Origin of the sequence: Streptomyces sp. NPDC052012 (genome assembly GCF_040689265.1) — a bacterium.
Taxonomy (GTDB): domain Bacteria; phylum Actinomycetota; class Actinomycetes; order Streptomycetales; family Streptomycetaceae; genus Streptomyces.
Genome location: NZ_JBFAXA010000010.1, coordinates 86961 through 200231, shown reverse-complemented (window position 1 = coordinate 200231; position 113271 = coordinate 86961). Strand labels below are relative to the sequence as shown.

At 70.6% G+C, this 113271-nt stretch carries 105 protein-coding genes and 4 pseudogenes (1 of these 109 cut by a window edge); 62 read left to right on the top strand and 47 right to left on the bottom strand.

Features of this window, described 5'->3' with window-relative positions:
• The 8 genes from AB0412_RS19230 to AB0412_RS19195 all read left to right on the top strand — a co-directional run.
• Positions 1-55 carry the 3' portion of an HAD family hydrolase gene (locus AB0412_RS19230; RefSeq protein WP_366403755.1) on the top strand. Its footprint begins 590 nt before the window's first position, so the window shows 55 of its 645 coding nt (coding positions 591-645); its start codon lies beyond the left edge, outside the window; it ends in the stop codon at positions 53-55.
• Between the two features lie 145 nt (positions 56-200).
• A complete protein-coding gene (locus AB0412_RS19225) occupies positions 201-1430 on the top strand; it encodes an MFS transporter (RefSeq protein ID WP_366403754.1) in 1230 nt (409 codons plus the stop codon).
• The gene (locus AB0412_RS19220; RefSeq protein WP_366403753.1) at positions 1381-2553 is read left to right on the top strand and encodes an acetoin utilization protein AcuC; all 1173 of its coding nucleotides are present in this window, start codon (positions 1381-1383) and stop codon (positions 2551-2553) included. The genes AB0412_RS19225 and AB0412_RS19220 overlap by 50 nt, the downstream gene beginning before the upstream one ends.
• A gap of 336 nt (positions 2554-2889) precedes the next feature.
• A complete protein-coding gene (locus tag AB0412_RS19215; protein ID WP_366403752.1) occupies positions 2890-3705 on the top strand; it encodes a phosphatase in 816 nt (271 codons plus the stop codon).
• Positions 3706-3834: 129 nt separating this feature from the next.
• Positions 3835-4047 carry a helix-turn-helix domain-containing protein gene (locus AB0412_RS19210; RefSeq protein ID WP_366403751.1) on the top strand — a complete coding sequence of 71 codons (213 nt, stop codon included), beginning with the start codon at positions 3835-3837 and terminating at the stop codon, positions 4045-4047.
• A gap of 156 nt (positions 4048-4203) precedes the next feature.
• The gene (locus AB0412_RS19205; protein WP_003948845.1) at positions 4204-4302 is read left to right on the top strand and encodes an AURKAIP1/COX24 domain-containing protein; all 99 of its coding nucleotides are present in this window, start codon (positions 4204-4206) and stop codon (positions 4300-4302) included.
• Between the two features lie 193 nt (positions 4303-4495).
• A complete protein-coding gene (locus AB0412_RS19200) occupies positions 4496-5557 on the top strand; it encodes an NAD-dependent epimerase/dehydratase family protein (protein ID WP_366403750.1) in 1062 nt (353 codons plus the stop codon).
• Positions 5558-5571: 14 nt separating this feature from the next.
• Positions 5572-6630 (top strand): lysophospholipid acyltransferase family protein, encoded by a 1059-nt coding sequence (locus tag AB0412_RS19195; RefSeq protein WP_366403749.1) that lies wholly within the window; start codon positions 5572-5574, stop codon positions 6628-6630.
• A gap of 117 nt (positions 6631-6747) precedes the next feature.
• Here the strand turns inward: AB0412_RS19195 and AB0412_RS19190 are convergent, their stop codons facing one another.
• The 3 genes from AB0412_RS19190 to AB0412_RS19180 all read right to left on the bottom strand — a co-directional run bounded on the left by AB0412_RS19190 (position 6748) and on the right by AB0412_RS19180 (position 11001).
• A complete protein-coding gene (locus tag AB0412_RS19190; RefSeq protein WP_366403748.1) occupies positions 6748-7989 on the bottom strand; it encodes a DUF5667 domain-containing protein in 1242 nt (413 codons plus the stop codon).
• A gap of 234 nt (positions 7990-8223) precedes the next feature.
• Positions 8224-9000 (bottom strand): ECF subfamily RNA polymerase sigma factor, BldN family, encoded by a 777-nt coding sequence (locus tag AB0412_RS19185; protein WP_366403747.1) that lies wholly within the window; start codon positions 8998-9000, stop codon positions 8224-8226.
• A 702-nt stretch (positions 9001-9702) separates the two neighbouring features.
• Positions 9703-11001 carry a helix-turn-helix transcriptional regulator gene (locus AB0412_RS19180; protein WP_366403746.1) on the bottom strand — a complete coding sequence of 433 codons (1299 nt, stop codon included), beginning with the start codon at positions 10999-11001 and terminating at the stop codon, positions 9703-9705.
• Positions 11002-11301: 300 nt separating this feature from the next.
• On the opposite strand from AB0412_RS19180, the gene AB0412_RS19175 reads away from it, so the two are divergent.
• From AB0412_RS19175 to AB0412_RS19165, 3 genes are all read left to right on the top strand, one after another.
• A complete protein-coding gene (locus AB0412_RS19175) occupies positions 11302-11658 on the top strand; it encodes a hypothetical protein (protein WP_366403745.1) in 357 nt (118 codons plus the stop codon).
• A gap of 138 nt (positions 11659-11796) precedes the next feature.
• Positions 11797-12453: a class I SAM-dependent methyltransferase gene (locus AB0412_RS19170; RefSeq protein ID WP_366403744.1), complete on the top strand. Its 657-nt coding sequence runs from the start codon at positions 11797-11799 to the stop codon at positions 12451-12453.
• 471 nt (positions 12454-12924) lie between these two features.
• Positions 12925-13200 (top strand): hypothetical protein, encoded by a 276-nt coding sequence (locus AB0412_RS19165; protein WP_366403743.1) that lies wholly within the window; start codon positions 12925-12927, stop codon positions 13198-13200.
• Positions 13201-13211: 11 nt separating this feature from the next.
• On the opposite strand, the gene AB0412_RS19160 is transcribed toward AB0412_RS19165, so the two are convergent.
• On the bottom strand, positions 13212-13640 hold the full coding sequence (locus AB0412_RS19160; protein WP_366403742.1) for an ATP-binding protein: 429 nt from the start codon (positions 13638-13640) through the stop codon (positions 13212-13214).
• 164 nt (positions 13641-13804) lie between these two features.
• On the opposite strand from AB0412_RS19160, the gene AB0412_RS19155 reads away from it, so the two are divergent.
• Both AB0412_RS19155 and AB0412_RS19150 read left to right on the top strand, forming a co-directional pair.
• Entirely contained in the window at positions 13805-14644 is an 840-nt protein-coding gene (locus AB0412_RS19155) for a helix-turn-helix transcriptional regulator (protein WP_366403741.1), read from the top strand.
• Positions 14641-14844: a DUF397 domain-containing protein gene (locus AB0412_RS19150; protein WP_366403740.1), complete on the top strand. Its 204-nt coding sequence runs from the start codon at positions 14641-14643 to the stop codon at positions 14842-14844. The genes AB0412_RS19155 and AB0412_RS19150 overlap by 4 nt, the downstream gene beginning before the upstream one ends.
• 57 nt (positions 14845-14901) lie before the next feature.
• On the opposite strand, the gene AB0412_RS19145 is transcribed toward AB0412_RS19150, so the two are convergent.
• The 8 genes from AB0412_RS19145 to AB0412_RS19110 all read right to left on the bottom strand — a co-directional run bounded on the left by AB0412_RS19145 (position 14902) and on the right by AB0412_RS19110 (position 26898).
• Positions 14902-16449: a class I SAM-dependent DNA methyltransferase gene (locus AB0412_RS19145; RefSeq protein ID WP_366403739.1), complete on the bottom strand. Its 1548-nt coding sequence runs from the start codon at positions 16447-16449 to the stop codon at positions 14902-14904.
• Complete coding sequence (locus AB0412_RS19140) at positions 16446-17303, bottom strand: restriction endonuclease subunit S (RefSeq protein ID WP_366403738.1); 858 nt, start codon at positions 17301-17303, stop codon at positions 16446-16448. The genes AB0412_RS19145 and AB0412_RS19140 overlap by 4 nt, the downstream gene beginning before the upstream one ends.
• The gene (locus AB0412_RS19135; RefSeq protein ID WP_366403737.1) at positions 17300-20878 is read right to left on the bottom strand and encodes a DEAD/DEAH box helicase family protein; all 3579 of its coding nucleotides are present in this window, start codon (positions 20876-20878) and stop codon (positions 17300-17302) included. Before AB0412_RS19135 ends, AB0412_RS19140 begins: the two co-directional genes overlap by 4 nt.
• 277 nt (positions 20879-21155) lie before the next feature.
• Positions 21156-22871 carry a uroporphyrinogen-III synthase gene (locus tag AB0412_RS19130; protein WP_366403736.1) on the bottom strand — a complete coding sequence of 572 codons (1716 nt, stop codon included), beginning with the start codon at positions 22869-22871 and terminating at the stop codon, positions 21156-21158.
• Entirely contained in the window at positions 22868-23839 is a 972-nt protein-coding gene (hemC, locus tag AB0412_RS19125; RefSeq protein WP_366403735.1) for a hydroxymethylbilane synthase, read from the bottom strand. Before hemC ends, AB0412_RS19130 begins: the two co-directional genes overlap by 4 nt.
• Positions 23836-25560 carry a glutamyl-tRNA reductase gene (locus AB0412_RS19120; RefSeq protein ID WP_366403734.1) on the bottom strand — a complete coding sequence of 575 codons (1725 nt, stop codon included), beginning with the start codon at positions 25558-25560 and terminating at the stop codon, positions 23836-23838. Before AB0412_RS19120 ends, hemC begins: the two co-directional genes overlap by 4 nt.
• A complete protein-coding gene (locus tag AB0412_RS19115) occupies positions 25557-26330 on the bottom strand; it encodes a redox-sensing transcriptional repressor Rex (RefSeq protein WP_366403733.1) in 774 nt (257 codons plus the stop codon). The genes AB0412_RS19120 and AB0412_RS19115 overlap by 4 nt, the downstream gene beginning before the upstream one ends.
• Positions 26331-26619: 289 nt before the next feature.
• Complete coding sequence (locus tag AB0412_RS19110) at positions 26620-26898, bottom strand: glutaredoxin family protein (RefSeq protein ID WP_366403732.1); 279 nt, start codon at positions 26896-26898, stop codon at positions 26620-26622.
• Positions 26899-26995: 97 nt separating this feature from the next.
• Between AB0412_RS19110 and AB0412_RS19105 the strand changes: the two genes are divergently transcribed.
• Positions 26996-27922: an HAD-IB family hydrolase gene (locus AB0412_RS19105; RefSeq protein ID WP_366403731.1), complete on the top strand. Its 927-nt coding sequence runs from the start codon at positions 26996-26998 to the stop codon at positions 27920-27922.
• 199 nt (positions 27923-28121) lie between these two features.
• On the opposite strand, the gene AB0412_RS19100 is transcribed toward AB0412_RS19105, so the two are convergent.
• Positions 28122-29519 carry an FAD-binding oxidoreductase gene (locus tag AB0412_RS19100; RefSeq protein WP_366403730.1) on the bottom strand — a complete coding sequence of 466 codons (1398 nt, stop codon included), beginning with the start codon at positions 29517-29519 and terminating at the stop codon, positions 28122-28124.
• Between the two features lie 241 nt (positions 29520-29760).
• On the opposite strand from AB0412_RS19100, the gene hemB reads away from it, so the two are divergent.
• The 3 genes from hemB to AB0412_RS19085 all read left to right on the top strand — a co-directional run bounded on the left by hemB (position 29761) and on the right by AB0412_RS19085 (position 32985).
• On the top strand, positions 29761-30762 hold the full coding sequence (hemB, locus tag AB0412_RS19095; protein WP_366403729.1) for a porphobilinogen synthase: 1002 nt from the start codon (positions 29761-29763) through the stop codon (positions 30760-30762).
• A gap of 98 nt (positions 30763-30860) precedes the next feature.
• The gene (locus AB0412_RS19090; RefSeq protein WP_366403728.1) at positions 30861-32075 is read left to right on the top strand and encodes a PLP-dependent aminotransferase family protein; all 1215 of its coding nucleotides are present in this window, start codon (positions 30861-30863) and stop codon (positions 32073-32075) included.
• A 70-nt stretch (positions 32076-32145) separates the two neighbouring features.
• Complete coding sequence (locus tag AB0412_RS19085; protein ID WP_366403727.1) at positions 32146-32985, top strand: arylamine N-acetyltransferase; 840 nt, start codon at positions 32146-32148, stop codon at positions 32983-32985.
• 9 nt (positions 32986-32994) lie between these two features.
• Here AB0412_RS19085 and AB0412_RS19080 read toward each other — a convergent pair whose 3' ends face one another.
• Positions 32995-33867: a DUF2690 domain-containing protein gene (locus AB0412_RS19080; protein WP_366403726.1), complete on the bottom strand. Its 873-nt coding sequence runs from the start codon at positions 33865-33867 to the stop codon at positions 32995-32997.
• The gene (locus tag AB0412_RS19075; protein WP_366403725.1) at positions 33864-34727 is read right to left on the bottom strand and encodes a peptidoglycan-binding protein; all 864 of its coding nucleotides are present in this window, start codon (positions 34725-34727) and stop codon (positions 33864-33866) included. The genes AB0412_RS19080 and AB0412_RS19075 overlap by 4 nt, the downstream gene beginning before the upstream one ends.
• Positions 34728-35012: 285 nt before the next feature.
• Between AB0412_RS19075 and AB0412_RS19070 the strand changes: the two genes are divergently transcribed.
• Positions 35013-35471, top strand: a complete 459-nt coding sequence (locus tag AB0412_RS19070; protein ID WP_366403724.1) for a peptidoglycan-binding domain-containing protein — start codon at positions 35013-35015, stop codon at positions 35469-35471.
• An 85-nt stretch (positions 35472-35556) separates the two neighbouring features.
• Here the strand turns inward: AB0412_RS19070 and argS are convergent, their stop codons facing one another.
• Positions 35557-37320, bottom strand: a complete 1764-nt coding sequence (gene argS, locus AB0412_RS19065; RefSeq protein WP_366403723.1) for an arginine--tRNA ligase — start codon at positions 37318-37320, stop codon at positions 35557-35559.
• A gap of 169 nt (positions 37321-37489) precedes the next feature.
• On the opposite strand from argS, the gene lysS reads away from it, so the two are divergent.
• Complete coding sequence (gene lysS, locus AB0412_RS19060; protein ID WP_366403722.1) at positions 37490-39244, top strand: lysine--tRNA ligase; 1755 nt, start codon at positions 37490-37492, stop codon at positions 39242-39244.
• A gap of 59 nt (positions 39245-39303) precedes the next feature.
• Here the strand turns inward: lysS and AB0412_RS19055 are convergent, their stop codons facing one another.
• From AB0412_RS19055 to AB0412_RS19045, 3 genes are all read right to left on the bottom strand, one after another.
• Entirely contained in the window at positions 39304-40593 is a 1290-nt protein-coding gene (locus AB0412_RS19055) for a DUF2637 domain-containing protein (RefSeq protein WP_366403721.1), read from the bottom strand.
• A gap of 90 nt (positions 40594-40683) precedes the next feature.
• A complete protein-coding gene (locus tag AB0412_RS19050; RefSeq protein ID WP_366403720.1) occupies positions 40684-41571 on the bottom strand; it encodes a DUF3558 family protein in 888 nt (295 codons plus the stop codon).
• A gap of 119 nt (positions 41572-41690) precedes the next feature.
• Positions 41691-42503, bottom strand: a complete 813-nt coding sequence (locus AB0412_RS19045) for a DUF3558 domain-containing protein (protein ID WP_366403719.1) — start codon at positions 42501-42503, stop codon at positions 41691-41693.
• A gap of 214 nt (positions 42504-42717) precedes the next feature.
• Here AB0412_RS19045 and AB0412_RS19040 point away from each other — a divergent pair, with 214 nt between their 5' ends.
• Positions 42718-43911, top strand: a complete 1194-nt coding sequence (locus AB0412_RS19040; RefSeq protein ID WP_366403718.1) for an RtcB family protein — start codon at positions 42718-42720, stop codon at positions 43909-43911.
• Positions 43912-43992: 81 nt separating this feature from the next.
• Here AB0412_RS19040 and AB0412_RS19035 read toward each other — a convergent pair whose 3' ends face one another.
• The 3 genes from AB0412_RS19035 to AB0412_RS19025 all read right to left on the bottom strand — a co-directional run bounded on the left by AB0412_RS19035 (position 43993) and on the right by AB0412_RS19025 (position 45379).
• Positions 43993-44133 carry a hypothetical protein gene (locus tag AB0412_RS19035; RefSeq protein WP_366403717.1) on the bottom strand — a complete coding sequence of 47 codons (141 nt, stop codon included), beginning with the start codon at positions 44131-44133 and terminating at the stop codon, positions 43993-43995.
• Complete coding sequence (locus AB0412_RS19030; RefSeq protein ID WP_366403716.1) at positions 44130-44909, bottom strand: SDR family NAD(P)-dependent oxidoreductase; 780 nt, start codon at positions 44907-44909, stop codon at positions 44130-44132. Before AB0412_RS19030 ends, AB0412_RS19035 begins: the two co-directional genes overlap by 4 nt.
• Before the next feature lie 134 nt (positions 44910-45043).
• Positions 45044-45379 (bottom strand): YnfA family protein, encoded by a 336-nt coding sequence (locus tag AB0412_RS19025; protein ID WP_366403715.1) that lies wholly within the window; start codon positions 45377-45379, stop codon positions 45044-45046.
• 87 nt (positions 45380-45466) lie between these two features.
• On the opposite strand from AB0412_RS19025, the gene AB0412_RS19020 reads away from it, so the two are divergent.
• A complete protein-coding gene (locus AB0412_RS19020) occupies positions 45467-45961 on the top strand; it encodes a MarR family transcriptional regulator (RefSeq protein ID WP_366403714.1) in 495 nt (164 codons plus the stop codon).
• Here AB0412_RS19020 and AB0412_RS19015 read toward each other — a convergent pair.
• Complete coding sequence (locus AB0412_RS19015) at positions 45958-46368, bottom strand: helix-turn-helix domain-containing protein (protein WP_366403713.1); 411 nt, start codon at positions 46366-46368, stop codon at positions 45958-45960. The genes AB0412_RS19020 and AB0412_RS19015 overlap by 4 nt on opposite strands.
• 142 nt (positions 46369-46510) lie before the next feature.
• On the opposite strand from AB0412_RS19015, the gene AB0412_RS19010 reads away from it, so the two are divergent.
• Positions 46511-47401: an NADP-dependent oxidoreductase gene (locus tag AB0412_RS19010; RefSeq protein ID WP_366403712.1), complete on the top strand. Its 891-nt coding sequence runs from the start codon at positions 46511-46513 to the stop codon at positions 47399-47401.
• A gap of 8 nt (positions 47402-47409) precedes the next feature.
• Here AB0412_RS19010 and AB0412_RS19005 read toward each other — a convergent pair whose 3' ends face one another.
• From AB0412_RS19005 to AB0412_RS18995, 3 genes are read right to left on the bottom strand one after another with little or no spacing between them, the layout of a single operon-like run.
• Positions 47410-47844 carry a hypothetical protein gene (locus AB0412_RS19005; RefSeq protein WP_366403711.1) on the bottom strand — a complete coding sequence of 145 codons (435 nt, stop codon included), beginning with the start codon at positions 47842-47844 and terminating at the stop codon, positions 47410-47412.
• The gene (locus AB0412_RS19000) at positions 47816-49060 is read right to left on the bottom strand and encodes a CHAT domain-containing protein (RefSeq protein WP_366403710.1); all 1245 of its coding nucleotides are present in this window, start codon (positions 49058-49060) and stop codon (positions 47816-47818) included. The genes AB0412_RS19005 and AB0412_RS19000 overlap by 29 nt, the downstream gene beginning before the upstream one ends.
• A 35-nt stretch (positions 49061-49095) precedes the next feature.
• The gene (locus tag AB0412_RS18995) at positions 49096-51786 is read right to left on the bottom strand and encodes a hypothetical protein (RefSeq protein ID WP_366403709.1); all 2691 of its coding nucleotides are present in this window, start codon (positions 51784-51786) and stop codon (positions 49096-49098) included.
• 201 nt (positions 51787-51987) lie between these two features.
• Between AB0412_RS18995 and AB0412_RS18990 the strand changes: the two genes are divergently transcribed.
• The 10 genes from AB0412_RS18990 (at position 51988) to AB0412_RS18945 (ending at position 62763) form a co-directional block, all read left to right on the top strand.
• Complete coding sequence (locus AB0412_RS18990; RefSeq protein WP_366403708.1) at positions 51988-53076, top strand: LLM class flavin-dependent oxidoreductase; 1089 nt, start codon at positions 51988-51990, stop codon at positions 53074-53076.
• On the top strand, positions 53073-53705 hold the full coding sequence (locus tag AB0412_RS18985; protein WP_366403707.1) for an FMN reductase: 633 nt from the start codon (positions 53073-53075) through the stop codon (positions 53703-53705). Before AB0412_RS18990 ends, AB0412_RS18985 begins: the two co-directional genes overlap by 4 nt.
• 168 nt (positions 53706-53873) lie before the next feature.
• Positions 53874-54602, top strand: a complete 729-nt coding sequence (locus tag AB0412_RS18980; protein WP_366403706.1) for a response regulator transcription factor — start codon at positions 53874-53876, stop codon at positions 54600-54602.
• Between the two features lie 49 nt (positions 54603-54651).
• Positions 54652-56046 carry a HAMP domain-containing sensor histidine kinase gene (locus tag AB0412_RS18975; protein ID WP_366403764.1) on the top strand — a complete coding sequence of 465 codons (1395 nt, stop codon included), beginning with the start codon at positions 54652-54654 and terminating at the stop codon, positions 56044-56046.
• 327 nt (positions 56047-56373) lie between these two features.
• Positions 56374-57669, top strand: a complete 1296-nt coding sequence (locus AB0412_RS18970) for an ArgE/DapE family deacylase (protein ID WP_366403705.1) — start codon at positions 56374-56376, stop codon at positions 57667-57669.
• Positions 57666-58373 carry an AAA family ATPase gene (locus AB0412_RS18965; RefSeq protein WP_366403704.1) on the top strand — a complete coding sequence of 236 codons (708 nt, stop codon included), beginning with the start codon at positions 57666-57668 and terminating at the stop codon, positions 58371-58373. Before AB0412_RS18970 ends, AB0412_RS18965 begins: the two co-directional genes overlap by 4 nt.
• Positions 58374-58482: 109 nt before the next feature.
• Positions 58483-58923: an SRPBCC domain-containing protein gene (locus AB0412_RS18960; RefSeq protein WP_366403703.1), complete on the top strand. Its 441-nt coding sequence runs from the start codon at positions 58483-58485 to the stop codon at positions 58921-58923.
• Between the two features lie 375 nt (positions 58924-59298).
• Positions 59299-61047 (top strand): sigma-70 family RNA polymerase sigma factor, encoded by a 1749-nt coding sequence (locus tag AB0412_RS18955; RefSeq protein WP_366403702.1) that lies wholly within the window; start codon positions 59299-59301, stop codon positions 61045-61047.
• Between the two features lie 151 nt (positions 61048-61198).
• Positions 61199-61906 (top strand): hypothetical protein, encoded by a 708-nt coding sequence (locus AB0412_RS18950; RefSeq protein WP_366403701.1) that lies wholly within the window; start codon positions 61199-61201, stop codon positions 61904-61906.
• A gap of 203 nt (positions 61907-62109) precedes the next feature.
• Entirely contained in the window at positions 62110-62763 is a 654-nt protein-coding gene (locus AB0412_RS18945) for a sigma-70 family RNA polymerase sigma factor (RefSeq protein ID WP_366403700.1), read from the top strand.
• Positions 62764-62789: 26 nt separating this feature from the next.
• Here AB0412_RS18945 and AB0412_RS18940 read toward each other — a convergent pair whose 3' ends face one another.
• Positions 62790-64022: a cation:proton antiporter gene (locus AB0412_RS18940; protein WP_366403699.1), complete on the bottom strand. Its 1233-nt coding sequence runs from the start codon at positions 64020-64022 to the stop codon at positions 62790-62792.
• A gap of 351 nt (positions 64023-64373) precedes the next feature.
• Here AB0412_RS18940 and AB0412_RS18935 point away from each other — a divergent pair, with 351 nt between their 5' ends.
• A complete protein-coding gene (locus AB0412_RS18935; RefSeq protein ID WP_366403698.1) occupies positions 64374-65723 on the top strand; it encodes an erythromycin esterase family protein in 1350 nt (449 codons plus the stop codon).
• A 54-nt stretch (positions 65724-65777) separates the two neighbouring features.
• Here the strand turns inward: AB0412_RS18935 and AB0412_RS18930 are convergent.
• The 3 genes and pseudogenes from AB0412_RS18930 to AB0412_RS18920 form a co-directional block, all read right to left on the bottom strand.
• Positions 65778-65912 (bottom strand): annotated as a pseudogene (locus AB0412_RS18930) (phosphotyrosine protein phosphatase); the annotation flags it as partial.
• 51 nt (positions 65913-65963) lie between these two features.
• Positions 65964-66479: an N-acetyltransferase family protein gene (locus tag AB0412_RS18925; RefSeq protein WP_366403697.1), complete on the bottom strand. Its 516-nt coding sequence runs from the start codon at positions 66477-66479 to the stop codon at positions 65964-65966.
• A 31-nt stretch (positions 66480-66510) separates the two neighbouring features.
• Positions 66511-67176 (bottom strand): hypothetical protein, encoded by a 666-nt coding sequence (locus AB0412_RS18920; RefSeq protein ID WP_366403696.1) that lies wholly within the window; start codon positions 67174-67176, stop codon positions 66511-66513.
• A 391-nt stretch (positions 67177-67567) separates the two neighbouring features.
• On the opposite strand from AB0412_RS18920, the gene hemL reads away from it, so the two are divergent.
• The 7 genes from hemL (at position 67568) to ccsB (ending at position 75275) form a co-directional block, all read left to right on the top strand.
• Positions 67568-68884, top strand: a complete 1317-nt coding sequence (hemL, locus tag AB0412_RS18915; protein WP_366403695.1) for a glutamate-1-semialdehyde 2,1-aminomutase — start codon at positions 67568-67570, stop codon at positions 68882-68884.
• Between the two features lie 38 nt (positions 68885-68922).
• The gene (locus AB0412_RS18910; protein WP_366403763.1) at positions 68923-69570 is read left to right on the top strand and encodes a histidine phosphatase family protein; all 648 of its coding nucleotides are present in this window, start codon (positions 68923-68925) and stop codon (positions 69568-69570) included.
• Positions 69571-69736: 166 nt separating this feature from the next.
• Positions 69737-70972, top strand: a complete 1236-nt coding sequence (locus AB0412_RS18905; protein WP_366403762.1) for a polysaccharide deacetylase family protein — start codon at positions 69737-69739, stop codon at positions 70970-70972.
• A 66-nt stretch (positions 70973-71038) separates the two neighbouring features.
• Positions 71039-71692, top strand: coding sequence for a TlpA disulfide reductase family protein (locus AB0412_RS18900; RefSeq protein WP_366403694.1), 654 nt, complete (start codon positions 71039-71041; stop codon positions 71690-71692).
• A gap of 10 nt (positions 71693-71702) precedes the next feature.
• Positions 71703-72449, top strand: a complete 747-nt coding sequence (locus tag AB0412_RS18895) for a cytochrome c biogenesis protein CcdA (protein WP_366403693.1) — start codon at positions 71703-71705, stop codon at positions 72447-72449.
• 4 nt (positions 72450-72453) lie between these two features.
• Complete coding sequence (locus AB0412_RS18890) at positions 72454-74172, top strand: cytochrome c biogenesis protein ResB (protein ID WP_366403692.1); 1719 nt, start codon at positions 72454-72456, stop codon at positions 74170-74172.
• Positions 74169-75275: a c-type cytochrome biogenesis protein CcsB gene (gene ccsB / locus AB0412_RS18885; protein ID WP_366403691.1), complete on the top strand. Its 1107-nt coding sequence runs from the start codon at positions 74169-74171 to the stop codon at positions 75273-75275. Before AB0412_RS18890 ends, ccsB begins: the two co-directional genes overlap by 4 nt.
• A 28-nt stretch (positions 75276-75303) precedes the next feature.
• On the opposite strand, the gene AB0412_RS18880 is transcribed toward ccsB, so the two are convergent.
• Positions 75304-75762 (bottom strand): nucleoside deaminase, encoded by a 459-nt coding sequence (locus tag AB0412_RS18880; protein ID WP_366403690.1) that lies wholly within the window; start codon positions 75760-75762, stop codon positions 75304-75306.
• 80 nt (positions 75763-75842) lie between these two features.
• Here AB0412_RS18880 and AB0412_RS18875 point away from each other — a divergent pair, with 80 nt between their 5' ends.
• Both AB0412_RS18875 and AB0412_RS18870 read left to right on the top strand, forming a co-directional pair.
• Positions 75843-76607, top strand: coding sequence for a CDP-alcohol phosphatidyltransferase family protein (locus tag AB0412_RS18875; protein ID WP_366403689.1), 765 nt, complete (start codon positions 75843-75845; stop codon positions 76605-76607).
• A gap of 182 nt (positions 76608-76789) precedes the next feature.
• On the top strand, positions 76790-78328 hold the full coding sequence (locus tag AB0412_RS18870; protein ID WP_366403688.1) for a carboxylesterase/lipase family protein: 1539 nt from the start codon (positions 76790-76792) through the stop codon (positions 78326-78328).
• Here the strand turns inward: AB0412_RS18870 and AB0412_RS18865 are convergent.
• Positions 78261-78935, bottom strand: coding sequence for a hypothetical protein (locus tag AB0412_RS18865; protein ID WP_366403687.1), 675 nt, complete (start codon positions 78933-78935; stop codon positions 78261-78263). The two genes, AB0412_RS18870 and AB0412_RS18865, sit on opposite strands and share 68 nt — an antisense overlap.
• Before the next feature lie 116 nt (positions 78936-79051).
• Here AB0412_RS18865 and AB0412_RS18860 point away from each other — a divergent pair, with 116 nt between their 5' ends.
• Both AB0412_RS18860 and AB0412_RS18855 read left to right on the top strand, forming a co-directional pair.
• Positions 79052-80011, top strand: coding sequence for a helix-turn-helix transcriptional regulator (locus tag AB0412_RS18860; RefSeq protein ID WP_366403686.1), 960 nt, complete (start codon positions 79052-79054; stop codon positions 80009-80011).
• Positions 79959-80093, top strand: a complete 135-nt coding sequence (locus AB0412_RS18855) for a DUF397 domain-containing protein (protein ID WP_366403685.1) — start codon at positions 79959-79961, stop codon at positions 80091-80093. The genes AB0412_RS18860 and AB0412_RS18855 overlap by 53 nt, the downstream gene beginning before the upstream one ends.
• On the opposite strand, the gene AB0412_RS18850 is transcribed toward AB0412_RS18855, so the two are convergent.
• Together AB0412_RS18850 and AB0412_RS18845 are read right to left on the bottom strand one after the other, a co-directional pair.
• Positions 80053-80811: a hypothetical protein gene (locus AB0412_RS18850; RefSeq protein WP_366403684.1), complete on the bottom strand. Its 759-nt coding sequence runs from the start codon at positions 80809-80811 to the stop codon at positions 80053-80055. The genes AB0412_RS18855 and AB0412_RS18850 overlap by 41 nt on opposite strands.
• 85 nt (positions 80812-80896) lie before the next feature.
• Positions 80897-81742 (bottom strand): TIGR04222 domain-containing membrane protein, encoded by an 846-nt coding sequence (locus AB0412_RS18845; protein WP_366403683.1) that lies wholly within the window; start codon positions 81740-81742, stop codon positions 80897-80899.
• Between the two features lie 181 nt (positions 81743-81923).
• Between AB0412_RS18845 and AB0412_RS18840 the strand changes: the two are divergent.
• Positions 81924-82615 (top strand): annotated as a pseudogene (locus tag AB0412_RS18840) (hypothetical protein).
• Positions 82616-82627: 12 nt separating this feature from the next.
• On the opposite strand, the gene AB0412_RS18835 reads toward AB0412_RS18840, so the two are convergent.
• On the bottom strand, positions 82628-83227 hold the full coding sequence (locus tag AB0412_RS18835) for a TetR/AcrR family transcriptional regulator (RefSeq protein WP_366403682.1): 600 nt from the start codon (positions 83225-83227) through the stop codon (positions 82628-82630).
• A gap of 225 nt (positions 83228-83452) precedes the next feature.
• Here AB0412_RS18835 and AB0412_RS18830 point away from each other — a divergent pair, with 225 nt between their 5' ends.
• Complete coding sequence (locus AB0412_RS18830; RefSeq protein ID WP_366403681.1) at positions 83453-85306, top strand: serine/threonine protein kinase; 1854 nt, start codon at positions 83453-83455, stop codon at positions 85304-85306.
• Between the two features lie 18 nt (positions 85307-85324).
• Here the strand turns inward: AB0412_RS18830 and AB0412_RS18825 are convergent, their stop codons facing one another.
• On the bottom strand, positions 85325-85675 hold the full coding sequence (locus AB0412_RS18825; RefSeq protein ID WP_366403680.1) for a PLD nuclease N-terminal domain-containing protein: 351 nt from the start codon (positions 85673-85675) through the stop codon (positions 85325-85327).
• A gap of 100 nt (positions 85676-85775) precedes the next feature.
• On the opposite strand from AB0412_RS18825, the gene AB0412_RS18820 reads away from it, so the two are divergent.
• Positions 85776-87227 (top strand): menaquinone biosynthesis decarboxylase, encoded by a 1452-nt coding sequence (locus AB0412_RS18820; protein WP_366403679.1) that lies wholly within the window; start codon positions 85776-85778, stop codon positions 87225-87227.
• Positions 87224-88129 carry a menaquinone biosynthesis prenyltransferase MqnP gene (gene mqnP, locus AB0412_RS18815; RefSeq protein WP_366403678.1) on the top strand — a complete coding sequence of 302 codons (906 nt, stop codon included), beginning with the start codon at positions 87224-87226 and terminating at the stop codon, positions 88127-88129. Before AB0412_RS18820 ends, mqnP begins: the two co-directional genes overlap by 4 nt.
• On the opposite strand, the pseudogene AB0412_RS18810 reads toward mqnP, so the two are convergent.
• The 6 genes and pseudogenes from AB0412_RS18810 to AB0412_RS18785 form a co-directional block, all read right to left on the bottom strand.
• Positions 88127-88632, bottom strand: a pseudogene (locus tag AB0412_RS18810) (transposase); the annotation flags it as partial. The gene mqnP and the pseudogene AB0412_RS18810 sit on opposite strands and share 3 nt — an antisense overlap.
• Positions 88633-88750: 118 nt before the next feature.
• Positions 88751-89029 carry a hypothetical protein gene (locus AB0412_RS18805; protein WP_366403677.1) on the bottom strand — a complete coding sequence of 93 codons (279 nt, stop codon included), beginning with the start codon at positions 89027-89029 and terminating at the stop codon, positions 88751-88753.
• Positions 89030-89595: 566 nt separating this feature from the next.
• Positions 89596-93885, bottom strand: coding sequence for an RHS repeat-associated core domain-containing protein (locus AB0412_RS18800; RefSeq protein WP_366403761.1), 4290 nt, complete (start codon positions 93883-93885; stop codon positions 89596-89598).
• 108 nt (positions 93886-93993) lie between these two features.
• Positions 93994-94767 (bottom strand): annotated as a pseudogene (locus AB0412_RS18795) (DUF6531 domain-containing protein); the annotation flags it as partial.
• 508 nt (positions 94768-95275) lie between these two features.
• Positions 95276-95797, bottom strand: a complete 522-nt coding sequence (locus AB0412_RS18790) for an RHS repeat-associated core domain-containing protein (protein ID WP_366403676.1) — start codon at positions 95795-95797, stop codon at positions 95276-95278.
• Positions 95798-96133: 336 nt separating this feature from the next.
• On the bottom strand, positions 96134-96409 hold the full coding sequence (locus AB0412_RS18785; protein WP_366403760.1) for a winged helix-turn-helix domain-containing protein: 276 nt from the start codon (positions 96407-96409) through the stop codon (positions 96134-96136).
• Positions 96410-96739: 330 nt separating this feature from the next.
• On the opposite strand from AB0412_RS18785, the gene AB0412_RS18780 reads away from it, so the two are divergent.
• From AB0412_RS18780 to AB0412_RS18770, 3 genes are all read left to right on the top strand, one after another.
• Entirely contained in the window at positions 96740-96889 is a 150-nt protein-coding gene (locus tag AB0412_RS18780; RefSeq protein ID WP_366403675.1) for a hypothetical protein, read from the top strand.
• Complete coding sequence (locus AB0412_RS18775) at positions 96886-97161, top strand: hypothetical protein (protein WP_366403674.1); 276 nt, start codon at positions 96886-96888, stop codon at positions 97159-97161. The genes AB0412_RS18780 and AB0412_RS18775 overlap by 4 nt, the downstream gene beginning before the upstream one ends.
• 82 nt (positions 97162-97243) lie before the next feature.
• Positions 97244-97816: a Uma2 family endonuclease gene (locus AB0412_RS18770; RefSeq protein WP_366403673.1), complete on the top strand. Its 573-nt coding sequence runs from the start codon at positions 97244-97246 to the stop codon at positions 97814-97816.
• Between the two features lie 15 nt (positions 97817-97831).
• On the opposite strand, the gene AB0412_RS18765 is transcribed toward AB0412_RS18770, so the two are convergent.
• The gene (locus tag AB0412_RS18765) at positions 97832-98377 is read right to left on the bottom strand and encodes a rhomboid family intramembrane serine protease (protein ID WP_366403759.1); all 546 of its coding nucleotides are present in this window, start codon (positions 98375-98377) and stop codon (positions 97832-97834) included.
• Between the two features lie 150 nt (positions 98378-98527).
• Here AB0412_RS18765 and AB0412_RS18760 point away from each other — a divergent pair, with 150 nt between their 5' ends.
• The 9 genes from AB0412_RS18760 to AB0412_RS18720 all read left to right on the top strand — a co-directional run bounded on the left by AB0412_RS18760 (position 98528) and on the right by AB0412_RS18720 (position 105224).
• A complete protein-coding gene (locus AB0412_RS18760) occupies positions 98528-99220 on the top strand; it encodes a UbiX family flavin prenyltransferase (RefSeq protein ID WP_366403672.1) in 693 nt (230 codons plus the stop codon).
• 64 nt (positions 99221-99284) lie between these two features.
• Positions 99285-99743: an Lrp/AsnC family transcriptional regulator gene (locus AB0412_RS18755; protein ID WP_366403671.1), complete on the top strand. Its 459-nt coding sequence runs from the start codon at positions 99285-99287 to the stop codon at positions 99741-99743.
• A gap of 58 nt (positions 99744-99801) precedes the next feature.
• Positions 99802-100965, top strand: a complete 1164-nt coding sequence (gene mqnE, locus AB0412_RS18750) for an aminofutalosine synthase MqnE (RefSeq protein WP_366403670.1) — start codon at positions 99802-99804, stop codon at positions 100963-100965.
• Positions 100966-101158: 193 nt separating this feature from the next.
• Complete coding sequence (locus AB0412_RS18745; protein ID WP_366403669.1) at positions 101159-101818, top strand: UdgX family uracil-DNA binding protein; 660 nt, start codon at positions 101159-101161, stop codon at positions 101816-101818.
• Positions 101819-101834: 16 nt separating this feature from the next.
• Positions 101835-102359, top strand: a complete 525-nt coding sequence (locus AB0412_RS18740) for a GNAT family N-acetyltransferase (RefSeq protein ID WP_366403668.1) — start codon at positions 101835-101837, stop codon at positions 102357-102359.
• 98 nt (positions 102360-102457) lie between these two features.
• Complete coding sequence (locus tag AB0412_RS18735; protein WP_366403667.1) at positions 102458-102757, top strand: DUF4229 domain-containing protein; 300 nt, start codon at positions 102458-102460, stop codon at positions 102755-102757.
• 151 nt (positions 102758-102908) lie between these two features.
• The gene (locus AB0412_RS18730) at positions 102909-103010 is read left to right on the top strand and encodes a putative leader peptide (protein WP_366403666.1); all 102 of its coding nucleotides are present in this window, start codon (positions 102909-102911) and stop codon (positions 103008-103010) included.
• Between the two features lie 79 nt (positions 103011-103089).
• Positions 103090-104409, top strand: a complete 1320-nt coding sequence (locus tag AB0412_RS18725; protein WP_366403665.1) for a dicarboxylate/amino acid:cation symporter — start codon at positions 103090-103092, stop codon at positions 104407-104409.
• Between the two features lie 131 nt (positions 104410-104540).
• Complete coding sequence (locus AB0412_RS18720; protein WP_366403664.1) at positions 104541-105224, top strand: TetR/AcrR family transcriptional regulator; 684 nt, start codon at positions 104541-104543, stop codon at positions 105222-105224.
• On the opposite strand, the gene AB0412_RS18715 is transcribed toward AB0412_RS18720, so the two are convergent.
• On the bottom strand, positions 105194-106039 hold the full coding sequence (locus tag AB0412_RS18715) for a MaoC/PaaZ C-terminal domain-containing protein (protein WP_366403663.1): 846 nt from the start codon (positions 106037-106039) through the stop codon (positions 105194-105196). The genes AB0412_RS18720 and AB0412_RS18715 overlap by 31 nt on opposite strands.
• Positions 106040-106041: 2 nt before the next feature.
• Positions 106042-107343 carry a 3-oxoacyl-ACP reductase gene (locus AB0412_RS18710; RefSeq protein WP_366403662.1) on the bottom strand — a complete coding sequence of 434 codons (1302 nt, stop codon included), beginning with the start codon at positions 107341-107343 and terminating at the stop codon, positions 106042-106044.
• Between the two features lie 99 nt (positions 107344-107442).
• On the opposite strand from AB0412_RS18710, the gene AB0412_RS18705 reads away from it, so the two are divergent.
• Positions 107443-108729 carry an acetyl-CoA C-acetyltransferase gene (locus tag AB0412_RS18705; protein WP_366403661.1) on the top strand — a complete coding sequence of 429 codons (1287 nt, stop codon included), beginning with the start codon at positions 107443-107445 and terminating at the stop codon, positions 108727-108729.
• Positions 108730-108982: 253 nt separating this feature from the next.
• Positions 108983-110911, top strand: coding sequence for a long-chain fatty acid--CoA ligase (locus AB0412_RS18700; protein WP_366403660.1), 1929 nt, complete (start codon positions 108983-108985; stop codon positions 110909-110911).
• Here AB0412_RS18700 and AB0412_RS18695 read toward each other — a convergent pair whose 3' ends face one another.
• Positions 110912-111823, bottom strand: a complete 912-nt coding sequence (locus tag AB0412_RS18695) for a LysR family transcriptional regulator (RefSeq protein ID WP_366403659.1) — start codon at positions 111821-111823, stop codon at positions 110912-110914. It lies immediately after the preceding gene.
• A 169-nt stretch (positions 111824-111992) separates the two neighbouring features.
• The gene (locus AB0412_RS18690) at positions 111993-112658 is read right to left on the bottom strand and encodes a class I SAM-dependent methyltransferase (RefSeq protein ID WP_366403658.1); all 666 of its coding nucleotides are present in this window, start codon (positions 112656-112658) and stop codon (positions 111993-111995) included.
• Positions 112659-113271 lie beyond the last annotated feature (613 nt).

Below are 113271 nucleotides of genomic sequence, written 5' to 3'. Positions count from 1 at the left end.
CGGAGCCACTCGACTGTTCGCGGACATGCGGGAGTTGCCCGGGCTGCTGGGGTGACTCCCGGCAGGGGTTGGCTGCTGACCATTGTCATGCCGCCCGCCGACCAGGGCCGGAGGTCTGAGCTGAACCCCGCTGAAGCTGAAGGAAATTCATCTTTGGCCGGATCTACCCACCGGTACGCCAGGGCCCTACGCTCGCCGCCATGACCGATGTGCTGCGGCGCGGCAGGGCCTCGCTGGCGTTCGCTTTCCTGGTGCAGGGCGTCGCCTTCGCGTTGCTGGTGACGCGGATCCCGGCCATTCAGGACCGGTACGGGGTGTCCGACGCGCTGTTGCCCGTCTTCCTCGCGGCCGTGCCGATCCTCGCCGGCCTCGGCAGTGTGGCGACCGAACGGCTGGTGCGCCGGGTCCCGCCGAGTCGGGTGCTGCGGTGGTCCCAGCCGGTGGTGCTGCTGTCGCTGCTCGGGGTCGGGGCGGGGGAGCACATGGCGGTGCTGGCCGGTGCGCTGGCCGTGTTCGGGCTGGCCGTGGGTGCGCTGGACGCCTCGATGAACATGCTCGGGGTGAGCCTGCAGCGGGCGTACGGGCGCAGCATCATGCTCGGTTTCCATGCGGCGTACAGCCTGGGCGGGATCGTCGGGGCGTCGCTGGCGTGGGTGGGGGCGCACTGGGAGCTGGCGCTGTGGGTGTCGTATCTGCCGGTGGTGCTGGTGCTGATGCCGGCGGCGCTGGCGGGGAGCCGGTGGTACGTCGACGGGGACGCCGGGCCTCAGGGAGAGAAGGCAGCGGGGGAGTCGGGGGCGGGGTCGTTCCGGTGGCTGCTTCCGCTGTGTCTGGTCATGACCGTCGCGTACATCGGGGACTCGACGGTCTCCAACTGGAGCGCCAAGTATCTGCAGGACGTGCTGGGGAGCAGCGAGCAGATGGCGACGGTTCCCTACAACGTCTACATGGTGACGACACTGCTCGGGCGGGTGATCGGGGACTTCGGGGTGCGGCGGTTCGGGGCCGTGGCGGTGGTGCGCGGTGGTGCGCTGGTCGCCGCGGGCGGCTTCGGGGTCGTGGCGGTCGCGCCGGGGGCGTGGGTGGGGATGCTGGGGTTCACGCTGCTGGGCCTCGGGCTGTGTGTGCTGGTGCCGCAGACCTTCGCGGCGGCGGGGCGGCGGGCCCATGAGCTGCACGGGCCGGGGGCTTCGGATGCGGCCGTCGCACGACTGAACGTCTTCAACTACGTGGGTTTTCTAATCGGTTCACCGTTGGTCGGGGCGCTCGGTGATGCCTGGAGCTACCGCGGGGCGATGCTCGTACCGATGGTGTTGGTGCTGGTGACACTCGTGTATGCCCGGTCGTTCGCGCCTCAACCGGACCGATACGGTGGCGGGCATGAGCGGCCGCGCACAGCTGATGTGGGACGAGGCAGTAACGGGCTATGACTTCGGCCGGGACCATCCGATGGACCCGGTCCGGCTCGCGCTGACCCGGAGTCTGGTCGGTGCCCTGGGGCTCGACCGGGAGGTGGACGTGGTCGCCGCCAAGGCGGCCGGGGAGTCGACGCTGCGGCTCGTCCACCGGGAGGACTACATCGACGCGGTCAAGGCCGCGTCGGCGGATCCGGCGGCGGCCGACCAGGCGTACGGCCTCGGCACGCTGGACGATCCCGCGTTCGCCGGGATGCACGAGGTCTCGGCGCTGATCGCGGGGCAGTCGGTGGGGGCGGCGGAGGCGGTGTGGCGCGGGGAGGCGCCGCACGCGGTGAACTTCGCGGGCGGGCTGCACCATGCCATGCCGGGGGCGGCCTCGGGCTTCTGCGTGTACAACGACGCCGCGCTGGCGATCGCGCGGCTGCTGGAGCTGGGGGCCGAGCGGGTCGCGTACGTCGATGTCGACGTGCATCACGGGGACGGGGTGCAGGCGGCGTTCTGGGAGGATCCGCGGGTTCTGACGGTCTCGTTGCACGAGCATCCGCGCACGCTGTTCCCGCAGACCGGGTGGCCGCAGGAGACGGGGGCGGACAGCGCGGAGGGGAGTGCGGTCAACGTCGCGCTGCCGGCGGGGACCGGGGACGCGGGGTGGTTGCGGGCGTTCCATGCCGTGGTGCCGGAGCTGCTGGCGGACTTCCGGCCGCAGATGCTGGTGACGCAGCACGGGGCCGATACGCACTTCGAGGATCCCTTGGCGCATCTGGCGGTGTCGCTGGATGCGCAGCGGGCGGTGCAGGTGGCGTGCCATGAGCTGGCGCACGAGTACGCCGACGGGCGGTGGGTGGCGCTCGGTGGGGGCGGGTACGCGGTGGTGGAGGTCGTGCCGCGGTCGTGGACGCATCTGGTGGGGATCGCGGCGGAGCGGGCGGTGGAGCCGGAGACGGTGATTCCTGAGGGGTGGCGGCAGGAGGTGTATGCGCGGACGCGGCAGCTTGGGCCGGTGCGGATGACTGATGGGCGGTGGCCGGTGTCGTGGGCGTCGTGGGAGGAGGGGTACGACCCCGCGGATCGGTTGGACCAGGCGGTGCTGGCGACTCGTCGGGCGGTGTTTCCGCTGCGGGGGATGTTGCCGTAGGGGTTCCGCTCGGGTTCGTTGCGCGGTGACCCGGCGTGGAGGCTGGGCGGGGGTGGGTTTCGCTGGCCCGCGCTGGCGGGGTGCCGCTGCGCCCACCCGTGCCGCCCTGGGGGTACCTCCCAGGCCCTTAAGGCACCGGGGGAGGCGCGACTGCCCGCAGCTACGCGGCGAGCAGCGAGGGCGTGCCTGGGCCTGCGCCGCCGGGGCACGACTGCCCGCAGCTACGCGGGCAGAGACCCGCCGGTAGCTGTGCGCGCCGCAGTGCGTGTACGCCGACCGTGCGGTGTTTCGGGGAATTCGGGGTTCTGTGGGCTCCCGTGGCGGAGGATCGCTAGCGTGCTGACCGTCGGCGACCTTCGTGCGCATCTTCTCGACGCCCGGCTCGCGGGGGTCGTGGCGACCACGCGGGAGGAGAGTCTGCGGAGTTATCGGCTGTTCGCTGCTCGGGATCCTCGGGTGTTGATCGGGATTGATCCTGTGTGGAGCTGGGGGCAGCGGGAACTGATCGAGTTGATGGCGGATCGGTGCGGGGTTTCGCGCGATCCTCGTCATACCTCCGGTCAGGAGGTGATCGACCCGGGGCGGACGCTCGCCGCTCTGGACGCCTATGCGGAACGGCTCGCGGTCGCCGCGCAGCGTCGTGCGGCCGTGCTGCTCGGGACCGGCCACCCGCATCGGCTGCTCGGTTTCTACGCCGCACTGGCAGACGCCCTGTCGGCGGCGGGGTGTACCGTCCTCACCCCGGCGCAGGGTCGCTGTGTCGACATAACGACCCGGTTCGGTCTACGTACGTACAACCTCGGCTACGTACGAGGAGTCGCGCTCGTCCGCCGGGGAGACCCCGAACGCCCCGGTTGTGAGCCCGGCGCACACACGCACTCCCCTCTCCCGGTTCGGACCGTGCTCGACGCGGCGGCCGCGGCCGGCGGGCCGCTTCCCGAGCTGGTGATCGGAGACCACGGCTGGGCCTGCGGAGCAGGTCAGCTGGGGTTCCAGACCATTGCTCTGGCCGATGTGAACGACCCGGCACCGTTCGTGGGGGAGGCCGAGGGGTGCGTGTCGGTCGTCGTTCCACTTGATGACGGTGTGCGGTCCGATTACTACCTGCCGCTGACCCGCTACGTACTCAATCGAGCGTGTCTGTCACAGTAGGCCGCCGATGGGTGCACCTCTTCCCCACTCGCATCACCCGCCCCTACATTGGGGAGTGAGCACGCAGCGACGAAGAGTCACCGGAAGGGGAAGCCGGTGGCCGTCGAGTGCGGAAGGTTCAGGTGTGTCATGGCTGCAGCTGGCGAAAGGCCTCTGAACGAGGTTCAGTTCCTTACCGTGGCGGAGGTCGCCTCGGTGATGCGAGTGTCGAAGATGACCGTGTACCGGCTGGTGCACAGCGGTCATCTGCCCGCGATCCGGGTGGGGCGGTCCTTCCGTGTCCCCGAGCAAGCGGTTCACGAGTACCTCCGCGAGAGCTACGTGGGGGTGGAACCCGCCTGACGGCGAGCCGGGGAGCGCCCGCACAGGGCACTCATGGGCTCTCCCCGGTCACCTCGATTACGACCTCAGCGCTCGGGCGGGTAGGCTAGCCCCTCGTAGGTCGTGTGGGCCCATGGCGCCCAAACACCGAGTGATGAGAAGTGAGCGAGGGTAGTCGTGGGCTCTGTTATCAAGAAGCGGCGCAAGCGGATGGCCAAGAAGAAGCACCGCAAGCTGCTCAAGCGCACGCGCGTTCAGCGTCGCAACAAGAAGTAAGCGGCAGCGCGAGAGCGTGTCCCGTGGCCCCCCACCGCATCCGGTGGGGGGCCACTGCTGTAGGGGTACTCCCAGGGGAGCGGAGGGGAGCGATCCGGACTGTCGTCACTTCGTGCATCGGGGGGACACCACAGAGCGACGACGACCGGGTAGGTTGGCCCCCACGGACCAGGGCGAAAGGAAGGCGCTGATCTTGGGAAAGGTCGTGCTCGTGACCGGAGTGGCCCGTCAGCTGGGGGGCCGTTTCGTCCGGCGGATCCAGCGTGACCCCGAGGTGGACCGGGTCGTCGCCGTGGACGCGGTCCCGCCCGAGCACCATCTGGGCGGCGCCGACTTCATCCAGGCCGACATCCGCCAGCCCACCATCGCCCGTGTGCTCGCCGAGACCGGCGCCGACACGGTCGTCCATCTCGACGTCACGGGCACCCCGCTGGGCAGCGGCAGCCGGGCCGCGCTGAAGGAGACCAACGTCATCGGCACCATGCAGCTGCTCGGTGCCTGCCAGAAGTCCCCGAACGTCAAACGGCTGGTCGTGAAGTCCAGTACGAACGTCTACGGTTCCGCGCCCCGCGATCCGGCGGTGTTCACCGAGACGACCCCGCCCAAGTCCCTGCCCAGCGGCGGCTTCGCGAAGGACACCGTCGAGGTCGAGGGCTATGTGCGCGGCTTCGCGCGCCGCCGGCCCGACGTCGCCGTGTGCGTGCTGCGGTTCGCCAACATCCTCGGCCCCACCGCGGACAGCCCGCTCGCCTCGTACTTCTCCCTGCCGGTCCTGCCGACCGTGTTCGGTTACGACCCCCGGCTGCAGTTCGTGCACGAGGACGACGTGATCGAGGTGCTGCGGATCGGCTCGCACGAGCCGCGGCGCGGCACGCTCAACAGCGGCACGTTCAACATCGCCGGTGACGGTGTGCTGCTGCTGTCCCAGTGCTCCCGGCGGCTCGGCCGGCCCACCGTGCCGCTGTTGCTGCCCGCGGTCACCTGGGCGGGCACGGTGATGCGTACCCTGGGGATGACGGACTTCTCGCCCGAGCAGATCAGGCTGCTGACCCATGGCCGGGTGGTGGCTACGGACCAGATGCGCGAGACGCTGGGCTTCACCCCCAAGTACACGACTGCCGAAACGTTTGCGGACTTCGCGCGCAGCCGTGGCCCCGGGCTGCTCCCGCCGGAGGCCCTCGCGGGGGCCGTCGACCGGATCGCCGCGCTGTCCCTGCCGGGCAGCTCCCACCCCCCGAAGCAGAGCGCCAACTGAGGAGCGCAGCAACGATGGCGGACGCCAAGGTCATTCCCTTCGACGACGACCGCTCCCGCGGCGGCTCCACGCAGCGCCCGTCGCGTCGCCGTGGCGCGGGAAACCGCCGCCCGGGCGGGGCGCAGCCCGCGGTCGGTGAGGTCCAGCCCCTGCCCGGCATGGCGTCCGCGCGGGAGGATGATCCCGTGACGCGTGAGGACGAGCGGCCCGAGGAGCCGGCCGGTGACGACACCGGCGGGCTGGAGCGGCGTATCGCGAGCGGGCTGGCGTTCCTGCGCCGCCGCCTCACCGGGGACTACGAGGTCGACGACTTCGGCTACGACGAGGAGCTCACCGACCAGGTCCTGATGTCCCTCCTGCGCCCGCTGTACGAGAAGTACTTCCGGGTCGAGGTGAAGGGCATCGAGAACATCCCGGCGGAGGGCGGCGCCCTGATCGTCGCCAACCACTCCGGGACGCTGCCGATGGACGGCCTGATGATGCAGGTCGCCGTGCACGACAACCATCCGGCCGGGCGTCATCTGCGGCTGCTCGCGGCGGACCTGGTGTTCATGCTGCCGGTGGTCAACGAGCTCGCCCGCAAGCTCGGCCACACGCTGGCCTGCGCGGAGGACGCGGCCCGGCTGCTGGAGCAGGGGGAGCTGGTCGGGGTGATGCCGGAGGGCTTCAAGGGCCTCGGCAAGCCCTTCGCCGACCGCTACAAGCTCCAGCGTTTCGGCCGGGGCGGCTTCGTCTCCACGGCGCTGCGGGCGCGCACGCCGATCGTGCCCTGCTCGATCGTCGGGGCCGAGGAGATCTACCCGATGATCGGCAACGCGCGGACGGTCGCCCGGCTGCTGGGCTTCCCGTACTTCCCGCTGACGCCGACGTTCCCGTGGCTCGGACCGCTGGGTGCGATCCCGCTGCCGACGAAGTGGACGATCCAGTTCGGCGAGCCGATCCCGACGGACGGCTATCCGCCGGAGGCGGCGGAGGACCCGATGCTGATGTTCAACCTCACCGACCAGGTGCGGGAGCAGATCCAGCACACGCTGTACAAGCTGCTGGTGCAGCGGCGGTCGGTGTTCTTCTAGGCACGTTGGGACGACGCAGCAGTCGTACCGAAGCAGGCGCTTCGATACGACGCAGCTACTTCGGTACGACGACGGGGCGCCCCCCTCGCGAGGAGGCGCCCCGTTCGGCGTGGTGCCCTACTCCGCGTCCTCGCCCTCGATGCCCAGGCCGGGGAGCAGGCCGGGCAGGAGCGGCGGGAGGGTGACGTCGGGCTCGGCGGGTGGTGTGATTCCGCCGGTGACGGGCGGCGAGGTCTTGCTGCCGCCGCTCTCCTTCGGCGGGTCGAGCAGGCCGCCGGTGTTGCCGCCGAGCAGGCCGTCGCTCTCCTTGCCGGAGTCGGCGGAGCTGCTGGGGCCGTCGCTGTCGGAGCCCCGCTCGTCGGCGGAGCCGCCGGTGCTGCCGGGTTCCTCGGAACGGCCCGGTCCCGAGGAGTCGCTGGGCGTCGACCCCGAGCCGTGCCGCTGCCCGTCGTCGCCGCTCTCCCGGGCCGGGGACTCGGGGAGCAGGGACTGCAGCGGGGCCACGTCTTCGTCTATGGCGTCGAAGACCGAGGACACCTCTTCGCTGACGTCGCCGAGTTGCAGGGGCAGCCGCTCGCGCAGGTCGCCCCACAGCTCGCGGTGCGAGTGGGAGAAGGAGGAGAGGGCCTGCATGGGGCCGAGCGAGTCGGGGTTGCGCTCGTACGCCTCGCGCAGCAGGCGGTGGCCCTCCGAGGCGTCGTGCCGCATGTTGGACAGGGCGCGGCGGACCTCGCCGAGCGACTCGTGGTCGAGGGGGCCGCTGCGGCCGCGCTCCATCAGGCGGCGGGCTTCGCTCAGGCGGGTGGAGGCGTGGTCGAGGTAGACCCGGCCGCGCTCGTCGTTGCCGTCGGCGAGGGTGAGTTTGACGTCCTCGATGCCTCGCTTGAGGCCGTAGAGGGAGTCCCCGGGCAGGGCGTCGGAGCTGGCGGCGGCTACTCCGCCGAGGGCTCCGGCGGCGACGCCGACGCTGAGTCCGCCCGCGGTGAGCCCTTTGGCCAGCCGGGAGCGGGGGCGCAGCTTGCTCAGGGGTGTCGCCCGGTGGGCGCCGCGGGCCCGGCGTGAGCGCTGCTCGGGCACGGGCGGGTCGGCCGTGTCACCCGCGGCGGTGCCCTCGCGCAGCATGGCTTCGAAGGCGGCGACCAGTTGGGCCCGCTGGACGACCTTGACCTCGGGGTCCAGCTCCGGCTTGGGCAGCGCGCCGAGCCCGCCGGCAAGCTCGAGCAGCCGGGTCTGCTCGGTCTCCGCGGCGGCCGGTGCCGGTCCTTCGGACTGCTCGGCCGCCGTGCCCCGGTCGGACTGCTCCTCCAGGGCCTGGGCGAAGGCGCTCGCCCGCCGGTGCGCCGATACGTTCGCGATCACTGGCGGCACCTCCTCTCGTCATGACGGTCGACTCCCCAGGGGGTCCTGAGGGTTGCATCCTCTGACCACATCCACACGATCGAGTGATCGGACTTGGCCAGGGGGTGACCACAGGGAGCCTGCATCTCGCACAACGAGCGGTGCGGCACTTGGGTTACGGACGCCGGGGCATCGGATGGAGAAGTCAACGCGGCCTCACGGAACGTGAGTTGAGAGTCGCCGAGGGTGATCGGCTCAGCGGGCGTCGTCCGGGAGGAGCCGGGCGAGGGTGCGGACCGCCCGGTACTGGAGCGTCTTGATGGCGCCCTCGTTCTTGCCCATGACGCGGGCGGTCTCGGCGACGGACAGGCCCTGCAGGAAGCGGAGCGTGACGCACTCCTGCTGCTGGGGGTTGAGCCGGCGCACGGCGTCCAGCAGGGCGGCGTTGGACAGCGACTCGAGGACGGAGTCCTCCGGGGAGCGCTCGACCTCGTTGGCGTCGAGCATCTCGCCGGTGGTGATCTCCAGACGGAAGCGGCTGGACTTGAAGTGGTCGGCGACCAGGTTGCGCGCGATGGTGACGAGCCAGGCGCCGAAGTCGCGGCCCTGCCAGGTGAAGGTGCCGATCCTGCGCAGGGCCCGCAGAAAGGTCTCGCTCGTGAGGTCCTCGGCGGTCGCCTTGCCTCCCACGCGGTAGTAGATGTAGCGGTACACGGTGTCGCTGTACTGGTCGTAGAGCCGTCCGAAGGCGTCGGCCTCGCCGGCCTGGGCGCGCTCGACGAGGTCCATCATCCTGGCGCTGTCGCTGTCCGCGGCGGGCCGGCGTGCGGTGGCCGCCCCCGTGGAGCGCCCGCGTCTGCCGACCGCGGCGCTGCCGTCGGCGAGGGCGTAGCACGGGCCGACGGGTGCGGTGGCGAAGGCGGGGACGGCGTACGCGGTGGGGACGAAGCCGCGCAACATGTCTCGGGCCGTGGCGACCGTCGCGCGCAGCGTAGCCAGGCCCGAGGCGTCAACCCCGACGTGTGGGTACACGGGACTCCCAGAGGCAGAGCTTCCATCACGTGCAGTGCGGGACCGTTCACCCGTCGTAGCGACGGAGGGGTACCGGTTTGCGTCTGAGGAGAATAACGCTTCGTACAGGCACTGCTACACCGAGTTGCTCAAATCATCGATTACGTCGCTTCCGTAACCGGTTGACGCCTCATCAGCTATCGCAGAGTGATCGATTGCTGACCGGATTGCTTCGGATTCCGGGTTCATCCAGGACATGTTGTGGCCGTGTGCAGCCAACAGGACTGGACAGGGGGGTTGCGGGGTACGGCAGTTGGATTGGCCGCGTGTTCGGGTGGGTCGGTGTCTTTGGGCGTGAGTGATCGGCCGGTCGGGCGTGGGTACCTGGGTTGACCGATGTCATGCAGGGCCCTGCCGACCGGAAGCCGTGCTGGGTGCTGCAGGCGGTGGGCCAGGAGGCCGGCTGGATGCTTGCCGATCGCGGGAAGGGCTGCCGTCAGGGCGTGGCGCACGGCGGCTCTGCCTAGGGCGTTGTCGAACCAGGTGACTACGGCGGGAGCCAGACGGCGTACGTCGCGCAGGACAGCGTCAGGCGGTAGTCGGTACCGCGCAGGCCGGTGAGGAGAGCAACGGCTTCGCCGTAGCGATAGCCCGCCGCACCGGCCCCTGGCTCACCGGTGTCCGGATTTCCGGGCGCCGGTCAGGCTGACCATCTATGCCGGTCTACGCCTCGTGGGAGCGGACAGCGTGGGACAGTTCGCGCACACCGCTGACACGAGGGTGGGAGCGGTGCAGCTCTCGGACGATCGCTCGCATACTGGGCCGGTCCCGGACCTCCGCAGGTGTCACGCGGAAGGCGTTGAGCAAACACTGCGCTGTCTGTTCGGCCTTCCCCCACTGCCACCAGGCGCGAGCCATGTCGGTGTGCAAGCGGGCCTTTCGTTCTGCTGTGGTGAACTGCTCCTGGCGGAGCTGCTCACCTGCCCTGATCGCGGCTCCGGCGTCTCCGAGCGCCCAGTGGACGCCCACTCGGTACAGGCGTACGGATGCGGGGGTGATGGCGAAGAGACGCCCGGCCGGCGCTACGCCGGGCAGATCACGTGCAGCCCGCGCAGCATCTTCGATCATCGACAATGCTTGATCACGGTCACCGGCGCGAGCCGCCGTGTACGACGTGGTGCACAGCAGCTGAGCGTACGCCGCAGCCTGTGCCTGGGTGGTCAGGCCTGTGGCCTCGATGTCGGATGCTGCCTTGAGCACCAGCCGCTGTGCAGCGTCTGCCTGATCCTGGTGGCGCAGGACGATGCCTAGCTCACGTGCCGCAGCCGCCGATACCAGCGGGGAACCTGACAGCTCCGCGTAGAGGCTCGCGCGGTCCGCGGTGAGCCGTGCTTGGTCGTACCGGCCGACCTTGATGAGCACCTGAGCCGTCAACGAGTAACAGGCGGACAGACGGGCGTAGTCGATCTCCGCACGATCCTGGATACGAGCGTGGGCCGTTGCCAGGAGGTCCGGCAATGCCTTCAGAAGATCGCCGTACTTGCCGGTGTCGAACAGCGCACGCCCGCGGGCGAGACGTGTATCGAGAGGCACCGGCGAACCCTCAGGTGCGGGCATCTCGGCCAGCGCCGATTCCACGCCGAGCAGAAGGGACGTGGGGACGGCCAGCCCTGCCGCTGCGAGCAGCGTACGGCGTCGCATCGGGTCCTCCTCGGTGTGGTGTGGACCGTTTGGCGCAACCCTAGTGGCTTGCCTGCCCGTCAGCCCGAGTGCCGCACCCAGGACATCCGGTGGCACGCCGACTTCGTACGCAGCCCGCTGTAACAGACGCAGATCGCTGACTCGGCCGGACTTCTCCAGCCGGGAGACGGTCGACGCCGAACAGCCGAGGCGACGGCCGAGATCGGCCTGGCGCCAGCCCCGTGAAATGCGGCCGAGTTTGATCAACCCTCCGGGGTCGGACCGCTCCATGAGTAAGCGGGCTCCGGACGAGTTCCACAACGGGTCGGTGGTGCGCTGCATCGCGCCTCCCCCACGGCAGGAGCAGGACCGTCTGTCCACGGTAAGGGCTGCGCAACGGTAGGCCCATGGGGCGTGCATCTTCTGCACACCGCCTGCGTGAGTTGCGAGTTGACGACGACCCGGATGCACGGCGTGGTGCCGTGGTGTCGCGGGCCCGCCGGCAGGGAGCGGGCCGCGGCACACGGGAGGAGAGCCACTGTGGCAACGGTCCTTGAGAGCACCCCAGAGACGGCTTCCACGACTCGGGATCCCAGGAATTACGTCAGGCCGGAGGTCTGGGAGCGGGAGGTCCAGCTCCTGATGCGCGACCACCCGTTCGACGAGGTCATGGCCGAGCGGCTGTTCAGCGCGGCGATCTCGTACCTGATCACGGCGATGGAGAAGTGGGGTGAGGGACTGGAGATGTGCTGCGGCCGGGTTGTCGACATCGCTGTCCACGTCTTCATCCTGGACACGAAGAACTACCGCGAGTTCTGCGCCGAGCACTTCGGCGGCCGGTTCCTCGAGCACATCCCGGAGGTCGAGTTCAAGTACGACGGCTCGGTGGAGCGCACGGCCCACATCATCGCGGAGAACGGCTTCCCGGTGGACTGGAAGCTGTGGGAGCGGGACTTCGCGAAGTGCGGTCCGTGCAGGCCGGGCGAGAACTGCCACTGATCGGTCGCGACCGGCCGGGTCCGGGTGTCCTCGGCGGGCATCCGGGCCCGTTCCTGTCTTCATGGCGTGTCGCGGACGGGCCACGGCTACGGTGCTCCAGCGCCGTGCCCGCTCCCCGCAAGGACACCCATGCCCCGCATGTCACACGATCCCGTCCTCTTCTGGGACCGCTACAAGCCGGAACGGGACGGACCGTCCCCGCCTCCTGACGTGACGGCTTTCGAGTGGACGCAGTACGAAGGTCATGGCCCGGGAGCCGAACTGCTCGGCCGGCCGCGTACCGCGCTGGAACTGGGGGCCGCCGAGTGCCGGGAGGCGTCGTGGCTGGCGCGCCGAGGAGTGCGTGTCACGGCCCTGGACATGTCCCCCGTGCAGGTCGAGCGGGCACGCAGGTGGTGGAAGGACGTTCCCGGCCTGACGATCGAGGAGGGGGAGGCGTGCGCCTTCCTCCGCGCGGGCGACCAGACGTACGACGCGGTCTACTCGGTCTGGGGGGCGACGTGGTTCACCGACCCCGACGAGCTCTTCCCGCTGGTGGCCGAGAGGCTGTCACCGGGCGGGGTGTTCGTCTTCTCGCACGGCGAGACCCCCCGGCACCTCATTGGTCGCCAACCCATGTATGGGAAGGGCCCGGCAGGCAGGGAGATGAGTGTGGACCGTTGGTGTCATCCTGCCGAGGCATGGGCCGACATCGCACGCGAGCATGGCTTCCGTGACGTCCGGGCGCAGTGTCTTCCCGCGCCCACCGACCAAGCGCCGGGCACGGTCATCGTCGAAGCGCGGCTACCTGCCTGACGGGGCAGACGACCCAGGTTTTCTCGATCACTGAGAGGGGACTGCGTGCCACCGTCCTCCTATTCGGCGAGCGGACGATGCCGCCTCTGCGGTAGCGCCATACAGATAGACAGGCGGAGCGGGAAGGTCTATCCCCATCGCCGTGCTGACGCGCGGGTGCAGTGCCCGGAGTCGGGCAAGCCCCGATATCGCCCCGGGTCGCCGAATGAGTTGTTGTACGACTTGAACCCGTCCGTCATCACCAGGCGCCCGCCCCGGCCGGTAAGCACCATCCGGGAGGTGCCGGTCCCCAGGCCCTCGTGGGTTCCGCTGCTGGAAGACGCCGAAGCCCCAGTGATCACCTTGCCCGCTCGCGGCCGTCTCGGTTACTGGGTCCCGGGCCACGGTTGGCAGAAGCACGAGGAGTTCGTACATCGCCACGTCCATGGCCGCGCCCGCCCGGAATGGGACCACGGCGGTGATTCCTGGTCCGTGGCCACGCGGCACTTCATCGAGCTCGCCGGCGCACTCGTGAAGCGGCACGGCCGCATACTCCTCGGACGCGAGTACAACAGCTCGGAGCGGTGCAACCCCAGCTGCATGAACGCCTCCGGCTACGAGTGCACCTGCTCGTGCATGGCGCGCAATCACGGCCGTGGCGGATGGATGTCCGGATGGCGCATCACCGCCGAGACGACCAGCGTGGTCCACGGACGCCACTGGAGCTGGACCGTGCTGGAGAGCATCCCCTCGGGCTCGCGCGGTTGACAGACAGCCCGTCACCGACCGAGGTCCAGCTCCGCCCACACGGTCTTGCACGGCACCGGGCCCCCTCGTACGCCCCAGCGGTCGGCCAGTTCCTCGACCAGCCGGAGGCCGTAGCCCGACTCGGCGGGCCCCGCCCCGGCGGCCGTTGGTGTCCGTGTGGGCAGTTTCTCGGCCCGGGAGTCGGTGACCTCGATACGGAGGGTGGCGTGCGCTGTGACGGTAATGCTGAGCCGGAAACTCCTGCCCGGGACATGGCCGTGCACGGCGGCGTTCGCGGCGAGCTCGGCGACGATCAGCCGGGCCGGGTCCAGCGGCAGCTCCCAGGAGCGCAGTTGCTCGGTGGCGAGCAGACGTGCGAGGCGGGCGCCCCGGCGAGTGGCGGAGAGCGGCACGGTGAACTGGTGGAGCGGGGCGCTCGGTGCGGTGATTTCCTGATTCACGTTACTCAGAGTGTTCGTGCATGCGTAGCCTGTGAAGGCGGGCGGCCCGTGCGACCGGTGGCTGTCCGTGAGATGTCCGGGTTCTGTCCGGGCTGCCCGGGGTGACCGGGCGCCGGCGACCGGAGTTGGGCCGGGGAAGGGCGCGCGGCGGGAGGGCGGCGGACATGAGCGGGTGGGAAGCGGGGCTGGACGACGAAGAGGCCGGGGCCGTGATGCGGACGGTCGTACGGCAGTTGAAGCTGTGGCGGGAGGCGGCCGGGCTCACCCAGGCGGAGTTCGGGGCGGCGATCGGATACGGGGAGGAGCTGGTCTCGTCCGTGGAGCGGGGGCGGCGGATTCCCCGGCCCGAGTATCTGGACGCGGCGGACGAGGTGTTGGGGGCGGGCGGGAAGATCGCGGCGCTCAAGCAGGATGTAGCGGAGGTCCGGTATCCGAAGAAGGTGCGGGACCTGAAGAAGCTGGAGGCGGATGCGATCGAGCTGTGCGCCTACAACAACTCCGTCGTCCAAGGGTTGTTGCAGACAGAGGACTATGCACGGGCTGTGTTCAACGCACATCGACCGGCGCTCACCGAGGACGAGGTGGAGCAGCAGGTCGCGGCACGCTTGGCACGACAGGGAATCCTTGATCTCATGACCGGACGGCGCGTCTTCAGCTTTGTGCAGTGCGAGTCGACGCTTCGCAGGCCCATGGGAGGCAGAATGGTGATGCGCCAGCAGCTCGAACGGCTGTTGGAGGTGGCTCAGTTGCGCAACGTGGACCTCCAGGTCCTTCCCCTGGACCGCGAGGTGAACTCTGGGACTGGCGGTTCATTCCGACTGCTCAAGCTCAAAGGAGGGGGCACAGTCGCGTTCAGCGAATCGCCCCTCAGCAGCAGAGTGACGGCTGACCCCAAGGAAACGACGGTCCTCGACATCCGCTACGGAGCTCTACGCGCCCAGGCTCTCAGCCCACAGGATTCGTTGCCGCTGATCGAGAAAGCACTGGGAGATACAAGGACATGACGCTCAATGCCTCTGCAACCAGCACCAAGCCGGAATGGATAAAGAGCAGCTACAGCACGTCCGACGGCCCCGACTGCGTCGAGGTGGCGGCCATCCCCAGCCACATCCTCGTCCGCGACTCCAAGAACCCCGATGGCCCCCGCCTGGCCCTAGCCCCTGCCACCTGGGCGACCTTCCTGCCGTACGCCTCCGCGTACTGACGGAGTAAACGCACGTGGCCCGCACCCGAATGCACGGGTGCGGGCCACGCCTGCGTATCAGTCGGCGACCGGAGCCGCCTGCTCCGCCGAGCCCTCCCGCCGGGCCTGCTGCAAGGTCTCTGCGATCGCGGCGAACTCCTCCAGCGCGGCCTGAAGATCCTCGACGATCTCGGCGGCCAGCACCTCGGGCGCGGGCAGGTTGTCCGCGTCGTCGAGGCTCGGGTCGCGGAGCCAAGTGATGTCGAGGTTGGCCTTGTCCCGTGCGATCAGCTCGTCGTACGTGTACGCCTTGAAGCGCTCCGTCTCGACCCGCTTGGAGCGGTCCTCGTCAGGGCGGTAGCACTGCACGAAGTCTTCGAGGTGGGCCCGTGTGAGCGGGTTCTGCTTGAGGGTGAAGTGCTGGGCGGTACGGAAGTCGTAGACCCACAGCTTCTCGGTCCACGCCTGCTCGGGTCTGGCCGGCTTGCGTTCAAAGAACAGCACGTTGGCTTTGACGCCACCCGCATAGAAGATGCCGGTGGGCAGGCGCAGCAACGTGTGGACGTCGTACTCCTTCAGCAGGCGCCGACGGATCGTCTCACCCGCGCCGCCCTCGAAGAGGACGTTGTCAGGGACGACGACCGCCGCCCGGCCGTGGATCTCCAGCAGCGAGGCGATGTGCTGGACGAAGTTGAGCTGCTTGTTGGTCGTGGTGACCCAGAAGTCACGGCGCTCGTAGGCGATCGCCTCGCGGGCGGCAGAGCCGTCGTCGCCGTACACGGTGATCGACGACTTCTTGCCGAAGGGCGGGTTGGCCAGGACCAGGCTTGCGCGCTTGGTGGGCGGGGAGATGAGGGCATCACGGTCATGGATGAGGGTGGGCCCGGTGGGCTGACCGATGCCGTGCAGGAAGAGGTTCATCGCGGCGAGACGGGCGGTGTTCCTGACCAGTTCGGTGCCCCAGATGCCGCCACTGCTGAGGTGCTTGCGTTGCTCAGGGGTGAGCCGGTTGCCGTACTCCTGGAGGATGTACTCGGCGGCGGCGAGCAGGAAGCCACCGGTTCCGCTGGCGGGGTCGGTGATCGTGTCGTCCGGGGTGGGGCGAACGCAGTCGATGATGGCCTGGATGAGCGGACGCGGGGTGAAGTACTGACCGGCGCCCGACTTGACGTCCTCCGCGCCACGGGAAAGCAGTTCCTCGTAGGCGTCGCCCTTGATGTCGGTCTTCTGACCGGACCAGTTCTCCTTGTCGATCAGGTCCTTGACCAAGCGCTTGAGCTTCGCGGGGTCGTGGATGCGGTTACGGGCCCCGTTGAAGATCAGGTGGAAGGTGGTGCCCTTGCGCTGGTTGCCGAGGTCTTCGAGGAGCTGCGTGTAGGCGGCTTCGAGCTCGGCGCCGTCGTTGTTCAGCAGCTCGGGCCAGCCACGTCCTTCCCAGACCGACCCCTCGGGCATGATCTGCTCGCGGAACATCGGCGGGCGGGACTGTGCCTCGTGGGCCATCTTCAGGAAGACGAGAAGCGTCAACTGCTCAACGTAGTCGATGGTGGAGACACCGTCGTCCCGCAGGACATGGCAGTAACTCCAGAGCTTGTCGACGAGCCGACGGGCCTCGGTCGTGGTCACGAGGGGATCTCCAGGTCAAGGGTGGGCTGAGTGGCAGCGAGGCTGGCCTCAATCGACTGCCGATCACTATTTTCCTCACCGCTGTGGGCCGCCTTGCCCCGAGCGGATACAGGCCGAGCGCTCCGACGTCGAGTGTTCTTCGCCTTAGCAGCTGCTTCACTCGCCACCTTAATTCGAGCCAGCAGTTCCTCAACCGGCTCATCGTCAGGGTCCTGCGAGACGAGCTGCCCGTTAAAAGCCACAGAGAAGAGTGAGCGACGGAGTGCACTCGCGCGATCTAGGGCAGACTGGATCGCTGCTTCTGCTCTTTCAACAACCGCGATCTGGCTCTCAGTAGCTGCGACGATGCGCCGCTGCTCCTCCAACGGGGGCACAGGGACTTCCCACGCCGCCAAACGCGCCACACCAATGTGGTGAATGCCGACGCCACGCGAATGTTCTACAAATGCTCCACGCTTGGCTTCCCCCCGCAGGAAATGCAGAAGGAAATACGGGTCAACCCCATAGCTGCGAACTCGAATCAGTGTGTTCTGGAAGCAGCAGTCAGCGATCTCACCGTTCCAGATAGCGGGCTTACCGACCTCGGAGGCGCTGCCAGACGCCTCACTCAGTACGATATCTCCCTCCTTCAGCCCGTAGACAGCGACCTCATCATCCGTGAAGTTCATCTCCTTCACGTCGTCCAGCTTGAGCCCATTCCAGTCCACGTTCGCAGCGCGCAGGTACGGGCGCATCTGCGTACCGGAGTGGTTCTTGGGCGATCGCTGCCGACCAAGCCGCACTTCGGCAACCTGATCCAGCCGGACCCGGACCCACCCCTTCGGCAGTTCCGAAGGATTACCGCCCTCGCTCACGCACCCAACTCCCGTCCAAGCTCATCCAAAATCTCAGCCCCCCGATCCGCCCCGAACTCACGAAGGAACCCGTCCACGCCACCACGCTCGATGAAGGGTACGTCCTTCAAATGCTCGGGCTCGATCGCGGCATCCGTCGCTATCACGTCGACCATGCGGTCGAGCCACCACACCTGGTCCTCCGTGAACACCGCCCCCGCCTGCTCCTGACGCGCCCGCCACGCCGCGTACCGTTCCTCCACCAGCGCCCGGTACGGCCGTACCTCCTCCTCCAGCCCCAGCTCGAACCGCAGCAGTCCGATGAGATCCACCACGCCGGCCGCCCCCCGCGGATGCCGAGCCGCCTTGCCCAGCTGTACGTACGCGTCGTACAGCCGTCCCGGAGTCCACTGGAACGGGGGACGCTCGATCTTGCGGGCGAGGTCCTTCAGCCGGCGGTAGACCTCCTTCGGATCGCGCCGCTCGCTGAACGCGATGTTGAAGGCCGCGATCTCGTCCTGGTGCTCCTTGATGTACTGCTGCCAGGACGTCACCCGCCGCATCGCCAGCTCATCGGCCGTGATGCCGCGCGCCTCCTTCACCTCGTCCACGCTCACCTCGTCTATGACGATGTCGTGGGCGCGACGCATGGACATGAGCCGGTCTCGCAGCTCACGGTTCGACGCGATCGGCTTCAGCGCGTCCAGCATCTCCTGCCGTACCTGCGCCTGCCCGCCGATCCGCCGGGCCCGCTCCTGCTGGTCGGGGTCGACGGACCGGACCAGCCCGCCCACGATTTCCCGCAGCGGCTGGCCGGCGAGTTCCTCGACCTCCTCGCGCTCCTCGGGCGTGAGCTGCCGGTCGAGGCGTGCCAGGCGGCCCGCCAGCGTGGCGACCTCGTCCTCGGTCATCGCCAGGCCCGCCGTCTTCGCCATCAGCCGCTCCAGCGGGATCTTCCGCTCGGAGACCCTGACGAGCGGGCGCGCGTCCACGCGCGGGGAGTCCGTCACGCCCACCGCGTCGACGATCACGAACCGTTCCTTCACCTCGGCGTCCGGCGTGACGGCCTGGAACTCCGCCGGGTCGATCGTCCGGGAGCCCCGTCCCTTCATCTGCTCGAAGTAGGCCCAGCTCTTGACGTCCCGCAGGAAGAAGACACACTCCAGCGGCGGGATGTCGGTTCCCGTGGCGATCATGTCGACGGTCACCGCGATCCGCAGCTCGGGGCTGTTGCGGAACGCCTTGATCAGCTCGGCCGGTCGCTTCGCCGCGTGCGTGATCTTCCGGCAGAAGTCATCGCTCTCGCCGAAGACCTGGCGCACCATCTGGACGATCTCATCGGCGTGGTTGTCGTCCACGGCGAAGATCAGCGTCTTGGGCACGTGCGTCCGGGCCCGCTGGAGCTCCCCCTCGCCCACCGGAGGGAAGATGTCCGTGAACAGGTGCTTGCGGAAGGTTTCGACGACGAGCTTCAACTGCCCCTTGCTGATGACCTGACGGCCCAGCTGGGACGCCTTCCACTCCAGGTCCTCCTCCAGCTCCTGGTACCGCTCGCGCCGCGTCTTGCGCTCCCGCATCGGGACGACCGTCTCCGCGGGGATCGTCCCGCCGTTCTCTCCGAGCTCCGTGCGGATCCGGAAGACGTCGAAGTCGACGTTGACGCCGTCGGCGACGGCCTGCTCGTACGGGTACTCGCTGACCAGGTTCTGGAAGAAGAAGCCGAAGGTCTGCTTGACCGGGGTGGCGGTCAGGCCGACGAGGTGGGCGTCGAAGTACTCCAGGACCGCGCGCCACTTGCCGTAGATGGAGCGGTGGCACTCGTCCACGACGATCAGGTCGAAGGACTCGGGCGGCAGGTCCGGGTTGTAGCCGACCTCCACCGGCTCGTCGACCAAGTCGTAGCGGTCCAGGGCCGCGTCCTCGCTGTCGGCGCTCGGGACTTCGCGACCCGTCAGTGCCAGCCACAGCCGCTGCACCGTGGAGACCACCACGTGCGCGGAGCCCAGTACGGTGTCCCCGGCCAGCCGCTGCACGACGTACAGCTCGGTGAACTTGCGGCCGTCGTCCGGGGTGTCGAAGTTCTCGAACTCCGTCGCGGCCTGGCTGCCGAGGTTGTTGCGGTCGACCAGGAAGAGGATGCGCTTGGCACCGGCGTGCTTGAGCAGCCGGTAGCTCTCGCTGACCACCGTGTACGTCTTGCCGGCGCCGGTCGCCATCTGAATCAGGGCGCGCGGGTCGTCCTTGGCCAGCGAGCGCTCCAGACCATTGATGGCCTTCACCTGGGCCGGACGCAGGTCCTCCGGGTCGAGGAAGGTCTGCGGCAGGCGGCGCATACGCGCGCGCAGGGTCGGCGCGGTCGGGTCGGCCTCGGCCTCCTCGATCCAGCGGGCGATCGTGTCCGGCCGGTGCACGGCGAAGACCTCACGCGTGCGCGGGGACGGGTCGAGCGCGTTGTGGAAACGGACGGTGTTGCCGTCGGCGACGTACCGGAAGGGCAGGCTGGCCCGCCAGGCGCTGAGCTGCTGGCTGCGGGTGAGGCCGGTGGCGTAACGGGAGGCCTGCTCCATGGCGGCCTCCAGGTCGGCCCCCTCCCGCTTCGCCTCTATGACACCGACCAGGCGCTGGTCGACGTACAGAAGGTAGTCGGCGCGGCCAACAGCGGTGGAGACCTCCCGAACGGCGACGCCCTTACCCGCGAAGAGGTTCTTGGCGGTGTCGTCCTGGACGACCCAGCCCGCCTTCTCCAGGATCCGGTCCAGCTCCGCCCGGACCTGAGCCTCGCTCATCGGCGGGCGGGCGGCCTTCTGCGCGTGCGCGATGAACTCGTCACGCTGGGAGGCGCCGTCCAGCGGGCGGGCGGCCGAACGGGACTCCATGGCCGGAGCCGTGAGTTCGGTGATCTTGTCGCTCAGCTCGGCGATCAGGTCGTGCAGTGCGGCCCGTTCGGCCTCGGCACGGGCCAACTCCGCCTCGGCCTGCTCACGGGCAGCCTGCTCACGCTCCAGGCGGCTCTGCTTACCGTCGTAGCTGAGCCGGGCCTCCTCCAACTTACGGCGGTAGGCGTCGAGTTCCGTACGCAGTTGTTCCAGCTCGTGCTGGTCGGCAACGGTCGTGGGCGCCGGCGCGGCGGAGGGCGGTGCGGGCGCCAGGAACACCCTGTGCGTGGTGTCCGACTGGTCGAGGGAGCGGTGCAGCCAGTCACCGAGGCGGAAGCACAGCTCCACGGACTGGAGCGCTTCGCGGACGTTGGCGTAGTACTCGTGAACGGCCCTGTTGCCCGTGGTCCGGATCGCCTCGAACCAAGCCCTCACCTGCGGAACGAGCACACCGGACCGGGTGAGCGCGTTGATCCGGTCAACCTGCCGGGGCCCGGGAACGGTGAGGCCGAGGAGCGTGACCAGGTGCCGGGTCATGACCTCGCCGAAGAGGCGGGCCTTCACCATGGCCGCGTGCGGATCGGTGTGGACGTACGACTCGGCGGAGCAGCCCAGCGTCACCAGTAAAGGCTCGTGCCCCAGCAGGTGACCGAAGTTGGGCGAGCCCGCGGCCAACCGTGCGACCTGCTTGTCGTCCCCGCCGGACGGACCGCCAACCACCGCCGTCACCATGTGCTTCCCCCCAGGTTTCTGGTCGCCATGTCGATGAGCAAAGCCTTGCAGAATGACATGAACAAGGATGGTTGACAAGCGTTTTGAGGAATCCGACGTCATGCTCAGCGCATGCGCTGCGCAGAGCGCAGGTCACCGGCGGTTTTGGACGGGCCGACGGGCAAACCGTCCACCGTCGCCCCTCGGCCACCTGTCCAGGACCACAACGCGCGATGGCGGAACCCGTTGCTACGACGGGTTCCGCCACCAATTCACGCGTACGACCTCATGTCGTCGACCGGCGCCTGCGCGCCCCCGGCCTCCGCTCGCTCGGGCGCGTCACCGGGTCGCCTGCCTCCAGGGCTGCCGTGCGGCGGCGCATGCCGAAGTCGGCCAGGGCCTCCGCCAGCTTGTGGACGGACGGCTCCGGGGCCATGACGTCGACGCGCAGGCCGTGTTCCTCGGCCGTCTTCGCCGTGGCCGGGCCGATGCAGGCGATCACGGTGACGTTGTGCGGCTTGCCCGCGATGCCGACCAGGTTCCGGACCGTCGACGAGGACGTGAACAGGACCGCGTCGAAGCCGCCGCCCTTGATCGCCTCGCGGGTCTCCGCCGGGGGCGGCGAGGCGCGGACCGTGCGGTAGGCCGTGACGTCGTCGACCTCCCAGCCCAGCTCGATCAGGCCGGCCACCAGGGTTTCCGTGGCGATGTCGGCGCGGGGGAGGAAGACGCGGTCGATCGGGTCGAAGACCGGGTCGTAGGGGGGCCAGTCCTCCAGGAGGCCGGCCGCCGACTGTTCGCCGCTCGGCACCAGGTCGGGCTTCACGCCGAAGGCGATCAGCGCGTTGGCGGTCTGTTCGCCCACCGCGGCGACCTTGATGCCGGCGAAGGCGCGGGCGTCGAGGCCGTACTCCTCGAACTTCTCCCTGACCGCCTTCACCGCGTTGACCGACGTGAAGGCGATCCACTCGTAGCGGCCGGTGACCAGGCCCTTGACCGCCCGTTCCATCTGCTGGGGCGTGCGCGGGGGTTCGACGGCGATCGTCGGGACCTCGTGCGGCACGGCACCGTAGGACCGCAGCTGGTCGGAGAGCGACGCCGCCTGCTCCTTCGTGCGCGGCACGAGCACCTTCCAGCCGAACAGCGGCTTGGACTCGAACCACGCCAGCTGGTCGCGCTGGGCGGCGGAGGAACGCTCACCGACCACGGCTATCACCGGCCGGCCGCCCTCCGGGGAGGGCAGCACCTTCGCCTGCTTCAGCGTCTGCGCGATCGTGCCGAGGGTGGCGGACCAGGTGCGCTGGCGGGTCGTCGTACCGGCGACCGTCACCGTCATGGGGGTGTCGGGCTTGCGACCGGCGGACACCAGTTCGCCCGCGGCCGCGCCCACGGAGTCCAGCGTGGCGGAGACGACCACCGTGCCGTCCGACGCCCCGACCTCCGTCCAGCACCGGTCGGACGCCGTGCGCGCGTCCACGAAGCGGACGTCCGCGCCCTGCGCGTCCCGCAGCGGCACACCGGCGTACGCGGGCACACCGACGGCGGTCGCGATACCGGGGACGACCTCGAAGGGCACCCCGGCCGCGGCGCAGGCCAGCATCTCCTCGGCGGCGTAGGCGTCCAGGCCGACATCGCCGGACACCGCACGCACGACCCGCCTGCCGCCCCGCGCGGCCTCCATGACAAGATGTGCGGCATCCCGCACAGCGGGGCCGCCGGCGGTTGTTGACGCGCCGTCAACAACCGTCAGCTGAGGCGTGCCTGTGCCCGGAGCGGAAGCCGCGGAGGAGTCCGCCGCGTCCGTGTCGGTGTGCACCTCGGCGACGCCCTGCCTGGCATGCCGGCGTACGACGTCGAGCACCTCGTGCTCGGCGACGAGGACGTCCGCGTTCGCCAGCGCCTCCACGGCGCGCAGAGTCAGCAGTCCCGGATCCCCGGGTCCGGCACCGAGGAAGGTGACGTGCCCGTGTTCCGGAGGGGCGGGAAGGGTGGTGGGGCTCAATGTGCTCGCTCCCCCATCAGACCGGCCGCGCCCTGCGCGAGCATCTCGGTGGCGAGTTCGCGACCGAGTGCCGTCGCCGCCTCCTGCGTCTCGGGCACGGGACCGGTGGTGGACAGCTGCACCAGCGTCGAGCCGTCGGTCGTGCCGACGACGCCCCGCAGGCGCATTTCCTTGACAATCTGCCCGTCGGCCAGAAGGTCGGCCAGCGCACCCACAGGTGCACTGCAACCGGCCTCCAGGGCGGCGAGCAGTGATCGCTCGGCCGTCACGGCGGCCCGCGTGAACGGGTCGTCGAGCTCGGCGAGCGCGGCGATCAGGTCAGCGTCTTGGGCGGTGTTCCCCGCCCTGCACTCGATCGCCAGTGCCCCCTGGCCGGGGGCGGGCAGAACCGTGTCGACCGACAGGAAGTCGGTCACCTCGTCGCTGCGCCCGATCCGGTTCAGCCCGGCGGCGGCCAGGACGACCGCGTCCAGCTCCCCCTTGCGGACGTACCCGATCCGGGTGTCGACGTTCCCGCGGATCGGCACGGTCTCGATGTCCATGCCGTGGGTGCGGGCGTACGCGTTGAGCTGGGCCATGCGGCGCGGCGAACCGGTGCCGATGCGCGCCCCGCGCGGGAGGTCGGTCAGCTTCAGGGCGTCCCGGGCGACGATCACGTCCCGCGGGTCCTCGCGCACCGGGATCGCGGCCAGGGCCAGCTCCTCGGGCTGCGCGGTCGGCAGGTCCTTCAGCGAGTGCACCGCGAAGTCGACCTCGCCGCGCATCAGCGCCTCCCGCAGTGCGGCGACGAACACGCCGGTGCCGCCGATCTGCGCGAGGTGCTCGCGGGAGACGTCGCCGTACGTGGTGATCTCGACGAGCTCCACGGGCCGCCCGGTGACCTGGCCGACCGCCTCCGCGACCTGCCCGGACTGGGCCATGGCGAGCTTGCTCCGCCTGGTCCCGAGCCTCAGTGCCTTGTCAGTCATGCCGGCCCTCGGTCCTTCTCGGTGGTGCTGTCCTCGGCCCGGGAGACGGAGGCCACCGTCTCGGGGTCGAGGTCGAACAGGGTGCGCAGCGCGTCCGCGTACCCGGCGCCGCCGGGTTCGGCGGCCAGTTGCTTGACCCGTACGGTCGGCGCGTGGAGCAGTTTGTCGACCACGCGCCGCACGGTCTGGGTGATCTCCGCGCGGTGCTTGTCGTCGAGGCCGGGCAGCCGCCCCTCCAGCCGGGCGATCTCGCCGGCCACCACATCGGCGGCCATGGTGCGCAGGGCGACCACGGTCGGCGTGATGTGCGCGGCCCGCTGAGCCGCCCCGAACGCCGCGACCTCGTCGGAGACGATACGCCTGACCTGGTCCACATCGGCAGCCATCGGAGCGTCCGCGGAGGCTTCCGCGAGCGACTCGATGTCGACCAGCCGCACCCCGGCCAGGCGGTGCACGGCCGCGTCGATGTCCCGCGGCATCGCGAGGTCCAGCAGGAACAGCACCGGCTCCGGGCGCGGCGGCTCGGCCACCGGCTCAGGGCGGCGCCGCTCGGGGATCCGGCCGACGCTCGCCGCGGTCGCGGCCAGGGCGCCGATCAGCTCGGCGTCCGCCTCGGGCCCGCGGCGCCCCTCCCCCACTGCCTGAACGGCGTGGGAGGTACCCCCACCCCGCCGGTCGACAGCGCCGCCGGCGACCCAGGCCGCGTGCTGCTCCAGGGTGGCCGCGTCCATGCCGGCCACGGCCGCCTCGCCCATCACGGAGAAGCCGGGCTGCACGGCGGACAGGTCCAGCGGGCAGCCCTCGTCGGTGCCGGCGGAGGTCGCCGGCAGGGGGGTCTGCGCGGACGGCTCGTCGCCGAGGTCGGCGGGCTGCTCGCCCGTACGGCTCTCGACGCCCGCGGCGATCGTGTCGGCCGTCAGGACGAGGCCCGTGGCGCCCGTGCAGGAGACGACGACGTCGGCACGTGTCAGCTCGAACGGCACCGAGCCCATCGGGACCGCGCGGGCCAGGACGTCCGTGTCGTCGCCCTCCGTGAGGATCTGAGCCAGGCGCTCGGCGCGGTCGGGCGTGCGGTTGGCGATCACGATCTCGGCGACCCCGGCCCGCGCGAGCGTGGCCGCGGCCAGCGAGGACATCGAACCCGCGCCGATGACCAGGGCCTTCTTGTCCCGGGCCCAGGTCTCGACCGGGGCTCCGAGGGCCAGCTGCTCCAGGCCGAAGGTGACCAGGGACTGCCCGGCGCGGTCGATGCCGGTCTCGGAGTGGGCGCGCTTGCCGACCCTGAGGGCCTGCTGGAACAGGTCGTTCAGCAGCCGCCCGGCGGTGTGCAGCTCCTGCGCGCGGGCGAGGGAGTCCTTGATCTGGCCGAGGATCTGGCCCTCGCCCACGACCATCGAGTCCAGCCCGCAGGCCACCGAGAACAGATGGTGGACCGCCCGGTCCTCGTAGTGCACATAGAGATAAGGGGTGAGCTCGTCCAGGCCGACCCCGCTGTGCTGGGCGAGGAGCGTGGACAGCTCGGCGACACCGGCGTGGAACTTGTCCACGTCGGCGTACAGCTCGATGCGGTTGCAGGTGGCGAGCACCGCGGCCTCGGCGGCCGGTTCGGCGGCGACCGTGTCCTGGAGCAGCTTCACCTGCGCGTCCGCGCTCAGTGAGGCCCGCTCCAGCACGCTGACCGGGGCGCTGCGGTGGCTCAGCCCTACGACGAGAAGGCTCATGCCGGCATCACGGCGGGTACGTCCCCGTCGGGCCCCTGGTCGGTGGCGGAGGTCTGCTGTGTGGCGGCGGGGGCCGGCACTCCGGCGGCGGTCTCGGCCGCGGCCTCCTCGCCGGCCTTGCGCTGCTCGTGGAAGGCGAGGATCTGCAGCTCGATGGAGAGGTCCACCTTGCGCACGTCGACGCCGTCCGGGACGGACAGCACGGTCGGCGCGAAGTTCAGGATGGAGGTGACCCCGGCGGCCACGAGCCGGTCGCAGACCTGCTGGGCGGCGCCGGCGGGGGTGGCGATCACACCGATGGACACGCCCTGGTCGCGGATGATCGACTCGAGCTCGTCGGTGTGCTGCACGGGGATCCCGGCGACGGGCTTTCCGGCCATCGTGGGATCGGCGTCGATCAGCGCGGCGACCCGGAAACCGCGGGAGGCGAAGCCGCCGTAGTTGGCGAGGGCGGCGCCGAGGTTACCGATTCCTACGATCACAACCGGCCAGTCCTGGGTCAGGCCGAGTTCGCGGGAGATCTGGTACACGAGATACTCGACGTCGTAGCCGACGCCCCTGGTCCCGTAGGAGCCCAGGTAGGAGAAGTCCTTGCGCAGCTTCGCGGAGTTGACGCCCGCGGCCGCCGCCAGCTCCTCCGAGGAGACCGTGGGCACCGAGCGCTCCGAGAGCGCGGTCAGGGCGCGGAGGTACAGCGGAAGCCTGGCGACGGTGGCCTCGGGAATCCCTCGGCTACGGGTCGCCGGTCGGTGAGTTCGGCCAGTTGCCACGGTGCTCCTGCGGGTAGAGCGGGGCTTCAGGCGGTCGAACGTCCCAGGACCGCCCCGTCGACAGCAGGCTATGTCTTTGTGAACGCGTGCACAAAGATGGTGTCCGATTTGCCCGGCCAACGTGACCCGAGTCACGCGGGTCCGGCGGTGTGGCGGGGAACCGGCACGGGCACCGAGCCGTTCCTTTTCTTCCGGGGGCAAAACAGCACACTCTCCTCTGTGAATCCCGCCCCCGAGACCTAGCCGCCATCGATCCTAAGCGACATTCCGGCCAGTTTGTACTGGCCGGTCAGTCCGCGAGGGCCCTGCGGAGGCGGTCCTCGTTCACGCGCCAGAACGTGTGCTGGCGGCCGTCGACCAGGACGACGGGGATCTGCTCCCAGTACTGCTCGTGCAGCTCCGGGTCCTGGGTGATGTCCTTCTGCTCCCAGCGCACGCCGAGGTCGGCGCAGACCTTCTCGATCACGACCTGTGCGTCGTCGCAGAGGTGACAGCCGGGTTTGCGGATGAGGGTGACGAGGTGATCCCGCGGCGTCCTGCGGTTGAAGAGGGGGCTCATGTCCGCCATTGTCCCGCGCCCGCTTTAACGACACGGACGCGTAGAGTTCACGACGTTCAAACCTCTCGACTCCGGAAACACCGAACTGACTGGCTATGCTCACGCCATGGCCGCTCTCGGATGGCTCACTCCCCGTAGGCGCTCCGCCACGGCGCGGAGCGTGTTGGCAGGCGAGGCCTCGGCGGAGGCAGCACGCAAATCCACGACGGACGTCCTCGACCGCGAAGTTCCCGACCGTGAACCGGAGTTCCCGGTTCAGGGCGACGAGCGGGCCGCGGCGTTCTTCGACCTCGACAACACGGTGATGCAGGGCGCGGCGCTCTTCCACTTCGGGCGGGGACTGTACAAGCGGAAGTTCTTCGAGACGCGCGAGCTGGTGCGGTTCGCCTGGCAGCAGGCGTGGTTCCGGCTCGCGGGCGTCGAGGACCCCGAGCACATGCAGGAGGCGCGGGACTCCGCGCTGTCCATCGTGCAGGGACACCGGGTCGCCGAACTGCAGTCCATCGGCGAGGAGATCTACGACGAGTACATGGCCGAGCGGATCTGGCCGGGCACGCGGGCGCTGGCCCAGGCCCATCTGGACGCCGGTCAGAAGGTGTGGCTGGTCACGGCCGCGCCGGTGGAGATCGCCCAGGTGATCGCCCGGCGGCTGGGACTGACCGGGGCGCTGGGCACGGTGGCGGAGTCCGTCGACGGCGTGTACACGGGCAAGCTGGTGGGCGAACCCCTGCACGGCCCGGCGAAGGCGGAGGCGGTGCGGGCGCTGGCCGCGGCGGAGGGGCTGGACCTCTCGCGCTGCGCCGCGTACAGCGACTCCCACAACGACATCCCGATGCTGTCTCTGGTCGGGCACCCGTATGCGATCAACCCCGACACCAAGCTGCGCAAGCATGCCCGTGCGATGGACTGGCGGCTGCGGGACTACCGCACGGGGCGCAAAGCGGCGAAGGTCGGGATTCCGGCGGCTGCGGGGGTCGGGGCGGTTGCCGGTGGCACTGCGGCGGCGATTGCGTTGCATCGGCGTCGGCGGTGACGCGGCGTTGCTCGAGGGTTGCTTGAGTTCGACGCCGGGGTTGGGGGCGGCCGGGGTAGGTGTCGCTTGCCCGCGCTCGCAGGGTGCCGCTGCGCCCACCCTCCCCCACTCTCGGCTTCGCTCGAGCGGGGGGACCCCCATCGCCCTGGGGGCACCTCCCAGGCCCTTAAGACACTGGGGGAGGCACGACTGCCCGCAGCTACGTAGCGGTCGGGGCCGGCGGGACCGTGTGGCCGAAGCGGAGGAGGTTGGTCGGGTCGTACGTTGCCTTGGCTCGGCGTAGGCGGGTGCAGGTCTCCGGGGTCCAGGCCCGGGCGCGGTCGGACGCGTCGCCCGGGGTGCCGTGGATGTTGACCATCGTGCGGCCGGTGCCGTACGGGGACATCGCGGTGTGCAGGGCGGCCGTGGCGCGTTCGACCGCCTCCGCGTCCGGCGGGGCGCCCAGGACGGCGACGGCCTCCAGGAGGTAGTCCGCGTCGCGGGCGCAGATCGCGTCCTCCGTCGCGGCGGGGCGGGACAGGGCGCCGCCCATGTGACGGAGCTGGGCGAAGAGCAGCGGGCAGTCCGGGACGGCGGGACCGACCTGGCCCAGGAACGCCCGGACGGCGTCAGGGGTCAGGTCGCGCAGCAGGGAGCACGACTCCCGGGCGGGGAGCGGGTCCTGGGGCTCCATGTGGATGCCGTCGACGGCCGTGAACGGCATCTCCTCCACCGTGTCGACCTCCACCGGTGCCGCCGCGCGGAGCGGAGCCAGCAACTGCTCGCCCTCGGCCGGGTCACCGGTCCACGCGACGGCGACGCGCGCCCAGAAGCCGCCGCGCAGCGGCTCCGGGATCTGCGGGATCGGCGGCAGCCGCATCATGGCGAACGCGCTGCACATCTCCTCCGGCACGGTGCGGGTCCACGCCGCCCAGGCGGTCAGCAGGGCCTCGGCGTGCTCGCCGCGCGTGTGGATGCCGCCGCCGAGCACCGTGCGCAGCGGGACCAGGCCGGTGACCAGGGACGTCACCACTCCCACGCTTCCCTTGCCGCCGCGCAGCGCCCAGAACAGCTCGGGTTCGTGTTCGGCGTCCGCCACGCGTGCTGTCCCGTCGGGCGTGACGACCTCGAAGGAGCGGACGAGGTCGGCGGCGTAGCCGTAGGTCCTGCCGAGCACCGGCAGACCGCCGCCGACGGTGTAGCCGACCGCTCCGGCGTCCGTGGAGGTGCCGCAGAGGGGGGCCAGCCCGTGTTCCGCGGCGGCGTCCAGGACGTGCCGCCACTTCGCGCCGGCGGCGACGGTCGCGGTGCGCTGCTCCGGGTCGATCTCCACGTCCGTCATCCGGGCGGTGCTGATCAGCAGACCGTGGTCGATGGGGAAGTTGGCGCCGTGACCGGTGGCCTGGACGGCGACCGGGGTGCGGGTGGCCGACGCCCAGCGCAGCGCGGTCACGACGTCGTCGGCGCCGGTCGCGCCCACGACCACGTCGGGGGTGCGCAGGGCGGCCAGATTGAAGCCGGTGACCTCCTCCGCGTAGCCGTCGTCGCCGGGGCGCAGGACGGGGCCGCGGATCTCCGAGAGGGCGAACAGATCGGGCAGGTGCGGGGCGGTGGTCATCTCGTCCTCCGTGACGCGTGTACGGAGGGACGGCGGCGGACTGCTGGTCAGACGCCGCGGTACGGCGCGAGGCGAGCGGCCGTCGGGGTCCGTCCAGGGCGGGGCCGGGCGTGGGCTCCTCCCACCAGGATGGGCCCCCGGTTCGTGGGGCGCATGCGGGGCGGCCCTTGGGTTCACGCACCGCTCCGCGCCGACTCCGCGTCGGCAAAGGTGGTGCCCGGGCGGGCGTAGCGTAGGCGGTATGACGACGTACGGATCCTTTCCCGGCACGCGGCCGCGGCGTCTGCGGACCACTCCCGCGATGCGTCGGATGGTCGCCGAGACCAGGCTGCACCCCGCCGACCTCATCCTCCCCGCCTTCGTCCGCGAGGGGGTGAGCGAGCCGGTGCCGATCGCCTCCATGCCCGGGGTGGTGCAGCACACCCGGGACAGCCTGAAGAAGGCCGCGGCCGAGGCCGTGGCGGCCGGGGTCTCCGGGATCATGCTGTTCGGGGTGCCGGAGGAGTCGAAGAAGGACGCGGTCGGGACGCCGGGGACCGACCCGGACGGCATCCTCCAGGTCGCCCTGCGGGACGTGCGGGCCGAGGTCGGGGACGACCTGCTCGTCATGTCCGACCTGTGCCTCGACGAGACGACGGACCACGGGCACTGCGGCGTGCTCGACGCGCAGGGCCGGGTCGACAACGACGCCACCCTCGAGCGGTACGCCGAGATGGCACAGGTGCAGGCCGACGCCGGGGCGCACGTGGTCGGGCCCAGCGGGATGATGGACGGCCAGATCGGTGTCATCCGCGACGCCCTCGACCAGATCGGCCGCGAGGACGTGGCGATCCTCGCCTACACCGTGAAGTACGCCTCCGCCTTCTACGGCCCCTTCCGGGAGGCCGTCGGCTCCTCCCTGCGGGGTGACCGCAAGACCTACCAGCAGGACCCGGCGAACGTCCGTGAGTCGATGCGGGAGCTGGCGCTGGACCTCGAGGAGGGCGCCGACATGGTGATGGTCAAGCCGGCCGGCCCCTACCTCGACATCCTCGCCCGCGTCGCGGACACGGTGGACGTGCCGGTGGCGGCGTATCAGATCTCCGGCGAGTACGCGATGATCGAGGCCGCCGCGGAGAAGGGCTGGATCGACCGCGACCGCGCCGTCCTCGAGAGCCTGACCGGCATCAAGCGGGCCGGTGCGCGCAACATCCTCACCTACTGGGCGACGGAGGTCGCGCAGAAGCTCGGCGCCGGACAGTGAGGCGGAGCGCGTCCGGATCGCGGAAAGTGTGCGTGTAGGAGGCAGGTATTTCCTAGGCTGCGGGGACGTGCCGTCGCCCCAGCCCCAGGAGCCGTGTCATGACCGTCACCGAGCCCGCGTCCGCCACCGCCCCCGTGCCGCAGCTCGCCGCGCGGGCCCGGACCGTCGGGGGGTCACCCGTACGGGACATCCTCGCGGTGACCGGGCGGCCCGAGGTGATCAACTTCGCGGGCGGGCTGCCGGCGCCCGAGCTGTTCGACGCCGACGGGATCGCGGCGGCGTACCGGGCCGTGCTCGAGGAGACGCCGGCGCAGGCGCTGCAGTACTCCACGACCGAGGGCGAGCCCGCGCTGCGGGCCGCCCTCGCCGAGCGGAGCCGGACCCGCGGACTGCCCACCGACGCCGATGACCTGCTCGTCACGACCGGATCCCAGCAGGCCCTCTCCCTGCTCGCCACCGCCCTGATCGAACCCGGCGACACCGTGCTCGTCGAGAGCCCCTGCTACCTCGCGGCACTTCAGGCCTTCGGGCTGGCCGGGGCGCGCGTCGTCGCCGTGCCGGGGGACGAACACGGGCTCGATCCGGTCGCGCTGGACGAACTGGTGGCGCGGGAACGGCCCAAGCTGCTGTATCTCGTGCCCACCTTCCAGAACCCCACCGGCCGCACCCTGCCCGTCGAGCGGCGGGCCGCCGTCGCCGAGGTGGCCGCGCGGCGGGGGCTGTGGATCGTCGAGGACGACCCCTACGGGGAGCTGCGGTACGAGGGCGAGCGGGCGCCGTGGATCGCCGCGCTGCCGGGGGCCGAGGACCGCACCGTGCTGCTCGGCAGCTTCTCCAAGGTCATGGCGCCCGGCCTGCGCCTGGGCTGGCTGCGCGCCCCCGCCGGCCTGCGGCGGGCCTGCGCGGTCGCCAAGCAGGCCGCCGACCTGCACACCCCGACCGTCAACCAGCTCGCCGCGGCCCGCTACCTCGCCGACCACGACCTGGACGCCCACGTCCGGCGCGTGGCCACCGTGTACGGCGCACGTCGCGACGCCATGCTCGCCGGACTGCCCGCCGCACTGCCGGACGGCTCGGCCTGGACCCGGCCCGAGGGCGGCATGTTCCTGTGGGCCCGGCTTCCCGAGCCGTACGACACCACCGCGCTGCTCCCGCAGGTGGTCCGCCAGAACGTCGCCTACGTCCCCGGCGCCCCCTTCTACGCCGGCGACCCCGACCGCGCCACCCTGCGGCTGTGCTTCGTCACCCAGACCCCGGAGGAGATCACGGAGGGCCTGCGCAGGCTCCGAGCGGGGCTGAGGCCGAGGCCCTAGGGTCAAGGGACGAGGGCGGACCCGTCCGTGGGGCAGGTGTGCGGGACGGGAACGTTCGTACGGTGGCGGTATGCCTGAGACCGTATCGACGACGTCCTTCGACCTCGACGCCTATCTCAAGCGCATCGGCTGGGAGGGGGAGCGGCGGGCCGATCTCGCGACCCTGCGGGGCGTGCAGACCGCTCACGCGTGGGCCATCCCCTTCGAGAACCTCGACCCCGTGCGCGGTGTGGCTCCCTCCCTCGACCTGGCCGACCTGACGGCGAAGCTGGTGCACAGCCGGCGCGGGGGCTACTGCTACGAGCACAACACCCTCTTCGCGGCCGCCCTGGAGACGCTCGGCTTCCGGGTCACCCGGCTGGCCGCACGGGTCGTCGTCGGCGCCGACCGTATCGAGAGCCGCCCGCGCACCCACATGGCGCTGCTCGTCGACGTCCCCGGCGACGACCGGCCCCACCTCGCGGACGTCGGCTTCGGCGCGATCGGCGCGCTGCTGGAGCCGGTGTCGCTCGTCACCGGCACCGAGTTCCACGACATGGGGCGCCGGCACCGGCTGGTGCAGGCACCGCACACCGGACCGCTGGAGCTGTGGGTCCTGGAGGCGTACGGGGCCTGCGCGGGCGGCTGGGAGGCGCAGTACGCCTTCACCGTGGAGCCGTTCGAGCCCGCCGACTTCGAGGTCATCAACTGGCACATCGCCACCAACCCCCGCTCCCCGTTCAGCCACCGCGTCTACGTCCAGAGCCTCACCCCCGACCGTCACCTCCTGATCGACGGCACCCGCCTCACCGAGACCCGCGCCGACGGCACGGTCACGCGGCGGGAGGTGACCGACGGGGCGCGGATCCGGCGCCTGCTCAGCGAGGACTTCGGCGTCGACGCACCGGACGGCGTGCGGCTGCCGGGCTGAGACGGACCGTCAGCGGACGGTGGCCTCGAAGCACTCCCGCGGCGCCTTGCTCGCGGGCCGGAAGCAGGCCCGTACGACCGTGCCCGGGTCCGTCGTCGTCATGGGTGTGTACAGGTAGTTCCGCGCGTCGAGCGCGTCCACCACCTCGGCGGAGTGAGTGGGGCCGGCCGCGGTCATCTCCAGGCGGTCGCCCACCTCGGTGGACCACATGCGGGCCCAGCTCGCGCCGCAGCGCGGGTTGTGGCGCAGCTCCAGGTGTGCGCCGGTGGCGGTGCGGTGGGTGGCGAGGGTGCGGGTGCCCGAGCCGCACCGCATGTTCATGGGGTCCCTCGCCTCGCAGGCGGCGTCACGGCAGCGGGGGTCCGCGGGCGGGGTGACCGGTGGTGGGGTGGGCGCCCGGGGGGTCTCGGGCGCGGGGTCCCCCGAGAGGACGAGCACCGCCGTCACCGCCGAGGCCAGGGCAGCGGTCAGCACGGCTGCCGTCACCGCCGCGATGCGCCGTGATCCGTGCCGGGTGGGCTTGTGAGGCGGGACGGCGGGGTCCTCGGGCGCAGGCTCGGGTGCCGGGGCCGGTGAGGGGGCCGGTGACGGCTGGGCTGGCGGCTCCCGTGGGGTCTCGGCCGGCGCCGGGGCGGCGCGGCCCCTGGTCTCCGACTCTGCCAGCTCCCACAGCGCCAGGCAGTGGCCCTCCGGTTCGCCCGCCAGCCGGCACAACTCCCGTACGGCCTCGCGCGGAGGCAGGGTCTCACCCTTGAGGTAGCGGCCCCAGGAGGACTTGCTGAACGGGGTGCGTTCCTCCAGGCGGGTCAGGCTCAGGCCGGTGCGGCGCTTCAGCTCCCGCAGCGCGGCCGTCAGTTCCGAGCGTTCCGGTGAGGGCGTCATCTGCGCAACGCCCCCCAGGTGTGCGGGCCGACGATGCCGTCGACCACCAGGCCGGCCTTCTTCTGCAGCCGTTTGACGGCCCGTTCGGTCAGCGGGCCGTAGATGCCGTCGATGTCGCCCGGCGAGAAGCCCGCCCTGCGCAGCAGGCACTGAGCCTCGGCGACCTTCGGCCCCGCGTGGCCGGTCCACAGGATCGCGTCGCGGGTGCGGCTGTGGCCGGCGTACCAGTGGCCGTCGACCCGCTCCACCCGGCATGTGTACGAGGGTGCCGACCGTGCGGGCGCCTGTGCGGCCGGTGCGGACGCCGAGGCGGAGGTCCGCGCGGCGTGCCCCTCGTCCCCGGTGAGCCGGGCGACCAGTACGGTCGCCGAGGCTCCCGCCACCACCAGCGCGACGACGCCGGCGGCGAGCGTGACACGGAGGGAGCGCCCACGGGGTGGGGGGTCGTGCGGTGCGGGGTGGTCGTGCGCGGGCCGCGGGCCGTGCGGTACGGGGTGGTCGTGTGCGGGTCGCGGGTCGTCCGAGGCCGGTCGCGCCTCGTGGTCCAGCCGCATCCCGGTACTGTCGTGCGCCCCTTCGGGGCGCTGCTGTCCGCCCGTCCACGCCGCCGCCGCGACCTCGCGCAGGGCCACCAGGCGGGTCGGATCCTCGCCCGTGATCGCGGCGATCGCCTCGACCGCCTCCCTCGGGGGCAGTGACCTGCCGCCCAGATACCGCTCCCACGACGACGCGCTGTACCCCGTCTTGGCGGCGAGTTGGCGCATGCTCAGTCCGCTGTGGTCCTTCAGCCGGCGTAAGAGCACCACCAAGTGCCGCACACGCGGGTCGAGTTCAGCGGGCAGCCCTTTCCAACGCGACATGTTCCCCCCATTCGCGTTCACGGTCCGTCCCCGTCGCATTCTGCAACAGCATCCACGGCACGCCCCGGACAGCGGTTCCCGTACCCGCACCGAATCGGCCACAGCTCTGTCGCAGCCGTCCCGCGACACCGTCCCGGCGCACCGCGTCAGCGCAGGTCAGGAGATGGGACGTCCCGCTCTGACGTCACTTCTGCGGCAATCGTGGCGGGCGGTGGCCCCGGCCCGGCAGTCTCGTCGCCGAGCCGGTCGCACAGACCGGTGCCGCCCGTTCGAAGGGGGAAACGAATGCGAGCCATGACCAAGGCCCTCGTCGGTGTCACCGCCGCCGTGGGGATCGCGAGCGGAAGCCTCGCGACGGCCGCCACGAGCGCCGCCGCCCCGGCCGAGCAGCCCCGCGCCGGCGCGGTCGGTCTCCAGCAGGCGCCGCTCGCCGTGAACAACCTCGGCCTGAGCACCCCGCAGGCCCGGTACGTCCAGTGCTGGATCCAGGACTACTGGGGCTACAAGGGCGCCCTCGACGGCAAGCTCGGCACCAACAGCTGGAAGGCGCTGCAGCGCTGGCTCAAGAAGCACTGGGGCTACGGCGACAAGATCGACGGCATCGTCGGCCCCGACACGATCAAGGCGCTGCAGCGTGACCTGAAGAAGCACCACGGCTACACCGGCAAGATCGACGGCATCGCGGGAGCCAAGACCAAGGCGGCGTTCAAGGACTTCGCCGCCGACTCCAAGCCGTACTGCTGAGCCGGCCCCAGGACCGACACCGACCGCGGCCCGTCCTCGCCTCGGGGGAGAGGACGGGCCGCACCCGTGCCCGTACGGGCGGAGCTCAGAGGCGTTCCGGGGTGCGGATGCCCAGCAGTTCCATGCCCCGGTGCAGCGTGGCCGCCGTGACGTCGCACAGGAACAGGCGGTTGGCCACCTGGTCCGGCGACTCGGCCTTCAGCACCGGGCACTTGTCGTAGAACGACGTGTACAGCGACGCCAGCTGGTACAGATACGCCGCCAGCTTGTGCGGGGCGTACTCCCGGGCCGCCTCCGCCACCGTCTCCGCGAACGCGTCCACGTGCAGGCCCAGCGCCCGCTCCGCCTCGTGCAGCGGCAGCTCCGGGTGCGCCACCGGGCGTACGTCCTCGGGCGCCTTGCGCAGGATGGAACGGATCCGGGCGTAGGCGTACTGGAGGTAGACCGACGTGTCGCCGTTCAGCGACACCATCTGGTCCAGGTCGAACTTGTAGTCCCGGTTCGCCGACGTCGACAGGTCCGCGTACTTCACCGCGCCGATGCCCACCTGGGCGCCCCGCTCGGCGATCTCCTCCTCCGACAGGTCCTGCGCCTTCTCGCGCACGACCGCCGACGCCCGGTCGATCGCCTCGTCCAGCAGGTCCACCAGCCGCACCGTCTCGCCCTCACGGGTCTTGAACGGCTTGCCGTCCTTGCCGAGCACCGTGCCGAAAGCGAGCTGGTACGCCTTCACGTCGTCGTTCAGCCAGCCCGCCTTCCGGGCCGTCTCGAAGACCATCTTGAAGTGCAGCGACTGGCGGGCGTCCACCACGTAGATGAGGCTGTCCGCCTTCAGGTTGAACACCCGGTCCCGGATCGCCGACAGGTCCGTCGCCGCGTAGCCGTAACCGCCGTCCGACTTCTGCACGATCAGCGGGACCGGCTTGCCGTCCGGGCCCTTGATGTCGTCGAAGAACACGCACAGCGCGCCCTCGGAGCGCACCGCGACACCCGACTCCTCCAGCAGCCGGCAGGTCTCCGCCAGCATGTCGTTGTAGCCGGACTCGCCGACGATGTCCGCGTCGCGGATCTCCATGTCCAGCTTCTCGAAGACGGAGAAGAAGTAGATCTTCGACTCGTCGACGAACTTCTGCCACATGGCGAGCGTGGCCGGATCGCCCGCCTGGAGGTCGACCACCCGGCGCCGGGCCCGCGTCTTGAACTCCTCGTCGGAGTCGAACAGCCTGCGCGCGGCCTTGTAGAGGCGGTCGAGGTTCGACATCGCCTCCTCACCGGTCACCTCGGCGTCCTTGTGGTCCAGCTCGTGCGGGTGCTCGTCCAGGTACTGGATCAGCATGCCGAACTGGGTGCCCCAGTCGCCGATGTGGTGCCGGCGCACCACGTTCTCGCCGGTGAACTCCAGCAGCTTCACCACAGAGTCGCCGATCACCGCCGAACGCAGATGACCGACGTGCATCTCCTTCGCCACGTTCGGCTGGGCGTAGTCGATCACCGTGGTGCCCGGCTGCTCCACGTACGGCACACCGAGGCGGCCCGTGTCGTCCGCGTACCGCGCCGCCAGGTTCGCGGTGATCGCCCGGTCCGCGATCGTGATGTTGAGGAAGCCCGGCCCGGACACCTCGACGTCCTCGATCACCGCACCGGTGACCACCTGCGCGACGACCTCGGTCGCCAGCTCCCGCGGGTTGGCCTTCGCCTTCTTCGCCAGGGCCAGGATGCCGTTGGCCTGGAAATCCGCCCGGTCGCTTCGTCGCAGCAGCGGGTCCGCGGCCGCCTCCGGCCGGACGGCCGAGATCGCGGACGCGAGCTGCTGCTGGACGGTGTCGCTGAGGGACGTGACCGGGGCCATAAGTAAGGGTGCCGTTCTCCTCGTGGGGTGGATAGACCCGGCCAGTATCCCACGGGGGGTAAAGCCGTTTTCCCGGGCGCGTGGTGGTCTGGGAGAATGGTGTGGTCAGTACCTGTCAGTACCCTCCCACCAGCTGCAGAGAATTCAGAGAAATTCAGAGAAAGAGGACGTGCCGATCGTGGGTCAGAGCACCGAGACCACCGACTGGGTCTCCCGTTTCGCGGACGAGGTCATCGAGGAGTCGGAGCGCCGGGCCCCGGGCAAACCTGTCGTCGTCGCGTCCGGTCTCTCCCCCTCCGGCCCCATCCACCTCGGCAACCTGCGCGAGGTCATGACCCCGCACCTCGTCGCCGACGAGATCCGCCGCCGCGGCCACCAGGTCCGGCACCTGATCTCCTGGGACGACTACGACCGCTACCGCAAGGTGCCGGCCGGCGTCGCCGGGATCGACGAGACGTGGGCCGAGCACATCGGCAAGCCCCTCACCTCCGTCCCGGCCCCGAAGGGCTCCCCGCACCCGAACTGGGCCGAGCACTTCAAGGCCGCGATGATCGAGTCGCTGGCCGAACTGGGCGTGGAGTTCGACGGGATCAGCCAGACCCGGCAGTACACCTCCGGTGCCTACCGCGAGCAGATCCTGCACGCCATGAAGCACCGGCACGACATCGACGCGATCCTCGACCAGTACCGCACCAAGCCCAAGCCCGCCGACCAGAAGAAGCAGCAGGCCCGGCAGAAGCCCGTCGACGAGGCCGAGATCGAGGCCGCCGAGGGCTCCGGCGCCGCCGCCGAGGACGACGGCAGCTCCGGCTCCGCCGGCTACTTCCCGTACAAGCCCTACTGCGGCAACTGCGAGAAGGACCTCACCACCGTCACCTCCTACGACGACGACTCCACCGAGCTGACCTACGCCTGCACCGCCTGCGGCTTCTCCGAGACCGTCCGGCTGAACGAGTTCAACCGCGGCAAGCTGGTCTGGAAGGTCGACTGGCCCATGCGCTGGGCCTACGAGGGCGTGATCTTCGAGCCCAGCGGCGTCGACCACTCGTCCCCCGGGTCCTCCTTCCAGGTCGGCGGACAGATCGTCGGCATCTTCGGCGGCAAGCAGCCGATCGGCCCGATGTACGCCTTCGTCGGCATCAGCGGCATGGCGAAGATGTCGTCGTCGCGAGGCGGGGTGCCCACCCCGGCCGACGCGCTGAAGATCATGGAGCCGCAGCTGCTGCGCTGGCTCTACGCCCGCCGCAAGCCCAACCAGTCCTTCAAGATCGCCTTCGACCAGGAGATCCAGCGCCTCTACGACGAGTGGGACCGGCTCGACGCCAAGGTCGCCGACGGCACCGCCCTGCCCGCCGACGTCGCCGCGCACTCCCGCGCGGTACGCACGGCGAGCGGTGAGCTGCCCAGGACGCCCCGCCCGCTGCCGTACCGCACCCTCGCCTCCGTCGCCGACATCACCGCCGGCCACGAGGACCAGGCGCTGCGCATCCTCAGCGAGCTCGACCCGTCCCGCCCGCTGACCTCCCTGGACGAGGCCCGCCCGCGCTACGACAAGGCCGAGGCGTGGATCAACACCCACGTCCCCGCCGACCAGCGCACCATCGTCCGCCAGGAACCCGACACCGAGCTGCTGAAGTCCCTCGACGACCAGGCGCGCGAGTCGATCCGGCTGCTGCTCGACGGGCTCGAGCAGCACTGGTCCCTCGACGGGCTCACCCACCTCGTCTACGGCGTGCCCAAGGTCCAGGCCGGGTTCTCCGCCGACGCCACGCCCAAGGAGCTCCCGCCGGAGATCAAGACCGCCCAGCGGTCGTTCTTCGCGCTGCTGTACCACCTGCTCGTCGGGCGCGACACCGGTCCCCGTCTGCCCACGCTGCTGCTCGCGGTGGGGCAGGACAGGGTGCAGGCCCTGCTCGGGGAGTAAGCCGTTCCACGACGCAGGGGGCGCCCGGTCTTCGCCGGGCGCCCCCTGCGTCGTGTCCGTCAGGCGATGTGCTCGTCCGTCAGCTCGGCGTTCAGGCGGTTGGAGAAGCGGTTCATCATGCGCTTGGACTCGGCCTCGTCGAGGGTGACGCCGTAGATCGCCTCGACGTCGGCGATGAAGCCGCGCGGGGTCGGAGCGCCGTTACCGCTCTTTATCGACTCACGGAAGATCTGGTAGAAGTCCTCCTCCGTCGGCCCTGGCGCCCCGCCGCCCTCACCCAGCTCGCGGGTGCGGCCCGGGGACACCGGGATGGGGAAGCTGCCGGTCTCCTCCGGGGAGGGGTCGGGGAGGGGTGGCTCCTCCTGGTACTGGTCGAGGTACTGGGCGGCGTGCTGCTGCTCCTCGTCCCACTGGGCGTACTGCTCGGGGTCGAAGGTGGGGTCGTAGTCGCCGTGGTACTCGACCGTGCGCGGGTCTCGGGCGTGGAGCCAGGGGTTCTGGTCGGCGGGTGGCTCGTCGTGCTGGCCGGCGTATGGCTGAGGCTCCAGCTCCAGGCGCTGCTCGCCGGGAGGCGCCGCCTTCTGTGGGACGGGCGCCGCCCCAGCGGCACGACTGCCCGCAGCCGCGCTGGACTCCGGCGGCGGGGGGATCAGGACCGGCTCTATGCCTGCCGCCGCCAGGCCCGAAGGGGCCGTCTCCGCCAGCGGGACGCCGTACTTCGCCAGACGCAGGGGCATCAGCGCCTCCACCGGGGCCTTGCGGCGCCAGGCGCGGCCGAAGCGGGAGCGGAGCCGGGCCTGGTAGACCAGGCGCTCCTGCTCCAGCTTGATGACCTGCTCGTACGAACGCAGCTCCCACAGCTTCATCCGCCGCCACAGCAGGAACGTCGGCACCGGCGAGAGCAGCCAGCGGGTGAGGCGGACGCCCTCCATGTGCTTGTCGGCGGTGATGTCCGCGATCCGGCCGATCGCGTGCCGGGCCGCCTCCACCGACACGACGAACAGCACCGGGATGACCCCGTGCATCCCCACGCCGAGCGGATCCGGCCACGCCGCCGCACCGTTGAACGCGATCGTCGCCGCCGTCAGCAGCCACGCCGTCTGCCGCAGCAGCGGGAACGGAATGCGGATCCACGTCAGCAGCAGGTCCAGGGCCAGCAGGACGCAGATACCCGCGTCGATGCCGATCGGGAAGACATAACTGAAGTCCCCGAAGCCCTTCTTCAGGGCCAGCTCACGGACGGCCGCGTACGAACCCGCGAAGCCGATCCCGGCGATGATGACGGCACCGGTGACGACCACGCCGATGAGAACCCGGTGCATCCGTGTCAGCTGCAGTGGCGCGGCCACCCGTACTCCCCTCCCCATGCGTGTTCTTGCGCGCAACAGAGTGGCACATGCGTACGGGGGACGGGTGGCCGGTTCTGGTTCAGCGCCGGATCAGCTCTTGCCGGACGACTTCGAGGACGCCTTCGACGCCGACTTGGACGGCGCCTTCGACGAGGACTTCGAAGGCTCCCCGGACGCCGACCCGGACGGCGCCTTCGACGGAGCCTTCGACCCGGACGGGCCGTTCGCCTCCGTCACCGCGGCCACCGCCTCCTTCGCCGCCGCCTTCGCGTCCTTCATCAGGTCGTCGGCGCTCGGCGTCTTGTCACCGGCCAGGCCCGCACCGTTGTAGTCGAGCGTGACGACCACGTTCTCGACCCGCGCCACGACCGTCTGCTGCTTGAAGGTGCCTTCCTTCTTCTTCAGCTCGTACCGCACCGCCGTCGCCTCGTCGCCCGTCCCCGTGACCGGCTCCGACGCGACGCCCTTCGCGCCCTCGGCCGCCTTCGCGTCGCGCACCTGCTTGTCGTAGTACTCCCTGGCCAGCTTGTCGCCGGCGCCGCGCGTGACGTCGGACTCGAAGCGCAGCAGCGACACGTTCAGCCAGCGGAACTGCGAGCCCTTCACGCCGTTGTTGTCGAGGCTGCTCCAGGAACAGTTGGCCCGCGCGGACACATCGTCCGAGGTGCCCTCCTTGCCCGACTTCGCCTTCGGCGCGAGGTCCTCCAGGGTCTTCTTCGACAGCACCTCGCACGGCTCCGGCAGCGTCCTGAACGCCGCCGCCCGCACCGTCGGCGACGGGCTCGCCGACGCCGAGGCGGAGGCACCCGACGTCTTCTCCTTGCCGTCGTCGGAGCCGGAGTCCGAGGAGCAGCCGGCGGCGACCAGCATCACGGGGACGGCGGCCGCGCAGACAAGGACGCGGTGGAGGCGCTTCACTCGCTCGTCACGGTCACGCTGGTCTCGCTGTGCTCGTCGCTGCATGGTTCCTTCACTCATGACGCTCGTGTTCCCTGCGGTCGGAACGGGGTCCGAGGGGTCACGGTACGCGCTGCGCCACTCGTGCGGTCTTCCTTCGCGGGCTTTGCGCAGGGGCGTGAAGAGCGCGTGAGCGGCGCTCAGCCACCCAGCGAATCGGCCAGCCCGGAGGCCAGTTTCCGCGCCCTGTCCTGCATTTCCTTGCTGTCCGGCACCGCCCCGACCGTCGCCGGCTGCTCCGCGTACTCGACGGTCACGATCACATTGGACGTGCGGAACGCCACAGTCACCGTGCGCTGCTCGGCCGTCGAACCCGAGCTGCTCAGCTCGTCGTCGAGGAACGCCTCGTCGCCCAGATCCTCCAGGGCACGCGGCTGAAGACCCGTGGGGGAGCCGGAGGGCGGCGAGGACGGCGAACCGCTGGGCGAGCCGGAGGACGGAGACGAACTCGGGCCGCCGGACGGGCCGGTGGCGTCGGCGGAGCCCGACTCGCCGGCCGTCGGCACCGGAAGGTCCGCCGCGGCCAGGCGCTCCGCGAACAGCCGCTCGGCCTCGGTGTCGTCGCTGACGGCGTTGTCGTAGGACACCACCCGCTCGAAATCCACCGTCAGGTGGTCCGTGGCCTGCGCCGACTCCACCTTCCAACGGCAGCCCGCCTTGCGGTCCGTGTTGAAGGTGACCGTCGCCTCGCCCGCGTACGCCTTCTCGCGCTCGGCCTCGTCCGGCAACTGGGCGATACCGGGGAGCAGTTCCTCGAGCAGCTGCTCGTCCACCGCGCCACAGGGCTCCGGAAGAGCGGCGTACTTGCCCGGCTGCGCCGCCTGCGTCGCCGTGCCCGGCTCGCCCGGGTTCGAGTTGTCCGTGGTGCCCCCGTCACCGGAGCTGCCGGTGCAGCCGGCCAGCAGCGCCGCGAGGAGCACGGCGACGCCGGGTACGTACGCCTTCCGCTGCACGATCGGGCTCCTCTCGACGGTGGGCGCGGGCCGCTGCCCGCCGGATCTTCCAGTGTCCCCGCTGCTTAATCGCTTGCCGCACGGGGGCGCCCCCTGCAGACAATGTGTATCGCACGCACTGCCGTGGACGCCGGTCCGTCATCCCTTTTCGTCGACCTTGGCGCCGGTTTTGCGGTTCCATACTTTTGTACGCTTTCGGGGGAAAGAGGACGTCATGTCGTACGTGGAGATGCCGGGCGCGAAGGTCCCGATCCGCATGTGGACCGACCCGGCGACGGTCGAGGAGGGCGCACTCCAGCAGCTGCGCAACGTCGCCACCCTGCCGTGGATCAAGGGCCTGGCGGTCATGCCGGACGTCCACTACGGCAAGGGCGCGACGGTCGGCTCGGTCATCGCGATGCGCGGTGCGGTGTGCCCGGCGGCGGTGGGGGTCGACATCGGCTGCGGGATGTCGGCGGTGAAGACGTCCCTGACGGCGAACGACCTCCCCGGTGATCTGTCCCGGCTGCGGTCGAAGATCGAGCAGGCGATTCCGGTGGGTCGGGGGATGCACGACGACCCCGTCGACCCGGGGCGACTGCACGGCTTCGCGACCGGCGGGTGGGACGACTTCTGGGGGCGCTTCGAGGGTGTCGCGGACGCGGTGAAGTTCCGTCAGGAACGCGCCACGAAGCAGATGGGAACGCTCGGGTCCGGTAATCACTTCTGTGAGGTTTGTGTGGATGAGTCCGGTTCTGTGTGGCTCATGCTCCACTCCGGATCGCGGAACATCGGCAAGGAACTCGCCGAGCACCACATCGGTATCGCGCAGAAGCTCCCGCACAACCAGGGACTGGTCGACCGCGACCTCGCTGTCTTCGTGGCGGACACCCCGCAGATGGCGGCGTACCGCAGCGACCTGTTCTGGGCCCAGGAATACGCCAAGTACAACCGCACGATCATGATGGCGCTCCTGAAGGACGTGATCCGCAAGGAGTTCAAGAAAGCGAAGCCGACCTTCGAGTCGGAGATCTCCTGCCACCACAACTACGTGGCGGAGGAGCGGTACGAGGGCATGGACCTGCTCGTGACCCGCAAGGGCGCGATCCGGGCCGGCTCCGGCGAGTACGGGATCATCCCGGGCTCGATGGGCACGGGCTCGTACATCGTCAAGGGCCTCGGTAACGAGAAGTCGTTCAACTCCGCGTCACACGGCGCCGGTCGGCGTATGAGCCGCAACGCGGCGAAGCGGCGCTTCTCGACGAAGGACCTGGAGGAGCAGACCCGGGGCGTGGAGTGCCGCAAGGACTCCGGCGTCGTGGACGAGATTCCGGGCGCCTACAAGCCGATCGAGCAGGTCATCGACCAGCAGCGGGACCTGGTGGAGGTCGTGGCGAAGCTGAAGCAGGTCGTCTGCGTCAAGGGCTGAGCCGCTTCTCCAGGAGTGTTACGGGAGATCGCGGAAGTTGTGCAGGGCGTCGAGGGGTATGTGTCGGTCCACAGGCAGACGTTACTTGGCGTGCGTCACCGCGTAGATCATGACGAACGCGACCACGTGGATGCCGAAGAGGAAGTAGCCGAGGTAGTACCAGACGTAGCGTTCGCGCTTCTTCTCCAGGGCGAGGCGTCGCCGTTCCGGGTCGTCGGTCATCGGCGCTCCCTGTGGACCTTGGTGTTGGAGGCCTGGGCGCGCGGGCGGACGACCAAGAGGTCGATGTTGACGTGGCTCGGGCGGGTGACCGCCCAGGTGATGGTGTCGGCGACGTCCTCGGCGGTCAGGGGCTCGGCGACACCCTCGTAGACCTTGGCGGCCTGCTCCGCGTCGCCGGCGAAGCGGGTGAGGGCGAACCCTTCCGTCTTCACCATGCCGGGGGCGATCTCGATGACGCGGACCGGGCGGCCGACGATCTCCAGGCGGAGGGTCTCGGCGAGGACGTGTTCGGCGTGCTTGGCGGCGACGTAGCCGGCGCCGCCCTCGTAGGTGGCGTGGCCGGCGGTGGAGGAGACCACGACGACCGTGCCGTCACCGCTCGCCTCCAGCTTGGGGAGGAGGGCCTGGGTGAGGTTGAGGGTGCCGATGACGTTCGTCTCGTACATCTGGCGCCAGTCGTCCGGGGCGCCGGTGGCGACGGGGTCGGCGCCGAGTGCGCCGCCTGCGTTGTTGACGAGGACGCCGATCGTCTTGAAGGCGGTGGCGAACTCGTCGACCGCGGCGCGGTCGGTGACGTCGAGCGGGTAGGCGGTCGCGGAGTGGCCGGACGCGGTGATCTCCTCGGCGAGCGCCTCGATGCGGTCCTTGCGGCGGGCGGTGAGGACGACGCGGTAACCGGCGGCGGCGAGTCCGCGTGCCGTGGCGGCGCCGATGCCGCTGCTCGCACCGGTGACGACGGCGATGCGGGAGGCTGCGGACGGTGCGGCGCTGGCCATGGCTGGGGCTCCTCGGCGGCGGGGGCGGCGGTTCTCGGGTGGTCCGGCCAGCATAGGCGGGGGCCGGTCGCGGGTTCGGGCCGGTCTCATCCGTACCCGCTCATCGTTCGTCCCCTCCCGCTCGGCCGCCCCTCTCAGCCGTTCCTCGGTGTCCACATGATCACGGCCATCCCGGCGAGGCAGATCAGTGCGCCCGTGATGTCCCACCGGTCCGGCCGGTAACCGTCCGCGATCGCGCCCCACAGGATCGAGCCGGCGACGAAGATGCCGCCGTACGCGGCGAGGACGCGGCCGAAGTGGGCGTCGGGCTGGAAGGTGGCGACGAAGCCGTACGCGCCGAGGGCGAGGACGCCGCCGGCGGCCCACATCCAGCCGCGCTGCTCGCGTACGCCCTGCCAGACCAGCCAGGCGCCGCCGATCTCCAGCAGCGCGGCGAGGACGAAAAGGGCGGCGGAGCGGAGGATCAGCATGCGGGCAGCTTCGCACGAGTCCGGTGTCCGGCCGGTGTCACCTGTTGGAGGGCGTCTGGAGGGGACCGTGCGGGGGATACATGCTGCATGTCGGATGACGCACGGTCGCGGCTGCTGGAGGAGTTGTCCGTGGTCTCGCGCCGCTACATCGCCTCGTACGCCCTGTTCAACCAGGCCGTCGCCGATCATCTGGGCCTGCATCCCACCGATCTGCAGTGCCTGAATCTACTGACGCTGGAGGGCGGTCCGGTGACGACGGGCCGGATCGCGGAGCTGACGGGGCTGACGACGGGTTCGGCGACGCGGCTGGTGGACCGGCTGGAGCGGGCCGGGTACGTGGTGCGGGAGCGGGACGCGGGGGACCGGCGGCGGGTGCTGGTGGCGACGGTGCCGGAGAGGGCCGCGGAGTTCGGGCGGATGTGGGAACGGCTGGGCGGTGGCTGGATCGCCCTGTTCGACGATCTGGACGACGATCAACTGGCGTTGTTCATCGACCACATGAGGCGGACCACGGAGTTCAGCGCGCGGCAGGCGGCACGCCTGCGGGCGGGGGATGCGCCTCAGGGGCCGGTCGGGCCCTAGGCCCGGTCCTGCGTCTGGGTGTCGTACTCCTCGCGCGCCTTGTGCACCTCGTCGAAGTGGGTCTCCGCCCAGTCCTTCACGGCGGACAGCAGCAGACTGAGGCTGCGGCCGAGCGGAGTGAGGGTGTAGTCGACGCGGACGGGGACGGACGGGGTGACGGTGCGGGTGAGGAGGCCGTCGCGCTCCAGGGTGCGCAGGGTCTGGGTGAGCATCTTGGGGCTGACGCCGGCGATCTTGCGGCCGAGTTCGCTGTAGCGCATGGGTCCGGCGGCGAGGGCGCTGACGACGAGGGCGACCCACTTGTCGCTGATGCGGTCGAGGAGCTGGTTGGTGGGGCAGTCGCGCAGGAAGGCGTCGTACTCGATGCGGGCCTGTTCGCGGCGCTGGGCCGCCGTCATGGTCGCCATGGCTCACTCCCGGGAGACAAACGCACTCTGAGGTAACTACTTCCCTGTGGATAGTAGCTCTTTCTAGGGTTGCGGTCAGCCGCGGGCGGTGAAGGACAGGGATGCGCCGCGGCGGACGGACCGGATTCAGGGAGTTCTTGCCATGCGTGCAGCAGTGGTGACGTCGTTCGGCGGGCCGGAGAACGTGCGGATCGTGGCGGCCGGGGTGCCGGAGCCCGGGGAGCGGGAGGTGCGGATCAAGGTCGCGGCGGCGGCGCTGAATCCGGTGGACGCGGCGGTGCGGGAGGGTGTCTTCGGCGGGGCCGGGGAGTCGATCGGGCTGGGCTGGGACGTCGCGGGGACCGTCGACGCGGCGGGTGCGGCGGCCGGCTGGAGCGCCGGCGAGGAGGTGGTGGCACTGCAGCACGGCATGATCAAGCCGCTGGGCACGCACGCGGAGTACGTGGTGGTGCCCGCGGACGCGGTGGCGCGGGCCCCGCGGACGGCCGACGCGGCGCACGCGGCCACGCTCCCGCTGAACGCGCTGACCGCGGCCCAGGCCCTCGACCTGCTGGACCCGGCACCGGGCTCGTCGCTGCTGGTCACCGGCGCGGCGGGCGCGGTCGGTGGTTACGCCGTCCAGCTCGCCGCCCTGCGCGGGGTGTCCGTCACCGGGCTCGCCCGGGAGGACGACGAGGAGTTCGTACGGTCGCTGGGCGCCGCGCGCTTCCTCAGCGGCGAGCCCGAGGCGGGCGGCTTCGACGCCGTGCTGGACGCGGCGGTCCTCGGTGAGCGTGCGCTGTCCTGGGCGCGGGACGGGGGCCGGTACGCCGGCGTCATCCCGTCGGCCGTCCCGGCGGCGGAGCGCGGGGTGCGGGTGGCCGCGGTGGAGGTGGAGGCCGACGGGTCCCGGCTGGCGGAGCTGGTCCGCCTGGTGGACGAGGGGTCGCTGACCCTGCGCGTCGCCGAGACGTACGCCCTGGCCGACGCGGTCAAGGCCCACGCCCGGCTCGCGGAGGGCGGGGTGCGGGGGCGGCTGGTGCTGCAGCCGTAGCTCGTGCCCTACGAGGAGCTCGTGCCCTGCGACGAGTTCGTGCCCTGCGAGGCCGGGTCCTGGCGGCGGGTGAAGGTGAACGTCAGGCCCGCCTGGCCGGAGAGTTCGCCTCCGGAGCCCAGCAGGGACACCGTGCCCTTCGCGCTGACCTCGGCGCTGAAGGACACCTCGTCGAGCTGGAACTCCCCGGCCTTCTGGGGCAGCGCGGCGAGCACGTCCCGCATCGTCGCGACGAAGTCGTGCAGGCGGGTCTGCAGTTCCGCGGCGGGGATCTCCGTCCTCGCCGCCCGCCATTCGGCCGGGCGTCGCAGGGACAGCCGGTCGGTGCGGCCCTGGTCGGTGTCCTCCAGGCCGAGGACGCTGATCGTGCCGGTGGGCTCCGGGGCGGTGGTGGCGGGCTCAGTGGTGGCGGGCTCAGTGGTGGTCTGCTCGGGCAGGGTCATGGGGCTGCTCCTCGGGGGCCGGGCGGATGTGCAGGTCGGGGTCGGCGTAGGCGGCGTAGCTCAGGCCGAGCGGGTTGGCCAGGGTGTGCAGGAGGTGCCGGCGGCTCTCCAGCAGCGCCCGGCCGAGGGGGAGGCGCCGGATGAGGAACCGCTCGTAGAGGGCCTGGGAGAAGGCCGCGGCGACGTCGTCGGGGATCTCGGTCTCGGTGCCGATGAACCCGCGGTTGCCGTTCATGAGGAAGAGGTACGGGAAGGACGGCGCGTCCTGGGCGCGCATCCGGCCCGAGCCGCACGCGTTCATCGTCACCAGCGGCAGCTCGAAGTCGCGCTCGTCGTGGCTGACGCCGAGGGCGACGAGGTCCGCGCCCAGGGTGCGCAGGGTGGTGCGCGAGTGGTGTCCGGCGCCGCTCAGCTCGATCTCCGCGGCGAGGGGGTCGTCGGAGCGGGTGTAGCAGTGGCAGGCGAAGTGCTGGAGCTGGTCGGGCAGGGCGCGGCGCTCGCCGTCGAGGAGGAGCCGCGGGTCGAAGATCTGCTCGGCGAGAGTGGGTCCGCCGTCCGCCGCGTGCGGGTACGGCCCCTCCAGGTCGACGTGGGCGTGTGCGGCCCCGGTGAACCAGGCGAGTTCCGCCATGGCCCCGTCGAGGTGCTCGTAGTAGAGGTAGCGGGCGGGGAGCCGGCCCTGCGGGCCGGTGCGCAGGGTGGTCGCTCCGGTGCCGCCGCGGACGGGTGCGGGGAGCATGGCGCGGCGTACGACGCAGGAGAAGCCCACGAGCGTGCCGCACGCGGTGATGAACGCCTCGCGGTTCTCGACGGGCGGCCCGGGGGCGATGCCGGACAGGGGCAGGAACTCCAGTGGCAGGAAGCTGTCCTTGGGGCCGACGCATTCGACGAGCGGCGGCGGCAGGGTGGGGTTGCGGGCGAACGGCACGGCCTGTCTCCAGAAGGTCTGGAGGTCCTTCAGCACGGTCTGCCGGGCGCCGAAGAGGATGAACAGCAGGGTCCGGCCGAGACCGTGCAGGCACTGGAAGACCCGGTCGAGGTCCTTGTCGTCCTCGACGGCGAGGGACGGCAGTTCGTCCTTGAGCCGGGTCAGCCCCAGGTCCAGCTCGTGGCGGACCCGGATGAGGGCGTCGCTGCCGACGAGGGTGACGGACAGGGGCGGTACGCCGGGCCGGCGGGCGGTGAAGTGGAGGGTGGTGGCCTCACTGGTCGTCATGACGCGTACGCAGACGTCGGGTTGGTGCGCCTGTCTCATCCGCCGTCCGTGTCCTCGCCCGGCGCTTGCGGGGTCTGCGGTGTTTCGCGGGGCGCTTCCGCCTCGATCTTGAGGGCGGCGACCTGGATCAGGCGGCCGGCCTGGTAGAGCTGGAACCACACCTCGTGGGTGCCGGGCTGGTCGGGCAGCCGGAAGCCGAACGGCGTCTGTACCTCGTGGGCGACGCTGAGGCTCTTGCGCTGGGGCAGCGGGGTGAGGGTGGAGCTGTCCACCATGGCGTCGAACGGCACGCTGGTGGCCTCCCGGCCGCCCTCGATGCGGATCGGCTCGTAGACGAAGAACTCCCTGCCCGCGTCGGCGGCGACGAGGGTGGCCGTGTTCTGGGCGCGCCGGTCGCGTACGACGGAGAGCATCAGGTTGATCCTGCTGCCCGCGGTGGCCTTGAGTGTGCCGTGCTCGGCGCGCGGGGGCGGTTCGGGGTTCTCCGTCCGTCGGTCCGGCTCGATGGCGAGGTAGCCGAGGAAGTTCGTCAGCGGCGGACCGGTCACCGTCTCCTCGATCGAGGTGCGGACGGCGTCGCCCATCTCCTGCCTCAGGCTCTGCCGCAGCTCGCTGAGCTGGTCCTTCAGGCGGTTACCGACCGGCTCGGCGGCGTTGCGGGCGATGTCCTGGGCGAGCCGGGACAGGTGCTCCTCCTGGAGCGTGACCCGGGTCGGGCTGTGCGGGGCCGGGGTGGCGTTGGCGTCGCGGAGGGCCGAGCGGACCTCCGCGCGGAGGTCTTCCCGGATGTCGCGGCGCAGCCGGTCCGGGTCCGCGGGGCCGGTGGCCGGCCTGGGGTCCGGTCCGCCGGCCGCGCCGTCGCGGCGCAGGGGCACGGGAGGGGAGCCGGGGAGGCGCTCACCGCTCAGGGCCGGCGCCAGCAGGATCATGCCGTCGGTGTCCTCGGGGAGTTCCAGCTGCATGGTGCGGGCGAGGTCGTAGCGCAGGACGTCGACCGCCTGCGCCCTGGCCGCGGTGGTCTCGACGAGTTGCCGGCGGGCCTGCGCCACGGCGAAGGCGGCCAGCAGCAGCGGCCCGGCGCCGGCGACGGCGGCGAGGAGCGCCGGATCGGTGAGGGCCGGGTCGGTGAGGGCGTCCGCCCGCCACAGGCCGGTGGCGGTGAGAGAGGCGATCACGGTCCAGACGGCCGCCGTGCACAGGGCGCTGGCGGCGATGAGCCGCCAGGTCAGCAGCCTGCGCTCCGGGCGGCGTACGCGACGCCTGACGGTGGGGGAGGCGACCAGTTCCACCCGGGGCCACATCACGTCGACGGCGAGGCCGGTGGTCCGCACGGCGTCCCGGTGGACGGCCGCGTGGGGCGCCGACAGCAGGGGATGGGCGAGCAGATGGCGGACGGTGGTGCCCATGCCGTGGGCCGGGATCAGACCGGCGTAGGGGCCCAGGCGCAGGTCGAATGCCTCGGGCCCGCGCTCCCGCATCTCGCGTTCTCGTAAGGCGCGCTCCCTCTCGTATCCGTAGGGGTCGCGTTCGTGCCTGTAGGGGTCGGGTCCGTACCTGTAGGGATCGTGTTCGTGTCTGTAGGGGTCGCGCTCCCTCTCGTACCGGTAGCGGTCCCTCTCGTACCTGTAGAGCCCGGAGTACCGGCTGCCGCCGTGGCGTTCGGATCCGGCCATCTCCTCGCGCAACTCGGCCACGTGGTGGGCGCCGTCACGCACCGCGCGCACCAGCTGCTCGACTCGGCGCGGTGAGGGCGCGGTGTCCAGCCAGCGCAGGGCGGCGGTCTGCAGGACGAGCAGGACGACGGCCGTCGCCACGAGCTCGCTGACTCCCCTCAGCACGACCGGCGCGGTGTCCCACGCGCGCCCTTCCCAGGCCGCCCCTACGACACTCCCCAGCGGCACGGCGAGGCCCGCGAGCTGCGCCCCCAGGGGACCCGCGTCCGACGTGCGTCCTCTCAGCCCCCACACGGCCCCGGTCACGGCGGCCGAGAACAGCAGGACGGCGACCAGGGCGATCAGCACCGGGCCGGGGGCGCTGATGTCCCCCCGGACGAAGGCGTCGATCACCACGCCGACGACGCCCGCCGCCGCGGCGGAGGCGAACACGAGGAAGTCGTCCTTCTCGGCCGGCGTCGCATACCGGTCGTCGAGCAGCCAGAACAGCGCCGCCAGCCCCACCAGCAAGGTGCCCGCCAGCCACGCCCACCAGAGTGGCCCCTGCGCGGCGGCGCGGACGGTGAGCCAGGCCCCGCACACCACGGTCACCCCGAAGGCGCCGCGGATGCGGAGGCCCTCGGACGGGGTGAATCCGCTGCCGTAGGCGGTGCTGATGGCGACGGCGCGCCAGGTCGCGAGGGCGACCAGGGCGAGGAGCAGCCCGCCCGCGACGGCCGGAGCGGCCACGGTGTCGCCGCGGGCGGCTCTCGCGGTGATCAGGAGCAGCTGGGCGAGCAGGGCCGTCGCGAGCAGTCCGTTGGCGCGCAGGCGCCGCGTTCTCGACTCGGCGGAGGCGGATGGTCCTGTCGGCTCGGTGCGGGCGACGGCCAGTGCCGTGAATCCCCAGGCCGCTGCGGCGAGCGCCAGCCACCAGCCGAGCCGGGCCAGGATCGTGAGGAGGTCGTGGCCCAGCGGCATCATGACGGCGGGGACAGCCGCCGCGGCCGTGGCGCACACGGAGACGGCCGCGGCGGTGATGCCGTTCCAGAGCCGCCTCGGGTCCTCTGCCATCACACCCCCGTCGATGCCCCGCCCGCCGTCCTGCCCAGTATTGCCACTCGCCGTGGCCGCCGCAGTACCTCTCGTGAAGTTCGCACGCCTGAGGAGTGGAGAACCGGAGAAGGTGCGGAGGAGCGGCGGCGGAATAGGGCCGCCGGGTCGCTGGTTCAACCCGTATAGTTGAACCGTCAACAACCTGGAGGGTGAGCGGCCATGCAGTTCGGGATCTTCAGCGTCGGGGATGTCACTCCCGACCCGACCACGGGGCGTACGCCGACCGAGCGGGAGCGGATCAAGGCCATGGTCGCGATCGCGCTGAAGGCCGAGGAGGTGGGCCTGGACGTGTTCGCCACCGGTGAGCACCACAACCCGCCGTTCGTGCCGTCCTCGCCGACGACCATGCTCGGCTACATCGCGGCGCGCACGGAGCGGCTGGTGCTGTCCACCGCCACCACCCTCATCACCACCAACGACCCGGTGAAGATCGCCGAGGACTTCGCGATGCTCCAGCACCTGGCCGACGGCCGGGTGGACCTGATGATGGGGCGCGGCAACACCGGCCCGGTGTACCCGTGGTTCGGCAAGGACATCCGCCAGGGCATCAACCTGGCCATCGAGAACTACGCCCTGCTGCACCGGCTGTGGCGCGAGGACGTCGTGAACTGGGAGGGCAAGTTCCGCACACCGTTGCAGGGCTTCACCTCCACGCCCCGCCCGCTGGACGGCGTACCGCCGTTCGTCTGGCACGGCTCCATCCGCTCGCCGGAGATCGCCGAGCAGGCCGCGTACTACGGCGACGGCTTCTTCCACAACAACATCTTCTGGCCGGCCGATCACACCAAGCGGATGATCGAGCTGTACCGCACCCGGTACGCCCACTACGGGCACGGCACCCCCGAGCAGGCGATCGTCGGCCTCGGCGGGCAGGTGTTCATGCGGAAGAACTCCCAGGACGCGGTGCGGGAGTTCCGGCCGTACTTCGATGTCGCGCCCGTCTACGGGCACGGGCCCTCGCTGGAGGAGTTCACCGAGCAGACGCCGCTGACCGTGGGCTCCCCGCAGCAGGTCATCGAGAAGACGCTGAGCTTCCGCGAGTACGCCGGTGACTACCAGCGCCAGCTGTTCCTGATGGACCACGCGGGGCTGCCGCTGAAGACCGTGCTGGAGCAGATCGACATGCTGGGCGAGGAGGTCGTGCCGGTGCTGCGCGAGGAGTTCGCCAAGGAGCGCCCCGCCGGGGTGCCGGACGCGCCGACCCACGCGTCGCTGCTGGCCGGTGCCAGGAAGGAGACCGTCGCATGAGGCTCGTCGTCGTGTCGGCCGGGCTGAGCGTGCCGTCGTCCACGCGGCTGCTCGGGGACCGGCTGGCCGCCGGGGTCACCGGGGCGGTCCCGGCCGAGGTGCGGGTGATCGAACTGCGTGACCTCGCCGTGGACATCGCGCACAACTTCACCAGCGGCTTCCCCGGGCGGGCGCTGGCCGAGGCCATGGACGCCGTGGCGGAGGCCGACGGGCTGATCGTCGTCACGCCGGTGTTCTCCGCGTCGTACAGCGGGCTGTTCAAGTCGTTCTTCGACGTGCTCGGCGTACGCGACCGGGACGCGCTGGCCGGGAAGCCGGTGCTGATCGCCGCGACCGGCGGCACGCCCCGGCACTCGCTGGTGCTGGAGCATGCCCTGCGGCCCCTCTTCGCCCACCTGCGCGCGGTCGTCGTCCCCACCGGTGTGTACGCCGCGTCCGAGGACTGGGGTGCCGAGGGTCTGGACGACCGGATCGAGCGTGCGGCTTCGGAACTGGCGGGGCTGATGGTCGCGATACCGGCACCACGCGCGGCTGGTGGCGCCGGGGAGACCGGAGAGGCCCGGGAGACCGGGGAGCTGACCGTGGTGCCCTTCGAGGAGCAGCTGGCGGCGCTGCGGCCGGCCGGGTGAGGGCCCTGACCCTCCGGGCGGCTGTGGGCGGCTGCGGGTCGCCCGTGGTCGCTCGCGCAGTTCTCGCCGTGGACCTACCGCCGGGCCGCCGGTGAGAGGGCGGTAAGAAGGGGGGCGCCCGTCCTCGGCCCGGCAGCCCCCGACGGGGACGCTTGGCAGACTGGGGGCGTGCCGCACACCGTTCTGCTCGCCGAAGACGACCGCGCCATCCGCAACGCCCTGGAGCGCGCCCTGACGCTCGAGGGCTACGAGGTCACGGCCGTCGCCGACGGGGTGGAGGCGCTGGCGCAGGCCCACCGCAGCAGGCCCGACGTGCTCGTGCTGGACGTGATGATGCCCGGCATCGACGGGCTCCAGGTGTGCCGGGTGCTGCGCGCGGAGGGCGACCGCACGCCCGTGCTGATGCTGACGGCGCTGGTGGAGACCGCCGACCGGATCGCCGGCCTGGACGCCGGCGCCGACGACTACGTGGTCAAGCCGTTCGACGTGGAGGAGGTCTTCGCCCGGCTGCGCGCCCTGCTGCGCCGGGCCGCCCCCGCCCCGGAGCCCGACGGCGGTCCGACCGCCGAGCAGCCGCCGAAGCCGCAGCCCCCTGGCCGCTTCGTGGAAGCCGCCGGGCTGCGCATGGACCCGCAGGCCCGGCGCGCCTGGCGGGGCGAGCGGGAGCTGGAGCTGACCCGCACCGAGTTCGAGCTGCTGGAGCTGCTGCTGCGCAACGCGGGCGTCGTCCTGGACCACGCCACCATCTACGACCGCATCTGGGGCTACGACTTCGGCCCCGGCTCGAAGAACCTCGCCGTCTACGTCGGCTATCTGCGCCGCAAGCTCGACCAGCCCGGCGCACCGCAGCTGATCCACACGGTGCGCGGGGTGGGCTACGTGCTGCGGGAGGACTGAGGTGGCGGCGGCTGCGGGCGGCGCGGGCCGCACGCGCGGGCGCCGGCGGATGCGGCTGCTGTCGCTGGGGACGACCTTCGCCGTGGCGTTCGCGACGGTGACCGCCACCGTCACCATGCTGGTCGGCCTCCTCTCCTACAGCGCCGCCGCGCGGCTGGTGCGGGTGGACCAGCAGTCCGTGTTCGACGAGGTCGTGCAGGACCTGCGGCAGGAGGTGCGGGAGAACCGGATGACGCCCGTGGACTTCTCCTCCACCGCCCCCGGTCACGACCTGGTGCGGCCCGCGCGGACGGACGTCCAGGTGCTCGGGCCCGACGGCAGCGTCTTCGACCCGGGCAGCCCCGGCCTGCCGGTCGTCGCCGCCGACCGCCGGGTCGCCGCCGCGGACACGGCCGGGCAGGTGGTCACGCACGCGGACGTCGACGTCGGCGACGACGTCTACCGGGTCGCGACGGTCGCGCTGGGCGGCAGCCGGGGCGCGGTGCAGGTCGCGCAGGAGTTCAGCGACACCGAGGATCTGCTGCGGGCGCTGCAACGGCGCACCCTCGTCCTCATGGCGGCGGTGGTCGTCGGGGCCGGGCTGTTCGGCTGGTGGCTGGCCCGTCGGATCACGCGTCGGCTGGTCGTCCTGACCGACGCCGCCGAGGACGTCGCCCGCACCCGCCGGCTCGGCGTCCAGGTGCCGGTCACCGGCCACGACGAGGTGGGGCGGCTCGGCCGTGCCTTCGACCGGATGCTCGGCCGGCTCGCCCAGTCGGAGGAGGACCAGCGCCGCCTGGTCCAGGACGCGGGCCACGAGCTGCGCACCCCGCTCACCTCCCTGCGCACCAACATCTCGCTGCTGCGCCGCATCGACGAACTGCCGCCCGGCACCCGTGAGGAACTCGTCGCCGACCTCACCCAGGAGGCGCGTGAACTGACCGACCTGGTGAACGAGTTGGTCGACCTCGCGGCCGGCCAGTCCGACAGCGAGCCGCCGCAGCGCCTGGACCTCGCCGACATCGCCGAGGACGTCGCCGGACGGGCCCGGCGCCGCAGCGGGCGGGAGATCCTGGTGCGGGCGAGCGGCGACACGTCGACCGAGGGACGGCCCGGGCTGCTGACGCGGGCGCTGTCCAACCTGGTCGAGAACGCGGTCAAGTTCGACCGGGACGGCAGGGGGCCGGTGGAGATCGCCGTCGCCGGTCCCGCCCGGCCGGGCCCGGTACGGGTGGAGGTACTGGACCGGGGTCCCGGCATCGACGAGGAGGACCTGCTCCGCGTCTTCGACCGCTTCTACCGCGCCCCCGCCGCCCGCTCCCTGCCCGGTTCGGGCCTCGGCCTGTCCATCGTCCGCGAGGTGGCTCTGGCGCACGGCGGAGCCCCGTACGCCGTCCGGCGGGAGGGCGGCGGAACGGCGATCGGCTTCACGGTGGCGGGCGTGGCCGCACGACGGGAGGGCTGAGCCCCGGAGGGCTGAGTGCCGCAGGGCTGAGCGCCGCAGGGCTGAGCGCCGCAGGACCGCGCCGCCGAGGAGCGGGGCCGCGGAGGGGACCCCGCCGGAGGCGGGCCGCACGGCTCGGTGTCCGCCCATGTGTACTCCGGTCCGCCGCCGGACCTGCCGGTCCTCCCGAGCCGGTGGTGGCCGGGCGGCGTACGCCAGTCGCGGGCCGGGGCCTCCGCCGCGCGCGGCACACGGGAAGTTGCCGTCGTGGTCTCGCGTATCCGGTTGTCGACGTGAGCATGTAAAGGTCGGGGCCGCGTGGGCCGGTCCTCGGGGAGGGACGGGAGCGTGCTGAGTGATGCGGAGGCCGCCGCGCTGGCGGCGATCGACGAGGAGGCCCTGGGGCGGACGCTGCTGGAGCTGATCGCGGTGCCGAGTGTCACCGGGAGCGCCGCCGAGTCGGAGCTTCAGCACCGGCTGGCCGCGCGGCTGGAGCGGCTCGGGCTGGACGTCGACCTGTGGTCCATGGACGTGCCCGCGCTGCGCGCCCACCCGGACTTCCCGGGCCTGGAGGCACCCCGGGAGGAGGCGTGGGGCCTGGTCGGCACCACCCCCGACGGTGGCGACGGGCCCACCTTGATCCTCCAGGGCCACGTCGACGTCGTACCGCCCGGGGACCTCGCGGCCTGGGAGGGCGACCCGTTCGTGCCCCGGGTGACCGGGGACGTGGTGCACGGGCGCGGTGCCTGCGACATGAAGGCCGGTCTGGCGGCGCACCTCGCCGCGCTCACCGCGATCCGGGCGGCCGGGATACGGCTGCGCGGCCAGGTCGCCGCGCACTTCGTCGTCGGGGAGGAGGACGGCGGGATCGGCGCGTTCGGCACCCTGCGGCGCGGGCACCGGGGCGACGCCTGTGTCATCGCGGAGCCCACCGCCCGCACCCTGATCACCGCCAACGCGGGCGCGCTGACGTTCCGCATCGCCGTGCCCGGCAAGGCGGCGCACGGCAGCGCGCGGGAGCAGGGGGTGAGCGCGATCGACGCCTATCTGCCGTTGCACCGGGCGCTGGCCGCCCTGGAGACCGAGCGGAACCGTGACCCGTCGCCGCTGCTCGCGGAGTACCCGATCCCGTACGGCCTGTCGGTGGGGACCCTGCGCGCCGGGGACTGGGCGAGCAGCGTGCCGGACCTGCTGGTCGCGGAGGGCAGACTCGGCGTGCGGATCGGCGAGGACCCGGCCGACGCCCGCGCCGACCTGGAGCGGTGCGTGGCCGAGGCGTGCGCCGCCGACCCGTGGCTGCGTGCCCACCCGGCCACGGTGACCTGGCCGGGCGGGCAGTTCGCGAGCGGCCGGCTGCCCGCGGGGCACCCGCTGGCGGACGTGGTGGGGGCCGCGTACGCCGACGCGACGGGCGGCACCCGCGGCCGGCCACGGCAGCGCGGCGCGACGTACGGCAGCGACCTGCGGCTCTACGCCGGCGCCGGGATCCCGGCCCTCCAGTACGGCCCCGGTGACATCGCGGTGGCCCACAGCGAGCGCGAGCACGTGTCCTTGCGGGAGGTGGCGGAGGCGGCGCGGACGCTGGTGCTGACGGTGTTGCGGACGGTCGGCACGACGGAGCGCTGTGGGAAACTCGGCGCGTGATCATCGAACGGGCGTACGCGCATGTGGAGGCGTACGACGAGGGGGAGTGGCCCTGGTCGGTCCCCTGCGTACGCGGACTCCTGCGCCACGGGCTGCGTTTCACCGCCCCGGTGACCTTCCTCGTCGGTGAGAACGGCTCGGGGAAGTCGACGCTCGTCGAGGCGCTGGCGGAGGGCTTCGGCCTGGACTCCTGGGGCGGCTCGCACGAATGGCGTTACGCGAGCCATCGCGCCAAGTCGGTGCTCGGCGAGCGGATCCGCTTCGACGCGGCGCCCCGCGGGCGCCGGATGCTCGGCTCCTGGTCCGCCCGCCAGGGGTTCTTCCTGCGCGCCGAGACCGCGCTCGACGCCCTCGACCGTGAGGGCCTCGCCCCCGACGCGCGCAGTCACGGCGAGGGGTTCCTCGCCGCGTTCCGCGACAAGTTCCTGCACCCCGGCCTCTACGTCCTGGACGAGCCCGAGGCGGCCCTGTCCTTCACCTCCTGCCTGGAACTCCTCGGACACATCGACGCGTTGACCCGCTCCGGTGCCCAGATCATCTGCGCCACCCACTCCCCGCTGCTCACCGCGCTCCCCGGCGCGGACATCCTGGAGGTCGGCGACCACGGCATACGCCGCACGGCCTGGCGGGACCTGGCCCTGGTCGACCACTGGCGCCGCTACCTCGCCGACCCGCGGGCCTATCTGCGGCACGTACTGGACTGAGGCGGCCTCGGCGCGGACCGATGACTTTCGGCGTGCGCGGGTGTCTGACCGTACGTACCGCAGACGCCCGGCCGAAGCCGGGACCGGCCCACACCCGAGGAGACACGACATGAGCACCGAGCAGACCACCGCGGCGGACGGCTTCTCCTACACCCTGGCCCGCACCCTGGACGCCCCCGCGGCGCAGGTCTGGCGCGCCTGGACCACCCCCGAGCAGTACGCCCGGTGGGCCTACTGCGCCCCCGGCTCCGTCGAGATGGACGTGCGCCCGGGCGGCGCATGGAAGGCCACCGTGGTCACCCCCGACGGCGGCGAGTTCCCGATGACCGGCACCTACGCCGAGGTCGCCGAGAACCGCCGCCTGACCATCGCGATGGACGTACCCGGCAAGCCCGAGCCCGAGAAGATGACCGTGGAACTCGCCCCCGAGGCCGACGACCGCACCCGCCTCGTGGTCCACCAGACCTGCGGCACCGCCGAGGAACGCGACATGGCGGAACAGGGCAGCACGATGCTGCTGGACAGCCTGACGGCGTTCCTGAAGGCCTGAGCCCACGGACCTGCCCGTGCCGGGGTGCGAAGTGTCTTCTTCATCGCTCTCTGACCAAGGGTCGAACTCGGTCCATGCAGCTGCTTCAGCACGGCAGCTCGAACAGGACCAAGCCCACCTGGGCGCCGCCGAAGCCGGGCGGCTCCGGTTCCCGCACCTCCCCGTCCGGGAGTTAGTGCCCGGCAGCGCCCTTCGAGGACCGCACTCCGAACGAACGGGGTGCGGTCCTCCGTATCTCTTGAGCGGGATCCCTTCAACGGGATCTCTTGAAGGGGCCGAGCGCTTTTTGTTATCCCCTCCTGGGCAGCGGCTCTCCTCTTGTGCAGGGCAGGACAGTCCCGGACCGAGAAGGACCGAGAAGGAGAGTGGACGAGCATGGCAGCGAGCGGGGAGATGGGCGCGGCGGTCGTCGAGGCGGCGCGGCGCGGTGACCAGCGGGCCCAGGACCAACTCGTCGCCGGCTGTCTGCCGCTGGTCTACAACATCGTGGGCCGGGCGCTGAACGGCCACCCGGACGTCGACGACGTGGTGCAGGAGACCATGCTGCGCGCCCTGCGCTCGCTCGGCTCGCTCGACGACCCCGCCCGGTTCCGGTCCTGGCTGGTGGCCATCACCATGAACCAGATACGCCACCACTGGCGCGACCACCGTTCCACGCCCGCCAGTTCGGGGCTGCACGACGCGTACGACGTCGCCGACCCGGGCGCCGACTTCGTGGACCTCACGATCACGCGGCTCGGGCTGGAGGGCCAGCGCCGCGAACTGGCCGAGGCCACCCGCTGGCTGGACCCCGACGACCAGGCGCTGCTGTCGCTGTGGTGGCTGGAGGCGGTGGGCGAGCTGACCCGGGCGGAGGTGGCGGCGGCGCTGGAGCTGTCACCGCAGCACACGGCGGTGCGCGTGCAGCGGATGAAGGCGCAGCTGGAGACCGCCCGGCTGGTGGTACGGTCCCTGTCCGCCCAGCCGCGCTGCGTCCTGCTGGACGACGTCACCTCGATCTGGGACGGCACCCCGTCCGCCCTGTGGCGCAAGCGCATCGCCCGCCACGCCCGCGCCTGCACGCACTGTTCCGGCTTCCAGTCGGGCCTGGCCCCGGCGGAGGGCCTGCTGGTGGGTCTGGGGCTGGTGCCGGTCGCCGGTCTCCTCGGCGGGACCCTGGCCGGCTTCGCCGGCGGGGCGACGGACGCGGCGCCGGTGGCGTACGCGCAGGACACCGGGGCGACCGAGCTGATACCGGGGCTGACGGAGACCGCTGAACCGGCGATGCCGGACGCGGGGGCGGCGTACGGGGACGCAGGCCGCGATGCGTCCGACGCGGGTGCGGCGTACGGGGACGGTGTCTCCGGAATGCCGACCGCCGAGATCGCCGCCGTCAACGGCCCTCGCTCCAGTCGCCGTGCGCTGACCCGGCGGCGCAAACGGCGGAGCCGGGCCGTCGCGGCCGTTGCCGCCGCGCTGCTCGTCACCGGCGGGACCATATCCGGCATCGTGATCCTCACCCCGGACGGCGAGGGCGAGACCGTGCAATCGGCGTCCGAGGGGCGGGAGGTGTCCGCCCCGTCCGACGCCGTCACGCGTACGCCCTCCGTCTCCCCCTCCCCCTCGGCCACCCCATCCCGCACACCGTCGGCCTCGGCCTCTCCGAGTGCCCGTAAGTCGCCGAAGAAGACGCCCACCACACGCCCCGCCCAGCCCGAACGCACCGAGCCGAAGCCGCAGCGGAAGCCGCCGTCCGCCCCGCAGGCCGCTCCCGCCGGTACGCCCGCCGCACAGGTCCTGGCGCTCACCAACGCCGAGCGCAGCAAGGCAGGTTGCGGGCCGGTGACCGCCGACGACCGCCTGGCCAGGGCGGCTCAGCTGCACAGCGAGGACATGTCGGCCAACGACTACTTCGACCACACCAGCCAGGACGGCCGTTCCTTCGCCGACCGGGCCAAGGCGCAGGGCTATCAGAGCCCCGGCGCCGAGAACATAGCCCGCGGCCAGAGCTCCGCCGCGTCCGTCATGGACGCCTGGATGAACTCGCCCGGCCACCGCGCGAACATCCTCAACTGCGACCTCAGGACGATGGGCGTCGGCGTCACCACGAACGACTGGACCTGGACCCAGGTGTTCGGCTTCTGACGGCTTCTGACCGCCCCGCCTGGCCCGAACTCCGTCCCGTTTCCCGGTCTTTACTGTGACGTGAATCACCGGGAGAGTGCTGAGTGCCGGGCGGGGGACGTTCTCGTACCCCCTCATGAGGGCGGGGCCAGGGATGCGAGGATGAGCCGCCATGAGTCCTGGGTGGGGTTTGCGCACCGCACGCGCCGCGGTGTTCGCGGCCGTCTGCGTGCTGCTCGCCACCCTGGGGCACGTCCTGATGTCGGGCACGGCCGTCCCCTGGTGGGCGCTGGGCGCGGCAACCGTGGCGACCGGCGGCGCGGCATGGTGCCTGGGCGCCAGGGAACGCGGACTTCTCCTCGTCTCCTCCGCCGTGGTGACGGCACAGACGGCCCTGCACCTGTGGTTCTCGTACGCGCAGGAACTGGCGCCGACGCCGGTGCCCACGGGCGGCACGGGTGACGGCACCCCCGCGGCGGGCCACGTCCAACACGGGGCGCACATGGGCCATGCCGCGCACTCGATGACCCACACCGGCTCCGTCACGGAGCCGATGGCGGGCGCCGGCGCGGAGCACACCATGGCCGGGATGTCCTCGACGGGCATGCTCGCCGCCCACCTGCTGGCCGCGCTGCTGTGCGGGCTGTGGCTCGCCCACGGCGAACGCGCGGCCTTCCGCATCCTGCGGGCCGTCGCCGGCCGGCTGGCCGCCCCGCTGCGGCTGCTCCTCGCCCTGCCCGCACCGCCGCACCGCCCGCGCATCCGCGCCCGCCGCAGCCGCACGGCCCGCACACCGCGCCGGCTGCTCCTTGCCCACGCCCTCACTTCCCGGGGCCCGCCCGCGGGAACCGCTGCTCTGCGAGCCCTCCGAGCTCTCTGAGACAGCCGGTTCCCCGGCCCGTCCGAGCGCCCCGCGCCCCGGACGCGGCTCGGGCAACGGGTGGACGCCGCCGTACGCGCGTACGCCCGCACCCCCACGTCAACACCGGATCCGCCGCGTCCTGCGCGGCCCGTTCCGCCTGCGCGGCGCCCGTCTCACGGGACGCGCACGCCGGAGGTCCGGACTCCCGAGAAGGACACCAGGTGATCACTCCTGCCCTGTCTGCCGCCCCCGCGAGAACGCGTGACCGCAAGAGGCCCGGCGAGAAGTGCCGTGACGACCGGACATCCGCCGACGAGTCGATAACAGCGCTGGCGCTCGCCGCCCGCGCCGGTGACCCCGAGGCCATCGAGAAGTTCGTGCGCGCCCTGCACCGCGACGTCCGCCACTACGTCACCTACCTCAGCGCCGACCCGCAGGCCGCCGACGACCTGGCCCAGGACACCTTCCTGCGGGCCCTGAGCAGCCTGCACCGCTTCGAGGGCCGTTCCTCGGCCCGCACCTGGCTGCTGGCCATCGCCCGCCGCGCGGTGATCGACAGCTACCGCCGCACCACCGCACGGCCGCGCCTCGCCGACACCGACGACTGGCAGACCGCGGCCGAGTTCACGCAGCCACGGGGCGTGCCCGGCTTCGACGACGGCATCGCCCTCGCCGAACTGCTCGAGTCGCTGCCCGACGAACGTCGCGAGGCGTTCGTGCTCACCCAGCTCCTCGGCCTGCCCTACGCGGAGGCGGCCGAGCTCAGCGACTGCCCGGTCGGCACCCTCCGCTCCCGCGTCGCCCGCGCACGCTCCTCCCTGATCAAGTCCCTGGACGACGCCGAGCGAGCCGAACCGCTGGGCGCCGGGGCCTGAGGCGGGTCACGTCCCAGGTCACCCCGTCACCAGCTCTCGGAGTCGTCCACCGCCTCCGGGGCGGGCCGGGCCCGTGCCGCCCGGCCCGCCCCGCGGTCCGCCGACCGCAGACGCGCCGCCAGCAGCGGCAGCACGAGGACGGAGATCATCGCGGCGCCCACCAGCGACGCGGCCTCCTCGGACGCGAGGAGCTCCTGGTCCACTCCGATGGTGGTGATCGCGACGACGAGTGGCAGGCACGTCGAGGCGAACAGGGCCAGGGCGGTACGGTCCCGGCTGCCCAGGTCCTTCGGCGCGAGCGCGAACACCGGCCCGCCCCGCACCAGCAGGACCAGCAGCAGGAAGACCGGCACCAGCAGCAGCGCCACCGGGTCGTGGATCAGCGCGTCCAGATCGAACTCGATGCCGGTGACGACGTAGAACAACGGCACCAGGAAGCCGAAGCCCATGGCCTCCACCTTGCCCAGCACCTCCCCGCTCGCCGCGGGCGCGGCCCGGTGCAGGATGATCCGGGTGAGAACGCCGGCGGCGAACGCGCCGAGCAGCACATCGAGGCCGAAGACCTCGGCGAGGCCCAGCATGCAGGCCAGCAGCAGCATCACGAACCGGACCGCGAACTGGGCGCTGCTGTGCAGGGTCCGCTCGGCCAGCCGGCCGAACCAGGGCGGCCGGGGCCGCAGCGCCCACAGTACGGCGACGGCGGTGATCACCCCGAACCCGGCCAGCAGCGCCGCCGACTCGGCCGGCCGCCGCCCGCTGAGCAGCAGCGCCACGGCGACGACGGGACCGAACTCCCCGACCGCGCCGAACGCGGACATCACCGTCCCGAAGCGCCCCTTCAGCTCGCCGCTGTCCCGCAGCATCGGCAGGACCGTGCCGAGCGCCGTACTGGTCAGCGCGGTGCCGATCACGAACGCCTCGAACACGTCCCCGCCGCTGACCAGGAACGCCAGCCCGATGCCCAGACCGAGCGAGACCAGCCACGACCACAGCGAGCGGCGCAGCGTGTCCCCGCGCACCGCCGCGAACTCGATCTCGTAACCGGCCAGGAAGATCAGCATGGACAGCCCGAGATCGGCGAGCGCGTCGGTCACCTCGTCGGTGTGCGCCCACCCGAGCACGTCCGGCCCGATGAGGATCCCCAGCGCGATCTCGAAGATGACCAGCGGAACCCGCACCCGCCGCCCCACGGCGAACACCAGCAGCGGGGCGAGCACGGCCGCACCCGTGATCAGCACAAGGGTGCCCGGATGAGTCATGACCCGATCCGGGGCATCGGCATCTCCCTCGCAGCGGACACACGAAGGCCGGCGAGGCGACCCACCGCGTCAGCCACGTCGGCCTGCCGCCACCCCGCGGCCCGCCACCACTCTCACCCACCCGCCCGGGCCCGGACTACCGGACCAGGGCCGTCGGAGGGACGTGCGGGGTGCCGGGCGCGGGGCGCACGCCATCGGCGGAATCACCGGTGCACTCGCCGCAGCGGCCGGCCGGGGCCGCCTGCCTACTGCGGACGAAGTACCGGCTGGGCCGCCCCTCGTCGGATGTGGGTCCCCGGGTGCGGGGGGATGGTGGGTGGACTCGAATCGAGACGGAGGGAGGACACGCCCATGCGTCGGAGCAAGTACCGCACGGGGCGCACCCCGATGGCGTCCTTGGTCCATGTCGTCGCCGCTGTGGTCACGGCGGCGGCGGTCGCGGTGAGCGTGCCGGAGACCGCTGCCGCGGCTGAGCCGGCCGGGCGGCAGGACGATCCGGTGGCCGGATGGGCGCGGCAGCACGCGGAGCCGTTGCGGACCACCGAGCCCAGCCGGCCGCTGGACGACCTCGGGCCGCTGCGGGACGCCGTCGGGCCCGCCCGGATGGTGGGGCTGGGGGAGGCCGTGCACGGGGCGGCCGAGCTCGTCGACCTCAAGCACCGCGCACTACGGCTGCTCGTGGAGCGCATGGGATTCCGTTCCGTCGCCTGGGAGGAGGACTGGACGACCGGCGTGCGCATCGACACGTACATCCGCACCGGCCAGGGTGATCCGGACGCCTTGGCCCGGGAGATGGGCCCGCAGTGGTCCTCCTCCCGCGACGTCGCCGACGTGCTGCGCTGGCTGCGCGGCTTCAACGCCGGTCGAGCGGCGGCCGATCAGGTGCGCTTCGTGGGCGTCGAGTTCTTCATGACGCGCCGGCCCGCCTATGACGCCGTGGCCGACTACGTCGCCGGCGCCGCTCCGGAGCGTGCGGACGAGCTCGGCGAACTGCTCGAAGAACTCCGCCCCGAGACCGACGACATCTGGCAGCACATCTCCTGGTACCAAGGGGTCAAGAACAAGCGGCCGTACGTCCACCGCGCCCGGCAGGTCCACGAGCTGGTCGCGACGGTCCCGCACCCGCCGGGCGACCGCTCCCACGCGCTGGCGCTGCACAACGCCCGGCAGATCCGGTCGTTCTACGAGTTCTACGCCCTGGGCGAGGACGAGCAGAGCACCTACCGCGACGCCCGCGCCGCCGAGAACCTGCGGTGGTGGCACGACCGCACCGGGGGCAGGACCGCCTACTGGGCCGCGAGCCCCCACACCGCCGACGCTCCCGGTATCCGCCTCACCCAGCCGGACATGAGCTTCGCCAGCGCCGGTTCTTACCTGCGCGGCTGGTACGGCCGGGACTACCGGTCGATCGGATTCACCCTCGACCACGGCACCGTCGCCACCGGCGACGGCCGGACGGCCGAGCTCCCGCCGCCAGACCCGGGATGGTTCGAGCAGCCCCTCGGCCAGGTGCGCGCCGACCAGTTCGTCCTGGACCTGCACCGCCCGGCGGCGACCCCACCCGTGCGCGCCTGGCTGCACGGGCCGGTCCTCACCCGCGGTCCCGGGCCGGGCTCCGTGGCGAGCGGCGGCTCCCTGGCGCAGTGGTTCGACGCGGTCGTCCACCGGCAGTCCGTGACGCCCTCGCAGCCGCTCGCCTGACCCGCGTGGAGCCGGTTCTCGGGATCACGTCCCCGGGGTAGGGGCGGTTCTCGGGTCCGCCAGGGCCCAGTCGAGGTACTTGTCGCCGGGGAAGACCGGGCAGGCGTCGCCGCAGCCCATGGTGATCACGTAGTCGGACGCCTGGACGGCCTCGGTCGTGAGCACCTTCGGCCGGGCGCCGGCGATGTTGCTTGGTGCCTGGCGGCGGAAGTTCACGGCCGCGGCGGCCTGACCGCCGGCTCAGTCGATCACCGGGCTGCGGCGCTCGACGAGAACGACGTCGCGCCAGCGGCCGTGGTGGCGGCCGATGCGCTCCCTGGTGCCGATGACGCGGAAGCCGGCCCGCTGGTGCACGGCGAGGCTGGCGGTGTTCTCGGGGAAGATCCCGGACTGGATGGTCCAGATGCCGGCCCGCTCGGTGGAGTCGATGAGCGCCTTGAGCAGGGCGGAGGCGACACCGCGGCCGCGCGCCGCCGGGTGGACGTAGACGGAGTGCTCCACGACACCGGCGTAGGCGCAGCGGTCGGAGACCTTCGTCGCGGCGACCCAGCCGAGCACGGTCCCGTCTTCGTCCAGGGCGGCGAAGCGGTGGTCGGGCAGTTTCGCGGCGTCGAACGTCTCCCAGTCCGGGGCGGTGGTCTCGAAGGTGGCGTTGCCCTCGTCGATGCCGGCCTGGTAGATCGCCAGGATCTGCTCGGCGTGCTCGGCGGTCAGCGGCACGATCACCGAGCTGGACGAACCGGCGCCTGCGGACATGGTGCTGTCTCCCCTTGCCACGAACCCCGGCTCAGGGCCACACCAGGCAGTACGGCTGATGCCCCGCCTCATGCAGGCGGTGGCTGAAGTCCTGCCACTCGTGCAGCAGCTGGTACACGTTGAACGCGTCACGGGGGCCGCCGCGGTCGGGGACCGTGGACCAGATGAAGGCCGCCGCGCCGACCGCCTCCTCGCCGATGCCGCGCAGGGGGTCGACGACCGTCATGGGGAGTTTGACCACCGCGTAGTCGGGGTGCAGGACGACCAGTTCCAGCGGGGGCACCTTGTGCAGGGGGACGCCCTCGATGCCGGTCAGCACCATGGCCGCCATGGTCTCCGGCTTGATCTTGGTGAACATCCCGCCCATGCCGAGCTCGTCGCCGCCGAGCTCCTCGGGGCGCATCGAGATCGGGACGCGGGCCGCGGTGGCGCCGTCCGGCGCGCCGAAGTACTTGTACGTCACCCCCACCCGACCACCATTCCTGCTCCCCGGCCCCAGCCGGTCGATCCGTCCGTGTATACGTCCGTCGACCCGCTCGGGTTCGCTCGGTACACCGTGTGCCTGACGTGCCTCGTCCGTGCCTGCCGCGTTCGCCGCGTCGTCCGCGTGCTGCGCCTCGCGTCGGTGCCTTCCCCGCCGGGCACGTCGAGGACCCAGGTCATCAGTCCCCTCGCCCAGTCCGCCACCGCGATGCATATCTCCACCCGACTGCTTTTCTAGGACGCGCGACCCCCGCCGCGCAACCCGATCATCGTGTCAGTGACCTCCCCCACGGCCGCCCGCCGAAACGTGCGGTGAACCACCTCTCCGCGGGATCTTCGCGGCCGCCGGCCGCACCGGGCCGTGTGAGCTGCGTATATCAGACGCCAGTCTCGCAGATCACACGGCGGGGGTGGCGCGCGGAGGCCCCGGATCCCGCACACAGGCCCCGGACCGGCCATGGCCCGGCCCCCGGATCACCCCCGATCGCCCCTGGACCGCCTCCTCACCGCCCCTGGCCTACTCTGAACACGTCCCTCGCGCTCGGTGTCCCAGAACCCGTCCGAGATCCCGAGAAGTCGACAGAAGGTCGGAGAAGTCGCAGGTCATGAGCGAACTGCCATATCCATACGAAGCCCCCGCCTCGCAGGCGCTGTTCGATCGTGCCGCGGCCGTCACTCCCGGTGGCGTCAACTCACCGGTGCGTGCCTTCCGCGCCGTCGGCGGCACCCCCCGGTTCATGGTGTCCGGCAGCGGCCCGTATCTGACCGACGCCGACGGGCGCGAGTACGTCGACCTCGTCTGCTCCTGGGGCCCGATGATCCTGGGGCACGCGCACCCCGAGGTGATCGCCGCCGTCCAGGAGGCCGTCGCCCGCGGTACGTCCTTCGGCACGCCCGGCGAGGGCGAGGTCGCGCTAGCCGAGGAGATGGTCGCGCGGATCGAGCCGCTGGAGCAGGTGCGGCTCGTCTCCAGCGGGACCGAGGCCACCATGTCGGCCATCCGCCTCGCCCGCGGCTTCACCCAGCGCACCAAGGTGATCAAGTTCGCCGGGTGCTATCACGGGCACGTCGACTCGCTGCTCGCCTCCGCCGGGTCCGGCGTGGCCACCTTCGCGCTGCCCGACACCCCGGGCGTCACCGGCGCCCAGGCCGGCGACACCATCGTCCTGCCGTACAACGACCTCGACGCCGTGCACGCCGCCTTCGCCGCGCACCCCGGCGAGATCGCCTGCGTGATCACCGAGGCGTCGCCGGGCAACATGGGCGTCGTCCCGCCGCTGCCCGGGTTCAACCAGGGGCTCAAGGACGCGTGCGCGCAGAACGGCGCGCTGTACATCTCCGACGAGGTGATGACCGGGTTCAGGACCAGCCGCGCCGGCTGGTACGGCGTCGACGGAGTGCGGCCCGACCTGATGACCTTCGGCAAGGTGATGGGCGGCGGCTTCCCGGCCGCGGCGTTCGGCGGGCGCGCCGACGTCATGGCGCACCTCGCCCCCGCCGGGCCGGTCTACCAGGCCGGCACGCTCTCCGGTAACCCCGTCGCCACCGCCGCCGGGCTCGCCCAGCTGCGGCTGCTCGACGACGCGGCCTACGAGAAGGTCGACGCCGTCTCCGCGCAGATCCAGGCCCTCGTCGGCGAGGCGCTGACCAAGGAGGGCGTCGCGCACACGCTGCAGAACGCCTCCAACATGTTCTCCGTCTTCTTCACGGACCGGCCCGTCCGCAACTACGAGGACGCCAAGGCGCAGGAGTCCTTCCGCTTCACCGCCTTCTTCCACTCGCTCCTGGAGAACGGCGTCTATCTGCCCCCGTCGTCCTTCGAATCCTGGTTCGTGTCCACCGCGCACGACGAGCGGGCCGTCCAGCGGATCGCCGACGCCCTCCCGGCGGCGGCCCGAGCGGCAGCGGAGGCCACCGCGTGAGCACGAACGCGAGCAGCGACATCACCGTCGTCCACCTCATGCGGCACGGCGAGGTCGCCAACCCGGACGGCATCCTCTACGGGCGGCTGGCCGGCTACCACCTCTCCGAGCTGGGCCGGCGCATGGCCGACCGGGTCGCCGACCACCTCGCCGCCCGCGATGTCACCCATGTCGTCGCCTCCCCGCTGGAGCGGGCGCAGGAGACCGCCGAGCCGATCGCCAAGGCGCACGGGGTGGACATCGTCACCGACGAGCGGCTGATCGAGGCGGACAACGTCTTCCAGGGCAAGACCTTCGGCGTCGGCGACGGCGCCCTGCGCCGGCCGGGGAACTGGCGGCACCTGGTCAACCCGTTCAAGCCGTCCTGGGGCGAGCCGTACGTCGACCAGGTCGTGCGGATGATGGGCGCGCTGAACGCGGCGAAGGACGCGGCCCGCGGGCACGAGGCGGTGCTGGTCAGCCATCAGCTGCCCATCTGGATCGTGCGGTCCTACGTCGAGAAGCGGCGCCTGTGGCACGACCCGCGCAAGCGGCAGTGCACGCTCGCCTCGCTGACCACCTTCACCTACCAGGGCGACCGGATCGTCTCCGTCGGCTACAGCGAGCCGGCCCGCGACCTCGTGCCCGCGCACCTGCTGGCGGGCGCCAAGCGGGTGAAGGGGAAGGACAAGGCGTTCGGGGCGTAGTCCTCGCCCTTTCCGGGGCGTGAGGCACCCTCTCCCCGGTGTGTCCCGTTCGTTGCAAAACCTCCCCATTTGCGAGCAACCTCCCTCTTCGTCACGCCCTCTGACTGGGTGACCACCAGATGATGTGACGAACGGGGAGGCCATGCGCACTCTCACCCGCAGGGGAATGCTCGGGCTCGGCGCGGGCGCCGCGGCCGCCGTCTCACTGGCCGGCTGCGGCGGCCTCACCGGCTCGGACGGTTCGACCCACGCCGGCGGTTCCCCGGACGGCCGGCGGCCGGGGAGCACGCCCGAGCCGACGAGGACCGCCCGCCCGATCGGCGACGGCTCGACCTCCTTCACCGGCAAGCAGCCCCACCAGCCCGACGAGCCCGTCCCGCTGGAGCCGGGTCAGACCCCGCCGCAGTTCGTCGTGTTCTCCTGGGACGGCGCCGGTGAGGTCGGCAACGGGCTCTTCCCGCGCTTCCTCGACCTCGCCAAGGAGCACGGCGCCCACATGACCTTCTTCCTCTCCGGGCTGTATCTGCTGCCCGAGTCGAAGAAGCGGCTCTACGACCCGCCGAACAACCCGCGCGGCGCCTCCGACATCGGCTACCTCACCGACGACCACATCAAGGACACACTGAAGAACGTCCGCCGCGCCTGGCTCGAGGGCCACGAGATCGGCACCCACTTCAACGGCCACTTCTGCGCCGGTTCCGGCAGCGTCGGGAACTGGACGCCGGCGCAGTGGCGCAGTGAGATCGACCAGGCGAAGTCGTTCGTGCGGCAGTGGCGGACCCACACCGGCTGGAGCGATCTGCCGTCGCTGCCCTTCGACTACGACAAGGAGCTCGTCGGCGGCCGTACGCCCTGCCTGCTCGGCCAGGACAACCTGCTGCCCGTCGCCCGCGAGCTCGGCTGGCGCTACGACGCCTCCTCGCCCGGCGGCCGGCAGACCTGGCCGGTGAAGAAGCGGGGCATATGGGACCTGCCGTTGCAGCAGATACCGTTCCCCGGCCGTTCCTTCGAGGTCCTGTCGATGGACTACAACATGCTCGCCAACCAGTCCCTCAACTCGACGAAGGCGCCCGCCCACAACTACCCGGGCTGGCGCGAGCAGTCGGCCCAGGCGTACATATCCGGATTCAAACGGGCATACGAGACAAATCGCGCCCCCTTCTTCGTCGGCAACCACTTCGAGCAGTGGAACGGCGGCATCTACATGGACGCCGTGGAAGAGGCCCTCAAGCACATGGCACGGGAGAAGGAGAAGGGCGGCGACGTGAGGCTCGTCTCCTTCCGGCAGTTCGTCGACTGGCTGGACGTGCAGAAGCCGGAGGTGCTCGACCGGCTCCGCACCCTGGACGTCGGCCAGAAACCGGCCGGTGGCTGGCAGGAGTTCCTCCGGAGCGCCGCCTGATATGCGGGTTTCCGCCCGCAAGGGGGGTGCGCAAGATCCCCTGAACGGGCATGCGAAACTTTTCACATGAGTGCCGCAAGCCGCGCCCCCCAGCGCTCGAACCGCGCCACCCGCGCCACCCGCGACCGCCGTGTGACCGTCCGCCGCCGCGCCGCCCTGACCGCCGGTGCCGCCGTGGCCGCGCTGCTCGTCACCGCGTGCGGCTCGGGCGGGACGTCCGGCGGGGGCGGCAACACCAACTTCGTCACCGGCACCGACGGCATCGCCACCGCCGACAAGGGCGAGCGCGCCGCCGCACCCGAGCTGTCCGGCAAGACCGTCGACGGCGAGCAGCTCGACGTCGCCGACCACAAGGGCAAGGTCGTCGTCCTGAACGTCTGGGGCTCCTGGTGCAACCCGTGCCGCGCCGAGGCCAAGTACTTCACCAAGGTGGCCAACGCCTACGCCGACAAGGGCGTGCAGTTCGTCGGCATCAACACCCGGGACACCAACATCCGGGCCGCCCAGGCCTTCGAGGAGGACTTCGACGTCCCCTACCCGAGCCTGTACGACCCGACGGGCAAGCTGATGCTCCGCTTCGAGAAGGGCACGCTCAACCCCCAGGCGATCCCCTCCACCCTGATCCTGGACCGGGACGGGAAGATCGCGGCCCGCTCGCTGTCGCCGCTCAGCGAGGAACGGCTGCTGAAGATGCTCAAGCCGGTCGTCGCGGAGAAGTGAGAGCAGCGACGTGACGGATCCGAACACCACGGTGCTCAACGGCGCCCTGCTGGTGGCGCTGCCCATCGCGCTGCTCGCCGGGCTCATCTCCTTCTTCTCGCCCTGCGTCCTGCCCCTGGTCCCCGGCTACCTCTCCTACGTCACCGGCGTCTCCGGCACCGACCTCGCCGAGGCCCGGCGCGGACGCATGGTGGCGGGCGCCTCCCTGTTCGTGCTCGGCTTCACCGCCGTGTTCGTCTCCGGCGGCGCCTTCTTCGGCTACTTCGGCCAGACCCTTCAGGAACAGTCCGGCGTCCTCACCAAGATCCTCGGCGTCTTCATGATCCTCATGGGCGTCTTCTTCATGGGCCTGATGCCCTGGCTCACCCAGCGCGAGTTCCGCTTCCACAAGCGCCCGGCGACCGGACTGGTCGGCGCCCCCGTCCTCGGCGCCCTGTTCGGCATCGGCTGGACCCCCTGCATCGGCCCCACCCTCTCCTCCGTGCTGACCCTGTCCGCCCAGCAGGAGAGCGCCGGGCGCGGCGCCGTACTGACCGTCGCGTACTGTCTGGGGCTGGGCGTGCCCTTCGTGCTCACCGCTGTCGCCTTCCGCAAGGCGCTCGGCGCGTTCGCCTGGGTCAAGCGGCACTACGTGTGGGTCATGCGCATCGGCGGCACCATGATGATCCTGACCGGTGTGCTGCTGCTGACCGGCGCGTGGGACAGCCTCGTGGCGCAGATGCAGACCTGGTCCAACGGCTTCACTGTGGGGATCTGACCCGATGAGCGACACCACGACAGACGACACCCCGAGGACCGGTGACGACCAGGACCTGGGCGCCGCCGGCTCCCAGCTGTCCACCGCCCCCAAGGAGGAGCTGCCGAACCTGCCCTCCCTGGGCGTCATCGGCTGGGCCCGCTGGTTCTGGCGGCAGCTCACCTCCATGCGGGTCGCGCTGCTGCTGCTCCTGCTGCTCTCGCTGGGCGCGATCCCCGGCTCGCTGATCCCGCAGACCGGCATCGACGAGACGAAGGTCGCCGACTTCCGCGAGAAGCACGACATCCTCGCGCCGATCTACGACAAGCTCGGCCTGTTCAACGTCTACAGCTCGGTGTGGTTCTCCGCGATCTACATCCTGCTGTTCATCTCCCTCATCGGCTGCATCGTCCCGCGCACCTGGCAGTTCGTCGGCCAGTTGCGCGGCCGCCCGCCGGGCGCCCCCAAGCGGCTGACCCGGCTGCCCGCCTACACCACCTGGCGCACCGAGTCCGAGCCCGAGCAGGTCCGCGAGGCCGCCCTCGCCCTGCTGAACAAGCGCCGTTTCCGCGCCCATCTCGCCGGTGACGCGGTGGCCGCCGAGAAGGGCTATCTGCGCGAGGTCGGCAACCTGGCCTTCCACATCGCCCTGATCGTGATGCTGATCGCCTTCGCGTGGGGCCAGCTGTTCAAGTCCGAGGGCAACAAGCTGATCGTCGAGGGCCACGGCTTCTCCAACACGCTCCCGCAGTACGACGACTTCAAGTCGGGCAACCTCTTCTCCAACGACGACCTGGAGCCGTTCAGCTTCGACCTGAAGAACTTCAAGGGCACGTACGAGCGCACCGGCCCCAACAAGGGCACCCCACGCACCTACGAGGCCGACCTCACCTACAGCGAGGGCGCCTACGGCCCGGAGAAGAAGACCACCGTCAAGGTCAACGAGCCGCTGGAGATCGGCGACGCCAAGGTCTACCTGGTCAGCCACGGCTACGCGCCCGTCGTCACCGTCCGCGACGGCAAGGGCAAGATCGTCTTCCAGGACGCCGTGCCGCTGCTGCCGCTCGACGCCAACGTCACCTCCTCCGGCGTGGTCAAGATCCTCGACGGCTACCGCAACCCCGAGGGCAAGAAGGAACAGCTCGGCTTCCAGGCCTTCTTCGTGCCCACCTTCGGCGGCTCGGCCACCGGCACGATGCTCTCCCAGTTCCCCGCGCTGGACTATCCGGTGCTCGCGCTCAACGCCTACCACGGCGATCTGAAGGCCGACTCCGGCATTCCGCAGAGCGTGTACCAGATGGACAAGACGAAGATGAAGGAGTTCAAGGACGCCAAGGGCGAGCTGTTCAAGAAGCTGCTCACCCCCGGCGAGACCATGAAGCTCCCGAACGGCGCCGGCTCGGTCACCTTCGAGAAGGACATCAAGGAGTGGGCCGGCTTCCAGGTCGTCCAGGAACCGGGCGGCGGCTGGGCCCTCGGCGGTGCGGTCGTCGCCATCGGCGGCCTCGCCGCGTCCCTGTTCATCCAGCGCCGCAGGGTCTGGGTGCGGGCCGTGCGCGGCGCCGACGGGGTGACGGTCGTCGAGATGGCCGGCCTGGGCCGCAGCGAGTCCGCGAAGGTGCCGGAGGAACTGGGCGACCTGGCCGAGATCCTCTATGACCGGGCACCGGGCGCCCCCGACCCGGAACCCTCCGATCCCGCCAACCCTCAAGCCGTACCTGCCGAAGGGGCTGAGAAGCAGTGACTCTCGCCGCCGCAACGAACGAGAGCCTCGCCGAGATGAGCAATGTGCTCATCTACTCCGCGATGGCCGTCTACACCCTCGCGTTCTTCGCCCACATCGCCGAATGGCTCTTCGGCAGCCGCAGCAAGGTCGCCCGCACGGCCGCCGCGCTCACCCGCGCGGAGGGCGGGAAGGCGCCGGCGGTGACCGTGCGGAAGGCGGGCGGCACCGCCGTACTGGAGCGGCCGAAGGTCGTCGTGCGGGCCGCGGCGGGCGCGCGTGACGTGCCCGACGGCCCCGGGGCCCACGGCGGCGACGAGCAGGGCGACCTCTACGGCCGTATCGCCGTGTCCCTCACCGTGCTCGGCTTCCTGCTCGCCTTCGGTGGTGTGCTCACCCGGGCCCTGTCCGTGCAGCGGGCGCCCTGGGGCAACATGTACGAGTTCAACATCACCTTCTCCACGGTCGCGGTGGGTGTGTACCTCACGCTCCTCGCCCTGAGGAAGAACGTGCGCTGGCTCGGGCTGTTCCTGATCACCACGGTCCTCCTCGATCTCGGCCTCGCCGTCACTGTCTTGTACACCGCCAGCGACCAGTTGGTTCCCGCCCTCCACTCGTACTGGCTGTACATCCACGTCTCCACCGCGATCTTCTGCGGCGCGGTGTTCTACCTGGGCGCGGTCTCGACGCTGCTGTACCTGTTCCGCGACTCCCACGAGAACAAGCTGGCGAGCGGCGGACAGCCCGGCCGCTTCGCGTCCTCGGTCCTGGACCGGCTGCCCGCGGCGGCCTCCCTGGACAAGTTCTCCTACCGCGTCAACGCGGCCGTCTTCCCGCTGTGGACGTTCACGATCATCGCGGGCGCGATCTGGGCGGGCGACGCCTGGGGCCGCTACTGGGGCTGGGATCCCAAGGAGGTCTGGTCCTTCATCACCTGGGTCGCCTACGCCTGCTACCTGCACGCCCGCGCCACCGCCGGCTGGAAGGGCCGCAAGGCCGCCTACCTGGCCCTCCTCGCCTTCGGCTGCTGGCTGTTCAACTACTACGGCGTCAACATCTTCGTCTCCGGCAAGCACTCGTACGCGGATGTCGGCATGAGCGCACTGACGTCCGTGGGCTTCTGAGGCGCCCGGGGGACACGGAGCGGGCCGGTCAGTTCCCGATGTCCTCGTTCCACAGCTGTGGATGACGTTCGGTGAACTCCCGCATCAGGGCCACGCATTCCGGGTCGTCGAGCACGACGATCTCCACGCCGTGCTCGGCCAGCCAGTCGTGACCGCCGTGGAAGGTGACCGCCTCGCCGATCACCACGCGGGAGATGCCGAACTGCCGGACCAGTCCCGAGCAGTACCAGCACGGGGACAGGGTGGTGACCATCGTCGTCCCCCGGTACGAGGGCTGCCGTCCCGCCGCGCGGAAGGCGGCCGTCTCCGCGTGCGTCGAGGGATCGCCGTCCTGGACGCGGCGGTTGTGGCCGCGGCCGAGCAGGTTCCCCTCGGCGTCGTAGAGCGCGGCGCCGATGGGGATGCCGCCCTCGGCGAGACCGGTGCGGGCCTCGGCGAGGGCGGTGGCGAGCCAGGTGCGGGCGGTTGCGGGGTCGATCGAGTCCATGTGCTCAGTGTGTCCCGCGGGCTCTGTACCCTGGCCCGATCATCGCCGCGCGGGCGGCAGTTGTGGCTGGGAGGGACGTCATGGGTGCTCCGGCACTTCAGGAGCTGCGGGAGGTCTGCCAGCCGCAGGCCAAGATGGAGAGCAGGAACGGCGAACACTGGGCCGGCCGGCTCTACATGCGCAAGGTCTCGCTGCGCACCACCCGTCACCTGGTCCGCACCCCGGTCACGCCGGACCAGCTGACCTGGACCATGGTGGTGTGCGGGGTCGCCTCCGGCGCGGCCCTGATGATCCCGGGCCTGACCGGTGCCGTCCTCGCCGTGATCCTGATGCAGTTGTTCCTGCTCTTCGACTGCGTGGACGGCGAGGTGGCCCGCTGGAAGGGCCAGAACAGCGCCGCCGGGATCTACGTCGACCGCCTCGGCGCGTATCTCGCGGACGCCGCCCTGATGGCGGGCGCCGGCTACCGCGCCGCCGAGTCCGGCACCGGCGGCTGGCTGTCGATCGGCGTGGCCACCGCCCTCGGCGTCGTCCTGCTCAAGGCCTCGACCGACCTGGTGGACGTGGCCCGCGCCCGGCGCGGCCTCGCCGTCGCCGACGACGAGTCGACCCGCCCGCGCTCACAGGGTGTGGCCACGGTGCGCCGGATCGCCGCCGCCTTCAAGATCCACCGCGTGACGAACGGCATCGAGGCGTCCCTGGTCCTCCTGGTCGCGGCGGTCGCGGACGCGGCGACGGGCGGCATCGAGCCGACCCGCTGGGCCCTGGGCGCGCTCGCCGTGATCACGTGGGTGATGGTCCCCGCCCACCTGCTGTCGATCCTGTCGTCGTCGCGGCTGAGGTGAGCGCGGGCCGACGGCACTGGTGATTTACGCGATGCGGGGCACGGGTGACGGCGCCGACACTGCGGTGTCCGTGCCACCACCCGACTCCGTACCCGGAGGTGCCGATGTCCGGCCCGTTCTCCAGACGCAAGGCAAGGCTCCCGCACCGCTCGTCATCGTCCTGGACGCGCCGCTTACGGGGCGTGCTGACCGGCGTGCTCCTGCTGTCGGCGGCCGGGGTGGGCGGTGCCGTGCCCGTCGCGGCGGCCGACGACCAGGCAGGCCCGACCGTCACCACCCGGTACGGGCAGGTGCGGGGCGAGGCAGGGGAGTCCGCCCACTCCTACCTCGGCATCCCGTACGCCGCGCCCCCGGTCGGGGGCCTGCGCTGGAAGCCGCCCGCCCCGCCCGCCCGATGGACCGGCGTCCGCGACGCCACCACCCCCGGCAACCCCTGCATGCAGGCCGGCTCCGAAACACCCTGGGGTGATCTGGCCGGACCCGGCACCCCCAGCGAGGACTGCCTCTACCTCAACGTCCACACACCCGCCGAGCGCTCCCTGCGCGACCGGCCCGTGATGGTCTGGATCCACGGCGGCGGCTTCACCATCGGCTCCGGCACCTTCTACGACGGCGACGAACTGGCCGCCCGCGGCGACGTGGTCGTCGTCACCCTCAACTACCGCCTCGGCGCCTTCGGTTACCTCGCCCACCCGGGCCTGGCCGAGGAGTCGCCCGAGGGGGTCTCCGGCAATTACGGCCTGCTCGACCAGCAGGCGGCGCTGCGCTGGGTGCGGCAGAACATCGAGGCGTTCGGCGGTGACCCGGACAAGGTGACGATCTTCGGCGAGTCGGCGGGCGGCGGCAGCGTCTGCCAGCACCTCGTCTCGCCCCGCGCGCTCGGCCTGTTCGACCGTGCCGTCGCCCAGTCGGGCTGCGGCTTCCCGCTGCCCACCCAGCAGTCGCAGCAGCGCACCGGCACCTCCTGGGCCGACACCGTGGGCTGCGCCGACGTCGCCTGTCTGCGGTCCCGCCCGGCCGCCGAGCTGCTCACCGCCTCACTGAACCCCGGCGCCCGCTGGGTGCCCAACGTCGACGGCCGTGTCCTGCCGCTGCAGATCGCACATGCGCTGGAGAGCGGCCGGTTCCACAAGGTCCCCGTCCTCCAGGGCACCACCGCCGACGAGGGCCGCCTCACCGTGGCGACGACGTACGACCTGGCCGGCCGGCAACTCACCGCGGCCGGCTACCCGGTCGCCGTCCGCACCCTCTACGGCGACCGCGCCGACACCATCCTCGCCCGCTACCCGCTGACGGAGTACGGCACCCCAGCCGAGGCCCTCGGCGCGATCCTCACCGACTCCCAGTTCGCCTGCCTCCAAGACCGAACGGCACGGCTGATGGCCGGCCACACCCGCTCCTACCAGTACGAGTTCGCCGACCGCCACGCCATGGACTACCTGAACCTGCCGGTCGGCTTCCCGATCGGCGCCCCGCACGGCTCGGAGATCCGCTACGTCTTCGGCGGCGTCTCGGGCACCCCGGCCCAGAACGCCCTGGCGGCGAAGATGCTCGGCTACTGGACCAGCTTCGCCCGCACCGGCGTCCCGTACGCGGCGGACGCCCCGCGCTGGAGCCAGTACCCGAAGGTGCAGGTGCTCGCCCCCGAGGCGATCACGGTGTCGACGAGCTTCCCCGAGGACCACAAGTGCGACCTGTGGAACCAGGCGGCAGGCTCCTGACCTGCTCCAGCACCGCATAGTCCGCGAAGCAGCGCCGGTAGCGCAGATGCCGGGTCTCCTGAGCGTGCCGGCGCTGCCACTCCTCCACCTCCTCCGGGCCCTGACACGGCCCGGAGGAGGCCCCGCAGTCCGCCTCGTCGCCGACGACGCACCACGCCTGGTACTCGGGCGCGGCCGACGCGTCCTGCACGATCACGAACGGCACATAGCGGAACACCCGGCGGCGGCCCGCGGTGTGCCCCCGCCGCTGATGCCGGGCCAGCAGCACGTCGGCGTCCGTCTCCGCGCTGCCGTCGCCCGCCGCCCGCGCGTCGTCGCGCCGCGCGGCCAGCGCCGCGCAGTCGGTGCAGTCCGGGACGGGCTCGGGCGGCGGACCGACGGACACGAGCGGGTACGCCGTCGACAGCCCTGTCAGGGAACGGTCGTTGGCCGCCCGCACCTGGGCGCTCAGCCGCTCCTCAAGCGTCACCGGGCGGACCAGCGACGGGTCCGCCTGCCACTCCCGGCCGCCGCCGACCGGGCGCAGCATCACGTACGGTCCCGCTCTGTCCTGGTACTCGCCGACCCGGCGCGTGTGGGGGTCGTAGAGGAGCGTTCCCGGTTCCATGCACCCTCCCGTTCGTCACTCTCGGTGTATCGAGCGTGTCTCAGGGGAATCGTCGGTATCAACGTTTGACGCGTGACACTCGACCACTGTCACGGAGGGCCGGAGGGGGGAGGGCCGTGAGCCGACGCAATGCCGAGGGGAGTACGGGGGTCACGACGGCCGCCGTGTTCGGGGAGGTCCTGAAGCATTTCCGGGAGGCGACGGGCCTCACGCAGGAGGCACTGGCCGCGCAGATCCCGTGCGACCGCTCGCACGTGGCGAGGGTGGAGGCGGGCACGCGAGTGCCGACGGACACGTTCGCGAAGTCCTGCGACGAACTGCTGGGTACGGGCGGGGTGTTGCTGCGGCTGTGGGGTCGGATCGACTGGTATCCGCAGGTGGAGCATCCGGATTGGTTCCGGCGACGGGCTGAAATGGATGCGGTGGCGGTTTCTCTGCGGGAGTATCAGGAGCGCGTTATTCCAGGCCTGTTGCAGACGGAGGACTACGCACGAGCGTTGTTTTCACGGCTCGTCAGCGGTGACGAGCTGGAGGAGCGGGTACGCGCACGACTGAGCCGACAGCAGCGCCTGTGGGCTGAGGCCGGCCCGCTCTACGTCGTTGTCCTGGACGAGAGTTGCCTGCGCAACATCGTGGCCGGTCATGCGGTGATGCGGGACCAGTGCGCGCACCTGCTCGACGTGGGGCGACGACCCAACGTCCGCATCCAAGTCGCCCCGTCCGACAGGATCGGACTCGTCAGGCCCAGCGGCTCCATGTCGCTGATCAGGCTGCCCGGCGGGCACGAGTGGGTGTACTCGGAGTCCCTTGACCGTGGCCATTTCAACGACGATCCGGCAGTCTTCAGCCGACACAGCCAGACCTATGATGTGCTCAGGGCGGACGCCTTGTCGGCCCCGGAGTCAGCCGCTCTGATCAGCGACCTGATGGAGAGGTACGAGCATCATGGACAGGCACGAACTCAGCGCGGCGAACTGGATCAAGAGCAGCCACAGCGACGCCAACGGCGGAAACTGCGTCGAGGTGGCCCCAGGATTCCCCGGCACCGTTCCCGTCCGCGACAGCAAGAACCCTGACGGACCGTTTCTGTTGGTCACCCGCTCCGCCTGGACGGCGTTCACTTCCGCCGTTCGTGGATCGTCGCGATCAGGAGCATGACGAAGACGACCAGCGACATCACCAGGACCACGACGCAGGCAAGCATCCCGATCGCCGGGGCGACGACGTCTGCCGTGGTCCTGTTCATGTACTGGTACATGAGGACGATGGCGACGGACAGGGCCGTGATGACGACCGGCAGCGTCCAGAGCAACATCACCGCACCGCGGGTTGTGTGGGGGGCGGGGACGGCGTCGGGACGATGGGCGAGGAGCGCCTGGGCGATCACCGGACCGTCGGCCGTGTAGCCGTCGATGCGGACGCGGGAGCCGTCGGTGAAGCGGACCACGCAGCGGAAATGCCAGCCGAATCGCTCTACCAGGCCGACGATCGGCACCTGGGCCGGTCCCGTCTCCGCCGGCTGGGGGCCGGCGTCGAGGACAGCGACCTCCGCCCAGATCCAGCTCCTCGTCCGCGCCGCCGTGCGGTGGACCAGGCCGTTCTCGTACAGCTCGTAGCGCGCGCCGCGACCCGTGTGCCGCGCGCGGTTCAGCTGGACGACGGCGATCGGGAGACCGGCGAGCGTGGGAAGGACGACGAGGGCAAGCAGCTGCCCGACGACAAGGCCCGGGTGGGCGATCAGGAGGGCGCCGAGCAGTAGGCCCCCCACGGCGAAGCCCAGGGCGGCGCCCCCGGTGCGCAGGTACTTCCCGCGGGCGACGGGATGAGTGCTGAGCAGCTGTCCCAGCCGAACGTCGACCGGCTCGACGACGGTCATGGGGAGCCCTCCTCCGAAGCCGACTCGCCAAGCGGCGGCAGTACCGCACCGCATCACACTGCACTGCTCCGCACCGTAGCGGTGCTCACTGGCTTCCGCAGCCTCCTCCACCACCCCCGCAACCGCCGCCGCCGTACGCGCTGGTGCCGAGTCCGGAGTCGGCCCAGACGGGACGGTCCACGGCCCGCCAGGTCTCCGCGGCGGCCAGGGCCCGCAGTTCGGGCTCGTGGACGGCGGCCGGACCGGAGAGGGCGAGAGCGGTGAGGGTGTCCGCCGGGCGGGAGGACGCGGGGCGCTCGCGTTCGCCGCGCAGGAGGTCGAGCGCGGACCGGACGCGGAGCGGCACGCGCTCCTGCGTCGGCTTGACGAGGGCGGCGGGTGCGGCGGCGAGGGCGGCCAGGGCGAGGCCGGCCCACCAGAGGTGCGGCTCACCGCCGATGACCTCGTAGACGGTCGGCGCCGGCGCGACCAGGGCCACGCACCAGAGCAGCCGTCGCGCCCGGTACTGGGACCGCAGCACGCCGAGGCCGACCAACAACCCCTCGGCACACAGTCGTTCCTCGACGTCCCGAACGGCACGGCTCCCGGCGACCTCGGCGACGAGCTTCCCGACCCGCTCGTTTCCCGCGACACCGGCCGCCTTGACGATGGCTTCCTCCACGCCATCGGCCGGCACCACGTCATGCAGGACCACCCGGTCCCCGCCCTCCGTGACGGACACCCGGCCCTGCGCCTTCATCCGCGCCAGCACCACACTCACAACCCGCCGCCGCCCACCCGCCAGACAGGCAAGCTCCTCGACGGACAGGCCCTCGGGGACGGCGACGTCCGCCTTCAGCGCTGCCGCGACTTTCACGGCAACGACGATCCGATACGCGACGACCCCGGCGACCACGATCAGCGCAGCAACATGAACCCCTTCACGCACCATCCCATGCCCCCGTGTCTCCCTGTCCGTGCGAGGAAAGTTGTCCCCGCCCGAACAGATCGACAAGCCCGTCATCCACGCTCACTCTCCCGGGGGAACATCACCGGCAAACCAGATGATGGCGCACGCAACTCTCCTACGCTCACCGCAACTTCAGTAGGCATATGCACGAAACGGCAACCACATGGTCAGCCCGCCCCACGAGGCGATGCACCGCATCCTCCAGCACGACCCGGGGCTCTTCAGTCGCGTCTCTCGCTACCTCGGCGTCGACATGCCTCCACCTGTGAGTAGCGACGACGCTGCCGACCGACCTGACGGAAACCGTTCCTGTCGAACGTCGCGTCGACACGCTGCTGCGCCTGGAGACGGCGGAGCAGGGCGCGTTCCTGCTGGCCGTCGAGGCGCAGGGCAGGAAGCACCCGGACAAGCCGGCAGCCTGGGCCTACTACACGGCTCATCTCTGGACGAAGTACAAGCTCCCCACGACTCCTGGCGGCCATCACACACGCCGCCGAACCGGTCATCAATGGGATACTGAAGGCCTTGTCCACCGCGTTGCGGGACACGCAGGAAGCCATCGCGGACCCCATCATCGAATTCACCGCACAGGGCCTGGCGAAGAGCCCGGCCAAGCACCTCTGGAGGAACCTGGTGGCCGTGGACCTCTCCTTCTACAAGTCGTACATCGCCGAAGAGATCCGCGCACAGAGTCGTGGCGAAGACCTTCTGCTCGTCCTGGAGCAGCGCGGACTCGATGTCTCCGAAGATGTGCGCTCGCGCATCACGGAATGTGACGACCCCGAGGTTCTGCGCGGTTGGCTCGCCCGAGCCGTCACTGCATCAGCGGCCGAAGAGATCTTCGGGGACGAGTAACCCGCGGGCCCTCTACTCCTGGTCCGCGCTGATCGACCGCCAGATCCGGTCCGGCAGGATCCTTGCCGCCTCGTCCAGGTCGATGTCGCCCATCGTCAGCCAGCGGCGGCTCGCGCCGATGACCGGGCCGAGGATCAGGGACTCGAGCACCGGCTCGGGCAGGGGGGCCACCTCGCCGCGTTCGACATGGGTGCGCAGCCATGCGGTCAGCGGGGTCAGCCGCGCCTCCTGGGCGTCGCGGAGCATCTTCCCCTGGGTCATCGTCAGGCGGTCGGCGCGCGAGGAGTGCAGCAGCATGCCCACGGCGCGGTGTTCCTGGATGAATCCGACGTACGCCCGCACCAGCGCACGGATGCCCGTCCGGGCCGTGCGTGAGTGTTCCAGGGCCGTGAGCATCTCACCCAGCAGCCGCTCCAGCCAGCGCATCAGCAGCGCGTTCAGCAAGCCGTCGAGGCTGCCGAAGTGGTGGTACAGGCTGCCCAGACTGACCCCGCTGGCCTTGGTGACGGCGTTGACCGTCAGGCCCTGCTCGCCCTCCACGGCGTAGACGCGCAGCGCCGCGTCCAGGAGCAGTTCGACGGTGGCCTCGCCGCGTTGCTGCTTGGGGGTCATGGCGACACCGTCCTCGCACGTCATTCGTGAATCTACGCCAGTGATGCTACGCGGCCGGATCGCCGCTGAACTAGAACGTCTTTCTAGAAACCACTTCCAATCCAGCCCGTTGGTGGTCCACACTGGACCCCGCGTCCGGACCCGTGTCCGTCCGTGCGGGCTGGGGGGAACGCATGGGCGCGGGTCCGGACGGACGGGGCGGCCGTGACCGGGAACGGGGAGTGAGTGAACGGGGACGTCAGGTTCGATCTCGCCGGCAGCGGGGCCGAGCCTCTGGAGGACGAGGATCCGCGGCGGATCGGGCCGATCCCGCTGGTCGGGCGGCTCGGATCCGGCGGCATGGGCCGGGTGTATCTCGGCGTGCACGAGGGGCGTTACGCCGCCGTCAAGCAGGTGCTGCCCTCCGCGGGCGGCGAGGACAAGGACTTCCTGCGGCGCTTCGGGCACGAGCTGGACAATCTCGCGCGGCTGCCCGAGGGCGCGAGCGCCCCGCTGCTCGCCGGCGACCGTGACGCCCGTCCGCCCTGGTTCGCCACCGCGTACGTTCCCGGCATCACCCTGCGCGAGGCCGTCGAACTGCACGGTCCGCTGCCCGCCGACGCGCTGTGGTTACTGCTGCGCGAGGCCGCGGCCGGTCTTGCGGCGGTGCACGAGCTGGACATGGTGCACCGCGACCTCAAGCCGTCCAACGTGATGCTGACCCTCGGCGGGCTCACCCTCATCGACTTCGGTGTCGCCCGCGCCGCCGAGCAGAGCCAGGTCACCCGCACCGGCATGGTCGTCGGCACCCCGGCGTTCATGTCGCCCGAACAGGCCTCCGGCGTACGGGCGTCGAGCGGTGCCGTGGACGTGTTCGCACTGGGCTCGGTGCTCGCGTACGCCGCCTGCGGGCGACCCCCCTTCGGGGAGGACTCCGGGCACGCCGTGCTCTACCGCATCGTGCACGAGCAGCCCGACCTCGAACCATTGCGCGCACTGGACGCCCAGCTCGCCGACGTCGTCGCCTCCTGCCTCGACAAGGACTACGAGGGCCGCCCGACCGCCGCCGAACTCGTCGAACTCGCCGAGCAGCACGGCCCGTTCACCCCTCCGCTCTGGCCCGCCGACATCACCGCGCCGCTCGCCGAGCGCGCCGCCTTCGCGGAGCGGACCCCGGAGCCCGGTCAGCTCCCGGCCCCAGCGCCCGACCCCGACCCCGAACCCGTGCCCGCGCCCCCGTCCGCCCCCGCCCCGGCACCTGCGCCGCGCAAGAAGTGGAACCGGCGGCCCAAGGTCGTGCTGGCCGTCGTTCCCGTCGTCGTCGTGGCGGCCACCACCACACTGGCGGTCCGCCTGCTGCCGTATGTGACCTCCCCGCAGGACGAGGCGCAGGGGACGCCCCCCGCGGCCACCGCGTCCACCGGGTCCTCACCCGGCACGAACCCGTCCGGCTCCCCGGCCCAGGAATCGTCCGCGTCCCCGGGAGGGGAGAAGGGCAAAGGAGGCGCGGACGGCCGAGACGGTGACGACGGCAAGGACAGGCAGAGCGGAACGGACGGCAAGGGCATGGGCGCGGCCTCCGGTGCCGGCTCGGGCGGCGACAGCGGCTCCGGTGACGGGTCCGGCGGTGGCGGTGGTGAAGGAGCAGGAGACTCCGGAGGTCCCACCACATCCGGCGGTTCCAGCGGCGCCGGTGGCGGCGACGGTACCGGCGGCTCGGGCAGCACCGCCCCGGACACCCCCGCCCCCGGCACCGCCCAGTACCGCAACGGCGACACCGGCGAGTGCCTCACCGCCCTCTACGGCGCCGCCCAGCACGGAGCCTGCTCGGGCGCCGCCGCCTCCTGGACCGTACGCAGCGCTGCGGACGGCACCTTCCAGCTCGTCAACAAGAACAGCGGCCAGTGCCTGTACGCCAACATGCTCGGGCAGGCCGTCTTCGTCGGCAGCTGCACCTACGCCTCGAGCCACTGGCGCGCGGCATCCGGCGGCGCGCTCAAGAGCGCCTCCAACGGCGGCTGCCTCGACCTCGGTATGAACAGCGGCGTGATCACGTCCACCTGCGCGGGCGAGGCCTCCCAGCGCTGGACCCGGTCCTGAGGTGCGGCCCGCTACGGGTCAGCCCCCGTCGCGCCCGCCGTCCCCCGGCTTGTCGTCCTTGTCCTTGCCCGCGTCCTTGTCCTCGTCGAGGGACTTCAGGAACTCGGGGTTGTCGTCCGGCGCCACCCACTGCGCCCGGCCGCCGCCGCGGCTCCACGCCGAGCCGATGCTGCCGCCCGCGCCCGCGGGATGCCGCTTCTTGCCCGCGATGATCCACGAGATCGAGCCGACCAGCGGGAACAGCAGCACGAGGATCGCCCACAGCGGCTTGGGCATGTGGCGGATGTCCTCGTCCTTCGTGCTGATGCAGTCGATGAACGCGTAGATGCTCAGCGCCAGTGGCACGAGGAACATCAGCACCCGAAGCATGGGGCCTCTCCAGCAGAAGCGGTGGCGGTACAGGGGCGAGCAGTCAGGTCCGGCAGGGTCGGTACAGGGCCAGGGTAGCCGCTCGGGGATACTTGACCGCATGGCTTACGACGATCTTCGCTCCCTGCTCAGGGCGCTGGAGCGCGAGGGAGACCTCAAGCGCATCAAGGCCGAGGTCGACCCGTATCTGGAGGTCGGTGAGATCGTCGACCGGGTGCAGAAGGCCGGCGGCCCGGCGCTGCTCTTCGAGAACGTGCGCGGCTCCCGCATGCCGCTCGCGATGAACGTCTACGGCACCGACCGCCGCCTGCTGAAGGCGCTCGGCCTGAAGTCGTACGGCGAGATCAGCGAGAAGATCGGCGGACTGCTCAGGCCCGAACTGCCGCACGGCTTCGTCGGCGTCCGCGAGGCCTTCGGCAAGCTCGGCGCGATGACGCACGTACCGCCGAAGAAGGTGAAGGACGCGCCGGTGCACGAGGTCGTCCTGCGCGGCGACGACGTGGACCTCGACCAGCTCCCCGCCCTGTTCACCTGGCCCAAGGACGGCGGCTCCTTCTTCAACCTGGGGCTCACCCACACCAAGGACCCGGAGACGGGCATCCGCAACCTCGGCCTGTACCGCCTGCAGCGGCACGACAAGCGCACCATCGGCATGCACTGGCAGATCCACAAGGACAGCCGCAACCACTACCAGGTCGCGGCACGCAGGGGAGAGCGGCTGCCGGTCGCCATCGCCTTCGGCTGCCCGCCCGCCGTGACCTACGCCTCCACCGCCCCGCTGCCCGGCGACATCGACGAGTACCTGTTCGCCGGGTTCGTGCAGGGCAAGCGGATCGAGATGGTCGACTGCAAGACGGTCCCGCTCCAGGTGCCCGCACAGGCGGAGGTCGTCCTCGAGGGCTGGCTGGAGCCCGGCGAGATGCTGCCCGAGGGACCCTTCGGCGACCACACCGGCTTCTACACCCCGCAGGAGCCCTTCCCCGCGCTGAAGATCGACTGTGTGACGATGCGGAAGCGTCCGCTGCTCCAGTCGATCGTCGTCGGCCGTCCGCCGACGGAGGACGGCCCGCTGGGACGGGCGACGGAGCGCTTCTTCCTGCCCCTGCTGAAGATCATCGTCCCGGACATCGTGGACTACCACCTCCCCGAGGCCGGCGGTTTCCACAACTGCGCGATCGTCTCGATCGACAAGAAGTACCCCAAGCACGCGCAGAAGGTCATGCACGCCATCTGGGGCGCCCACATGATGTCGCTGACCAAGCTGATCGTGGTCGTCGACTCCGACTGCGACGTCCACGACCTGCACGAGGTCGCCTGGCGGGCGCTCGGCAACACGGACTACGCCCGTGACCTCACCGTCGTCGAAGGCCCCGTCGACCATCTCGACCACGCCTCGTACCAGCAGTTCTGGGGCGGCAAGGCCGGCATCGACGCGACGAGGAAGTGGCCCGAGGAGGGGTACACGCGCGACGGCGGCTGGCCCGACATGGTCGAGTCCGACCCGGAGACCGCCGCGAAGGTGGACCGCCGCTGGAAGGAGTACGGACTGTGACGTCGGCCTCCGCCGCGCTGCCGCAGCAGCCGGGCCGCACCAAGGCGTTCCTGCGCCTGGTGATGATCGAGCACTCGGTCTTCGCCCTGCCCTTCGCCTACATCGCCGCCCTCACCGCGATGTACGAGTGGGACAAGAACATCCACTGGGGCCGGCTGCTGCTGGTCACGCTGGCCATGGTGGGCCTGCGCACCTTCGCCATGGCCGCCAACCGGATCATCGACCGCGAGATCGACGCCCGTAACCCGCGCACCGCCCACCGCGAACTGGTCACCGGCGCGATGACCGTGCGGCACGCGTGGACCGGCGCGCTCATCGCGCTGGTGGTCTTCCTCGGCGCGGCGGCCCTGCTCAACCCGCTGTGCCTGGCCCTCGCGCCCGTCGCCGTGATCCCGATGGTGGTGTATCCCTACGGCAAGCGGTTCACCGACTTCCCGCAGGCCATCCTGGGGCTCGCCCAGGCCATGGGGCCGATCGGCGGCTGGCTGGCGATCACCGGCGCCTGGTCCTGGGAGGCCGTGGTCCTCGGACTCGCCGTCGGCATCTGGATCGGCGGCTTCGACCTGATCTACGCCTGCCAGGACGTCGACACCGACCGCGAGATCGGCGTGCGCTCGGTCCCGGCCCGCTTCGGCATCCCGGCCGCGATCTGGGGTGCCCGCGCCTGCCACGCCGTGACGACGGCCCTCTTCGTCTGGTACGCCGTCCTCACCGGCGCCGGGGCGTTCTTCTGGCTGGGCCTGCTGATCGTGGCCGCCGCGTTCGTCTACGAGCACACCATCGTCCGCCCGACCGATCTGTCCCGCCTGAACCGGGCGTTCTTCTCCGTCAACGGCTTCATCGGCATCGCCCTGTTCGTGTGCGCCCTGCTGGACCTGCTGGTGCGCGGGCTCACGGTGTAGCCGGGCGTCGAAGGCGATCGGGATGGCGTTCAGGGATGCCTTCCAGCGCATGATCCACAACTTGCGGCCCTTGCCGGTGGGGTCCAGGCCCATCAGCGCCATGTAGAGGCACTGCAAGCCGCGGCTTGGTTTCGGGAAGTGTCCGGCGCCCGGACGGCCTGGCGGATGGGGGCGTTGGCGGACTAGATCGCGTTCGTCGAGCAGATGACCTTGCGGATCTCGACGTCGAAGGAGAGGAAGGGCACGAACTCGGCCCAGGCGTTCTCCCGGAGCCGGATGACCGCCGGGCACTTCCTGCCCGAGGCTTCGTGGGACCCGCGTAACCGCTCGGCCGCGGCTGCCTCGTTCGGGGCCGTGTAGACGGGCTTGAGCGCCTTGGCGATCTTGTCTCAGTCCTGGCGGGCCGTGTGCCGGAAGCTGTTCCTCAGCAGGTGAACGGCACTGGTCCGGACCATTGGTCAAGGCCAGAGCGTCTCCACAGCCTCGGGCAGCGTATTCATTCCGCGCGATCCGGAGCCACCTCCGCCGACGCGGGATCCGCGCTGTCATATCCTGACCAACCGGCGCCTGGACGTGGTCTTCGACCGGACCCGCCAGATCAACCGCCTGCGGGCCCGCCTTTTATCGAGACGGCCCCCTCTTCATGGCCACTACTGCGATAGCAGCATTGAAATCCTCGGTAACGGCGCAGGTAATCTGCCAGCCGTACGGGTCGAAGAGATGGAAGACAAGAATTCTTTCGCGGGGGTTGCACTCGGACATTGCTTGAGCGAATCGGTTCGCATCGATATGCCGCTGCGCGGGTTCGTTGGCCTTTTCGGCGTAGTGCCGCGCCAGCGTTTGAGGTGTCGCGAGCCAGACGGGGAACTCAGTGGCCGACGAGCTTGCGATCGTTTCCATAGCGGCCAGGGCTGCTTGCCATCCCGCCCTCATAAGGGTTTCGCAGAGTACGGCAGCGCGCCCTGAAGGGATACTGCCGATTGCACTTGCATTAGCTGGACTGGTTTCGGGAGTTGTAGCAGTCCCTCGTACCACAGTGGAGGCCAGCGGTCGTTGCAGGTCCTCCGTAGCAGTTACGAGAGCTCGCCCCGCTTTCATCTGAACAGAAAAGAAGCGAACGAAACCCTGTGGTGCGGCACGCAGGATCTCGGCGAAGCGGGTCAAATCTAGTGTTCTGTCCGCCAAGCCGGGATCTTGACGAAGGCGGAGCTCGTAAATTCCGGCAAGAGATGCTGCTTTTGCCCGTGCTAGCTCAGCGGACTGTGAGGGAAATTCTTGCAAGTGGTCGAGTACGAGCTGAGCTGACCGCCATCGCGCTTCAGCGAGTTCTGCGCACAGAGCCGCTATGCGGTCGGCGGGAATCGTGTTGAGCTCATTAGCGGAGGGCATCATTCACCTTCTGTTCGTGAAGAGGGGCGAAGGTGGCCGCCGGAGCTTATTCGGCGGCCACCTTCGAGATCAGGAGTTCATGGCGCGGGCACGAAGTATACCTTCGCCCCTTGCACTATACCTTCCACGAGGTTCTCGTTGCCCTCCCATAGCTCATCACTGATCATGAACGACGGGTACACCGGTTGCCCTAGAGGGAGCTTCGCCTGAAGAATTACTCCAGGCAAATCGCTTCGCCCTTCAGCAGCACCGCGCGCGTACTGCAGGGCTGTCTGCTTTGACGTCGTCCAGGACGTGTAGGGGCTATCGGTATTACCGTCGTGGTGAGCCCTCATGCTGGCGGAGCCGCCACGCGGAATTGCAATGCCTCGCGTAGCGTTGTCGAAAGCTGGACTCTCTACGGACACTCCTCGGTAGAGGTAGTTGAAGCCGGGCTCCTCCGGAATGGAGGCCAGGGAGAAGGTACCCCCGCCGCGGAACGCAGGGTCATCTGCGTGTGCGGCTCCCGGACCGTACTTCTGTGGTGAAGCCCGGAAGGACTTGCCCTTCAGCCAGCTGAATGCCGGGCCGACGAGGCTGCTGCTCCCGCCGCCGACCGCGCCGAGCAACAGGTCTCCCGCGGTGGTAGGGCGGCAGAATGCTGTGTTGACGGTGTACGCGTAGCCAGCACCCACGGCGGCGTTGACCGCTGTGGAGGTGGCCAGGGCGCGGCCTCCGGTGAGGCCGAGAGAGCGGGCGGCGACGTTGCCCGCGCCTGGCATCAGAACCCCACCGATGCCACCGGTGATGGCCCCCTTCCCGACTGCCTTACCAAAGCCGCCCCAGCTGAAGCCGCCATTGCGGTGCTGCCAGCCGTAGGTGCCTCCTTCGATGGCGCCGCCGATGACGGCTCCGATGCCGGCGCTGATGCACATGGGGCAGCGACCGGAGGGGTCGGACTGGTTGAGGGGGTCGTTGTTGGCGTAGACGTATGGGGACTGGTTGGGGCTGTCGTTGGCAGGGTGTTCGGGGTCGGGTGTGGTGAAGCGCCTATTGCTGGGGTCGTAGCTGCGTTCACGCAGGTACAGGCGGCCGGACAGCACGGGGTCCTTGTACTGGCCGGTGTAGCCGAAGATGCTGGTCTGGCCATCGGTAATGCTGGCCTTCCCGGTGGGGACCCCCCAGGCGCTGTAGGAGTAGGTGTAGTTTTCCTTGCCGGCTGCGTCGTAGACCGCGCTGATCGAGTTTTGCCGGTCGTGGCGCATGAAGAAGGTGCCGGAGCTGCGGTTCTGGGATTCGGCGATGCCTTCAGGGTTGTACTGGTAGTCGGCGATCAGGGCGCCCGTGCTGTCGGTGTCGGTAGCAATCTGCGCCAGAGGGTTAACTACGTCCCAGCGGGAGGTGCGGGACAGGGCGCCGTTCTTGTTGGTGATAGTGCGGTTGCCGTCAGCGTCATTGACGAAGGTGTAGGTGTCGGTGCCGATGGTGGAGGACTTCACTCGTCCCAGCGGGTCGTAGGCGTAGGTGCCGGCCGCGTCTTTGGTGCGGTTGCCGTCGGCGTCGAAGGTGAAGTCGACGGTGGTGGTGCCCTCGACGCGCTTGGTGAGCTGGTCGGCTGCGTCGTAGGTGTTGGTGCGGGTGCTGCTGGCGGTGGATGAGGTAGTGAGGTTGCCGACCTTGTCGTAGGCATACGTGCTGCCGCTGTTGCCGCTCAGGCAGGAGATGGTGGCGGCAGTGTCAGTGCATGCGCGGGTCATCCGCCCCGCGGCGTCGTAGGCGTAGCGGTCGGCGAGGGCGGTGGTGGTGGCGTCCTTGAAGTAGTCCTTGATGACGCGGCCCGCGGCGTCGCGCTCGAAGTGCCGGGCGCCGGTGCCCTGGGAGACCGAGGCCAGTCGGCCGGCTCGGTCGTAAGTACGGGCTTCGGTGACGGCGGTGGTGGTGGGCAGTTTGACGGAGGTGAGGTTGCCTGCTGCGTCCCAGGTGTAGTTGCTTGTCTTTCCGCCGGCGGTCTGGCTGAGCATGTGGCCGTCACTGTCGTAGGCGTAGGTGATGGCCCGACCGTCGGGGTAGGTGCGGCTCTTGATCGAGCCGTTGTCGTTGTAGGTGTAGGTGAACGGGTTGGTCGCGCCCGGAGAGGTGATGGTCAGCGGGCGTCCCTCATGGTCGTAGGTGACGGTGCGGGTGCCGGTCCCGTCCTTGATCGTCTTGGGCTGACCGGCTGCGTCATAGGTGTAGTTGACGGTGGGGGAGCCGTCGGAGAAGGTGGCGGCGGTCAGCAGATTGCGGGCGTCGTAGGTGTTGGTGACCTTCTGTCCGCGGGCGTTGGTAATGGTGGTCCGGTTGCCGTCGGCGTCGTACGCGTAGGAGGTAGCGCGGCCCAGCGGGTCGGTGATCTTGGTCAGGCGGCCTGCGCCGTCGTAGCCGTAGGTGGTGGTGTGGCCGTTGGCATCCTTCCGGGAAGTCAGGTTGCCCAGCGCGTCGTAACTGAGGTTGGTGATGCCGCCGTCCGGGGCAGTGACCTTGATCAGACGCCCCAGCACGTCGTGCTCGTAGGCAGTCTTCTTTCCCAGTGCATCAGTCCGTTCGACAAGGCGGCCGTCACCGTCGTAGGCGTTGGTGAAGGTTATTTTCCCGTAGGGATCAGTCTGGGTTAGGACGTTGCCGGCCGCATCGTAGGCCCTGCTCCACGTGTACTGCGCGGGATCGGCGCCGGAGATGTTGCCGCGTGGCTCCACCGTCGTGGTCAGGCGCCCGTTGTCGTCGTAGGCGTATGTGGTCTTGTTGCCCAGCGGTGAGATCTCGGAGGAGAGGTTGCCAGCGTCGTCGTAGCTGTAGGTGACCGTCTTGCCGCCACGGTCGACGGTCGTTAGCAGCTGGTTGTTGGCGTCATAGGTGTGGGAGGTGGACTTGCCCAGGGCGTCAGTCGTCTTGGTGACGTTTCCCTCGCGGTCGTACCCGGTCTTGCGGACCATCCCGAGCCCGTCCGTGATGGCGATCGGGCGGTACTCCGCGTCGTAGTCCGTCTTCGTGGTGTTGCCCGCTGGGTCGGTCACAGTGATCTGGTTGCCGACCTTGTCGTAGCCGTACTTCCAGGTGTACTTGGCGGCATCTGCGCCCGTGACGTTGCCCCTGGGGGGCGTCATTGTGAGGAGGCGGCTGGCCTTGTCATAGGTGTAGGTCGTCTTCGCGCCCGATGCGTCGGTGCGCGAGGCCACGTTGCCCATGACGTCGTACGTCATCTTCGACACGTGGCCTGCGGCGTCCTTCACTTCGGTCAGCTGGTTCGCAGCGTCGTAGGCGAATCTGGTGACCTTGCCTGCGGCGTCCGTAACCGAGATCAGATTCCCCGCGGCGTCGTACTCATTACGGGCCGTGTTCCCGTTCGTGTCCTTTGTCGAGGTGAGACGGCCAGCGTCGTCATATGTGAAGTTGGTCGTGAAACCCGCCGGGTCAGCGCCTGGCGCATTGCCCCGCGGGTCAGTCGAACTGGCCACACGGCCCGCAGCGTCAAAGCCCCAGGTCCAGCGGGTCCCGTCGGCAAACATCTGTGATGTCCGGTTGCCGACCGCGTCATACCCGTACGTTGTGAGTTTCCCACGCGGATCTGTGACCGTCTCAAGCTGCCCTCGATCGGTGTACGTGAATGTGACTTTCTTGCCGAGAGCATTTGTGGCCGTACTGAGCTGACTCTTGGCGTCGTAGGAGTAGGAGGACCTCTTGGTGTTCCCGTTGGTGAAGAGGGATACGTTTCCGGACGCGTCGTAGGTCCACGATCGGCTCGACAGTGCAGTCCTTATCTTCTCTAGGCGTCCCGCGCCGTCGACCTCTCGGTTTACCTTGTTCCCCAGAGCGTCGGTCACCTCTACAGGGTCCAGCCTATAGGTATATCCGTAAGTGGTTTTGTTTCCGAACGGGTCGTACTGGGCGAGGAGAACGTTCTGCTCATAGACGTCCGTCCAGACGCCGCCATTTGGGGAGGTGACATCCGTCTCTCCGCCCCTGTAAGCGAATTGTGTCTTATTGCCGAGTGCGTCTGCCTGCTCCTTGACCCTTCCCATATCGTCGTACACGTTCGTCACTGCGGCGTTTCCCCGCTGGTCAATGACTTCGGTGATCCGCCCGCCAGCGTTGTACTTGTAGCTGACTCGGTTGCCGTCTGGATGGGTGACCTGTGAGAGCCTGCCGTCGGTGTACCCGTAGGAGACTCTTCTGCCGTCCGACAGAGCGATACTCGCCACCTTGGAGTCGGTATAGGTCAACTCGGCTTTCTGGCCCGATGGCGATGTCAGGGACGATACGAAGCCCGCGGCGTTGCGGTCGTAGAGGACGACGCGCCCTTGCTTGTCCGCACTTTTGGCCAGACGTCCTTCCTGATCGAAGTAGGTCACCCTCCCCTGAGGTGTCTTTAGCTGATACCCGTCGGCCGTGGCAGTCAGTTCGGAATGTGCGACGGCCGGAGCCTCATAGCGGTCTCCATTCTTCACATATGGGTATTGGGAGCCGTCCTCGGCATAAAAAACAACGTCACCGTTGCTCTTTTTCTCGAGTCTTGCATCCCATGGCGCCGTCCAGCCCTCTCCGAAGACTCCAGTTGCATTGTCCGCAGCCAGTGAGCTGGGCGTTCTCTTGTTTGATGCGTAACTTCGAGTGATATCAATCGGGACTGCGCCAGATAATGTGGCATCCGAGTATGTTTGACTGAAAGCTCCAGTGGCGGTATTTACGCCGTTTCCTCGGAATTCCTGACAGTGGGCCGCGACGGCCGAGTTACTGTCACATATAGAGCCATACGTTTGATTCTCAGGGATGCCTGAGAGTCCCCAGCCGCGGCCAGCCCATATGTTCCACGAGTAAAGAGGCCAGTTCCCATCGGTAAACCTATCTAGGATTGATACATGAAATTCAGTAGGCCTCGAGCCGCCCGATTTTGCACCGTCGATACATACTTGGCCGTCGTATTTATAGGTGAAGGAGACCGTGGCCCCAGGGAACTTTTCAGGTTCAAAGGGGCTTCCTTCCCAGCCCCATCGCTCTGAATGAATCCATGACGGGGCCGTTACAGTGATTGGATCACCGAGCCACGTTCCCTCCTGGCTACCGTGGCATAGAACTTCAGGCCTGACTACAATGGATTGGGGTCCTTTTTCCTCGAGTTCCGCTTTTTCAGATCCCTCCCAGTTGTAGTAAACCTCTGCGGTGTATGTAAATACATCTCCCGGCTTCGGTATGTACCCACCGGAAACTTCATACTGTCCGCGTTGGTACCGCATGTGTGCTATCTGATTTCCTGAAGCATCAACCAGCTTGCTGGAATCTACTTCGATGCGGTATGGGACCACCGCGGCCGCAGTTGGCGTCTTCGGACTCGATCTTCTCTTGCGAAATTCCTCTTCGTCGGCTTTTACTTTTGTGGTTCTCAAATCGCGGGCAACCTGTGCTCTGCGTTCTTTGAGGTTCATGCCTACCTGGGGCGTGGCCGGCTTCGGGCCCTTGTCGCCCTGACCTGCAGCGCTTGCCTCTGATTTGGGAGCCTTCGTGGAGAGCGCGTTAGCCGCTCCAGTCAGCAACAGGCTCCACGATATGAGGAGACAGACGAGCACCCTTGCCATCCTCGACACACCTGCCATCACCGTTTTCTCCCACTTCCCGTGGATTTGGCGGGCGGGGGACATGACGTACGGCGTTGTGCGTGAAACATTCCCCCGCAGTGGTCGTGCAGTCCGGCCGGAAAGGTGGGGTGGCCTGAGGTCCCCGTCCCTGTCCCCGACTGGAAGGCGATCACTGTAGGCACGGCATAAACAGCTGCCGCAAGGGCCCCTTCTCCAGTACAGCGATAGTTGGCTGGAAGTGGGCTCTAACCGGAACGCCTTGTTTCTCGTGCGATAGCTGTGTGGTCCGTGTGAACGCTGTGAAGCGGAAGCTGATGCAAGACTCACGCAGAGGCGGGATAGCCACTGCCGCAGGTACTTTCCCCGAGTCCGCCATCACCGTTGCCGTGGTTTCCGCTGCCCATGCGGACATGCCGCCGCCGCTGGCGCGGCTGGTGTAGGCAGTCACAACCTTGATGACCGCCTTGACGAGCTTGATCAGCGAGACCCAGAACTTGCCGTCCGGGTCAGTGAAGGTGACAGGGTTGTTGTTGCTGTAGGCGTAGCCGTTGATTTGCTGCGGATCCGTAAGGTCGCCCACGGGGTCGACGCTGATGAACCGGCCGGTGGCCGCGTCATAGTCGCGGGCACCGAGGTGAGCGAACCCCGTGGGGACCTCGGTGCCGCTGACAAACCCCTCTCGCCCTGCCAAGCGGCGGGCTTAGGCATGTCACCCCACACCGGACCAGAAGTTCCTTGGCGAGGTGTCCTGGAGTGTGGATGCGCTGCTGGCCGAGGTGCCAGCGTACGTGGTACAGGAGCTGGGGATCAGGACGCGGCGCTGGACGACACGCAGGTGATCAAGAGTGGGCAGGTCCGTGGGGGTCGCCCACCACCACTGTGGGACGGCTGGCTACGGCCTGCGCCTGCCGGAGTCCTGGACGAGCGATCGTGAGCGGTGCCGGGCGGCCGGAGCCCCCTACGAAGTCGCCTTTACCGCGTGGCTGCGGCTGGCCATGCCGCCCGGACAGATGTCGGCCAGTATGTGTCAGCCCGTGTCCTCAGATTCTGCTCGGGCGTTCTTCAGCGCAGCGGCCGCGTTGGGGGAGACGAAGGAGCCCAGACCGGGTTCGGTGTAGATGAGACCTTCCTTCTTCAGGTTCTGGTTCACCTTCTGTGCTGTCGCCGATGCGACACCGAACTCGGCGATGATCTGGATGACCGAGGGGACGCGCGTACGCGGCGCGTAGGTGCCGTCTTCGATGCGGCTGCGGATGACGGCGGCCACCTGCCGCCAGCGGGGGATGTCGGGCTCGAACTCCATCACCCGCCCATGGTGCGGTGTGCTAAGACGTCTGTGCGAGCCGCTAAATGCCTAGCATGCCTAGCACGGTCCTGCTAGCGTGACGTAAGAAACCCCGGCGGCGATGGCACTCGCCCCGGGGCACGGCACCAGCTGCATAGGAGCTGACGCATGTCCGACCCTATCCCTCCTCTCCTCTCGTGCGCCGCCCTCTTACTCGCCTCAATCGCTCTACTGCTCAGCCTGGGCCGTACGGCGCTGCGCGCACCGAAACCCGCTCGGCTTGCAACGCCCCCGTTCCACGCCCGGCCAGTCTCTCCCCGTCTCCGCCCGCACCACCCTGCCCGTCACGTGGAGCGTCTCGCCGGAGAGGCGAACCGTTCCGTACGTCCCTACGTCGTCGCCGCCGAACGAGCGGCCCGGCGGCGGGAGCTGGAGTTGGCGGTGCTCGGACTGGACGGGCCCGGCCCGTACGTGATCCACGGAATCGAGGTCGCATGACCAGCGACGGGTCGCACGAGCCTCGGCCGCTTCCCTGGCCCGCTGTCGACGGGCGAGCGGCGTATGTGATCGCCGATCCGGACCGGCCCGGTCCCGTGTCGCGCCGGGCCGACGCGGCCGAGCGGGTTCAGCTGGACATGGCGCAGACCCTGCTGGGACACGCCCGTGAGCTGGTGGGCGAGGCGGGACCCGAGGAGCTGCGTCATCTCGTGACGGAACTGGCCCGCTCGCTGAGCGACACGCTGCGGATCGCCTGGCGAGTGCGGCGCTGAGGATGAAGACGGGGGAGCCACGACCGCACGCTTCCGACGGTGTGCGGCCTACCATCGAGGGCAGGACCCCAGGGAGGCCAGTATGACCGTCTCGGGCATCGACCGCCTGCGCTCGCAGCTCAGCAAGCTGGAGGACCTGTTCCCCGGCTATGTGACGGAGATTGTCGAGGGCAGCATCGTGATGAACCCGGTCAGGCCGTTCCACGGGAGGTCGATCGCGCGTCTGTGGGAGGACGTGGAGCGGCAGTTGCCTCAGGGTTGGGCTCTCGTCACGGATGTGGCCTTTCCGTTCGACGACGACAACGAGTTCTGCCCTGACCTGGCGGTCATTCCCGCCGCGGCGGAAGCCGAGAATCGTAGCGAGTACGAGCCGGACCTGATCGAGTTCGTCGCTGAGGTCGTCTCGCCCAGCAGCATCCGCCGCGACTACGAGGTGAAGCCCCGCTGGTACGCCTCCCGCGGCATCGCCAACTACCTGATCGTCGACCCGCTTCAGGGCCATGTGGTCACCCTGTGGAATCCCGGCCCGGACGGATACCGGGGGCGGGACACCTTCGCCTACGGGCCGGAGCTGATCGTCGACTCGCCGCTCGGCAAGCTGACCATCGACACGAGCCGCCTTCCCGTGGACCCGAAGACCTCTGACCGGTCCTGAAGCGCCGGGCGTCTGTCAGAGCACCGGTGTGGGCGGGCGGGCCGGCCGGCGGCGGAAGCAGAACGCCGCCGCCACGCCCGATATCAGCCCGACCAGATGGCCCTGCCAGCTCACCCCGGTCTGGGTGGGCGCGATGCCCGCGAGGATGGAGCCGCCCCAGACGGCGGCGATCAGGACGGCGACCAGCACGCCGACGGGCCGGCGCTCGACGAAGCCGCTGACCAGCAGGAAGCCGAACAGGCCGAAGACCAGTCCGGAGGCGCCCGCCGTGTTGCTGTGCTCCGGGGACAGCAGCCACACACCCAGTCCGTCCGCCACGACGATCAGCGCGCACACCGCGGCGAACCGGCGCAGACCGCCCAGCGCCGCGAGGAAGCCGAGGACCAGCAAGGGCACGCTGTTCGCGGCGACATGGGCGAAGCCGAAGTGCACGAAAGCGGCCGGGACGACGTCCGTCAGCTCCCCGGGGTCCCGCGGGACGATCCCGAAGTCGTCGAGCGCGTGGCCGGTGGCCACGTCCACCACTTCCAGCAGCCACAGCAGCGCGACCCAGCCCAGCATCAGCTCGGCCGCGACCCGCGCGCGGTGGCCGCGCGACCACTCCACTTCCGTACCGGACACGGCAGCCCCCGCAATCACTCGTCCCCTCCGGGGAACGCACGGGCACCCTTGACCGGTTCCCACCCTGCGAGGCCGGATAGGCTCGGGGGTGTGAACCCAGTCAAGCCAGGAGAGACGGCGCGTACGCCTTGGATCGTAGGGGTGTCCGGCGCATCCGGCACCCCTTATGCGGCCGCTGTGCTGCGTGCGCTGCTCGCCGCGGGCGAGAGCGTCGACCTGGTCGTGTCCCGGGCCTCGCGGCTCACCCTGCTCGACGAGACCCGGATCTCCTTCCGGGACGCCCACTGGCAGGACGACCTGCGGGCCTGGCTGTCCCGGGGCGCCGACGGCAAGCCCGGCACCTTCACCGTGGACATCGACGCCGTCCGGTACTGGGCCGCCGGTGACCTCGCGGCCGGGCCGTCCTCGGGGTCGTATCCGAGCAAGGGCATGCTGATCGTGCCCGCCTCCACGGCCTGTGTGGCCGGTGTCGCGCTCGGGCTGTCCAAGGACCTGCTGCAGCGGGCGGCGAGCGTCACCCTCAAGGAGCGGCGCACACTGGTCGTGGCCGTACGGGAGACCCCGCTGAACGGTCAGACCCTGCGGCACCTGGTCGCCCTCGACGACGCGGGAGCGACCGTGGTACCCGCCTCACCGGCCTTCTACGCGGGCGCGACGCACATCCAGGACCTGGTGGACTTCGTCGCCGGACGCGTACTCGACGCCGCGGGCGTCGAACACCGGCTCTACCGCCGCTGGCAGGGGGAGCTCGGCGGCGCAGACCCGACCCGGACGGCCACCTGAGCACCCCTCACGTACTTCTGACCCACGCACTCTTCAGACCTCTTCAGTGGAAGGCTTCGATCGCATGGACGCGGTGGACAGGCAGCTCATCCAGGCCCTGAGGGAGAACGGCCGGGCCTCCTACGCGGAGCTGGGGCGCCTCGTCGGTCTGTCGGGACCCAGCGTCACCGACCGCATCAACCGGCTGGAGGCGGCCGGTGTCATCACCGGGTACCGCGCCACCGTGGACGCCGCCTCGCTCGGTCTCGGCGTCACCGCCCTGATCGGCATCTCCCTGTCCGACGCCGCCGACCACGAGGACGTGGCGCAGCGGCTGAGGGACCTGCAGGAGATCGAGGACTGCTGGTTCATCGCCGGCGACGACTCCTTCATGCTCAAGGTGCGCGCGACCGACGTGGACGGCCTGGAGAAGATCATCCGCCGGCTGTCCGGCACGAAGGGCGTCTCCCGGACCCGTACGACGATCGTGCTCTCCACGAAGTGGGAGAACCGGGTGGGTGAGCTGCCCGAAGAGGTCCACTAGCCGGAGCGTACGGTGGGTCGGGTCTGTCTTCTTGGACTTCTCGGAAAGAGGTATCGGCATGGACGTCGGGCTCAAGCGCGAGCTGGAGGAGAAGGTCCGCTCCGGTGAGCGGCTGACCCGCGAGGACGGCATCGCGCTGTACGAGTCGGACGACCTGGCCTGGCTCGGCGGCCTGGCGCACGAGGTGCGGACGCGGCTGAACGGCGACGTCGTGCACTTCAACGTCAACCGGCATCTCAACATGACGAACGTGTGCACCGCCTCCTGTGCGTACTGCTCCTTCCAGCGCAAGCCGGGGGAGAAGGACGCGTACACGATGCGCATCGAGGAGGCGGTGAAGCTCGCCAAGGAGATGGAGTCGGAGAACCTCACCGAGCTGCACATCGTCAACGGGCTGCACCCGAACCTGCCGTGGCGCTACTACCCGCGGTCGCTGAGGGAACTGAAGGCCGCGCTGCCGAACGTGTCGCTGAAGGCGTTCACGGCGACGGAGATCCATCACTTCGAGACGATCTCCGGGCTGAGCGCGTCCGAGATCCTCGACGAACTGATCGACGCGGGGCTGGAATCGCTCACCGGTGGTGGCGCGGAGATCTTCGACTGGGAGGTCCGGCAGCACATCGTGGACCACCGCACCCACTGGGAGGACTGGTCCCGGATCCACCGGCTGGCCCACGAGAAGGGTCTGAGGACCCCGTGCACCATGCTGTACGGCCACATCGAGGAGCCGCGCCACCGGGTGGACCACGTGCTGCGGCTGCGTGAGCTCCAGGACGAGACCGGCGGCTTCCAGGTCTTCATCCCGCTGCGCTACCAGCACGACTTCGTGGACATGAAGGACGGCAAGGTCAGGAACCGGCTCCAGGCGCGGACGCAGATGGCGACGGGGGCGGAGGCGCTGAAGACGTTCGCGGTGTCGCGGCTGCTGTTCGACAACGTGCCGCACGTCAAGGTGTTCTGGGTGATGCACGGGGTGCAGACGGCGCAGCTGGCGTTGCAGCACGGGGCGGACGACATGGACGGGTCGGTCGTCGAGTACAAGATCACGCATGACGCGGACAACTACGGGACGCCGAGCAAGCTGACCCGCGAGGATCTGCTGGATCTGATCCGGGACGCCGGCTTCCGGCCGGTGGAGCGGAACACGCGGTACGAGATCATCCGGGAGTACGAGGGGCCGGATCCGGCGCGCCGGGAGTCGCCTCAGCCGATGAGGGTCTGAGGGGCGCTTGAGGGGTGGGCGGCTTCGGTCGTTCGGCGGCTGCGGGTCCGTTGTGGCTGGTCGCGCAGTTCCCCGCGCCCCTTCAGGTTGGTCGGCTGAACCCACCTTCAGGGGCGCGGGGAACTGCGCGAGCAACCCCCACGCGCCCGCAGCCGGCAGGGGTCCGCATCCGTACGGCGGGTACCCGGGCCCCATGTCCACCACCCGAGCCCCCGAAGACGCCTACACGGCCGAACCCTTCCTCCCGGAGCGGCTCACCCTCCCCGCCCTGCGCCAGGCGGCAGCCACCTGCCGCGGCTGCCCTCTGCACCGGGACGCCACGCAGACCGTCTTCGGCGTCGGCGGCAAAGACGCCCGCGTCATGCTCGTGGGAGAGCAGCCCGGCGATCAGGAGGACCGGCAGGGGAAACCCTTCGTCGGCCCCGCGGGGAAGCTGCTAGACCGGGCGCTGGAAGAAGCCGGCCTCGACCCGGCGGACGCGTACGTCACCAACGCCGTGAAGCACTTCAAGTTCACCCAGGCCGAACCCCGCAAGCGCCGCATCCACAAGGCGCCGTCGCTGCGGGAGATGACCGCGTGCGGCCCCTGGCTGGCCGCCGAGCTGGCCGTCGTGGAACCGGAGCTGATCGTGGTCCTCGGCGCGAGCGCGGGCAAGGCGCTGCTCGGCTCGTCGTTCCGGGTCGGGGAGGTGCGCGGGGCGCTGCTGGAGCGCGAGATCCATGGCCGTCCGGAGAAGCTGCTGGCCACGGTCCACCCCTCGTCGGTCCTGCGGGCGCGGGACGACAAGGAGCGGAAGGCGGCGTACGAGGGACTGGTCGCGGACCTGAAAGTGGCTGCGGAGGCCCTTGGGTAAGGGTTACTGTGCCTGCATGCCTCTTACCTTCACGCTCGATCCCGCAGTGACTCCTGACCTCCGCGACGGCATCCTCGATCTGTGGGCCGACGTCAGCAACGCCGGAGGTGCTGTCGGGTTCGTGCCGCCCGTCGGCCGGGAGGAGATCCGCCCCGAGCTGATGCGGCAGTTCGCGGCGATGGCGGAGGAGCGGTCCCGGCTGCTCGTCGGGCACGACGAGGAGGGGCGGGTGGCCGCCACGGCGTTCCTCACGCGCAACACCCACCGGCTGATGACCCACTGGATCTGGCTCTACACGGTGATGGTCCACCCCCGGCACCAGGGCAAGGGCTACGGGCGTGACCTCCTCGCGGCGGCCGAGGGCGCCGCTCGCGGCATGGACGGCATCGAGGCGATCCGGCTCACCTGTCGCGGGGGCCTCGGCCTGGAGCGCTTCTACGCCTCCTGCGGCTACAAGGAGGTCGGCCGCGTCCCGGACGCGATCCGCGTGGCGCCGGGCGACGACCGGGACGACGTCGTGCTGCTGCTGCCGCTGAGCTGAGGCCCGGGGGCTCCTTCGCACCCCCCTGAAAGATCAGCGTCCCGGCATGCTTCACTGGACGGTGCCTCTTTGTGCCAGAAACGGAAGAGTGGATTGAGATGCTCCGCTACACGCTGATGCGCCTCGGGATCTTCGCGGGCTGCCTCGTGGTGGTCTGGGGTCTCGTCTACTCCGGCCTCGCCCCGCGCGGCCTCGGCGACTCCAACGGCCTGTGGGTCGTGCTGCTCGCGCTGCTGATCTCGGCCCCGATCAGCTTCGTCGTGCTGCGCAAGGAGCGGGACCGCGCCTCCGAGCGGATCGTGCAGCGGGTGGACCGGGTGAAGGCGAACCTGGAGGCCAACCGCAAGCAGGAGGACGACGTCGACGACGCCGCTCGCGCGCAGGGGACGGCTTCGTAAGGTCCGTCACAGCGGCCTCACGCGTTCACAGCGCCCCGGTCTCCGGAATCACCGGAAACCGGGGCGCTTTGTGATGTGTGGGCACTTTCCGCCTCGCGCCTGCCAAAGTAAGGCTTTGAGGTTCTCAAAGTTGAAGTGTTAAGGTCTCCGGGTGAAGTCAGCAGCCGTGTTCCCCACGCCCCGGAGTGTTCCGCTCGTGGCGCGCCTGCACGTGGACCTCTGCCGGGTCGCCTCCGCGAGCTGTCGTCCCTGACGCCTCGGGCGACACCACCGCCCCTCGCCGCGCCGCAGGACCACCACGTCACATTTCTCACGCGTCCCCTTAACGGAGCATGTCCGTGTCCACGAACACGAAGTCCTTCTCGCTGCCCTTCCGGGCACCCTTCTGGGCCCAGATACTCGCCGGTCTCGTCCTGGGCGTCCTGCTCGGCTGGCTCGCCCGCAGCCAGGACGTGTCCTGGCTGGTCACGACCCTGGAGAAGGTCGGCGGCACCTTCATCGGCCTGCTGAAGCTGGCCGTCGCCCCGCTGGTCTTCTTCGCGATCCTGGTGTCGATCACCAATCTGCGGAAGGTCAACAACGCGGCCCGGCTGGCGTCGCGCACCCTCCTCTGGTTCATGATCACCTCGCTGATCGCGGTGGCGATCGGCCTGGGCATCGGCCTGATCACCAACCCGGGCTCCGGCACCGGCCTCACCCCGGCGGACGGCGCCGCGCCGGACAAGACCGGCTCCTGGATCGACTTCCTCACCGGCATCGTCCCGACCGACGTCATCACGCCGTTCACCGAGCTGAACGTGCTCCAGATCGTCTTCATGGCCGCCGTCGCCGGCATCGCCGCGCTCCAGCTCGGTGAGAAGGCGCAGCCGATCCTCACGCTGAGCGAGTCCGTGCTCGAGCTGCTGCAGAAGGCCCTGTGGTGGGTCATCCGGCTCGCGCCGCTCGGCACCGTGGGTCTGATCGGCAACGCGATCGCCACGTACGGCTGGGACCTGATCGGCAAGTACGCGACCTTCACCGCCGACATCTACGTCGGCTGCCTCATCGTCCTCTTCGGCGTCTACCCGGCGCTGCTCGCCGGCGTGGCCAAGGTCAACCCGGTGCAGTTCTTCAAGGGCGCCTGGCCCGCGATCCAGCTGGCGTTCGTGTCGCGGTCGTCGGTGGGCACCATGCCGCTGACGCAGAAGGTCACGGAGCGGCTGGGAGTGCCGAAGGAGTACGCCTCCTTCGCGGTGCCGTTCGGCGCGACGACGAAGATGGACGGCTGCGCGGCCATCTACCCGGCGATCGCCGCGATCTTCGTCGCCCAGATCTTCGACATCCAGCTGGGCATCGGCGACTACCTGCTGATCGCGTTCGTGTCGGTGGTCGGCTCCGCCGCGACGGCCGGTCTGACCGGCGCGACGGTGATGCTGACGCTGACCCTGTCCACGCTGGGTCTGCCGATGGAGGGCGTGGGCCTGCTGCTGGCCATCGACCCCATCCTCGACATGATCCGCACCGCCACCAACGTCGCCGGCCAGGCCCTGGTCCCGGTCATCGTCTCGGCCCGCGAGAAGCTCCTGGACCGCGACGCCTACGACTCGGTCCACGCGTCCCCGGTGGACGAGGCGCCGGTCCAGGACAGGGAGCCGGTCCCGGCCACGGCGTGACGCCTGCCCCCGCACACGCGGCACCGCCGGTCTCGGTCCGAGGCCGGCGGTGTGGTGTACCCGGACCCCGGCAGCGGCGGCAGGAGCGACGGCGGCGCCCGGGGCCTCCGGCGCCCCGTACGCTAATCCTCATGCCAGCCGTGAAGACCAAGCGGATGCCGCGTGCGGTGCGGGAACAGCAGATGCTGGACGCCGCCGTACAGACCTTCGGCCAGCGGGGCTACATGGCCGCGTCGATGGATGAGATCGCCGAACTGGCGGGTGTGTCCAAGCCGTTGGTCTACCTGTACCTGAACTCGAAGGAAGACCTGTTCAGCGCGTGCATCCGCCGTGAGGCCAAGGCCCTCACCGAGGCCGTGCGGGCCGGCGCCCGGCCGGACCTGCCGGCCGACCGGCAACTCTGGTCCGGCCTGACCGCGTTCTTCACGCACACCGCCCGCCACCCGGACGGCTGGGCCGTCCTGCATCTGCAGGCCCGCACGCACGGCGAGGTCTTCGCCGGTGAGGTCGCCGCGATGCGCGCGGAGATCGTGGCGTTCGTGACGCAGCTGATCCTCGCCGCCGCCCGCGACGCCCACCGTGACCCGGACCTCCCGGCGGCCGAGGTCTCCGGGCTCGCCGAGGCGCTCGTCGGCGCCGCCGAGTCGCTGGCCGACTGGGCCAACTCCACCCCCGGCGTCACCGCCCGCCAGGCCGCGGCCACCCTGATGAACTTCGCCTGGGCCGGCCTCGGCGATCTCATGGCCGGCCGCCGGTGGGCGCCGCCGGAGGACGAGGACCCGGCTCAGGACGCGAGCACCTCACCGGTCACGTGAAGTCTCCCGCCGTCCGGTCCGCGTAGCTCGAACCGGCCGTCCCGCGCCGCGTACGTCACCGACCCCGGCAGCAGCACCGGCGCCCTGAACTCCGCCCGCACCGTCGCCGCCTCGGGCACCCCGTGCGCGGCCAGGCAGCGGGCCACCGTCCACATGCCGTGCGCGATGGCGCGCGGGAAGCCGAAGAGACGGGCGGTGAGCGGGTGCAGATGGATCGGGTTGCGGTCGCCGGACGCGGCGCCGTAGCGGCGGCCCAGGTCGGCGGGCAGACGCCACTGCGAGAGGGCGGGGAGCGGCTCGGGGCTCCTGCGTTCCTCGGGCGGGTGGCCGGTGCCGCGATGGCGGGCCAGATAGGTGCTGCGGGACTCCCAGACGACGGCGCCCTCCGTGCGCAGTTCGGTGACCACCGCCGCCTGGGTGCCGCGTCGATGGGGTGCCAGGCCGTCGACGTACACGCGGAGTTCGTACTCTCCCGTCGCCGGGAGCGTGCGGTGACGCGTGATGCGGATCGACGTGTGGACCAGGCCCAGCAGCGGCAGCGGGAAGCCTCGGTCGCTCATCAGGCGCATGGCCAGCGGGAAGCCCAGGACGTGCGGATACGTCACCGGCAGCGCGTCCTCGCCGGTGGGGAAGCCGCACACCCTCTCGTACGCCGCCAGGCGGGCCAGGTCGACCCGCAGGCCGGGGAGCACCAGGCGGGTGCGCGGGAACGGCGCGTCGGGGCGGGGGCGTTTGAAGGGGGAGAGAAGGGCGCCCCGGGTGAGGAGGGGTGCGAGGGAGGGGCGGCCGGAGAGGACGACCTCGGGCTCGGTCATGCTCACGCCCCCAGCAGGCTCTGGCCGCAGACCCGCACGACCTGGCCGTTGACCGCGCCGGAGGCCGGGTGGGCGAGCCAGGCCGTGGTCTCGGCGACGTCCACCGGCAGGCCGCCCTGCGCCAGGGAGTTCATACGGCGCCCCGCCTCACGGATCAGCAACGGGACGGCCGCCGTCATCCTCGTCTCGATGAAGCCGGGCGCCACCGCGTTCACCGTGACCCCGTGTTCGGCGAGCGCACGGGGCGCGAGGGAGCGGACCAGGCCGGTGATGCCCGCCTTGCTCGCGCCGTAGTTCGTCTGGCCGGCGTTCCCGGCGATGCCCGCGATGGAGGCCGTGGCGACGATACGGCCGCCCTGCCTGAGGGTCCCGGCGGCCAGGAGCGCGTCGGTCGTGCGCAGCACGCTCGCCAGGTTCACCTCCAGGACCGGGGCCCAGCGCTCGGCGGGCATGTTGGCCAGGCGCCGGTCACGGGTGATGCCGGCGTTGTGGACGAGGACGTCGAGGCCGCCCGGGAGGGCCTCGGCGATGCGCGCGCCCGCGTCGGCGGCGGTGATGTCGAGGGGGAGGGCCGTGCCGCCGATCCGGGCGGCGACACGGCGGGCGTCCGCCTCGGCCTGCGGCACGTCGAGGACGACCACCTTCGCGCCGTCCCGGGCCAGCGTCTCGGCGACCGCCTCGCCGATGCCGCGCGCCGCGCCGGTGACCAGCGCGGTGCGGCCGGTGAGGGGACGGGTCCAGTCCCCGGGGGCGGTGACGTCCTGGGCGCCGACCTCGATCACCTGGCCGCTGACGTAGGCGGACCTGGGGGAGAGGAGGAAGCGGAGGGTGGACTCGGCGGCGGTGGCGTCGGTGAGGCGGACCAGGTTGACGGTCCTGCCCCGGCCGATCTCCTTGCCGAGGGAGCGGGTGAAACCCTCCAACGCCTGCTGGGCCGCGGCCTGGTGGTGGTCGGCCGGGTCGAGGGGGGCGCCGAGGACCACGACGCGGCCGCTCGCGGCGACCGAGCGGACCACGGGATGCAGGGCCGCGTGCACATCGGCGAGGCCCTCCACGTCCCGGACACCGGTGGCGTCCAGGACGACCGCCGCCGGGTGGCCGTCGTCGGCGGTGAGGCCCGTGCGGGCGAGGACCGGCGCGAGGTCGAGGCCGGAGGTGCCCGCGGTGAGGTGCAGCAGGCCGCCGTCCAGGTCCGGCCGCTCGGGCGAGAAGCGCCTCAGCGCCGCGGGCTGGGGCAGGCCCAGGCGGCGGGTGAGGAAGCGGCCGGGCGCGGTGCCGGTGAAGCTCAGATAGCGGTCGGCCATGTGCGACTCCCAGCAGGGTGTGAGGGGCTCACTTCTGTGCTTACTCTGGAGTAAGGTTACCGGAGGTAAGCCTATGTCACCGGTGAGGAGCAGGTCGAGATGAGCCCCCTGGAACCGACGGCCGTGCGACGCGTCGCGATCATCGGCGGCAGCCGCATCCCCTTCGCCCGCTCCGACGGCCCGTACGCCACCGCCTCCAACCAGGAGATGCTCACCGCCGCCCTGGACGGCCTCGTCGAGCGGTACGGACTGCACGAGCCGGGCGCGGTCGGCGAGTTCGTCGCCGGGGCCGTGCTCAAGCACAGCCGGGACTTCAACCTCGCCCGGGAGACCGTCCTCGGCTCCGCGCTGGACGCCCGCACGCCCGCGTACGACATCCAGCAGGCCTGCGGCACCGGCCTCCAGGCCGTCGTCGCCGCCGCCAACAAGATCGCCCTCGGCCAGACCCGGTCCGCGATCGCGGGCGGCGCGGACACCGCGAGCGACGCGCCCCTCGGCGTCAACGACACGCTGCGCAAGGTGCTGCTGGAGGCGCGTCGCGCCAAGTCCCTGGGCGCCCGGGTGAAGGCCCTGGCCAAGGTGCGGCCGGGCCACCTCGTGCCCGACATCCCGCGCAACGCCGAACCCCGCACCGGGCTGTCCATGGGGGAGCACGCGGCCGTCACCGCACGCGCCTGGGGAATCGGCCGCGAGGCCCAGGACGAACTGGCGGCGACCAGCCACCAGCGGCTGGCGGCGGCGTACGAACGCGGCTTCTTCCAGGACCTGGTGGTGCCCTTCCGTGGTCTGGCCCGCGACCAGAACCTGCGCCCCGGGTCGACCGTGGAGAAACTCGCCGCGCTCAAGCCGGTGTTCGGGCTGGACGGCCCCGAACCGACCATGACGGCGGGCAACTCGACCCCGCTGACGGACGGTGCCGCCGTGGTGCTGCTCGCGAGCGAGGAGTGGGCCGAGGAGCGGGGGCTGGAGCCGCTGGCCCACCTGACCGCGTACGAGACCGCCGCCGTGGACTTCGTGGCGGGCGATGTCGCGGGCGGCGAGGACGGGCTGCTGATGGCACCGGCGTACGCGGTGCCGCGCATGCTGGAGCGCGCCGGGCTGGGCATGGAGGACTTCGATCTCGTCGAGGTGCACGAGGCGTTCGCCTCGCAGGTGCTCGCCACGCTGGCCGCCTGGGAGAAGCGCGGCCTGGCACCGGTGGACCGTGCGCGGCTGAACGTGGCGGGCTCGTCGCTGGCGACGGGGCACCCCTTCGCCGCCACCGGCGCCCGTATCGTCGCCACCCTGGCGAAGCTGCTCGCCGAACGGGACGCGCCCGCCCGGGGGTTGATCTCCGTGTGCGCGGCGGGCGGCCAGGGCGTGACCGCGATCCTGGAGCGGGCGTGACGGCCCGCACCCGTGCCCGTGAACGCCCCTCGCACAGAAGCTGAGTGGCCCTCACATAACCGCCGACGTTGCACACGCCCGGCTCCGGATCATCCCCGGACCCGCACAAACCCCCCATGAGAGGGCCGTACGATCCCCAGACCGAACCGGTGGTAACCCCTTTCCCCGGGGTGCCGCCGGTGAGTGCCTCCACCTGCGAGGCCCGTACCTCATGGCAGCCGGCCGCATGGCCGCACGCCCCAGGAGCCGCCCCGTGTCCACTGCGTATTCCTCCGCCACCGGTGACGAGTACGGCGCGCCCGTGCTGGTCGAGCCCGAGATCCGGCGGCTGGACGGCGCCGTGCGGGAAGCCGCCGTACCGCCGTTCGCCAAGCCGGTGCGGCACGGTTCGCTCGCCGACCTGCCCTTCGACAACGCGCACGCGGCCCCGCACTCCGTGGTCCTCAGCCGCAAGGCGGGGGACGGCGGCTGGGCCGACGTCACGGCCGCCGAGTTCGCCGAGCAGGTGCAGGCGGTCGCGAAGGGACTGATCGCCGAAGGGCTGATGCCGGGCGACCGGGTCGCCGTCATGGCCCGCACGATCTACGAGTGGACCCTGATCGACTTCGCCGCCTGGGCGGCCGGACTGGTCACCGTCCCCGTCTACCCGACCTCCTCCGTCTACCAGGCCTGCTGGATCCTGCACGACTCGGGCGCGGCCGCCCTGATCACGGAGACCGCGGGACAGGCCGCCGCCCTCGGCCCCGAACTGGGACGGCTGCCCGACCTGCGGCACGTGTGGGTCGTGGAGAAGGACCACGTCCAGCGGCTGGCGGAGGCGGGAGCGCACGTACCCGACGCGGAGGTGGAGGTGCGCCGGGGCATGTCGGTCCCCGACACCCTCGCCACCCTGATCTACACCTCGGGCACCACCGGACGCCCCAAGGGCTGCGCCCTCACCCACGGCAACTTCTTCGCCGAGGTCGACAACGCCATCGAACTGCTGTACCCGATCTTCAAGGCGCGGACCAGCGAAGAGGCCTCCGTGCTGCTCTTCCTGCCGATGTCCCACGTCTTCGGCCGGATGGTCGCCGTCGCCTGCGTGCGGGCCCGGGTACGGCTCGGGCACGCGCCCAGCCTGAAGGCGGAGGACCTGCTGCCCGACCTGGGCAGCTTCCGCCCCACCTGTCTGCTGACCATCCCCTACATGCTGGAGAAGGTCTTCAACAGCGCCCGCGCCAAGGCGGAGGCGGGCGGACGCGTCTCCACCTTCGACCGCGCGGCGGCGGTGGCCCGCCGCTACGGCGAAGCCCTCGAGGCGCGGCAGACCGGCACCGGGCCCGGCCCCGGCCGCTCCCTGAAGGCGGCCCGCGCCCTGTACGACCCGCTGGTCTACCGCCGTATCCGCAACGCCATGGGAGGCCGCGTCCGCTACGCCATCTGCGGCGGCTCCCCGCTCGGCCGGCCGCTCGCCGCGTTCTTCGCCGGCGCCGGCATCGAGATCTTCGAGGGCTACGGCCTGACCGAGACGACGGGCGCGTCCACCGTCACGCCTCCGCTCAAACCCAAGCTCGGCACGGTGGGCTGGCCGCTGCCCGGCACCCGGGTGCGGATCGCGGCCGACGGGGAGATCCTGATCTCCGGCGACCATGTGCTGCGCGGCTACTGGGATGCGCAGGCCGGCGGCGTCGTCCCGGCCGCCCCCGACGGCTGGCTCGCGACCGGCGACATCGGCGAACTGGACGACGAGGGATACCTGACCATCACCGGCCGCAAGAAGGAAATGCTGATCACGGCGGGCGGCAAGAGCGTCGCCCCGGCCCCGCTGGAGAACTGGCTGCGCTCCCACCCGCTGATCTCCCAGTGCATGCTCGTGGGCGACGGCCGCCCCTACGTGTCGGCGCTGATCACCCTCGACCCCGACGGCATCACCCACTGGCGCCGCATGAACGGCAAGCATCCCGTCCCACCGGAACTCCTCACCGACGACGAGGAGTTGCACGCCGTCCTGCAACGCGCCCTGGACGAGGCGAACAAGACGCTCTCCCGGCCCGAGTCCATCCGCCGCTTCATGATCCTGCCCGCGGACTTCACGGAGGAGGCGGGCCATCTGACGCCGTCGATGAAGCTGCGCAGGGATGTGATCCTGAAGGACTTCGCGGCGGAGGTGGAGGCGCTGTACGGGGGACAGGCAGGAGCCTGATCAGGCAGTGGGCGTGGGGGCGTTGCGGCGGCAGCTGTCCACCACCGTGTCGGCGAAGGCGCGCGCCAAGGGGGTGAGGGAGTCCCAGCGGCGGACCGCCCAGCCCACCGACAGCGGGCGCAGGGCGCGGATCGGGACCAGGCGCAGGGGCCCCTCGTCGCCCGGTATGGAGTGCCCCGGCAGCGCGGGCACCACCGCCCGGCCCAGTCCCAGCTCGGCGAGCAGCAGCGCGGTGTCCCAGTCGGCGACGCTCGTATCGAAGGTGAAGCGGACCCCGGCCTCCGCGCAGGCCGTGTCCAGATGGGCGGCGGACGTCGAGTTGGGCGGCAGCCGTATCAGGCGCAGGTCGCGCAGCTCTCCGGGGTCGACGTGCGGGCGTGCGGCGAGCGGATCGTCCGACCGCACCGCCAGCACCCACGGCAGGTCCAGCACGGGGCGCTGTTCGATGCCCCGCACGGGCCCGCCCAAGGTGATCCACGCGAGGTCCAGCCTGCTGTCGGCCAGCGCGTCGAAACAGCCCCGGCTGGAGCTCTCGGTACGGAACTCCAGGCTGACGTCGGGGTGACGCTGCCGGAAGGAGACGACCGCCTCCGACATGAAGTGCCGTACGGTCGTCGCGCCCGTGGCGACCCGTACCGAGCCGCTCTCGCCGTCCACCAGCTCCCGCAGCCGGCGCAGCGCCAGATCCAGACCGGCGAGGCCCTCCGAGGCCGCCGCCTCCAGCAGCCGGCCGGCCTGCGTCGGCACGACCCCGCGCGGCTGCCGCTCCAGCAGGCTGACGCCGGTCTCCCGCTCCAGCCGCTTCACATGCTGGCTCACCGCCGACTGCGTGCACGCCAGATCACGCGCCACCGCACTGAGGCTGCCGGCCCGGCACACGGCCACGAACACGCGCAGGTCGTCCAGAGTCACAACACCCAAGCTAACACTTGGGTGTTGAGCACAGAATCCAAGGATTGACTGTGCCTGGCGCATCGACGACGATCTCCACAGGGCCCAGGGCGGCAACCCGCTCACCGCCCCCGCCGAGGTCCGGACCATGAGCGGGGGAGCCTGAGCGGGTGCCGACCCACCCCGGGTTCTACAGGGGCGTACGAGCGATCAGGTACGCCTGCGGGGTGGTGTCACCGAGTTGCTCGTCCGCCGCGCGCACCGAGTGCAGGACGATCCTGAATCCGGCCGCCTCCAGCAGCGCGGCGATCCGTTCCGGGCGGCGGCGCTGGAAGTCCAGGGAGACCGGGTGGCCGAAGGGGCGCTCGTGGCGCCGAGGTTCGTCCCCGACCTGGAAGGCGAGCAGGAGATGACCGCCGGGCTGCAGGACGCGCCGGAACTCCGTGAAGGCGGTGGGTAGTTCGCTTTCGGGGAGGTGGATCGTCGAGTACAGGGAGACCACGCCGGCGAGGGCTCCGTCCGGTACGTCCAGCCGCAGCATCGAGCCGTGCACGAAGCGGAGGCCGGGGTGCTCGCGGCGGGCGATGCCGAGCATGGACTCCGACAGGTCGAGCCCGAAGACGGACAGGCCGAGGGAGGCGAGATACGCCGTGCCCCGGCCCGGCCCGCACCCGACATCGGCCACCTCCCCACCGTCCCCGACCAGTTCGGCGAAGCCGGCCAGCAGCGCCCGGTCCAGCGGCTTGGCGTCGAGCCAGTCACGGAAGAGCGTGGCGTAATCCTCGGCGACGGCGTCGTAGAAGGCGCGGGTGGTGTCCAGGTGGCGGGCGTCGGCGCCGGCATGGGCATCAGTCATGCCCGCGCACGCTACCGCCCCCCACTGACACGACACCGGCTGCCACCGATCCCGCCACCGCCCTGGAGACCACGGCAGGCATGACTGCGCCGGCATGAAGACCACGGCAGGCATGACTGCGCCGGCATGAAGACCACGGCAGGCATGACTACGCCGGCGTGGAGGCCAGACAAGCATGCCGGTGCCGCCCGGCTTCGGTGGCAGCCGTTCGGTTCATCTGCCACGCTGCCCGGGTTCGGCGGCAGCCGTTCGGTTCATCTGCCGCGCTGCCTGGGTTCGGCGGCAGCCGTTCGGTTCATCTGCCGGGCTGCCTGGGCTCGGCGGCGATCACTCGGTTCAGGCGCCCCGCTGCCTGGGTTCGGCGGCAGTCGCTCGGCTCAGCCGCCGCGCTGTCCGGGTTCGGTGGCAGCCGTTCGGTTCAGCTGCCGTGCCGCTCGGGCTCGGCGGCGACCGCTCGGTTCAGCCGCCCCGCCGCCTGGCTTCGGGGCAGTCGCTCGGTTCAGCTGCCGCGCTGCCTGGGTTCGGTGGCAGCCGTTCGGTTCAGCTGCCGTGCCGCTCGGGCTCGGCGGCGACCGCTCGGTTCAGCCGCCCCGCCGCCTGGCTTCGGGGCAGT

Coding starts and splice junctions, on each gene's coding strand:
- AB0412_RS19210 (WP_366403751.1), top strand. CDS start 3,835: ATGGCTGCAGCTGGCGAAAGGCCTCTGAACGAGGTTCAGTTCCTTACC.
- AB0412_RS19180 (WP_366403746.1), bottom strand. CDS start 11,001: ATGCAGCGCACCACCGACCCGTTGTGGAACTCGTCCGGAGCCCGCTTA.
- AB0412_RS18935 (WP_366403698.1), top strand. CDS start 64,374: ATGCGTCGGAGCAAGTACCGCACGGGGCGCACCCCGATGGCGTCCTTG.
- AB0412_RS18825 (WP_366403680.1), bottom strand. CDS start 85,675: ATGCTTCGGGTGCTGATGTTCCTCGTGCCACTGGCGCTGAGCATCTAC.
- AB0412_RS18715 (WP_366403663.1), bottom strand. CDS start 106,039: ATGACCGAGCCCGAGGTCGTCCTCTCCGGCCGCCCCTCCCTCGCACCC.
- AB0412_RS18940 (WP_366403699.1), bottom strand. CDS start 64,022: ATGACTCATCCGGGCACCCTTGTGCTGATCACGGGTGCGGCCGTGCTC.
- AB0412_RS19020 (WP_366403714.1), top strand. CDS start 45,467: ATGTCGGATGACGCACGGTCGCGGCTGCTGGAGGAGTTGTCCGTGGTC.
- AB0412_RS18805 (WP_366403677.1), bottom strand. CDS start 89,029: ATGGAAACGATCGCAAGCTCGTCGGCCACTGAGTTCCCCGTCTGGCTC.
- AB0412_RS19120 (WP_366403734.1), bottom strand. CDS start 25,560: ATGAGCCTTCTCGTCGTAGGGCTGAGCCACCGCAGCGCCCCGGTCAGC.
- AB0412_RS19025 (WP_366403715.1), bottom strand. CDS start 45,379: ATGCTGATCCTCCGCTCCGCCGCCCTTTTCGTCCTCGCCGCGCTGCTG.
- AB0412_RS18690 (WP_366403658.1), bottom strand. CDS start 112,658: ATGACTGATGCCCATGCCGGCGCCGACGCCCGCCACCTGGACACCACC.
- AB0412_RS18985 (WP_366403707.1), top strand. CDS start 53,073: ATGAGGCTCGTCGTCGTGTCGGCCGGGCTGAGCGTGCCGTCGTCCACG.
- AB0412_RS19090 (WP_366403728.1), top strand. CDS start 30,861: ATGACCGTCACCGAGCCCGCGTCCGCCACCGCCCCCGTGCCGCAGCTC.
- AB0412_RS18725 (WP_366403665.1), top strand. CDS start 103,090: ATGTCCGTGTCCACGAACACGAAGTCCTTCTCGCTGCCCTTCCGGGCA.
- AB0412_RS19040 (WP_366403718.1), top strand. CDS start 42,718: ATGTCGTACGTGGAGATGCCGGGCGCGAAGGTCCCGATCCGCATGTGG.
- AB0412_RS19110 (WP_366403732.1), bottom strand. CDS start 26,898: ATGGCGGACATGAGCCCCCTCTTCAACCGCAGGACGCCGCGGGATCAC.
- AB0412_RS19010 (WP_366403712.1), top strand. CDS start 46,511: ATGCGTGCAGCAGTGGTGACGTCGTTCGGCGGGCCGGAGAACGTGCGG.
- AB0412_RS19085 (WP_366403727.1), top strand. CDS start 32,146: ATGCCTGAGACCGTATCGACGACGTCCTTCGACCTCGACGCCTATCTC.
- AB0412_RS19070 (WP_366403724.1), top strand. CDS start 35,013: ATGCGAGCCATGACCAAGGCCCTCGTCGGTGTCACCGCCGCCGTGGGG.
- AB0412_RS19150 (WP_366403740.1), top strand. CDS start 14,641: ATGACGCTCAATGCCTCTGCAACCAGCACCAAGCCGGAATGGATAAAG.
- AB0412_RS18995 (WP_366403709.1), bottom strand. CDS start 51,786: ATGGCAGAGGACCCGAGGCGGCTCTGGAACGGCATCACCGCCGCGGCC.
- AB0412_RS19050 (WP_366403720.1), bottom strand. CDS start 41,571: ATGAGTGAAGGAACCATGCAGCGACGAGCACAGCGAGACCAGCGTGAC.
- AB0412_RS18720 (WP_366403664.1), top strand. CDS start 104,541: ATGCCAGCCGTGAAGACCAAGCGGATGCCGCGTGCGGTGCGGGAACAG.
- AB0412_RS18975 (WP_366403764.1), top strand. CDS start 54,652: ATGCGGCTGCTGTCGCTGGGGACGACCTTCGCCGTGGCGTTCGCGACG.
- AB0412_RS18890 (WP_366403692.1), top strand. CDS start 72,454: ATGAGCGACACCACGACAGACGACACCCCGAGGACCGGTGACGACCAG.
- AB0412_RS18845 (WP_366403683.1), bottom strand. CDS start 81,742: ATGGTGCGTGAAGGGGTTCATGTTGCTGCGCTGATCGTGGTCGCCGGG.
- AB0412_RS19075 (WP_366403725.1), bottom strand. CDS start 34,727: ATGTCGCGTTGGAAAGGGCTGCCCGCTGAACTCGACCCGCGTGTGCGG.
- AB0412_RS18820 (WP_366403679.1), top strand. CDS start 85,776: ATGGCTTACGACGATCTTCGCTCCCTGCTCAGGGCGCTGGAGCGCGAG.
- AB0412_RS18865 (WP_366403687.1), bottom strand. CDS start 78,935: ATGGAACCGGGAACGCTCCTCTACGACCCCCACACGCGCCGGGTCGGC.
- AB0412_RS18880 (WP_366403690.1), bottom strand. CDS start 75,762: ATGGACTCGATCGACCCCGCAACCGCCCGCACCTGGCTCGCCACCGCC.
- AB0412_RS18905 (WP_366403762.1), top strand. CDS start 69,737: ATGCTCGGGCTCGGCGCGGGCGCCGCGGCCGCCGTCTCACTGGCCGGC.
- AB0412_RS18955 (WP_366403702.1), top strand. CDS start 59,299: ATGGCAGCGAGCGGGGAGATGGGCGCGGCGGTCGTCGAGGCGGCGCGG.
- AB0412_RS18755 (WP_366403671.1), top strand. CDS start 99,285: ATGGACGCGGTGGACAGGCAGCTCATCCAGGCCCTGAGGGAGAACGGC.
- AB0412_RS18920 (WP_366403696.1), bottom strand. CDS start 67,176: ATGCATCGCGGTGGCGGACTGGGCGAGGGGACTGATGACCTGGGTCCT.
- AB0412_RS18850 (WP_366403684.1), bottom strand. CDS start 80,811: ATGACCGTCGTCGAGCCGGTCGACGTTCGGCTGGGACAGCTGCTCAGC.
- AB0412_RS18710 (WP_366403662.1), bottom strand. CDS start 107,343: ATGGCCGACCGCTATCTGAGCTTCACCGGCACCGCGCCCGGCCGCTTC.
- AB0412_RS19195 (WP_366403749.1), top strand. CDS start 5,572: ATGGCGGACGCCAAGGTCATTCCCTTCGACGACGACCGCTCCCGCGGC.
- mqnE (WP_366403670.1), top strand. CDS start 99,802: ATGGACGTCGGGCTCAAGCGCGAGCTGGAGGAGAAGGTCCGCTCCGGT.
- hemB (WP_366403729.1), top strand. CDS start 29,761: ATGACGACGTACGGATCCTTTCCCGGCACGCGGCCGCGGCGTCTGCGG.
- AB0412_RS19015 (WP_366403713.1), bottom strand. CDS start 46,368: ATGGCGACCATGACGGCGGCCCAGCGCCGCGAACAGGCCCGCATCGAG.
- AB0412_RS18775 (WP_366403674.1), top strand. CDS start 96,886: ATGACCAGCGACGGGTCGCACGAGCCTCGGCCGCTTCCCTGGCCCGCT.
- AB0412_RS18835 (WP_366403682.1), bottom strand. CDS start 83,227: ATGACCCCCAAGCAGCAACGCGGCGAGGCCACCGTCGAACTGCTCCTG.
- AB0412_RS19220 (WP_366403753.1), top strand. CDS start 1,381: ATGAGCGGCCGCGCACAGCTGATGTGGGACGAGGCAGTAACGGGCTAT.
- AB0412_RS18745 (WP_366403669.1), top strand. CDS start 101,159: ATGTCCACCACCCGAGCCCCCGAAGACGCCTACACGGCCGAACCCTTC.
- AB0412_RS18785 (WP_366403760.1), bottom strand. CDS start 96,409: ATGGAGTTCGAGCCCGACATCCCCCGCTGGCGGCAGGTGGCCGCCGTC.
- AB0412_RS18740 (WP_366403668.1), top strand. CDS start 101,835: ATGCCTCTTACCTTCACGCTCGATCCCGCAGTGACTCCTGACCTCCGC.
- AB0412_RS19080 (WP_366403726.1), bottom strand. CDS start 33,867: ATGACGCCCTCACCGGAACGCTCGGAACTGACGGCCGCGCTGCGGGAG.
- AB0412_RS18950 (WP_366403701.1), top strand. CDS start 61,199: ATGAGTCCTGGGTGGGGTTTGCGCACCGCACGCGCCGCGGTGTTCGCG.
- AB0412_RS18765 (WP_366403759.1), bottom strand. CDS start 98,377: ATGCTGGGCTGGGTCGCGCTGCTGTGGCTGCTGGAAGTGGTGGACGTG.
- AB0412_RS19000 (WP_366403710.1), bottom strand. CDS start 49,060: ATGACGACCAGTGAGGCCACCACCCTCCACTTCACCGCCCGCCGGCCC.
- AB0412_RS18875 (WP_366403689.1), top strand. CDS start 75,843: ATGGGTGCTCCGGCACTTCAGGAGCTGCGGGAGGTCTGCCAGCCGCAG.
- AB0412_RS19170 (WP_366403744.1), top strand. CDS start 11,797: ATGTCACACGATCCCGTCCTCTTCTGGGACCGCTACAAGCCGGAACGG.
- AB0412_RS18960 (WP_366403703.1), top strand. CDS start 58,483: ATGAGCACCGAGCAGACCACCGCGGCGGACGGCTTCTCCTACACCCTG.
- AB0412_RS19105 (WP_366403731.1), top strand. CDS start 26,996: ATGGCCGCTCTCGGATGGCTCACTCCCCGTAGGCGCTCCGCCACGGCG.
- AB0412_RS19175 (WP_366403745.1), top strand. CDS start 11,302: ATGCGCGACCACCCGTTCGACGAGGTCATGGCCGAGCGGCTGTTCAGC.
- AB0412_RS18900 (WP_366403694.1), top strand. CDS start 71,039: ATGAGTGCCGCAAGCCGCGCCCCCCAGCGCTCGAACCGCGCCACCCGC.
- argS (WP_366403723.1), bottom strand. CDS start 37,320: ATGGCCCCGGTCACGTCCCTCAGCGACACCGTCCAGCAGCAGCTCGCG.
- AB0412_RS19005 (WP_366403711.1), bottom strand. CDS start 47,844: ATGACCCTGCCCGAGCAGACCACCACTGAGCCCGCCACCACTGAGCCC.
- AB0412_RS18770 (WP_366403673.1), top strand. CDS start 97,244: ATGACCGTCTCGGGCATCGACCGCCTGCGCTCGCAGCTCAGCAAGCTG.
- AB0412_RS18990 (WP_366403708.1), top strand. CDS start 51,988: ATGCAGTTCGGGATCTTCAGCGTCGGGGATGTCACTCCCGACCCGACC.
- AB0412_RS18705 (WP_366403661.1), top strand. CDS start 107,443: ATGAGCCCCCTGGAACCGACGGCCGTGCGACGCGTCGCGATCATCGGC.
- AB0412_RS18735 (WP_366403667.1), top strand. CDS start 102,458: ATGCTCCGCTACACGCTGATGCGCCTCGGGATCTTCGCGGGCTGCCTC.
- AB0412_RS19030 (WP_366403716.1), bottom strand. CDS start 44,909: ATGGCCAGCGCCGCACCGTCCGCAGCCTCCCGCATCGCCGTCGTCACC.
- AB0412_RS18925 (WP_366403697.1), bottom strand. CDS start 66,479: ATGTCCGCAGGCGCCGGTTCGTCCAGCTCGGTGATCGTGCCGCTGACC.
- AB0412_RS19155 (WP_366403741.1), top strand. CDS start 13,805: ATGAGCGGGTGGGAAGCGGGGCTGGACGACGAAGAGGCCGGGGCCGTG.
- AB0412_RS18910 (WP_366403763.1), top strand. CDS start 68,923: ATGCGGCACGGCGAGGTCGCCAACCCGGACGGCATCCTCTACGGGCGG.
- AB0412_RS19100 (WP_366403730.1), bottom strand. CDS start 29,519: ATGACCACCGCCCCGCACCTGCCCGATCTGTTCGCCCTCTCGGAGATC.
- AB0412_RS19225 (WP_366403754.1), top strand. CDS start 201: ATGACCGATGTGCTGCGGCGCGGCAGGGCCTCGCTGGCGTTCGCTTTC.
- hemL (WP_366403695.1), top strand. CDS start 67,568: ATGAGCGAACTGCCATATCCATACGAAGCCCCCGCCTCGCAGGCGCTG.
- hemC (WP_366403735.1), bottom strand. CDS start 23,839: ATGACTGACAAGGCACTGAGGCTCGGGACCAGGCGGAGCAAGCTCGCC.
- AB0412_RS19035 (WP_366403717.1), bottom strand. CDS start 44,133: ATGACCGACGACCCGGAACGGCGACGCCTCGCCCTGGAGAAGAAGCGC.